Source organism: Nocardia sp. NPDC056611 (assembly GCF_042792755.1).
In the GTDB taxonomy this organism is placed as follows: domain Bacteria; phylum Actinomycetota; class Actinomycetes; order Mycobacteriales; family Mycobacteriaceae; genus Nocardia.
On record NZ_JBHTVV010000013.1, the window covers coordinates 1 to 92,284 of the forward strand.

The 92,284-nt window shown below is 63.4% G+C and carries 146 protein-coding genes and 6 tRNA genes; 20 read left to right on the top strand and 132 right to left on the bottom strand.

Going from position 1 to position 92,284, the window contains the following annotated elements:
• Positions 1 to 303: 303 nt before the first annotated feature.
• Positions 304 to 639, top strand: coding sequence for a hypothetical protein (locus ACFRAQ_RS35590; protein WP_379107461.1), 336 nt, complete (start codon positions 304 to 306; stop codon positions 637 to 639).
• Positions 629 to 931, top strand: coding sequence for a hypothetical protein (locus ACFRAQ_RS35595; protein ID WP_379107462.1), 303 nt, complete (start codon positions 629 to 631; stop codon positions 929 to 931). Before ACFRAQ_RS35590 ends, ACFRAQ_RS35595 begins: the two co-directional genes overlap by 11 nt.
• Positions 932 to 986: 55 nt before the next feature.
• On the opposite strand, the gene ACFRAQ_RS35600 is transcribed toward ACFRAQ_RS35595, so the two are convergent.
• Both ACFRAQ_RS35600 and ACFRAQ_RS35605 read right to left on the bottom strand, forming a co-directional pair.
• Positions 987 to 1,379, bottom strand: coding sequence for an NUDIX domain-containing protein (locus ACFRAQ_RS35600; protein WP_379107463.1), 393 nt, complete (start codon positions 1,377 to 1,379; stop codon positions 987 to 989).
• Between the two features lie 64 nt (positions 1,380 to 1,443).
• Positions 1,444 to 2,205 carry an XRE family transcriptional regulator gene (locus tag ACFRAQ_RS35605; RefSeq protein ID WP_379107464.1) on the bottom strand — a complete coding sequence of 254 codons (762 nt, stop codon included), beginning with the start codon at positions 2,203 to 2,205 and terminating at the stop codon, positions 1,444 to 1,446.
• A gap of 193 nt (positions 2,206 to 2,398) precedes the next feature.
• On the opposite strand from ACFRAQ_RS35605, the gene ACFRAQ_RS35610 reads away from it, so the two are divergent.
• The 4 genes from ACFRAQ_RS35610 (at position 2,399) to ACFRAQ_RS35625 (ending at position 4,110) form a co-directional block, all read left to right on the top strand.
• Positions 2,399 to 2,656 (top strand): helix-turn-helix domain-containing protein, encoded by a 258-nt coding sequence (locus ACFRAQ_RS35610; RefSeq protein ID WP_379107465.1) that lies wholly within the window; start codon positions 2,399 to 2,401, stop codon positions 2,654 to 2,656.
• Positions 2,653 to 3,039 carry a hypothetical protein gene (locus tag ACFRAQ_RS35615; protein ID WP_379107466.1) on the top strand — a complete coding sequence of 129 codons (387 nt, stop codon included), beginning with the start codon at positions 2,653 to 2,655 and terminating at the stop codon, positions 3,037 to 3,039. The genes ACFRAQ_RS35610 and ACFRAQ_RS35615 overlap by 4 nt, the downstream gene beginning before the upstream one ends.
• A 260-nt stretch (positions 3,040 to 3,299) precedes the next feature.
• Positions 3,300 to 3,569: a Clp protease N-terminal domain-containing protein gene (locus ACFRAQ_RS35620; protein ID WP_379107467.1), complete on the top strand. Its 270-nt coding sequence runs from the start codon at positions 3,300 to 3,302 to the stop codon at positions 3,567 to 3,569.
• A 208-nt stretch (positions 3,570 to 3,777) separates the two neighbouring features.
• Positions 3,778 to 4,110, top strand: coding sequence for a DUF2510 domain-containing protein (locus ACFRAQ_RS35625; protein WP_379107468.1), 333 nt, complete (start codon positions 3,778 to 3,780; stop codon positions 4,108 to 4,110).
• Positions 4,111 to 4,212: 102 nt separating this feature from the next.
• On the opposite strand, the gene ACFRAQ_RS35630 is transcribed toward ACFRAQ_RS35625, so the two are convergent.
• The 14 genes from ACFRAQ_RS35630 to ACFRAQ_RS35695 form a co-directional block, all read right to left on the bottom strand.
• The gene (locus ACFRAQ_RS35630) at positions 4,213 to 4,608 is read right to left on the bottom strand and encodes a hypothetical protein (RefSeq protein WP_379107469.1); all 396 of its coding nucleotides are present in this window, start codon (positions 4,606 to 4,608) and stop codon (positions 4,213 to 4,215) included.
• 185 nt (positions 4,609 to 4,793) lie between these two features.
• Positions 4,794 to 5,423 (bottom strand): Rha family transcriptional regulator, encoded by a 630-nt coding sequence (locus ACFRAQ_RS35635; RefSeq protein ID WP_379107470.1) that lies wholly within the window; start codon positions 5,421 to 5,423, stop codon positions 4,794 to 4,796.
• Between the two features lie 181 nt (positions 5,424 to 5,604).
• Positions 5,605 to 5,832, bottom strand: coding sequence for a hypothetical protein (locus ACFRAQ_RS35640; protein ID WP_379107472.1), 228 nt, complete (start codon positions 5,830 to 5,832; stop codon positions 5,605 to 5,607).
• Between the two features lie 1,092 nt (positions 5,833 to 6,924).
• Complete coding sequence (locus tag ACFRAQ_RS35645; protein WP_379107473.1) at positions 6,925 to 7,131, bottom strand: hypothetical protein; 207 nt, start codon at positions 7,129 to 7,131, stop codon at positions 6,925 to 6,927.
• 694 nt (positions 7,132 to 7,825) lie between these two features.
• Positions 7,826 to 8,179 (bottom strand): hypothetical protein, encoded by a 354-nt coding sequence (locus ACFRAQ_RS35650; protein ID WP_379107474.1) that lies wholly within the window; start codon positions 8,177 to 8,179, stop codon positions 7,826 to 7,828.
• Positions 8,180 to 8,181: 2 nt separating this feature from the next.
• The gene (locus tag ACFRAQ_RS35655) at positions 8,182 to 8,496 is read right to left on the bottom strand and encodes a hypothetical protein (protein ID WP_379107475.1); all 315 of its coding nucleotides are present in this window, start codon (positions 8,494 to 8,496) and stop codon (positions 8,182 to 8,184) included.
• Between the two features lie 47 nt (positions 8,497 to 8,543).
• Positions 8,544 to 9,785 (bottom strand): hypothetical protein, encoded by a 1,242-nt coding sequence (locus ACFRAQ_RS35660; RefSeq protein WP_379107476.1) that lies wholly within the window; start codon positions 9,783 to 9,785, stop codon positions 8,544 to 8,546.
• Positions 9,782 to 10,117 (bottom strand): hypothetical protein, encoded by a 336-nt coding sequence (locus ACFRAQ_RS35665; protein ID WP_379107477.1) that lies wholly within the window; start codon positions 10,115 to 10,117, stop codon positions 9,782 to 9,784. The genes ACFRAQ_RS35660 and ACFRAQ_RS35665 overlap by 4 nt, the downstream gene beginning before the upstream one ends.
• A 6-nt stretch (positions 10,118 to 10,123) precedes the next feature.
• Positions 10,124 to 10,759 (bottom strand): hypothetical protein, encoded by a 636-nt coding sequence (locus ACFRAQ_RS35670; protein ID WP_379107478.1) that lies wholly within the window; start codon positions 10,757 to 10,759, stop codon positions 10,124 to 10,126.
• Between the two features lie 19 nt (positions 10,760 to 10,778).
• Positions 10,779 to 11,144, bottom strand: a complete 366-nt coding sequence (locus ACFRAQ_RS35675) for a hypothetical protein (protein WP_379107479.1) — start codon at positions 11,142 to 11,144, stop codon at positions 10,779 to 10,781.
• Positions 11,145 to 11,150: 6 nt separating this feature from the next.
• Entirely contained in the window at positions 11,151 to 11,492 is a 342-nt protein-coding gene (locus ACFRAQ_RS35680; protein WP_379107480.1) for a hypothetical protein, read from the bottom strand.
• 35 nt (positions 11,493 to 11,527) lie between these two features.
• Entirely contained in the window at positions 11,528 to 13,060 is a 1,533-nt protein-coding gene (locus tag ACFRAQ_RS35685; protein WP_379107481.1) for a peptidoglycan DD-metalloendopeptidase family protein, read from the bottom strand.
• Positions 13,061 to 13,065: 5 nt separating this feature from the next.
• Entirely contained in the window at positions 13,066 to 13,737 is a 672-nt protein-coding gene (locus ACFRAQ_RS35690; RefSeq protein WP_379107482.1) for a DUF2744 domain-containing protein, read from the bottom strand.
• 15 nt (positions 13,738 to 13,752) lie between these two features.
• The gene (locus tag ACFRAQ_RS35695) at positions 13,753 to 15,459 is read right to left on the bottom strand and encodes a phage tail protein (RefSeq protein ID WP_379107483.1); all 1,707 of its coding nucleotides are present in this window, start codon (positions 15,457 to 15,459) and stop codon (positions 13,753 to 13,755) included.
• 67 nt (positions 15,460 to 15,526) lie between these two features.
• Here ACFRAQ_RS35695 and ACFRAQ_RS35700 point away from each other — a divergent pair, with 67 nt between their 5' ends.
• Positions 15,527 to 16,060: an NUMOD4 motif-containing HNH endonuclease gene (locus ACFRAQ_RS35700; RefSeq protein WP_379107484.1), complete on the top strand. Its 534-nt coding sequence runs from the start codon at positions 15,527 to 15,529 to the stop codon at positions 16,058 to 16,060.
• Here the strand turns inward: ACFRAQ_RS35700 and ACFRAQ_RS35705 are convergent.
• Positions 16,057 to 16,965 carry a hypothetical protein gene (locus tag ACFRAQ_RS35705; protein ID WP_379107485.1) on the bottom strand — a complete coding sequence of 303 codons (909 nt, stop codon included), beginning with the start codon at positions 16,963 to 16,965 and terminating at the stop codon, positions 16,057 to 16,059. The genes ACFRAQ_RS35700 and ACFRAQ_RS35705 overlap by 4 nt on opposite strands.
• Before the next feature lie 23 nt (positions 16,966 to 16,988).
• Positions 16,989 to 22,424 carry a transglycosylase SLT domain-containing protein gene (locus ACFRAQ_RS35710; protein WP_379107486.1) on the bottom strand — a complete coding sequence of 1,812 codons (5,436 nt, stop codon included), beginning with the start codon at positions 22,422 to 22,424 and terminating at the stop codon, positions 16,989 to 16,991.
• Positions 22,425 to 22,875: 451 nt separating this feature from the next.
• Between ACFRAQ_RS35710 and ACFRAQ_RS35715 the strand changes: the two genes are divergently transcribed.
• Both ACFRAQ_RS35715 and ACFRAQ_RS35720 read left to right on the top strand, forming a co-directional pair.
• Complete coding sequence (locus ACFRAQ_RS35715) at positions 22,876 to 23,280, top strand: endonuclease VII domain-containing protein (RefSeq protein WP_379107487.1); 405 nt, start codon at positions 22,876 to 22,878, stop codon at positions 23,278 to 23,280.
• Positions 23,281 to 23,282: 2 nt separating this feature from the next.
• Positions 23,283 to 24,017, top strand: a complete 735-nt coding sequence (locus ACFRAQ_RS35720) for an endonuclease VII domain-containing protein (protein WP_379107488.1) — start codon at positions 23,283 to 23,285, stop codon at positions 24,015 to 24,017.
• On the opposite strand, the gene ACFRAQ_RS35725 is transcribed toward ACFRAQ_RS35720, so the two are convergent.
• The 79 genes from ACFRAQ_RS35725 to ACFRAQ_RS36115 form a co-directional block, all read right to left on the bottom strand.
• Complete coding sequence (locus ACFRAQ_RS35725; protein WP_379107489.1) at positions 24,014 to 24,307, bottom strand: hypothetical protein; 294 nt, start codon at positions 24,305 to 24,307, stop codon at positions 24,014 to 24,016. The two genes, ACFRAQ_RS35720 and ACFRAQ_RS35725, sit on opposite strands and share 4 nt — an antisense overlap.
• Before the next feature lie 170 nt (positions 24,308 to 24,477).
• Positions 24,478 to 24,858 carry a hypothetical protein gene (locus tag ACFRAQ_RS35730; RefSeq protein ID WP_379107490.1) on the bottom strand — a complete coding sequence of 127 codons (381 nt, stop codon included), beginning with the start codon at positions 24,856 to 24,858 and terminating at the stop codon, positions 24,478 to 24,480.
• 24 nt (positions 24,859 to 24,882) lie between these two features.
• Positions 24,883 to 25,068 carry a hypothetical protein gene (locus ACFRAQ_RS35735; protein WP_379107491.1) on the bottom strand — a complete coding sequence of 62 codons (186 nt, stop codon included), beginning with the start codon at positions 25,066 to 25,068 and terminating at the stop codon, positions 24,883 to 24,885.
• 97 nt (positions 25,069 to 25,165) lie between these two features.
• Positions 25,166 to 26,080 carry an IPT/TIG domain-containing protein gene (locus ACFRAQ_RS35740; RefSeq protein ID WP_379107492.1) on the bottom strand — a complete coding sequence of 305 codons (915 nt, stop codon included), beginning with the start codon at positions 26,078 to 26,080 and terminating at the stop codon, positions 25,166 to 25,168.
• Positions 26,081 to 26,163: 83 nt separating this feature from the next.
• Complete coding sequence (locus ACFRAQ_RS35745; protein WP_379107493.1) at positions 26,164 to 26,541, bottom strand: hypothetical protein; 378 nt, start codon at positions 26,539 to 26,541, stop codon at positions 26,164 to 26,166.
• A complete protein-coding gene (locus ACFRAQ_RS35750; RefSeq protein ID WP_379107494.1) occupies positions 26,541 to 26,834 on the bottom strand; it encodes a hypothetical protein in 294 nt (97 codons plus the stop codon). Before ACFRAQ_RS35750 ends, ACFRAQ_RS35745 begins: the two co-directional genes overlap by 1 nt.
• Positions 26,815 to 27,195 (bottom strand): hypothetical protein, encoded by a 381-nt coding sequence (locus tag ACFRAQ_RS35755; protein ID WP_379107495.1) that lies wholly within the window; start codon positions 27,193 to 27,195, stop codon positions 26,815 to 26,817. The genes ACFRAQ_RS35750 and ACFRAQ_RS35755 overlap by 20 nt, the downstream gene beginning before the upstream one ends.
• Complete coding sequence (locus ACFRAQ_RS35760) at positions 27,189 to 27,605, bottom strand: hypothetical protein (RefSeq protein WP_379107496.1); 417 nt, start codon at positions 27,603 to 27,605, stop codon at positions 27,189 to 27,191. The genes ACFRAQ_RS35755 and ACFRAQ_RS35760 overlap by 7 nt, the downstream gene beginning before the upstream one ends.
• A complete protein-coding gene (locus ACFRAQ_RS35765; protein WP_379107497.1) occupies positions 27,605 to 27,949 on the bottom strand; it encodes a hypothetical protein in 345 nt (114 codons plus the stop codon). Before ACFRAQ_RS35765 ends, ACFRAQ_RS35760 begins: the two co-directional genes overlap by 1 nt.
• Positions 27,950 to 28,028: 79 nt before the next feature.
• Complete coding sequence (locus tag ACFRAQ_RS35770) at positions 28,029 to 28,949, bottom strand: P22 phage major capsid protein family protein (RefSeq protein ID WP_379107499.1); 921 nt, start codon at positions 28,947 to 28,949, stop codon at positions 28,029 to 28,031.
• A gap of 20 nt (positions 28,950 to 28,969) precedes the next feature.
• The gene (locus ACFRAQ_RS35775) at positions 28,970 to 29,776 is read right to left on the bottom strand and encodes a hypothetical protein (RefSeq protein ID WP_379107500.1); all 807 of its coding nucleotides are present in this window, start codon (positions 29,774 to 29,776) and stop codon (positions 28,970 to 28,972) included.
• A 59-nt stretch (positions 29,777 to 29,835) separates the two neighbouring features.
• Positions 29,836 to 29,908 (bottom strand) — tRNA-Gln (locus ACFRAQ_RS35780).
• Between the two features lie 5 nt (positions 29,909 to 29,913).
• On the bottom strand, positions 29,914 to 30,894 hold the full coding sequence (locus tag ACFRAQ_RS35785; RefSeq protein WP_379107502.1) for a phage minor capsid protein: 981 nt from the start codon (positions 30,892 to 30,894) through the stop codon (positions 29,914 to 29,916).
• On the bottom strand, positions 30,894 to 32,504 hold the full coding sequence (locus ACFRAQ_RS35790; protein ID WP_379107503.1) for a phage portal protein: 1,611 nt from the start codon (positions 32,502 to 32,504) through the stop codon (positions 30,894 to 30,896). Before ACFRAQ_RS35790 ends, ACFRAQ_RS35785 begins: the two co-directional genes overlap by 1 nt.
• A 25-nt stretch (positions 32,505 to 32,529) precedes the next feature.
• Entirely contained in the window at positions 32,530 to 33,486 is a 957-nt protein-coding gene (locus ACFRAQ_RS35795; RefSeq protein ID WP_379107504.1) for an HNH endonuclease signature motif containing protein, read from the bottom strand.
• Positions 33,487 to 33,561: 75 nt separating this feature from the next.
• Positions 33,562 to 34,704, bottom strand: a complete 1,143-nt coding sequence (locus ACFRAQ_RS35800; protein WP_379107505.1) for a hypothetical protein — start codon at positions 34,702 to 34,704, stop codon at positions 33,562 to 33,564.
• Positions 34,701 to 34,952 carry a hypothetical protein gene (locus ACFRAQ_RS35805; protein WP_379107506.1) on the bottom strand — a complete coding sequence of 84 codons (252 nt, stop codon included), beginning with the start codon at positions 34,950 to 34,952 and terminating at the stop codon, positions 34,701 to 34,703. Before ACFRAQ_RS35805 ends, ACFRAQ_RS35800 begins: the two co-directional genes overlap by 4 nt.
• A gap of 70 nt (positions 34,953 to 35,022) precedes the next feature.
• On the bottom strand, positions 35,023 to 36,345 hold the full coding sequence (locus ACFRAQ_RS35810) for a PBSX family phage terminase large subunit (RefSeq protein WP_379107507.1): 1,323 nt from the start codon (positions 36,343 to 36,345) through the stop codon (positions 35,023 to 35,025).
• Positions 36,342 to 36,821 (bottom strand): helix-turn-helix domain-containing protein, encoded by a 480-nt coding sequence (locus ACFRAQ_RS35815; RefSeq protein WP_379107508.1) that lies wholly within the window; start codon positions 36,819 to 36,821, stop codon positions 36,342 to 36,344. The genes ACFRAQ_RS35810 and ACFRAQ_RS35815 overlap by 4 nt, the downstream gene beginning before the upstream one ends.
• Positions 36,822 to 36,867: 46 nt before the next feature.
• Entirely contained in the window at positions 36,868 to 37,038 is a 171-nt protein-coding gene (locus tag ACFRAQ_RS35820; protein ID WP_379107509.1) for a hypothetical protein, read from the bottom strand.
• Positions 37,039 to 37,051: 13 nt separating this feature from the next.
• Entirely contained in the window at positions 37,052 to 37,288 is a 237-nt protein-coding gene (locus tag ACFRAQ_RS35825) for a hypothetical protein (RefSeq protein ID WP_379107510.1), read from the bottom strand.
• Positions 37,285 to 37,452, bottom strand: a complete 168-nt coding sequence (locus tag ACFRAQ_RS35830; protein ID WP_379107512.1) for a hypothetical protein — start codon at positions 37,450 to 37,452, stop codon at positions 37,285 to 37,287. Before ACFRAQ_RS35830 ends, ACFRAQ_RS35825 begins: the two co-directional genes overlap by 4 nt.
• 28 nt (positions 37,453 to 37,480) lie before the next feature.
• Positions 37,481 to 37,759 (bottom strand): hypothetical protein, encoded by a 279-nt coding sequence (locus ACFRAQ_RS35835; RefSeq protein ID WP_379107513.1) that lies wholly within the window; start codon positions 37,757 to 37,759, stop codon positions 37,481 to 37,483.
• Complete coding sequence (locus ACFRAQ_RS35840; RefSeq protein WP_379107514.1) at positions 37,743 to 37,985, bottom strand: glutaredoxin domain-containing protein; 243 nt, start codon at positions 37,983 to 37,985, stop codon at positions 37,743 to 37,745. Before ACFRAQ_RS35840 ends, ACFRAQ_RS35835 begins: the two co-directional genes overlap by 17 nt.
• Positions 37,985 to 38,152, bottom strand: coding sequence for a hypothetical protein (locus ACFRAQ_RS35845; RefSeq protein ID WP_379107515.1), 168 nt, complete (start codon positions 38,150 to 38,152; stop codon positions 37,985 to 37,987). Before ACFRAQ_RS35845 ends, ACFRAQ_RS35840 begins: the two co-directional genes overlap by 1 nt.
• Before the next feature lie 369 nt (positions 38,153 to 38,521).
• Positions 38,522 to 38,827 carry a hypothetical protein gene (locus tag ACFRAQ_RS35850; RefSeq protein ID WP_379107516.1) on the bottom strand — a complete coding sequence of 102 codons (306 nt, stop codon included), beginning with the start codon at positions 38,825 to 38,827 and terminating at the stop codon, positions 38,522 to 38,524.
• A complete protein-coding gene (locus ACFRAQ_RS35855) occupies positions 38,824 to 39,057 on the bottom strand; it encodes a hypothetical protein (protein WP_379107517.1) in 234 nt (77 codons plus the stop codon). Before ACFRAQ_RS35855 ends, ACFRAQ_RS35850 begins: the two co-directional genes overlap by 4 nt.
• The gene (locus ACFRAQ_RS35860; RefSeq protein WP_379107518.1) at positions 39,044 to 39,220 is read right to left on the bottom strand and encodes a hypothetical protein; all 177 of its coding nucleotides are present in this window, start codon (positions 39,218 to 39,220) and stop codon (positions 39,044 to 39,046) included. Before ACFRAQ_RS35860 ends, ACFRAQ_RS35855 begins: the two co-directional genes overlap by 14 nt.
• Before the next feature lie 315 nt (positions 39,221 to 39,535).
• Entirely contained in the window at positions 39,536 to 39,865 is a 330-nt protein-coding gene (locus ACFRAQ_RS35865) for a hypothetical protein (protein WP_379107519.1), read from the bottom strand.
• Positions 39,866 to 40,019: 154 nt separating this feature from the next.
• A complete protein-coding gene (locus ACFRAQ_RS35870; RefSeq protein ID WP_379107520.1) occupies positions 40,020 to 40,238 on the bottom strand; it encodes a hypothetical protein in 219 nt (72 codons plus the stop codon).
• A 45-nt stretch (positions 40,239 to 40,283) separates the two neighbouring features.
• Positions 40,284 to 40,356 (bottom strand) — tRNA-Pro (locus ACFRAQ_RS35875).
• 250 nt (positions 40,357 to 40,606) lie between these two features.
• Positions 40,607 to 40,679: transfer RNA gene (locus tag ACFRAQ_RS35880), tRNA-Met, on the bottom strand.
• Between the two features lie 9 nt (positions 40,680 to 40,688).
• Positions 40,689 to 40,759: transfer RNA gene (locus tag ACFRAQ_RS35885), tRNA-Trp, on the bottom strand.
• Positions 40,760 to 40,917: 158 nt separating this feature from the next.
• Positions 40,918 to 40,991, bottom strand: a tRNA-Gly gene (locus tag ACFRAQ_RS35890).
• A gap of 283 nt (positions 40,992 to 41,274) precedes the next feature.
• Complete coding sequence (locus tag ACFRAQ_RS35895; protein WP_379107521.1) at positions 41,275 to 42,033, bottom strand: hypothetical protein; 759 nt, start codon at positions 42,031 to 42,033, stop codon at positions 41,275 to 41,277.
• Between the two features lie 352 nt (positions 42,034 to 42,385).
• Positions 42,386 to 42,456: transfer RNA gene (locus ACFRAQ_RS35900), tRNA-OTHER, on the bottom strand.
• An 820-nt stretch (positions 42,457 to 43,276) separates the two neighbouring features.
• Positions 43,277 to 43,975, bottom strand: coding sequence for a tRNA(His) guanylyltransferase Thg1 family protein (locus ACFRAQ_RS35905; protein ID WP_379107522.1), 699 nt, complete (start codon positions 43,973 to 43,975; stop codon positions 43,277 to 43,279).
• Positions 43,972 to 44,172 carry a hypothetical protein gene (locus tag ACFRAQ_RS35910; RefSeq protein WP_379107524.1) on the bottom strand — a complete coding sequence of 67 codons (201 nt, stop codon included), beginning with the start codon at positions 44,170 to 44,172 and terminating at the stop codon, positions 43,972 to 43,974. Before ACFRAQ_RS35910 ends, ACFRAQ_RS35905 begins: the two co-directional genes overlap by 4 nt.
• Positions 44,173 to 44,206: 34 nt before the next feature.
• Positions 44,207 to 44,734 (bottom strand): hypothetical protein, encoded by a 528-nt coding sequence (locus tag ACFRAQ_RS35915; protein WP_379107526.1) that lies wholly within the window; start codon positions 44,732 to 44,734, stop codon positions 44,207 to 44,209.
• Positions 44,731 to 45,345: a hypothetical protein gene (locus ACFRAQ_RS35920; RefSeq protein WP_379107528.1), complete on the bottom strand. Its 615-nt coding sequence runs from the start codon at positions 45,343 to 45,345 to the stop codon at positions 44,731 to 44,733. Before ACFRAQ_RS35920 ends, ACFRAQ_RS35915 begins: the two co-directional genes overlap by 4 nt.
• On the bottom strand, positions 45,345 to 45,566 hold the full coding sequence (locus ACFRAQ_RS35925) for a hypothetical protein (protein ID WP_379107530.1): 222 nt from the start codon (positions 45,564 to 45,566) through the stop codon (positions 45,345 to 45,347). The genes ACFRAQ_RS35920 and ACFRAQ_RS35925 overlap by 1 nt, the downstream gene beginning before the upstream one ends.
• Before the next feature lie 47 nt (positions 45,567 to 45,613).
• Positions 45,614 to 46,669 carry a DUF5131 family protein gene (locus tag ACFRAQ_RS35930; RefSeq protein WP_379107630.1) on the bottom strand — a complete coding sequence of 352 codons (1,056 nt, stop codon included), beginning with the start codon at positions 46,667 to 46,669 and terminating at the stop codon, positions 45,614 to 45,616.
• Between the two features lie 5 nt (positions 46,670 to 46,674).
• A complete protein-coding gene (locus tag ACFRAQ_RS35935) occupies positions 46,675 to 47,625 on the bottom strand; it encodes an AAA family ATPase (RefSeq protein WP_379107532.1) in 951 nt (316 codons plus the stop codon).
• Complete coding sequence (locus ACFRAQ_RS35940) at positions 47,622 to 47,966, bottom strand: hypothetical protein (protein ID WP_379107533.1); 345 nt, start codon at positions 47,964 to 47,966, stop codon at positions 47,622 to 47,624. Before ACFRAQ_RS35940 ends, ACFRAQ_RS35935 begins: the two co-directional genes overlap by 4 nt.
• Positions 47,963 to 49,240 (bottom strand): RNA ligase family protein, encoded by a 1,278-nt coding sequence (locus tag ACFRAQ_RS35945; protein WP_379107534.1) that lies wholly within the window; start codon positions 49,238 to 49,240, stop codon positions 47,963 to 47,965. Before ACFRAQ_RS35945 ends, ACFRAQ_RS35940 begins: the two co-directional genes overlap by 4 nt.
• Before the next feature lie 47 nt (positions 49,241 to 49,287).
• Positions 49,288 to 50,043, bottom strand: coding sequence for a metallophosphoesterase (locus ACFRAQ_RS35950; RefSeq protein ID WP_379107535.1), 756 nt, complete (start codon positions 50,041 to 50,043; stop codon positions 49,288 to 49,290).
• A complete protein-coding gene (locus tag ACFRAQ_RS35955; RefSeq protein ID WP_379107536.1) occupies positions 50,036 to 50,473 on the bottom strand; it encodes a hypothetical protein in 438 nt (145 codons plus the stop codon). Before ACFRAQ_RS35955 ends, ACFRAQ_RS35950 begins: the two co-directional genes overlap by 8 nt.
• A complete protein-coding gene (locus tag ACFRAQ_RS35960) occupies positions 50,470 to 50,769 on the bottom strand; it encodes a hypothetical protein (protein ID WP_379107537.1) in 300 nt (99 codons plus the stop codon). Before ACFRAQ_RS35960 ends, ACFRAQ_RS35955 begins: the two co-directional genes overlap by 4 nt.
• Positions 50,766 to 50,942, bottom strand: coding sequence for a hypothetical protein (locus ACFRAQ_RS35965; protein ID WP_379107538.1), 177 nt, complete (start codon positions 50,940 to 50,942; stop codon positions 50,766 to 50,768). The genes ACFRAQ_RS35960 and ACFRAQ_RS35965 overlap by 4 nt, the downstream gene beginning before the upstream one ends.
• Positions 50,939 to 51,232, bottom strand: a complete 294-nt coding sequence (locus ACFRAQ_RS35970) for a hypothetical protein (protein WP_379107539.1) — start codon at positions 51,230 to 51,232, stop codon at positions 50,939 to 50,941. The genes ACFRAQ_RS35965 and ACFRAQ_RS35970 overlap by 4 nt, the downstream gene beginning before the upstream one ends.
• Positions 51,229 to 52,848, bottom strand: a complete 1,620-nt coding sequence (locus ACFRAQ_RS35975; RefSeq protein WP_379107540.1) for a TROVE domain-containing protein — start codon at positions 52,846 to 52,848, stop codon at positions 51,229 to 51,231. Before ACFRAQ_RS35975 ends, ACFRAQ_RS35970 begins: the two co-directional genes overlap by 4 nt.
• 497 nt (positions 52,849 to 53,345) lie before the next feature.
• Positions 53,346 to 54,002 (bottom strand): hypothetical protein, encoded by a 657-nt coding sequence (locus ACFRAQ_RS35980; protein WP_379107542.1) that lies wholly within the window; start codon positions 54,000 to 54,002, stop codon positions 53,346 to 53,348.
• Entirely contained in the window at positions 53,999 to 54,562 is a 564-nt protein-coding gene (locus tag ACFRAQ_RS35985) for a 3'-5' exoribonuclease domain-containing protein (RefSeq protein ID WP_379107543.1), read from the bottom strand. Before ACFRAQ_RS35985 ends, ACFRAQ_RS35980 begins: the two co-directional genes overlap by 4 nt.
• Complete coding sequence (locus ACFRAQ_RS35990) at positions 54,552 to 54,767, bottom strand: hypothetical protein (RefSeq protein WP_379107544.1); 216 nt, start codon at positions 54,765 to 54,767, stop codon at positions 54,552 to 54,554. Before ACFRAQ_RS35990 ends, ACFRAQ_RS35985 begins: the two co-directional genes overlap by 11 nt.
• A 15-nt stretch (positions 54,768 to 54,782) precedes the next feature.
• Complete coding sequence (locus ACFRAQ_RS35995; protein WP_379107546.1) at positions 54,783 to 55,295, bottom strand: hypothetical protein; 513 nt, start codon at positions 55,293 to 55,295, stop codon at positions 54,783 to 54,785.
• Positions 55,292 to 55,471: a hypothetical protein gene (locus ACFRAQ_RS36000; protein WP_379107547.1), complete on the bottom strand. Its 180-nt coding sequence runs from the start codon at positions 55,469 to 55,471 to the stop codon at positions 55,292 to 55,294. The genes ACFRAQ_RS35995 and ACFRAQ_RS36000 overlap by 4 nt, the downstream gene beginning before the upstream one ends.
• Before the next feature lie 268 nt (positions 55,472 to 55,739).
• Entirely contained in the window at positions 55,740 to 56,207 is a 468-nt protein-coding gene (locus ACFRAQ_RS36005) for a hypothetical protein (RefSeq protein ID WP_379107548.1), read from the bottom strand.
• On the bottom strand, positions 56,200 to 57,000 hold the full coding sequence (locus ACFRAQ_RS36010; protein ID WP_379107550.1) for a DNA polymerase beta superfamily protein: 801 nt from the start codon (positions 56,998 to 57,000) through the stop codon (positions 56,200 to 56,202). The genes ACFRAQ_RS36005 and ACFRAQ_RS36010 overlap by 8 nt, the downstream gene beginning before the upstream one ends.
• Positions 56,997 to 57,272 carry a type II toxin-antitoxin system HicA family toxin gene (locus tag ACFRAQ_RS36015; RefSeq protein WP_379107551.1) on the bottom strand — a complete coding sequence of 92 codons (276 nt, stop codon included), beginning with the start codon at positions 57,270 to 57,272 and terminating at the stop codon, positions 56,997 to 56,999. Before ACFRAQ_RS36015 ends, ACFRAQ_RS36010 begins: the two co-directional genes overlap by 4 nt.
• 180 nt (positions 57,273 to 57,452) lie before the next feature.
• On the bottom strand, positions 57,453 to 58,028 hold the full coding sequence (locus tag ACFRAQ_RS36020) for a hypothetical protein (RefSeq protein ID WP_379107553.1): 576 nt from the start codon (positions 58,026 to 58,028) through the stop codon (positions 57,453 to 57,455).
• Positions 58,013 to 58,273 carry a hypothetical protein gene (locus tag ACFRAQ_RS36025; protein WP_379107554.1) on the bottom strand — a complete coding sequence of 87 codons (261 nt, stop codon included), beginning with the start codon at positions 58,271 to 58,273 and terminating at the stop codon, positions 58,013 to 58,015. The genes ACFRAQ_RS36020 and ACFRAQ_RS36025 overlap by 16 nt, the downstream gene beginning before the upstream one ends.
• Entirely contained in the window at positions 58,270 to 58,542 is a 273-nt protein-coding gene (locus tag ACFRAQ_RS36030; RefSeq protein ID WP_379107555.1) for a hypothetical protein, read from the bottom strand. Before ACFRAQ_RS36030 ends, ACFRAQ_RS36025 begins: the two co-directional genes overlap by 4 nt.
• The gene (locus ACFRAQ_RS36035; RefSeq protein WP_379107556.1) at positions 58,539 to 58,862 is read right to left on the bottom strand and encodes a hypothetical protein; all 324 of its coding nucleotides are present in this window, start codon (positions 58,860 to 58,862) and stop codon (positions 58,539 to 58,541) included. Before ACFRAQ_RS36035 ends, ACFRAQ_RS36030 begins: the two co-directional genes overlap by 4 nt.
• The gene (locus tag ACFRAQ_RS36040) at positions 58,859 to 59,128 is read right to left on the bottom strand and encodes a hypothetical protein (RefSeq protein ID WP_379107557.1); all 270 of its coding nucleotides are present in this window, start codon (positions 59,126 to 59,128) and stop codon (positions 58,859 to 58,861) included. Before ACFRAQ_RS36040 ends, ACFRAQ_RS36035 begins: the two co-directional genes overlap by 4 nt.
• A gap of 112 nt (positions 59,129 to 59,240) precedes the next feature.
• Positions 59,241 to 60,065, bottom strand: coding sequence for a hypothetical protein (locus ACFRAQ_RS36045; protein WP_379107558.1), 825 nt, complete (start codon positions 60,063 to 60,065; stop codon positions 59,241 to 59,243).
• Positions 60,058 to 60,213, bottom strand: a complete 156-nt coding sequence (locus ACFRAQ_RS36050; RefSeq protein ID WP_379107559.1) for a hypothetical protein — start codon at positions 60,211 to 60,213, stop codon at positions 60,058 to 60,060. The genes ACFRAQ_RS36045 and ACFRAQ_RS36050 overlap by 8 nt, the downstream gene beginning before the upstream one ends.
• The gene (locus ACFRAQ_RS36055) at positions 60,210 to 60,440 is read right to left on the bottom strand and encodes a hypothetical protein (protein WP_379107561.1); all 231 of its coding nucleotides are present in this window, start codon (positions 60,438 to 60,440) and stop codon (positions 60,210 to 60,212) included. Before ACFRAQ_RS36055 ends, ACFRAQ_RS36050 begins: the two co-directional genes overlap by 4 nt.
• A 94-nt stretch (positions 60,441 to 60,534) precedes the next feature.
• Complete coding sequence (locus tag ACFRAQ_RS36060; RefSeq protein WP_379107562.1) at positions 60,535 to 60,834, bottom strand: WhiB family transcriptional regulator; 300 nt, start codon at positions 60,832 to 60,834, stop codon at positions 60,535 to 60,537.
• A 221-nt stretch (positions 60,835 to 61,055) separates the two neighbouring features.
• A complete protein-coding gene (locus tag ACFRAQ_RS36065; RefSeq protein ID WP_379107564.1) occupies positions 61,056 to 61,271 on the bottom strand; it encodes a hypothetical protein in 216 nt (71 codons plus the stop codon).
• A gap of 74 nt (positions 61,272 to 61,345) precedes the next feature.
• A complete protein-coding gene (locus tag ACFRAQ_RS36070; RefSeq protein WP_379107565.1) occupies positions 61,346 to 61,915 on the bottom strand; it encodes a hypothetical protein in 570 nt (189 codons plus the stop codon).
• 20 nt (positions 61,916 to 61,935) lie between these two features.
• Complete coding sequence (locus tag ACFRAQ_RS36075; protein WP_379107567.1) at positions 61,936 to 62,898, bottom strand: hypothetical protein; 963 nt, start codon at positions 62,896 to 62,898, stop codon at positions 61,936 to 61,938.
• A gap of 148 nt (positions 62,899 to 63,046) precedes the next feature.
• On the bottom strand, positions 63,047 to 63,241 hold the full coding sequence (locus tag ACFRAQ_RS36080; RefSeq protein ID WP_379107568.1) for a hypothetical protein: 195 nt from the start codon (positions 63,239 to 63,241) through the stop codon (positions 63,047 to 63,049).
• Entirely contained in the window at positions 63,231 to 63,449 is a 219-nt protein-coding gene (locus ACFRAQ_RS36085; RefSeq protein ID WP_379107569.1) for a hypothetical protein, read from the bottom strand. The genes ACFRAQ_RS36080 and ACFRAQ_RS36085 overlap by 11 nt, the downstream gene beginning before the upstream one ends.
• Positions 63,446 to 63,748 (bottom strand): hypothetical protein, encoded by a 303-nt coding sequence (locus ACFRAQ_RS36090; RefSeq protein WP_379107570.1) that lies wholly within the window; start codon positions 63,746 to 63,748, stop codon positions 63,446 to 63,448. The genes ACFRAQ_RS36085 and ACFRAQ_RS36090 overlap by 4 nt, the downstream gene beginning before the upstream one ends.
• Before the next feature lie 4 nt (positions 63,749 to 63,752).
• The gene (locus ACFRAQ_RS36095) at positions 63,753 to 63,935 is read right to left on the bottom strand and encodes a hypothetical protein (RefSeq protein ID WP_379107571.1); all 183 of its coding nucleotides are present in this window, start codon (positions 63,933 to 63,935) and stop codon (positions 63,753 to 63,755) included.
• A complete protein-coding gene (locus ACFRAQ_RS36100; RefSeq protein WP_379107572.1) occupies positions 63,932 to 64,288 on the bottom strand; it encodes a hypothetical protein in 357 nt (118 codons plus the stop codon). Before ACFRAQ_RS36100 ends, ACFRAQ_RS36095 begins: the two co-directional genes overlap by 4 nt.
• Entirely contained in the window at positions 64,285 to 64,671 is a 387-nt protein-coding gene (locus ACFRAQ_RS36105) for a hypothetical protein (RefSeq protein WP_379107573.1), read from the bottom strand. Before ACFRAQ_RS36105 ends, ACFRAQ_RS36100 begins: the two co-directional genes overlap by 4 nt.
• On the bottom strand, positions 64,668 to 65,012 hold the full coding sequence (locus ACFRAQ_RS36110; protein WP_379107574.1) for a hypothetical protein: 345 nt from the start codon (positions 65,010 to 65,012) through the stop codon (positions 64,668 to 64,670). The genes ACFRAQ_RS36105 and ACFRAQ_RS36110 overlap by 4 nt, the downstream gene beginning before the upstream one ends.
• Positions 65,009 to 65,170 carry a hypothetical protein gene (locus ACFRAQ_RS36115; RefSeq protein WP_379107575.1) on the bottom strand — a complete coding sequence of 54 codons (162 nt, stop codon included), beginning with the start codon at positions 65,168 to 65,170 and terminating at the stop codon, positions 65,009 to 65,011. The genes ACFRAQ_RS36110 and ACFRAQ_RS36115 overlap by 4 nt, the downstream gene beginning before the upstream one ends.
• A 228-nt stretch (positions 65,171 to 65,398) precedes the next feature.
• Here ACFRAQ_RS36115 and ACFRAQ_RS36120 point away from each other — a divergent pair, with 228 nt between their 5' ends.
• From ACFRAQ_RS36120 to ACFRAQ_RS36150, 7 genes are all read left to right on the top strand, one after another.
• A complete protein-coding gene (locus ACFRAQ_RS36120; protein WP_379107576.1) occupies positions 65,399 to 65,797 on the top strand; it encodes a hypothetical protein in 399 nt (132 codons plus the stop codon).
• Positions 65,798 to 65,831: 34 nt separating this feature from the next.
• Positions 65,832 to 65,984 (top strand): hypothetical protein, encoded by a 153-nt coding sequence (locus ACFRAQ_RS36125; protein WP_379107577.1) that lies wholly within the window; start codon positions 65,832 to 65,834, stop codon positions 65,982 to 65,984.
• A 72-nt stretch (positions 65,985 to 66,056) separates the two neighbouring features.
• A complete protein-coding gene (locus ACFRAQ_RS36130) occupies positions 66,057 to 66,401 on the top strand; it encodes a hypothetical protein (protein ID WP_379107578.1) in 345 nt (114 codons plus the stop codon).
• Positions 66,402 to 66,566: 165 nt separating this feature from the next.
• Complete coding sequence (locus ACFRAQ_RS36135) at positions 66,567 to 66,929, top strand: hypothetical protein (RefSeq protein WP_379107579.1); 363 nt, start codon at positions 66,567 to 66,569, stop codon at positions 66,927 to 66,929.
• Complete coding sequence (locus ACFRAQ_RS36140) at positions 66,926 to 67,192, top strand: multiprotein-bridging factor 1 family protein (RefSeq protein ID WP_379107580.1); 267 nt, start codon at positions 66,926 to 66,928, stop codon at positions 67,190 to 67,192. The genes ACFRAQ_RS36135 and ACFRAQ_RS36140 overlap by 4 nt, the downstream gene beginning before the upstream one ends.
• A gap of 134 nt (positions 67,193 to 67,326) precedes the next feature.
• The gene (locus ACFRAQ_RS36145) at positions 67,327 to 67,629 is read left to right on the top strand and encodes a hypothetical protein (protein WP_379107581.1); all 303 of its coding nucleotides are present in this window, start codon (positions 67,327 to 67,329) and stop codon (positions 67,627 to 67,629) included.
• 321 nt (positions 67,630 to 67,950) lie between these two features.
• Complete coding sequence (locus ACFRAQ_RS36150) at positions 67,951 to 68,442, top strand: hypothetical protein (RefSeq protein ID WP_379107582.1); 492 nt, start codon at positions 67,951 to 67,953, stop codon at positions 68,440 to 68,442.
• Between the two features lie 117 nt (positions 68,443 to 68,559).
• Here the strand turns inward: ACFRAQ_RS36150 and ACFRAQ_RS36155 are convergent, their stop codons facing one another.
• A complete protein-coding gene (locus tag ACFRAQ_RS36155; RefSeq protein ID WP_379107584.1) occupies positions 68,560 to 68,961 on the bottom strand; it encodes a hypothetical protein in 402 nt (133 codons plus the stop codon).
• Between the two features lie 102 nt (positions 68,962 to 69,063).
• On the bottom strand, positions 69,064 to 69,213 hold the full coding sequence (locus ACFRAQ_RS36160) for a hypothetical protein (RefSeq protein ID WP_379107585.1): 150 nt from the start codon (positions 69,211 to 69,213) through the stop codon (positions 69,064 to 69,066).
• 94 nt (positions 69,214 to 69,307) lie between these two features.
• On the opposite strand from ACFRAQ_RS36160, the gene ACFRAQ_RS36165 reads away from it, so the two are divergent.
• Entirely contained in the window at positions 69,308 to 69,448 is a 141-nt protein-coding gene (locus ACFRAQ_RS36165; RefSeq protein WP_379107586.1) for a hypothetical protein, read from the top strand.
• On the opposite strand, the gene ACFRAQ_RS36170 is transcribed toward ACFRAQ_RS36165, so the two are convergent.
• From ACFRAQ_RS36170 to ACFRAQ_RS36325, 32 genes are all read right to left on the bottom strand, one after another.
• The gene (locus ACFRAQ_RS36170) at positions 69,435 to 69,707 is read right to left on the bottom strand and encodes a helix-turn-helix domain-containing protein (RefSeq protein WP_379107632.1); all 273 of its coding nucleotides are present in this window, start codon (positions 69,705 to 69,707) and stop codon (positions 69,435 to 69,437) included. The two genes, ACFRAQ_RS36165 and ACFRAQ_RS36170, sit on opposite strands and share 14 nt — an antisense overlap.
• Positions 69,708 to 69,743: 36 nt before the next feature.
• Entirely contained in the window at positions 69,744 to 70,244 is a 501-nt protein-coding gene (locus tag ACFRAQ_RS36175) for a hypothetical protein (protein ID WP_379107587.1), read from the bottom strand.
• Positions 70,241 to 70,378 (bottom strand): hypothetical protein, encoded by a 138-nt coding sequence (locus tag ACFRAQ_RS36180; RefSeq protein WP_379107588.1) that lies wholly within the window; start codon positions 70,376 to 70,378, stop codon positions 70,241 to 70,243. The genes ACFRAQ_RS36175 and ACFRAQ_RS36180 overlap by 4 nt, the downstream gene beginning before the upstream one ends.
• A 498-nt stretch (positions 70,379 to 70,876) precedes the next feature.
• Entirely contained in the window at positions 70,877 to 71,176 is a 300-nt protein-coding gene (locus ACFRAQ_RS36185) for a hypothetical protein (RefSeq protein WP_379107589.1), read from the bottom strand.
• Positions 71,173 to 71,598: a helix-turn-helix domain-containing protein gene (locus tag ACFRAQ_RS36190; protein ID WP_379107590.1), complete on the bottom strand. Its 426-nt coding sequence runs from the start codon at positions 71,596 to 71,598 to the stop codon at positions 71,173 to 71,175. The genes ACFRAQ_RS36185 and ACFRAQ_RS36190 overlap by 4 nt, the downstream gene beginning before the upstream one ends.
• Positions 71,595 to 72,050, bottom strand: a complete 456-nt coding sequence (locus ACFRAQ_RS36195; RefSeq protein ID WP_379107591.1) for a hypothetical protein — start codon at positions 72,048 to 72,050, stop codon at positions 71,595 to 71,597. The genes ACFRAQ_RS36190 and ACFRAQ_RS36195 overlap by 4 nt, the downstream gene beginning before the upstream one ends.
• Positions 72,047 to 72,748 (bottom strand): hypothetical protein, encoded by a 702-nt coding sequence (locus ACFRAQ_RS36200; RefSeq protein ID WP_379107592.1) that lies wholly within the window; start codon positions 72,746 to 72,748, stop codon positions 72,047 to 72,049. The genes ACFRAQ_RS36195 and ACFRAQ_RS36200 overlap by 4 nt, the downstream gene beginning before the upstream one ends.
• Positions 72,745 to 73,071 carry a hypothetical protein gene (locus ACFRAQ_RS36205; RefSeq protein WP_379107593.1) on the bottom strand — a complete coding sequence of 109 codons (327 nt, stop codon included), beginning with the start codon at positions 73,069 to 73,071 and terminating at the stop codon, positions 72,745 to 72,747. The genes ACFRAQ_RS36200 and ACFRAQ_RS36205 overlap by 4 nt, the downstream gene beginning before the upstream one ends.
• Positions 73,068 to 73,403 (bottom strand): hypothetical protein, encoded by a 336-nt coding sequence (locus ACFRAQ_RS36210; protein ID WP_379107594.1) that lies wholly within the window; start codon positions 73,401 to 73,403, stop codon positions 73,068 to 73,070. Before ACFRAQ_RS36210 ends, ACFRAQ_RS36205 begins: the two co-directional genes overlap by 4 nt.
• Positions 73,400 to 73,579, bottom strand: a complete 180-nt coding sequence (locus tag ACFRAQ_RS36215; protein ID WP_379107595.1) for a hypothetical protein — start codon at positions 73,577 to 73,579, stop codon at positions 73,400 to 73,402. Before ACFRAQ_RS36215 ends, ACFRAQ_RS36210 begins: the two co-directional genes overlap by 4 nt.
• A 64-nt stretch (positions 73,580 to 73,643) precedes the next feature.
• A complete protein-coding gene (locus ACFRAQ_RS36220) occupies positions 73,644 to 74,012 on the bottom strand; it encodes a helix-turn-helix domain-containing protein (protein WP_379107597.1) in 369 nt (122 codons plus the stop codon).
• On the bottom strand, positions 74,005 to 74,280 hold the full coding sequence (locus tag ACFRAQ_RS36225; protein WP_379107598.1) for a hypothetical protein: 276 nt from the start codon (positions 74,278 to 74,280) through the stop codon (positions 74,005 to 74,007). The genes ACFRAQ_RS36220 and ACFRAQ_RS36225 overlap by 8 nt, the downstream gene beginning before the upstream one ends.
• A 130-nt stretch (positions 74,281 to 74,410) precedes the next feature.
• Positions 74,411 to 74,953, bottom strand: coding sequence for a hypothetical protein (locus ACFRAQ_RS36230; protein ID WP_379107599.1), 543 nt, complete (start codon positions 74,951 to 74,953; stop codon positions 74,411 to 74,413).
• A gap of 154 nt (positions 74,954 to 75,107) precedes the next feature.
• On the bottom strand, positions 75,108 to 75,458 hold the full coding sequence (locus ACFRAQ_RS36235) for a hypothetical protein (protein ID WP_379107600.1): 351 nt from the start codon (positions 75,456 to 75,458) through the stop codon (positions 75,108 to 75,110).
• Positions 75,455 to 75,928: a hypothetical protein gene (locus ACFRAQ_RS36240; RefSeq protein ID WP_379107601.1), complete on the bottom strand. Its 474-nt coding sequence runs from the start codon at positions 75,926 to 75,928 to the stop codon at positions 75,455 to 75,457. Before ACFRAQ_RS36240 ends, ACFRAQ_RS36235 begins: the two co-directional genes overlap by 4 nt.
• Positions 75,925 to 76,155 carry a hypothetical protein gene (locus ACFRAQ_RS36245; protein ID WP_379107602.1) on the bottom strand — a complete coding sequence of 77 codons (231 nt, stop codon included), beginning with the start codon at positions 76,153 to 76,155 and terminating at the stop codon, positions 75,925 to 75,927. Before ACFRAQ_RS36245 ends, ACFRAQ_RS36240 begins: the two co-directional genes overlap by 4 nt.
• A gap of 63 nt (positions 76,156 to 76,218) precedes the next feature.
• Positions 76,219 to 76,626, bottom strand: a complete 408-nt coding sequence (locus tag ACFRAQ_RS36250) for a DUF732 domain-containing protein (protein ID WP_379107603.1) — start codon at positions 76,624 to 76,626, stop codon at positions 76,219 to 76,221.
• Between the two features lie 115 nt (positions 76,627 to 76,741).
• Positions 76,742 to 77,434 carry a GntR family transcriptional regulator gene (locus ACFRAQ_RS36255; protein ID WP_379107604.1) on the bottom strand — a complete coding sequence of 231 codons (693 nt, stop codon included), beginning with the start codon at positions 77,432 to 77,434 and terminating at the stop codon, positions 76,742 to 76,744.
• 183 nt (positions 77,435 to 77,617) lie between these two features.
• Positions 77,618 to 78,292, bottom strand: coding sequence for a hypothetical protein (locus ACFRAQ_RS36260; RefSeq protein ID WP_379107605.1), 675 nt, complete (start codon positions 78,290 to 78,292; stop codon positions 77,618 to 77,620).
• A 96-nt stretch (positions 78,293 to 78,388) separates the two neighbouring features.
• Complete coding sequence (locus ACFRAQ_RS36265; protein WP_379107606.1) at positions 78,389 to 80,017, bottom strand: DNA cytosine methyltransferase; 1,629 nt, start codon at positions 80,015 to 80,017, stop codon at positions 78,389 to 78,391.
• Complete coding sequence (locus ACFRAQ_RS36270) at positions 80,014 to 80,499, bottom strand: hypothetical protein (RefSeq protein ID WP_379107607.1); 486 nt, start codon at positions 80,497 to 80,499, stop codon at positions 80,014 to 80,016. The genes ACFRAQ_RS36265 and ACFRAQ_RS36270 overlap by 4 nt, the downstream gene beginning before the upstream one ends.
• Before the next feature lie 182 nt (positions 80,500 to 80,681).
• The gene (locus tag ACFRAQ_RS36275; RefSeq protein WP_379107608.1) at positions 80,682 to 81,077 is read right to left on the bottom strand and encodes a hypothetical protein; all 396 of its coding nucleotides are present in this window, start codon (positions 81,075 to 81,077) and stop codon (positions 80,682 to 80,684) included.
• Positions 81,074 to 81,649 (bottom strand): hypothetical protein, encoded by a 576-nt coding sequence (locus tag ACFRAQ_RS36280; RefSeq protein WP_379107609.1) that lies wholly within the window; start codon positions 81,647 to 81,649, stop codon positions 81,074 to 81,076. Before ACFRAQ_RS36280 ends, ACFRAQ_RS36275 begins: the two co-directional genes overlap by 4 nt.
• Positions 81,646 to 82,698 (bottom strand): helix-turn-helix domain-containing protein, encoded by a 1,053-nt coding sequence (locus tag ACFRAQ_RS36285; RefSeq protein ID WP_379107611.1) that lies wholly within the window; start codon positions 82,696 to 82,698, stop codon positions 81,646 to 81,648. The genes ACFRAQ_RS36280 and ACFRAQ_RS36285 overlap by 4 nt, the downstream gene beginning before the upstream one ends.
• Before the next feature lie 300 nt (positions 82,699 to 82,998).
• Positions 82,999 to 83,763 carry a hypothetical protein gene (locus tag ACFRAQ_RS36290; protein WP_379107612.1) on the bottom strand — a complete coding sequence of 255 codons (765 nt, stop codon included), beginning with the start codon at positions 83,761 to 83,763 and terminating at the stop codon, positions 82,999 to 83,001.
• Positions 83,760 to 84,656 (bottom strand): hypothetical protein, encoded by an 897-nt coding sequence (locus tag ACFRAQ_RS36295; RefSeq protein WP_379107613.1) that lies wholly within the window; start codon positions 84,654 to 84,656, stop codon positions 83,760 to 83,762. Before ACFRAQ_RS36295 ends, ACFRAQ_RS36290 begins: the two co-directional genes overlap by 4 nt.
• Entirely contained in the window at positions 84,653 to 85,111 is a 459-nt protein-coding gene (locus tag ACFRAQ_RS36300) for a hypothetical protein (protein ID WP_379107614.1), read from the bottom strand. Before ACFRAQ_RS36300 ends, ACFRAQ_RS36295 begins: the two co-directional genes overlap by 4 nt.
• A complete protein-coding gene (locus ACFRAQ_RS36305) occupies positions 85,108 to 85,797 on the bottom strand; it encodes an exonuclease domain-containing protein (RefSeq protein WP_379107615.1) in 690 nt (229 codons plus the stop codon). The genes ACFRAQ_RS36300 and ACFRAQ_RS36305 overlap by 4 nt, the downstream gene beginning before the upstream one ends.
• Entirely contained in the window at positions 85,790 to 85,984 is a 195-nt protein-coding gene (locus ACFRAQ_RS36310; protein ID WP_379107617.1) for a hypothetical protein, read from the bottom strand. The genes ACFRAQ_RS36305 and ACFRAQ_RS36310 overlap by 8 nt, the downstream gene beginning before the upstream one ends.
• Positions 85,985 to 86,018: 34 nt before the next feature.
• Complete coding sequence (gene recT / locus ACFRAQ_RS36315; protein ID WP_379107619.1) at positions 86,019 to 86,900, bottom strand: recombination protein RecT; 882 nt, start codon at positions 86,898 to 86,900, stop codon at positions 86,019 to 86,021.
• Complete coding sequence (locus ACFRAQ_RS36320) at positions 86,900 to 87,892, bottom strand: YqaJ viral recombinase family protein (RefSeq protein WP_379107621.1); 993 nt, start codon at positions 87,890 to 87,892, stop codon at positions 86,900 to 86,902. Before ACFRAQ_RS36320 ends, recT begins: the two co-directional genes overlap by 1 nt.
• Positions 87,889 to 88,050: a hypothetical protein gene (locus ACFRAQ_RS36325; RefSeq protein WP_379107623.1), complete on the bottom strand. Its 162-nt coding sequence runs from the start codon at positions 88,048 to 88,050 to the stop codon at positions 87,889 to 87,891. The genes ACFRAQ_RS36320 and ACFRAQ_RS36325 overlap by 4 nt, the downstream gene beginning before the upstream one ends.
• Before the next feature lie 368 nt (positions 88,051 to 88,418).
• On the opposite strand from ACFRAQ_RS36325, the gene ACFRAQ_RS36330 reads away from it, so the two are divergent.
• On the top strand, positions 88,419 to 88,871 hold the full coding sequence (locus tag ACFRAQ_RS36330) for a helix-turn-helix domain-containing protein (protein WP_379107625.1): 453 nt from the start codon (positions 88,419 to 88,421) through the stop codon (positions 88,869 to 88,871).
• An 89-nt stretch (positions 88,872 to 88,960) separates the two neighbouring features.
• On the opposite strand, the gene ACFRAQ_RS36335 is transcribed toward ACFRAQ_RS36330, so the two are convergent.
• A complete protein-coding gene (locus tag ACFRAQ_RS36335; protein ID WP_379107627.1) occupies positions 88,961 to 89,404 on the bottom strand; it encodes a hypothetical protein in 444 nt (147 codons plus the stop codon).
• Between the two features lie 1,194 nt (positions 89,405 to 90,598).
• Between ACFRAQ_RS36335 and ACFRAQ_RS36340 the strand changes: the two genes are divergently transcribed.
• Together ACFRAQ_RS36340 and ACFRAQ_RS36345 are read left to right on the top strand one after the other, a co-directional pair.
• Positions 90,599 to 90,907 (top strand): helix-turn-helix transcriptional regulator, encoded by a 309-nt coding sequence (locus ACFRAQ_RS36340; RefSeq protein WP_379107628.1) that lies wholly within the window; start codon positions 90,599 to 90,601, stop codon positions 90,905 to 90,907.
• A gap of 3 nt (positions 90,908 to 90,910) precedes the next feature.
• A complete protein-coding gene (locus ACFRAQ_RS36345; RefSeq protein WP_379107629.1) occupies positions 90,911 to 92,206 on the top strand; it encodes a hypothetical protein in 1,296 nt (431 codons plus the stop codon).
• Positions 92,207 to 92,284 lie beyond the last annotated feature (78 nt).

A 92,284-nucleotide genomic window follows, 5' to 3' on the forward strand; every position in this document is an offset into this window, starting at 1 on the left:
ATCGACAGTCCGATACGCATAACGGGAAGCTTAAGCACTAACCAGAAAGACGCTTCACGTCCCCCCTGGTGAGGGGCATGCTCGCTGATCATGTCCCGCACCGTCCGGAGGCGACCCGAGCCGTCCCCGGAAATTCTGGCACGGAACTTGGCACTGCACGTCCCGGATCGTCCCCAGGGTAGTTGTCCGCATCAAGACCAAGAGAGGTTTCGATCCACTACTCCAGGACGCACCCGACCCGCTGAATCGCAACTCGATAGCAATCGTCGCCGACGCATCACAGACGGGCTAGAATTCGCACCTATGTTCGAACACTGGCCCGACGCGACCCCCTCACTCCGACGTGAAGTGACCCCGCCCAGGCCAGTGCTCATCGACCTCGGCACCGCAATCCCCACCCACTCCCCCGCGTTCGGCGCGAACGAGACCCCACTCCGCGTCCGCGCCGGCGGGCTCGAACTCACAGGACAGGTCCCCGGGTACCTCCACGCCTGGGCGCGCAGCCGAGACGGCGACTGGATCGCCCTCGTCTCACTGACGGTCAAGACCAGCAACCGGCAAGGATCCATGGAGATCCAGCAATGGTGCTCCCAACGAGCCCTCACACAACGCCCAGAGGACAACGGCAATGGCGTCTGACCATCTGCTCGCCGCGGTCCTCGACGTCCTCACCGAGGTCGAGCCGAGCGAGGTGTTCGATGCGAGAGACGTACTGCGCGCAGTCCGACCCGCCGTCGATCCCACGCCGGGCCTTCATGACGTCGACGAAGTGCTCACCCTGCTAGCGCTACCGATGCTCGGCGGTGTCGTGGCGGTGTGCGACGGCGTCTACCGGACCGGTGCTGCAGCCGACGTCGTGGTCGCGAGACTGCGCGGGCTCTCAGAGGCTGTCCGCCAGGTCGACGAGCATGAGGTCGACGACCGCTATTGATCAGGTGCAGTGCACCGTAGGTAGATGCCAGCGCTGCGGGCCAGCAAGTCGTCGGTCAGCCTAGCCACGGGAGATTTGAGCCGTCCCGATGATGTTGAAGTCTCAGGCGCACAGTCGGATGCACGGGCAAGCCCTCCAGCTCCTCCAGTGCGAGGAATCGAACCTCTGTGGATTCGTGGGACACCTGGATTTCGCCGCCGACCCGTTGGCCGTAGTACACGATCGCGAACTCTTGGCGGACCTCGCCGTCGGAGTACTCGATCACATGCTCGGGATCTGTGTAGATGCCGAGCAACCCGGTGATCTCGATGTCCAGCCCGGTTTCTTCGCGGGTCTCGCGGATCACGCAGTCTTCCAGAGTCTCCCCGACCTCCATGATTCCTCCCGGCAATGACCAGTTGCCGGAGTCGCCCCGCCGCTGCATCAGGACTCGACCGGCCTCGTCCACCACCAGAGCCGAGCCCCCGGGCTTCAACGAATTGGGCTTGGGTGCGTTCGGGTCGTGGTAGTAGTCACGCCGTGAGCCCATGGTCTACCTCTAACTCGTAGGGGGCGGTTGTACCCCATATCTGCTCGAACTGGTCTGCGTACGACTCAAATATGCCGTGCGGTGACAAACGCCGCAGGTGCAGCGCGGTGTGCTGGTATCCCCTCGCCCGGAACAAGTACGGGGTAACGATCATCTCCGAGTCAAATCGAAACACCGAGTTGTACAGGTGCGCAGCATGAAGTCCGATTGAGCATCCGGGGGTGTCGGCGAGAGGCCCCAGCATCGACAACGCGTTGCGAATCCTGCCAGGGAGTGTTCCTCCCATCTGCTCGAGTGCGTCTCGCTCCATGACGTGATCGCAGTCAGGATCGGCAAATCCCAACCGCACCACGCACCCAGAGTTGGCTTTGGCCGCGATCAGCTCGGAGGCCTTGGGCAACAACTCAAATACGAACGGGTACGCATAGCCCATGATGTCGATTCGCTCGGTTGCCTTGTACACCAATGAAACCCACAGATCGCTGGGTATCTCAGCTCGGTGCGCATAGGCACCGAGGACCTCCGCTGTCGCTGGTGCGCCTGGTTGCGAGTCCGGCCGAGACGCTGGCCACAGCGCTTCTTCTGTCTCCCCCAGCGCTTCAGCAACCTGAAGCCTGGTCCTGCGATGCGGCACCCGACCCGCAAGCCACCTGTTCACCGTTTTGACGTCCACCTTGACCGCGGCCGCCAACGCAGCCGAGTCGATTCCAGCCCTGAGCATCGCGGACTCCAGCCGTCGCGTCATAACTCGGAACCCTACGGGCATTTCGAGGACACACGGGACGTTTTGAACGTCTCGGAAAGTGCCCTCGACACAGTTCTGGCGTCCCGAAGTTCTTCCTAACGTCGTCGTAGGCGCTCGGGGCCGGTGATCGTCGTCCCCGCCCCGAGCAGCCACCGACGACGACACAGACGACGAACGACGGCGAGGGACGACGATGGCCTTGACCGAACCAGAAGCAAAAGTGCTTGGCGCACTGTCGATGCTGGAACCATCTCGTGCGCTTACCTGCCGGCAGCTCTGCCGCGCAACCGGGCTGCCCGACACCTCGATTCACCGGGCGCTGCTGCGACTGTCGAAAACGGGGCTCGCGATGAGCACCTTGCGCAGCCCCGCGCGGTGGCGTTCCACTGACCGCGGCCGCGTCACGATGACACGGGCCGTGTACCGCGAATACGTCGGAGCACAGCCATGACCCGGCACGCGATCGGGTTGCTACGTCGGGACGTCTCCGGAGCGAGCTGGCAGGACGATGAGGCAGCAATTCATGCCGTCGCCCAGGAATGCGGCACGCGCGTTGTGCTTGTGGTCCTTGCCGATTCAGCCCGGTGGGGTGACCACCTGGTCAACCACCTGCTCAACCTCATCTACGGCGAAGACGCGGACGACCTGATCGTGCCAACGATCGACCATCTCTACAGCAGCGAGCTGCGTGCGCTGGTGAAGTTAGCCGATGTGATCTGCGTGGATACACGCAAGCGGCACACCGTAGCGCTCAAGGAAGACGACAACTACGACCTGGAGCAGATCGTGACCCGCGACGCGGTCACTCTGCAACAGGTCTCCCCACACCCATGACCGATAGACGCCCTGGCAGAGCTCCCCTATCGAAAGGAGGTGATGAAGTGCAGATTCTCGAACCCGGACCGAACGGCAACAGCAGCGACAACTGGAACGAAGACGTCAACGCCGACGGGCCCGACGAGGACAAGAGCGGCTGGATCCACAAGCGGTAGCGGTGCCAAAGCTGGTCGTCAGGTGTGTTGCCCCGTGCCATAGCTCCGCACCTGATGACCGCTCTACCTTCAAAACCCTGCGACCGAAAGGTGAACGTCGCGATGACCAGGCCCCCGCGCCAACCGGGTGACCAGAACCAGCCGACGGAACAGATCCTGGTTCCAGGCTCGACGCTGCAGGAAACTCTGAAGGCTGCAACGGCGATCGCGCACACCGCCGGCCAATCCACTGTTGGTGTCGAACACGTTGTTCTCGCGTTGATCAGCAATCCCAAACTCTGGCCGCGCGACGCCCTGACCGCCGCGGGTTACCCGCCGGAAAGCGTTGCCGATGTCCTTGTCACAGAGGTGATCCTGCGCGCACAGGACTGAATGGCACGCGATGTCAGCGACACGGACAATACGACCCGCTACGCTCCCCAAACGGTTGCAACGTAACAGCAAACGCGTGCACAACCGATGACCGGCTGAAAACGCTTCCTAGCCAGGGGGACCCGTGACCTACCCGCCGCACCCACAGGGACAGCCATCAGGAGGCCCGGGGAGCTTCCCCCAGCCAGCGCCAGCACAGCAGACAGTCATGGCAGCACCAACCAGGAAGCCCTTTCCGGCAACGATCGTGATCGTCGTCGTCTACCTTCTCACCGCCATCCTGCTTGGCGCAGCAACTGGCCACACCACGCCTTTCGACTTCCTGGTGTTCGCGGTGTTGCTTTCGCCGCTACTGCTGACGTTCTTCATCATTCGAGCGATCGTCCGCATGGGCAACAAGCGGCCCGCACCGGTCACCATCATCACCGCGCCGCCACAAACACAGGCCAGTCCCCCACCTGGCTGGTACCCCGACACCTCAGGCGTGGTCCGATGGTTCGACGGCGCCCAGTGGACTGACATCGTTCAACCGCCGAAGTAGTGACGTGCTTCGATGCCAATAAGGGGTCGGCGTACCTGCCGACCCCTCTTACCAGCATCGGAGGACTTTTTAGCCGATCGGCTAAACTGGCTGGTCAGAACCTCAGTTCGCCAGGTACAGCATGCTTTCCCACACGACCTCGCCCTTACGGCGCGCGAAGGCCCAACCGTTCAGGTAGGTCGGCTCAGTCAGTCGTGCGCATGCGCCGGCACCACGCAGGGCCGCCATCTCCGCCTCCGTGATTCCGCGGTGCGGGTGGACTTCGACGAGCTCGGTGTGAATGTGGAAGGTGAGGCGTCCGACCTCTTGCCAGACACGACCATCGGATTCACGCCGGAACCAGATGTTGCCGACCGGCTTTCGGGTGATGACACCGAAATCGCGGAGCCAACCGTCGAGGTCTGCGGTGATGAGGCTCGGGTTGCTGCGGTACAGGCGGGTGTCGCGGATTCCGGTCTGTCCGAACTCGAAGCGGACGTTGGGCATGGAAGTGGGCATCGTTAGACCTATCTGGGTATAGGAAAGCCCCACGTGACGGTTTGCGGCCCATCACGTGGGGCCTAGAGGGTGCGGAAGTATTTGGGCTGGTCAGGTCCAATCGTCAAAATTGACGATTGGACCTGACCAGCGCCTTGTTAGGCGGGGTTCATCGGGAGCGGCGGAGCTGAATTACTCTCGCCGTATCAGGCCGCACGGCCCCGCTTCGTTTCAATCTCGCGGCGCAGTTGCTCGTCGAACCCCAGATCCAGTCGGAGCTGAGACTGCATGTCGCCGAGTGCGCGGCGGGTGTCGACAAGCTTGCGGACGAGCTCAGGCAGCACATGCGGGTGTACCGTCCACGCCGAGCCGGTGAACCAAAACCATTGCCGATATGCCTTTTTCGGCGCGGAACAGTTCTGCATCAACACTCCCCCGTCGCGGAGTGCACGGGTGATGTCGGCAACCTCGAGCGATATGCCGTATCGCTGCCGAATCAGTGCCGCCAACTCCATCCACGTCACCGTGTTCGGCTGGAACTCCGAACCTGAGCGCTTCAATGCCCAGAACTCGCGCACCAGACGCTTTTTGAAGTCCTTCACGATCACGCTGTTACGCATGTAGGTGAGGAGGAGAGTCGCGTGCTCTTCGTTGAGGACGGCGTAGCTCTCGGGACGCCCCGGACCTGCGGCTATTTTTCGGATTTCAAATCCGACCAAGCCGAACTCCTCGAAGTCGGCCAGGTTGCCCCGGATCAATCGAAGGACAGACGCGTGCGCGTTCTGCGTGCCTTCGGCGACGATCAGAGACGTGGTCGTCGGGACTCCGTCGGACATGACCACGAGGGCCGGTGGAGGGGGCGACTGGGCATGATCAGGCGTGTTAGCCTGCGACATACCGATCCTTTCGGTTGGGTGGTATCGGCGTCTCGTTCCGCCAAGATCTCGGCGCCGATACCACTAGTCTGCAAGTGGTGTACTTGCAGACTAGTGAACAGTCTCCATATTTGCAAGTGGTCTACTTGCGTCGCGCGTCCTGTTTGACGATCTGATAGAGAACGTTGCGGTGGACGCCGGCCGCGGCAGCGATTTGGTCACGAGGCAACCCGGCCTCCATTGCGGCCTCAACCGCCTCCCGCCTCAGCGTCGAGTCATGGTCGGCAACCTCGCGCGACCTCTGCGCACGTTCCGTCGCCTCCACCACTCGATCGAGAAGCTTCTGCGCTTCTTCTGACGTCACGTCCATGCCCCAATCAATAACAAAAGTCCACGCAAGAGTCTATGTGCCACACACCGTTCACCCGTGTGACCTGCACCTTTTCATCGCGATCTGCACTGTTTTGTCACCCACCACCCGTCCCTGATGAACACTTTCGGGACGCCCGGCTCCGCATGGTCGGAGCCCGCCGTGCACCAGCACAGCTGCCCATACGGTGCGCCGTCGGCCGGGCAGCAGCGAAACAGCCAATGCTCGACACCACCAGCCCTCACGAGGCCGGCAGGCACGGTGTGGACGCTCATCGGAGTTCCTTCCTCGGTCGCTACTGACTGCGCCCACCGTACGCCCGCTGTGCAGTTCACGCAATCCAATCCATCCCACTGCACCCGCAAGCCTCGAAAGTCGCTCAGCGTCGCATTCAGGCGGCAAAGAACCGCTCCCCCGCGCACGTCCGCAGCCGCCCTCGCGCACGCAACGCGCCTCGCACGCGCGGTCAGTTGGTCGCGTCGCGAAAACGACCCGCACATCTCACGTTCCCAACTGGTCGAGTCTCATGCTGCCGCAAACGATGTGCGCCGAGAAGCCCGAGCGCGCCCCGGGGACAGGACCGACGACGAACCGCCGCGTTCACGCGCACGCGGTTTTTCCGATCGATGGAAGACCCACAGACATACGTTGCGATGAGTTGATGACGTGTCGTCGCGCAGCGATCTTGATCCCTGAGTACTTACGTAAGAAGTACTTACTACGTAAGTACTTATAGGAGTCGCATGCGGGCGCGTGCGCGCGCAGGAAAGGTGACCTGCGGTTTTGTAATGTCTGATTCCCGCTAGCTAGCGATTTTCAGCCAGATTCTAGCGGCGCTAGATCATTGAGAGTTCCTCCAGGGAACTCTCAAACCTCACCCCTTCTAAAGAGTCACGTCCATCTTGAACGTGACTCCCGACGAGATCGAGGCCGACGGTTACCGCGTGCTCACCCGCTCGGTGTTTGAGGAGAGAGTTACCCGAAGCAACTCACCTCCTCGGCCAGCCAACCGTGGCCAAAATGCCCACAGTTGCCCAGATACGACGAAAACTGCCCCCGACCTGTGAAGGTCGGGGGCAGATTTGTTGAGGCTCAGGTGATACGGACGAAGGTACCAGTGGCGACGATCGTGAGGTAGGTGCCGGAGTTGCCCAGCGCCTGCAGGGTGATCACATCGCCGGAGGCGACGTTCGTGTTGCCGGACAAGCTGACGTTGGTCGTGGCGAAGCCGGTGACGGACGTCGGTGAGCCGGTCACCTTGGCGACCCCGTTTACCATCAGCTGGAGCGTGACGGTCAATCCTGCTGCAGTGGAATTAGCGACCGCACAGGTCGTCGAAAGCGTCGCGCCGGTCTTGCTCCCATTGGCGGAGAGACCGTTTCCACTCAGCGAAGACCCTGGATAGCCGCTCGTGTCCGCGGTCCACCCCGTGATCGTCTGGTAGCTCGTGGTGAGGACCGCGGACGTCCCAGACTTGTTCATCCCGGATGGCGCGAAGGTCGTCGCGGTCGCTGAGAGCGTTCCAACTCCAGTGAACGGTGCTGTCGCCGACGCTGTTCCAGTAGCCGCGAGAGTCCCTGCACCGGAGAACGATCCAGTTCCGCGAGCAACACCCTGGGCGGTCAGGGTTCCAGCCCCGGTGAATGGGGCCGTTGCCAATGCGACAGCGTTCGCGCCGAGGTTCCCTGCGCCAGTGAATGACGCCGCGCCCTTGTTCGTTGGAACGACGAGGGTGCCATTGCTAGTGAACGCGGCGGTGGCCGCACCGGCGCCCAGAGCTGTCAGTAGTCCTGAGGCGCTGAATACTGCGACCGCTTGGGGAGCCGCGACTGCGGTAAGCGCTCCAACGCCTACGAACTCGGCGCGTGGCGGCGGAACGTACAGCATCTCGCGAGTGAGGAAGGCACTCGTGCGCGCAGGCAGTGCAGCCGATGCGGAACCGCGGGTTGGAAACGATGCGCGCCAGCCTGGGCGGCGTGGCAAGTCGACCATGTCAGCTCACTGCGAAGCTCGGCGTCACCTTGATCGTGCCGGCGGACGAAAGGGTGATGTTCGGGGAGAGGGCGCACTTGTCGTAGAAGGTGCCGCTGGTGCTAGCCGACCACAGACCGACGTGTGTGTAGGCGCCGGTCGGTGCGGTGAAAGTCAACTCGGCCATGGTGAGAGCACCACCGGTTCCGGAAGTCCACGTCCCTTGCACACGTGCGTATCCGCCGCCAGTGGCTTCGTTGTTGCCGACCGTGGTGGGGTCGGCGGTGTGGAGGGAGACATAGACGGTCGATGCGCCCGAGAGTGTCTTGTAGGCGTCGGCCAGTACCTGGCGGGTTGTCCCGATTGCGATGGACATGCTTACTCCTGTCGGGCGACTTGCCCGCGGTACCAGCAGAAGTCCGCGCCGTCGTTGTAGCGGAAGTAGATGCGGAAATCGGCTGGGAGAGGGATGGTGTCGGCGACTGTGGAGGAGACCGTCCAGCTAGCCGCGGATGAGGAGACCGACGCCGGCCAGGTCGCGAGGACGGCTCGGCTGCCGGTGGCGTAGAAGATGAGATCGACCGTCGTGCTCGGCGGGATGCTCGATCCTTGGGGCGGGTAGATGTCGTGGATGAAGTCCTGCCCCGGAACCAGCACGAGGGTGTCGATGTTCGGCTCGTGACCGATAGACATAGGCGCCGCCTTGAAGAGGAGTGAATTACTCGCGGCGAGAGGCGGATTCAGCGCGTCAGCAGGCGCACGTCGTTCCAGGAATTGGAGTTGGTGCTGCTGCGCCGCGAAACCCGCAGACCGGCCCACGAGTTCGTGAGGGTGACTCGGTTGTTCAGGTCTGCCATGACCGCGATCTGCCCATTGACCTCGACCCATGCGGCTTGGACGCTGCAACACAGGGCGACGGTCGCGCCAGCGGCAACGGGTACCTCCGCGGTGTCCATGTAGTCGATCCAGGTCGGCGAATCGAGCGAGCCGGTCCAGTGGGAGAGGTAGATGTGGTTCGAGTAGAAGTTCGCGGAAACACCCTCAGACGCAGTCGCATTCGTGCGTGCGACGAGGCTTGCGTCCGCGCCAGTCGACGGGCCATTGTTTCCACCGACGACAGCTTCGACCCGCTGGATCCCCGACGTCACGCCCGTATCGCGGATGAGACCCGTGCTGGAGTCAGAGGTGCCGGTGACCGACCAGGAATTGCCGACGATGCCCGCATTTGAGCCTTGCGTCGTCCACCCGTTGCCGGGCGAGCCATCCGCGCGGTTGAAGTCGTCGTAGAAGACCGAAGTCCAGGGAGCGACCGAGTTGAAGTCGCTGGGTTGGTCGAACAGGATGAAGTTTCGCTGTTCCGACCACGCGCTGGTTTGATTCAGAAAATTCAGCGCCCGCCGACCGGGCCCGGACGCCATCGAAGACGACAGCCAATACTGCATGCGCAGCACGCCATCGATGTAAACCCGCAGCAGCCGGTCGCGGTCGACCAGGATCCGCAGCTGGTAGGTGAGGCGGTTCATCAGCCCGCTGAACTGCTCCGATTGTGCTAGCAGGTCATGGAAGTTGAGGTCGTGATAGACCAAGATGACGACTGCGGCTGTCCCGGAGAATGGCCCCCGATAGATTGCGACCATCGGGAGTTCCTTCAGGTCGGTGAACGCAACCGAGGTCCAGCTGGGCGAGATGCAGGCGGCCCAGAACTGCTCCTGGATGATGTTGCCGTCGATGTTCAAATCCATTTGGCAGCCCCAGTTTTGGGTGAACGGCATCTGCCAGTAGGAGACGCCGCCGAGCTGCATCGGCGTTGAGAGGCCGTCATTGATCTTCAAGACGTTGCCCTCGAGCCACACGGAGCGGCTGGAGTTCGTCGCCTTCCATGGTGGTTGCACCGGATTCTCGTCCGGCCTCGAGTGAAGGGTGTCGAGGTCTCGCCAGCCTGCCCATGCCCGCGGAGTGCTGCGGCGTAGCAGGAAGCTCACGTGGCGAGCACCTCGTCGTCTACGACGCCGGTGATGCTGCCGTCGTTCTGAGCTAGCCAGTTCCGGATCTTGAGTAGCGCCTGCCGGTTTCCGAACAACCCGAGCGGGTCGTCGGTGATCAGGTGACGCATAGCCTCAGGGTCGGAGTTGAACCGCCCCACAGCAGCATCGATCACGGGAATCGCATCGGCGGCCGGTGTCATGTCGAACAGCCCTTCCAGCGACTCGACATCGAACGCGGCCGTCCAGAGAGCGACTCGATTCGGTTGGACCACGAAGGTTGCGTGATAGGTGCCACCCGGGTCAATGCACTCGAATGCCTTCAAAGTCATTGCCTCTCAGATGAATACGCCCGCAACACAGATCTGCAGGACGGTCGGCGGAACGGTGCCGGTAATGCTGGTCACGTAGGGCCAGAAGCGTTCTTTGTCCAGAATCGACACCGACAACGTCCCGAAATCGCGGCGAGTGACATTGGCGCCGAGCACACCGGTGTGGATGGTCGTGTAGCTGGTGCCCGCCGCGTTCCACTTCCGTGTTTCCACGGTGAAGCCGTTCGGCTGATTCAACAGGCCCACATGGATATCGGTCAGCAGCGCGGTACGGCCATCCGGAACGTTGAGAATGGGCCCGAGTAGCAGCTCATTCACACCCAACAAGACCTCGGCCGAGGCAACGATGAACTCGATGCTCCAGAAACTTGCAGCGTCGTAGGCGATGTCGGCCTTCTCGACGGCGTTGGCAGCAGAGTTCGCGGCGGCCTGAGCTGTCGTGACCGCGGCATCAGCAGCGCCTTGGGCCATGTCGAGCGGTGCGCGGACTTCGTCGTGGTGGACGGTTTGTGCGCCGCCGAAGGCACCCAGAACACCTGACTTCATAGCGGTCTTGGCGTCCGCCTCGGTCGCGGTCTGCAACGCACGGAACCCACCGATATTGACTGTGCCATCGGGATCCGGCTTATTGGGGGCAGTCACGAGCGATCACCCCCAATGTTCAAATGTCGGTCGATATTTCGGGCGGAATAGGTGGAGGTGACGGCGAGGGGACGTGCTCACGAATGAACGCGAGCAACTCCTTGACGTAGCCCACGAGTGAGTCGATCCGGTGGACGTCTCGGAGGTGCTGTCGGGTGTCTTCGACGTGCTGCTCTTCGAGGACCGCGATACGTGCTTCGTCCTCGTCGTGCTGCTTCTCAAGCCTTTCGACGCGCGTCAGAAGGTCAGTGACCTGCCGCATCAAAAGGTCGGAAGTGACCTTGAAGTCTTCACGCTGCGAATCCAAAGAGCGCGACCTCGGCGCCAGATAGCCGAGGACCGCACCGAAAATGCCGCCAGCCGCCCCGAAGACGGCTTCCCACACGCGGGGTTAGCCGATGCTCGGGGTCTTGGCCGCGGCCACACCCAGGCCCAGTACAGCCGAGACGACAGCCACGACTGCGGCGACCTGCGAATCGGTCGCGACACCGTAGGCGATCAGGACGGGCTGAGCCGCGCCGATGATGCGGTACAGCCAGCTGCGCCAGGTGGCAGTCGAGTTGGCGCCGGCCACGGTGAAGCCGAGGACCGCGGTGACCACGGAGACCCACAAGGCAGCGTTGGAGTTAGAGAGCAGACCGAAAGCGACCAGCAGCACCTGCAGGGGCGCGAGGACCGCGTAGATGCGGCCGCGGACGTCAGCAGACAGGTCGCGGAGAGTGTCGAAGGACATGAGATACCTCGAAATGCGTTGAGGAAGTGTAAGAGTCAGGCGGCGTCTTCGACAGGGGTGTCGGTCGCGCCTGAGGTCAGCAGGCCCAGGGTCTGCTTGGGGGTCCAGTAGATGCGGCCATGCTCAAACTCCTGGAAGGCGCCCGTGTCGAACGGCGACTCGTCGGAGGTTGGCCACCCGAACGGGCCAGCCTCGAACCCGGAACGGTTCCACCGGTTGCGGATCTCGCCGTGCACCCACGTGCCGGGCTGGCCGTACCGGCGGTAGACGGCGCCGTTCTCGAAGCCTTGCACGTCACCGATCGCGGTGCCGTCCGCGGCCTTGAGGACCGTGTGGTCGCCGACCGGGTAGCCGAGCGCCCCAGACTCCCACCCCAGTTCGGCCCACTTCTGGAAGACATTCAGCGGGACGGCATGGGCGCCGACGCGCGGGTGCCAGTAGACGTAGCCGTTCTCGAACTCGGCGTACCGGCCTTCGCCGTCAGCTGTGCGCAGTTCACCCTCGGTCTGACGCTTGCCGATCCATGACGCCGCGCGCGCGGCTTCCTGGTCGATCATGTTGACTACCGGCGCGACTGGAGCAGGCGCAACTCCGTTGACGAAATCGGCGACATGCTTGGCGGCGACATCCCATGGGAAGGCGTAGCCGAGGTCCGTGTGGTCACCGATACCGAGGCACTGGGTGACGTACTTGTGGTCGGAGATGCCATCGCGCCGTGTATAGGGCGGCGGGATCATGTCGGTGGAGGTGCCGTACTTGCGGGCGTCCTGCACGCTGAGCCAGGCAGCGATGCGGATGTCAGCTTCGCGGGCCAGCCACTGATCGCGCGACCACGAGGACCGCGAGCCAGCGAAACAGATGTTGATCGTGTACGGATTCGCGTCCAGCACAGCCCAAGACGCGTAGTCGGTGTCCACGACGTCGACGACGATGCCGTCACGGATCGTGTAGTGGTACGAGACTTCGTTCGCGCTGTTGTTGAGGTAGGCGGCCAGGCTCTCAGCGCTGGAGTTGCCTTCCTCGGTGTGCCAGAGGATGTTGCGGACACGCGAACCCCACCGAGACGAGCGCGAGCTGCCCATCCGGTCCAGTTCGACGTAATCAGGCTTCGACGCCATGGATGGGCTCCTAGAGGGAGGTTGAGAAGAAGTGGGATCGACAGCGCCCACGAAGTACGGCGCCGGATCGACAGCGCGGCCGCCTACACGACCAGGCGAGGTCCAAACCTCTAGGTGGAGGTGCGGACCAGTCGATTCCCCGTACGTGTTGACGTAGCCGAGCAGCTGCCCCGCCCGCACGCGGTCGCCAGCGCGCACCGCGGGGTCACCGTGGCCGAAGATCAGATCCACGCCAGCTGCAGCCTGGGCGTCGAGCCACACCCATCGGCCGAAGCCCTCGACGCCGGTCCGCTCTGCGCCCTCGACGACCGTCCCGGACACCGGGGCATAGAACGGGGTGCGCATCCTCGCGGCGAAGTCGAGCCCATAGTGGAAGCCGCCGTCACGTCGGCCGAAAGGCGAAGAGACCGTAAAGGTTCCGGGCTTCAGTGGAAGGTATTTGAAGGCCATCGCAGTCACCCTTGGGGCTCGTAGCGTTTCAAAATGCCGCGGCGGCCAGACCCAAGGAACCGTTCGATCTCCAGCACGCGCCCGCGCTCGTCCTCGTCCACGTCACGCAGGTATGCCAGTACCTCGGTGACGGTCTTGTGGATCGGGTCGAATGGCAACGGCTCGTTAGAGACGCTCGCGCCGTCGTGCGATGGCCGGCCGTAGCGGCGTTCTGGGGGCGGAGCCTCCCACCGGTCGGCAAGCTGATCGTCCTCGGGCACCGCGGCCTGCGGGTCGAAGCCGAGTGCCTCAGCGAGCTGCCGCTTCGCGTCCTGAGGGAGCGACTGGACGAATTCCTTGATGTCCAGGGTGTTCCGCTCAGGTTCATTGATGTCGACCCACACACCGGGGCTGGTGAGCCAGTGCGGGTTCGAGGTCTGGGGCCGCTGGTACTTGATCGTCTGCTCGGCAGGGATCACTGAGCCCATTGGGCGTGCGCCGCAGTCCCAGAGGCGACGACTCACCATCTTCAGGTACTCAGTCGGGAATGGGAGCGGGGCACCCTTCATGCCCGGAAGCCCGCCGAACATCCACAGGAACGCTTCCTCGCTGTTGTTTGGATTGCATTGCGGCTGTTCTGGGAACCCGCCTTCGGGTAGCCACGGTGAGGTATCGACCTCTACTGGTTCGTCGGTCAAGGTTGTGCTCCTGGGCTATTTGCCGGTCACGCCGAGCGTGCGGACCGTGCTGTAGAGGTCGCTGATCAGGCTCAAAGCCCTTGCGCCGCGGTCCTTGTTCTTTTCCTTCTCGCCGATCACGCATTTCCACTCAGCGAAGGAATCTCGGTCCCATGCGAGGGTGAGCTCCCGAACCTGGTCGACGTAGATCGTGTAGTCGCCGAACCCGAACTGGGCGGCGAAGTCGCCGAGGACTTGAGCGCCGATGCGGTCGCCTATGAAGAAGTGGCCCTTGCCGTTGTCGCCGATATACCAAGGGGCACCATCGCGAATCATGACCTCGTGGGAGAACCATGAACGAGTGTCGTGGAGGCCCTTGCGGATCGAGAGAAGCGCTTCGAGCGTGTACGCGCGGTCACCTGACGATGCGATGTACTCGTATAGTCGCGCCCATCCTGAATGGTTCGCACGTGCTTGGGATTTCGCGTGGTTCCAGGCGGCGATGGTGTCCCAGTAAAATGGCTGAAGCACAGCGTCAGTGGCACCGCCGACCGGCGGAATACCAATGATCATCGCGATGAGATCGCCCGCGGTCTGAATGCCAGCGGAGATCAACTCGTTCACGAACGGCATCGAGTGTCCGCCCGTAACGATTTGGATCGCAGTCGAGGGCGTGTACGTGAACTTCGAGGACTCGATGCCGGTCTCTTCGCCCTCCATGTACACGACGTAGGGGCACGTCTTGTCGGTGAGCTTTTGCCCCGGAACCCCATAGGACGCAGGCACCGTGGGGTCGACGATCGCGTCTTGGAAGTCGTCGATGAAATCGTCAGTGAACTTCGCGACGGTGCGTTTTAAACCAAGGAACGGGTCGCCACCGTTCGACGTGTCGCTGTAGTAGCCGGACTTGTCGACGATGTCGACCACGAGGCACCCGTTGCGGAGCGTTTGACCCGCGATCGGCTGGTCATCGTCGTCCGCTAAAAACCGGCGGCAGATGACAGAGAGTTCGGCATCCAGAAGGATGTCCTTACTCATCTCCGTCCAATACTTGAACCGGCTATTCGGAACGGACCAAAGAGTTCCCGCGTTCATGTCATCGAGGAACTCGGTCGGTTTCACGACGACGGACCAGTTGCCCATCCCCGGTGCCGAGCCACCCTGGTTCATCGGGTCGTCAGGGAGCTCCCACAGGCTCGCCTGCTCGCGCATGACGTTCAGAAACAGCGCGGTCTTCAGCGTCCAAATCGATGGGCCAGCCAGAAAAAAGGTGCGCGGGAACTGCACGAAATCCGGGAGGAACGGATTACACCAGACGAGATAGTGCGATAGGAAGAAAAAGTCGTGCATCCAGCGCACGACCAAAACCCTTGTGCCGTCTTCTCTTTTCTCAACCGTCTGGTCAAACAGCACGCCCGACCAACGGGCACCGTCCTTGTCGACAGTGATGAAGACGTTACGACGCTCACCGCCGTCCACACGGGCTTTGACCTGCCAAATCCACTTGGCGAGCGGGTCCCAAAGCGGGATCTCAGTGAGGCCGGTGCCAGCGTCGTTGTCGAGCCAGGTGAATTCGGCGGTGTACTCGGTGTTGAGTACGCCAGCCAAATTCCAGTCACCCGACCAGACCCTGACCTTCGGTGGTTCAAGGCGTGACCGGGCTTCGGCTTCTTCCCGGGCTGTAGTGGCAGCCCAGATCATGTTGCACTGTTCTTCGAGGGACAGCGTTGATATATCGGTCATTCCGGTTTGACACCGCACCTAAGCTGAATGGGATCCCCGAAATCAGGTGCCTACCTGGAGGTTTGGCGTGTCAGAGTCCCCTGAGAGATGGCTCCCAGTAGTTGGATGGGAAGGTCTCTACTCGGTGTCAGACCGAGGGCGAGTAAAGGCCGAGGCACGTACGTTGACGCGCAAAGATGGAATTCTCCAGCGACGCCGAGAGAAGGTCCTCAGCCCTGGCACGACACCGACCGGCTACCTCACGCATTCGCTTTCCAAAGAAGGCGTGACGACGACAGTGCCGGTGCACCGACTTGTACTTGAAGCCTTCGTTGGCCCCCGACCGCAAGGCTGGCATGCATGCCACGGCGAGGGCGGAAACCAGGACAACCGCGTTGGCAATCTGCGTTGGGGGACAATCGAAGACAACATGCAAGATCGGATTCGCCACGGCAACAATCCGATGCTGAACAAGACTCACTGTCCGCGAGGGCACGAGTACACGCCGGAGAACATCTACCGACGACCGGGAAAAGTTGCTCGGAACTGCCGTGCGTGCCGCAGGCAGGAGAAGATCGACCGCAAGACTCGTTCCGCCCAGCCACAAACACTGGCCGCCTAATGCAGTCCCCAGGCACGACCCCAACGGCGCGGGCAATAGACTTCTACCCGTGCACCGCCGGTTGGGGCGTTTTCGACACGAACCGGTAGTTCAGTCTCCGGGGTGTACGGCGCCAATTTGTGCATGAACCAGATTCCGTTCATCCGACCAATCAGGTTAGAATCAGCGAAGTCTCGTATCTGCAGCTTCATCGGGTCGAGGTCGATGCGTGCGCCGCCTTCAACAGACCCGAGGAGCGGCAGGGTGATCTTCCGGTTCGCCCAGTCCCCACCCGGCACTCGGTGGTACCGCTTGCCGGTCCACGAGAAGTCCGGGAGCGTCCACTTCCCCCGCGTGACAACCCATTTCAAATACATGGGCTGATCAGTCGGGTTGGAGACGGTCACGAACCCGTCGGACGTACCTGAGGAGCCGGTCTGGAAGTAATCGAACGGGGTGTCTTCCCACTTGTCTTCGAACCAGAACGGTTGTGCCGCGGTGACTGCCATCGGTACGACCGATGATGCGGTGAGTCGCGGGTCGTGTTTCGATTCAAATGCGATCGACTCGCTCATCGCCAAATACAGTGAGCGCGTGCCTGATCGGTCGGTGGTGACCGACATCTTCGTCAATGTCGATGCGGGATCCCACGGATCAGGCTCGAAGTCCCAGGCAGATCGCCATCGGGAGTCGAGGTCTTCCCAATCCTCGGGGGTTTCACCCTTCAGGTTGACAGCGAAGGTGAGGTCTCGCTGCTGGACCTTCTTACCTTGATAGGTGGAGCCACGTTGGTAGGCCGACGACTTGTATTTTGTGGTGACCGGCGTGTCGTAGAGTCCCTTGACATCTGTGGCCAAGAAGAGTCGGTCCGACACACCGGGACCATTAATGACGTGATGCGAGTCGTCGCAGCCGAAGATTTCCACCTTGGCGGACTGGCGCAATAGATTCAGTTCCCTCGTGCGGTCTTGGTCAGCGCCCGAAGATCTGCGATCTGCTGCGCCTTCCGGTAGCCCTCGTCGACATCAGCCGGGTAGATGTTGATAGTCGTCGAGTTGTCGTTACTGACCTGCTGCCCATCGGGCATGGTCGACGTCGCCTGATTCGCTGCACCGGTGACGTTTTGGCCGGCGTTGTAGTAGCCGGAATCAGTCAGCGCTTGCGAAGCCTGCGCCGCGGCGGCCTTCTTCTTCTGCCACTCGTCCCAGGTGTCCTTGTAGGCAGTCGCCTGCTTGTACAGCGGGATGTTGCGGGGGTCGTCGATCCCCAGCGCCCCCAAGTTGGAGTCGATGAGGTCCGTCAGCCCGGTGTCCCACACCGACTGGAAGCGCTCCTTGGTTTTGGCGCCGAGCGTCTTCCACGTGTCGAGGCCAACTTTCTCGTTGCTGTTGACGCTCTCGCTGAGCAGCGGGTCATTCGACACCTGCGTCGAGTCAGGCAATATCTGCCCCTCGACAGTCGTGCCTGGGTTAGGTGTGGGAGTCGAGTCCTTCTGCAGGATCCCGAGCCCTTGACCAAAGTCCCGCAGCGCCTTCCACTGGGGGTTGGTGAGCACGGCCTCGGGCAGACCGCTCGTGTTCCAGCCGGCCGTCATGTTCGGCCAAATGCCGCCCTGGTCGTAGCCGTGGCCGGTGAACGCCTCATCAAGTGACCCGTACTTATACAGTGCCCAGTTGAGGCCGGCCCGGATGTTCGACTCCGGATCCCAGATATCGGTGTTGTAGCCAGGGTCCGCGTGCGCGCGGAAGGTCGGGTCGATGACCTGCATCAGCCCCTTGGACGGTGTGCCGCGTTTGGCGTTCTCGTCTGTGTTGTTCTGCGCCCGCGGGTTACCGCTCGATTCGGACTGCATCTGCATCAGGACGCGGTCGGTGTAGGTCTCCGGAAGGCCCTTGGCCTTGAGGATCTGCACGACCAAGCTGCGCCACTGCTCCACGCCCGCAGACGGGGTGTAGTTGATGGCACTGCCGCTGCCGATGCTGCCCTTCAGAGTGGACAGGACCGTGTCGACGATCTTGTTCGCGAAGTCCTTCGGCACCGTGCCGAACGCGCCGAGACCGCTGAAGGTCGGGACGCTGTCCGCCATCGCCCGCAGGGGCTTTTCAACCAGGTTGTCGACGGCAAGGTTGCGTCCGCCGCCGACGATGGCACCGACGCTGCTCTTGACCCGCTCCCACAAGCTCTTCTGCTGATCAGCACTGAGGTTCGCGAGCGGCGCGACGTTAGCCCAATGGACATGGTCGAAGTGGCCAGCGAGATCGTTCGCGTAGATGCCCTGCAGCTCAGCCTGATTCGCGGGGTTCGCGCGATAGCCGCGGGCGTTGTACAGCAGCGGGCCAGGCCCGTAGATCAGCTGGGTCGATTCGGGGTAGGCCGAGTAGATCCAGTTGGCGATCTGCTGCAGGGGGCCGTCGATGTCGATGGCTTCGCCCTTGCCATGAAAACCGGAATCGCCAGGACGCAGCGCGCTGGTGATGGTCGCGTTCGAAAACGCCGACTGAATGACATCAGCCATCCAGCGGTCGGCATCCGAACCGAACGTGACATTGCCGCCGACCGCGAAGTGGCCATCCTTGGACTGCTTTCCGCCGCCCGACAGCACAGACTTCCGCATCCGGTACATGGCCTCATGGCCACCCGCCGCCTGCACTTCAGCCGCGGTCCACATGTGTTCGCCGGCCGATGCCATGATCGGCACCCTGTCTTCGGTGGGTCCGCCGGGTCCGTAGATCGGGCCGCCGGTCGCGCGATGGAGTGGGGTGCCTGCTCGGCCGCCAGTGTCGCCGCCTTCGCCGATTCGCGGGATGTCGGTCCACTTCTTGTCGGAGCCAAGCAAATTGGCGACCGCGTTCCAGGCGCCGCCCAATCCAGAGTTCAGGATGTCGATCAGGCTGTTCAGCGGGCCCTTGATCTTGTCGCCGAGACCAGACCAGCTGATGCCGAGCCGGTCCGCGAGCCCCTTGAAAAACTCGGGCAGGCCCCCAAAAGCGCTCTTGATCTTGTCGAGACCCTCACCACCAGTGAGGAAGCTCGCCAGGCCCGACATTCCCGACTTGAGCTTCTCAAAACCGTTGTCGCCCAGCATGTTTCCGATGACATCGGTGACGGACCCACCCAAGCCCTTGAAGAACCCTCCGGTATCACCAGTCACCAGTCGGGCGACGCTGGACAACGACGGCAGGTGATCCCGGAACCCGTCAAGCGCCGTGCGCGCCTTGTCGGTGATGTAGTCCTTTGCCGCAGTGCCCAGGTCCCCGAGCTTGTCCTTCACCCATGAGAGGGCCTCGCCGCCCTTGTCAGCGCCAGCCTTCAGGGCACTCATCGTGCCTGACCATGCGGTCTTCAGTGCCTTGAGCTGATCTGAGCCGTAGCTTGAGAGAGCGTCGGCGCCATATTGCACGATCTTCGATGTATCGAAAGCATTGTTGAAGTTGCGGAGATTACCGCCCCACCGATCGTCTTTCCAGACGCCGCCGTCCCATTGGTCGGTTTCGTTGTTGTATCCGAACAGCGAGTTGAATCCGCGGGCGGTCTTGCCCATGAAGCCTTGATCGTTGTCGGCAGCATCCCAGATCTGACGGGCCTCGCCAGCCTTCTTGTCCGCGCCTGGCTCAAGTCGTTCGGGTGTCTTGGCACCCGAGTTGTTCTTGTCCCCGCCGGGCTTCTCGGGGGCTCCCTTGAAGGTGCCGAGGATACTGGCGCCGAGTTTGATCGCGTCGACGATGTCGGAGACGATCGACTTCACATCGGTGAAAAAGTCTTTGACCTTCTGCTGCCCTTCGGGGGTGCCGAGGAAGGCGTTCCACTCATGAAGCGTGTTCTTGATCGATTGGAGCCAGGTTTCGCCGACATCGTCAGACCCCTTGAAGAGGCCGTTGACCACCCCGCCGAATTCCTTTGCGATGTTGACCAGTTCATTGAAGGTGTTGATCGACTCTTCGATGAAGCCCTTGAACTTCTCCTGGCCCTCAGGCGATTCCGCCCACGACCGGAACCTCTCAGTCAGCCCAAGGAAACCCTTGGACATGTCCGGGAAGAAGCCGGATCCGACTTCCGAGAGCGACAGGAAGCCTTGTACGAGGTTGTTGATTCCATCGATCAGTGGCCCGATCGACTCCTTGACGTTGCCAAAGATGGTGGACAGCTTCGAGCGCGACGCGTCTGTGTCCAGGTCTGCGAGTGCACGCCGGACACCGCCGTTGATCTGCTCAGCGATGCCACCGAGCCCGGTCTGCAGCGTTGGAATCCAGTTGGTGGCAAGGTTCTTCACCGAGTCACCGAGACCGCTGAAGAAGTTCTCCTGAATCGCCTTCTTGAGGTCCTGCAGCGCAGGTTTGACTTCGAGGATCTTCTTGACGAAATCTTGCGCGGCCGGCGACAGCTTGCCCATCGCCTTCTCGAAATCCTTGACCGAATCGCTTGGCTTGTTCAGTGCCTCGTCGAGATCCTTCGCCGCATCAGCCAGCGACTCCTGCGCCTTCGACAGAGTCTTATAGGCGTCAGTCAGGTTCTGCTGCGCATCCTGTTCCGCTTCGGCCGCAGAGGTGACCTTCTCCTTGGCAGCAACGACAGAGTCCGCGCCTTCGACACCCTTCCGATTGGCCTCGGCGGCGTCTTCAGCGGTGCGCTTGGACGCTTCGAGGACATCCTGCTGATCGGCGAGGGCTTCCTTGACCTGGAGCTGCGCCTTCGCCTTGTCGATCGCCGTCGAGTTGGTGTCGGAGAAGACGTCGTACAGGTTCTTGTACGCCTCAGCGACACTGATCGCCGCGGACTCCTCGTTGAGCGTCGTGCGGGCGAGAGCACGGTTCAGATCGTCGATGTCGCGCTTCGCGGTCTTGCGGGCAGACGTCAAGTCCTTTTGGGCCTGAAGGGAGTTCTTCTGCGCGTCGCGCACACTCCGCTCGGCCGAGACGATGCCGCGCTCCGCTGACTCGACGCCGTCCGCAGCTGAGGCCTGCGCTCTTTGTGCTGACTCGATCTTCTTCGCTCGAGCTTCGGCATCGTCAGCGGCGTTGTCAGAGACCTTCTTCGCTGCGGAGAACGCGTCGCCGACGCCGTTCAGCGCGACCTTCAGAGTTCCGAAAACGCTTGCGGCGCCGGCAATCGCCGCAGGCAGTAGTGCGATGACGCCTGCGGCCTGAGAAAGCTGGCCGAGCAGCGGCACGAGGCTGACCGCGGCCAGACCGACCAGGGCGACCTTGGCGACGCCGAGAAGCGTGCTGAAGCTGAAAATATTCTTCAGCGCATCCGAGAGACCATCAGAGATTGCTGATCGCAAACCACGGAACGCCGCACTGAGAAGCCGGGTCTTGGAGTTTTGATTCTCGCGAGCGCGCGTAAGGGCGTTGTCCGCGTCGGCTTCACGACCGATGAGACTGGTGACTTCGCTACTCGCACGCCCGACTTCACGGCGAGCTCGAGCGAGGGACTGCTCGGAGGCAGTGCGTTGCGATTGGGTCGAGGACGAGCGGGCAATGACCTCGCTGTGGCGCTGTTCGGCGAGAGTCTGCTTGTCCAGCGCGTCCGAATGGCGCTGCCGGGCCGAAGCGAGTTTCGCTGCAACACTGGATACTTCGGCTTCAGCCTTGGCAACCGACGCCTTGTCGACCTCGATTTGCAGTTTCACCGCGCGGTAGGGGCGGGTGAAGATGTTGCCCTTCAGCTGGGTGCTGCCGCCGCCTCCACCTGCAAAGCCGCTACCGATGCGGTTTGTGTCGTTGGTGATCCCGTTGAGAATCGCGCGCAGGGCGAGAAGATGCGCGGTCGCCGACGCAGTGTCGATGGCAACGTTCAGCGTCAGCGGGATCGCATGCTGCGCGGTGCGGAATGCCTCGAGCTGCGCGGTCGCCTGCGTGACGTCGGCGTCCACATTCGCGGTGATCTTGGCGCTGATCCCGCCCTGCGCGGTCTTGACCTTGTTGCGGAGCGCTGTCTTGAAACCCGTGATGTCTGGATCGACAGGGACCCTGACGGTTACGCCCGCTGCCGCGGTGTTCACCGCCTGGCGTAGCGCGGTTTTCAAGCCGACGGTGCGCAGGTCGACGGGTACCTTCACCGAGATGCCCTGCGAGGCGGCCTTCACCTTCTCGGTGACGTCGCGTTTGAGTCCAGCTGTCGACGCTTCGAGTGGAACCTTGATCTTGATGCCCGCTGAGGCAGTCTTGACCTTCTCCTTCAGGTCCGTCTTGAAGCCGGCGGAGAGAGTAGGAGTTGCCTCGACCTTGATACCGACACCGACAGAAGCGGCGGCGACTTTGTCACGAAGGTCGGTCCTGAAGCTCTTCGCGAGAGTCGGTTCGACAGTGACCTGAAAGGACTGATGAATCGGCTCAAGGAGCTTCTTGACATCCGCTTTGAAAGTTGACGGCAAGCGAGGTTTCAAGAGGAGAACCGCTGAGCCTGCAGTGTAGGACGGCCAATTACTAGCCACAATTAGCCTCCGAATACCCAGCCGAATATGTTATGCTTATCCCGAGATGGGGATCAAATATGTATGCAAGGTTTGCGATCGAGCATTCGAGAAGACTCCGACCGATCCGCGCCATGTCGCGGGTAAACACATTTGCTTGGACTGTTCGCAATGGCACAACTGGTGCAGCACTTGCGGTCGAGCTCTACTGCGTTCGGAGTTCTCTCCGCGCTCACGAAATGAGCCGAATCTCCTGCAGCATTCATGTAGGGTGTGCGTCTCTCGAAGGAACATGCGGATCGAGGCTTGTGCCTTTTGTTTCGACCTCCATGTAAATCCTGGAGGTTTCCGGAATCAGAACACGCTGTGGTTGTGCCCTCCGTGCTCGGATGCCGTGAAGTTTTGTGGCCGGTGTGAACAGTTCTTGAGCATCAAGCTGTTCGCTAGGGCGCGCGATAAGAAGAGTGGTCGAACGGCGCACTGTTCGGACTGCCAGAAGAAGGCGCGTGAGGGGCTCGACGAACGATCACGGACTGAGAAGAAGCTCCGCAGATTTGGTTTGACCTGGGCGGAGTATCAGGCCATGATCAAGAAGCAGAAGAATCTCTGCGCCATCTGCAAGCGCCCCGAAGATGAGAGCTATAGCAGCGCACGCCAAAAGATGTACGGACCTAAGCCATTGTCGATCGACCACTGCCACACCACGGGAAGTGTTCGAGAACTTCTCTGCTCCGCCTGCAATTTTGCGATCGGGAAGATGGGTGACAATCCGGATAGACTGCGAGCTGCCGCCCAGTACCTTCACCGATTCAGGGAAGGCAGCGAGTAGTCATGTCATTGCGCGAATGCCTGTGCAAGGTTTGCGACAAAGCATTTCAGACGCCGAGCAGAAAGGGAAATTTTGTCGCAGCCTACCAAGTGTGCCCCGCCTGTGCAGAGCTGCACGGTTGGTGTTCCTGGTGCAGGAAGGCCCATCTCCAATCCGAGTTTCCCAAAGAAGAAGGAAATCGGTGCATTATCTCGGGGTACCGATACACGATCGAGTCGTGCGGCGCTTGCACCAAGGACTGGATCCGAGAAACGCGTTCACGCAGAACACGTACCCGCGAGAGCCTTTGCCACGAGTGCTCCGAATCACTCAGCACATGTAGCAGATGTTCTCGACATCTTCCATTCGACCAATTCCAGAAGCGCGCCGAACGCAAGAGCGGGGTCCGGTCAATCTGCAGAGATTGCAGCGCCAGTGAGTGGGCCACTAGAAGCCCGGAGTACAAGACTCGTCTCCAATTGGCCAAGTATGGAATCTCATGGGAGCAGTATCAGCAGATGATCGCTGACTGCGACAACCGTTGCGCGATCTGTGGCAACCACGAAACCGAGCTCATTTACGGGGAGTTGAAGGCTCTCGCGATCGACCACTGCCACACCACCGGCCAGGTTCGAGGGCTGCTCTGTCAAGCCTGTAACCAAGCTCTTGGGCACATGGAGGATGACCCCGATCGCCTGATCGCTGCTGCGGAGTACTTGGAGAAGCACGCAGCATCCCCACGTCTCTTCGTTCTTTAGTCGTAGATGCCGAGTTCGCTGAGCGCGTTGTGGACTTCGATCTGGTCCATGCGGTCACGCATTCGCTGGTAGGCGGTTTGCGGGCGCGGTTCGGGTGGGAAGGGCGGAGGGAGCTTGCCGGAGAACGATGCTGGTATGACTCGCATCAGCTCTTTGAGCAGGTCAATCTGCTTGAGCGCGAGCAGCACCTCGAGGCTGTACCCGCGGGGTGAGAGCGGCGGAATCTTGTACTGGTCACCGTGTTCCGGGCCCTCGGCCTGGATCCGTTGCCAAGCGAGTTCCTCGTCCATGGCCAGCGCCGACTGGTAGCGGGACTCGATCGGCAGGTGGCTCAGGAACCGGTAGAGCTGTTGCCAGGGATGGCGACCGCGGAAGAAGTCGAGCAGGTCCCAGCCGTGCCCGTACTCCCACAGGTCGCCCTCGATGAGTGCCCCGTACTCCTCGATGAGGAGGACGAGACCTACTCTCCCCCCGGCAGTTCGCCGCCCTCAGCCGCCGGTACTGCGTTGAAGTGCATGTTGACGTCGTTGACGAAGGCGAACAGAACCTCGGCCGGTTCGTCCTTGATGATGGCCCACACCTTGCCGAAGGCGTCTCCGCAGATCGCGGCCACGATTCGACGGAGGTTGGCGACATCGATTTCGCCTTCGTTGTCGATCATCTCCGCGATGGCGGTCAGCCGCTCGACGGTGTCGGGCGCGGTGATGAGGATCGGCGGGTCGACGGCGTCGAACTCGTAGGGTTCGCGGGCGACGTGCTTGGCGCGGGCCTGGTCACGCAGCATCGCGTACCGGGACTTCTTTGCAGCCGTCTTCGGGGCAGTGTTCTTGGCGGTGGCCATGTTTCGTCTCCTGGCAGGGATGGGTTACTTGGCGGTCGTGGGCTTCTTGTCGGCCGGAGCGGGACGCTCGACGGCCGGACGTGCGACCGGCTTGGGTTCCGGTTCGGCGATCTTGTAGCCCTGGGTGATCAGTTGTTCGCGTTCGGTCGCGGAGCCGACGAGGCAGTCGCGGCCATCGGGGGCGACCATGCGAGCGGGTTCGAATGCCATGGGTTCTCCTGGCTTGAATCCCTGGCGGCAGAGTGGGTTTGGGCCTGCCCCGCGCGCGGCCAGGAACACGCGCGGGGCGGCTGTCAGAGAACGCCGATTAGGCGTAGGTGACGGCGAACGGAGCGCTGGCGCCGGTCGCGTTGGTGACGACCACGTTCTGCGAGCCGGCAGCCTTGGCTGGCGTGGTGATCGCGAGGGTGAGGTCGTCGATGATGGTGAAGTCGGTCGCGTTGGTGCCGCCGACGGTGACCGCGGTGACGCCGGTGAAGTGCTGGCCGCGCAGGACGACCGACTCGCTGCCGGCGGCGGCCCACGTGCCTGCTGGCAGGTACGAGGTGATGACCGGAGCCGCGGCTGCCGAGGTGAAGCCCATAGCGCTCAGCAGCGGCTTGACGCCGGGGCCGCACAGCACGTTCTTCACCGAGTAGCCCAGGGCGCTGTCGATCTTCGCCTTGAGGGTGATGTTGTACTCCAGGGCCTTTTCCTGCGACCACGACTGCTCACCGACCTCGGTGACGGTCGCGCGGGGCAGGATCCGCAGGTAGTAGATGGCGTCGGCGCCAGTGCCGTCGACCATGCCGACGATGACCCGGTTGTAGCGGGTCGCGGGCGAGGTGGGGTCGGTGAACTGGACCTCGCCGGTGGTCGCGTCGGCGGTGATCGCCGACAGGTCGACACCGGAGTACAGCTCGAGGGTCCGGCGGCGGGTTTCGATCAGCGTCATGCTGATGGACATGTCGCGGGTCAGGATGTCGGTGCGAGGCGGTTCGAGCGCGCCCCACGCCTCCACATCGGAGCTCTTGACGTCCGGCTTGAAGCTGGGCGGGTTGTCCTTGCCGATGTAGCCCAGACTCTTGAAGTCCGACAACGACTGGAAGTCCGCGCTCACGCCCGAGGTGAAGCTGGCGGGGATGTTGGCGTCGTCCTCGCCGATCAACACGAAGCCCTTGTTGGGCCGGCGGATCAGCTCGGGACGCCATTCAGCGATCTGCTCGAAGGTGACAGCAGTCATGAAGGTTCCTTGGTTCAGCCACACCCAGAAGCCCGGTGCCACAGGGCATTGCGGGTGGTGTGGGAGGAAGAAGAGGTGCGCGCCTAGGCGCGGGGCCGCCGGTAGGAGAGTTCGACGGTGGCGGTGACGCCGCGGCTGTCGCGGCGGAACGGCGGGATGTACTGGCCGCCGGTCTTCTCACTGGCGGTGTCGATCTGGTAGCCGCCCGGTTTGGTGTTGCCTGCGAAGCGGACGCGTTCCAAGACAGTGGTCTTCAACGCCTTGGACGCTGCACGATCATCAGCGATGCACTCGACGTCGATGACCGGGCGGTCCATGATGTCGTCGGCTGCTCCCCCGACCCTGGTGACGTAGATGTAGGGCGGTGGGATCTCGTCGGACTCGTAAGTGACTACGGGCGCGATGTCGCCCAGGAGCGCGCGCATGACGTCGTCGAACTCCGGGAATGGGGGCAGACTCATCAGTCGCTCACATCCTTGATGAAGTCGCGCATGACGTGCTCGGGGCGGTTCCAGCGGGTGCCGTGCTCACGGAATCGCGCGTAATAGCCTGAGGCGTAGACGATTCCGGTGAGAACACCTTCATCAGGGATCACCCCGGCTTCCACGTGGGTGGCATTGAATCCGGTCCTCCACCGTGAACGAAGCGCCCACCGGTCAGCGCCTTGCTCCGCGACTTCCTGAAGGAAGGCGCGCAGTTCGTTGCTGTCGACAAGGAGCCGTTCGAGGTCGTAGTCAGCGCTGTCGTACTCCATTGGCGCCGTCCTTCGCGATCTTGAATCGGACGCCGGGAACCCAGCCGGTGAACCCGTTCGGTGCGACCCGCACTTCTCCGTCGATCGCGAACTCGTAGGCGATCCCAGGGACGCGAATGCTGTCCGTGGACAGAACATCCGAGCCGACTGGTGCGGTGATTTGCGCGAGGCGTTGCACCAGGCCACCGGTTTCGGTGTCGGTGGTGTCGGTGAGCCACTTGAGGTCGACCGGACCAATCGGATGTGTCGTCTCCACCTGGGTGACGTGATCACCCTGCCAGTCACGGGCGTTGGCGGGGCCGCGGCGAACGACGGTGAGCATCGTGCCGTGCGGGTAGCGGGCGGGCGCGTAGTTCACCATGTCTGCGGCCTCGTCGATGCCAACCCTGCGTTGCGCAGGATCGTGAGCGCGATCGGTGCGAGAGTGCTGAGTGCGCGCTGGATCTCATCCGCGCTGGGGGCATCGGCGTAAGTGACTGCTCCGCCATCGGCGGTGTGCGACTTGATCGCGACAGTCCGCCCGACGCTGCCCGCGGCGGGATCGATCCCCGCCAGATGCCACTGCGCGGCCTGCGCGCAGGTGGCTTCCTTCATAGCCTCGGCGATGTCGAGGTCGATGGGCAGCCCCGAAGGGTAGACGTCATACAGGTCGCAGCGGGTCGTCGACCGGACCAGTTGGGAGGCGTAGCGGATCAACTGGGTGGAGGTGGCTGTGTCCGGAAGTTCCGTCAGCCAGTCGGCCAGATCCGCTGGGGCGGCGTAGACCAGCATCAGGCGGCCTTCTTGGCGCTCGCCTTCCGCGGCGTCGACCTCTTGGCCTCAGGCGCTGACGACTCCGCTTCCTGCGACTGCGCGGGGGTATCGCCCTCGGCTTCGTCGTCTTCGGTCGTGGATTCGTCAGCCGTGGTAGCCGTTTCGGTCTCGACGGCTGGCATTGGCTCCGGGTTCGGCACCACGGCGGCTGCAGGCTCGGGTTCGCGCATGCGGGTGATGCTGGCGGCTTCGTCGGCGTCGATTTCGCGCCAGTACGCCCACTCCAGCAGGTCGGGGCGCGGCACGTCGGACTCGACCAGCAAGTCCTGATCCTTGCCCAGATAGTCGTAGAAGTACGACACGGAATGACTCCAAAAGTGTTGAGAGGTAACCGATCCCACCCGGCAGCCAGTCATGGGACTGGCCGCCGGGGTGACAGGATTACGGGGCGAGGGCGCCGCGCAGCAGGACGCCGCGGTCAGCGTCGAGAACCTTCGCGCCGAACAGGATGTCGAGGGAGATGACATCGGACTTCAGCTGCATGTCGTACTGCTTGACCAGGCGCAGCGACAGGCCCTTGTAGGACTCGATGGCCGCCCAGGTGTTGTCCGAAGGCAGGGCCAGGGTCGCGGAAGCGAACGCCGTGGAGGTCTTGTGGTAGGCCAGACCGACCTCGGTGGTGGGCTGACCGGTCGCCGGCGAGCCAGCAGGCTGCACGATGTTCTGGGTCATGTACGGGTCGAAGCCCATCAAGCGGCGGCCCAGGTAGCCCTCACGCAGCACATCGGTGGAACCGCTGTTCTGCACGAACTTCAGCCATTCGGTGTTGTTCCACGCGGCCTCGGCGGTCGGGCCGATCACGGTGGAGCGCTCGGTGTCAGGAACCGACTTCAGGTTCAGCAGGCGCTTGGCCTCGATCAGAACCTCGGGCTTGTTCCACTCGGTGCCGGTACCGGTGCCAGCGACCTGGGTGAAGCCGGCCTTCATCTTGGCGATGATGGCCTGGTCGACCGACTGGGCGAGCGCTTCGGAGGCGGGGCCGAGGAACTGGGCGTCGAAGTCCTCGACGCGCAGGGTCAGGTCCTGCGAGGTGATCGCGAACGACACGTCCTTGTGGGTGTCGAGCACGACGTCGACGCCAGTCTCGGTGGCGTTCTGGACGGTGATCGACGGCGACGACGGATCGAAGGTGTTGGCCACAAAGGTCGCCGGCTTGCGGATCTTCACGGTGCTGCCGATCTTGCGGCCGGTCCATTCCCGCGACACATCGGTGTACACGGTCGGGACCATCACCAGATTCGCGTACAGGTTCGCGAGAACCTGGCGCGCAATGACATTCGGGGTGAGAAGGGTGTTAGCCATGGAGAGGTGGCTCCAAAGATTTAGGACCGTTCACGGGCTCGGCGTTCGCGCCGCTCCCGGACCAGGTCGTCAACGGACTTCGGCGAACCGGGCTTGGGGGCCGCGTTTCCGCCGGTGAGGTCACCGCCGCTTCGGGGAGCCGCCACCTGGGCAGCCGTCTTCTTCAGCTTCGGATTGGAATCGACCGCGTCCTTGACGATTTCGGCCACCTGGGCTGCGAAATCATCAGCAGTCGTGTCGAGCTTCTCGATTTCGCGTTCGATCTTACGGGAATCGAGAATCTGATCGAGGTCGCCATCGACAGCCTTGGCGGCGTCAGAGATGGCGTCCTTGCGCGCGTAGTTGCGGAGCTTCTCGGCGTAGGAGTCGCGTTCGGCAGCGAAGTCCGCCGCCTGCTTCTCCGCGGCCTTGAGCAGTTCAGCCGGATCGGGTTCGGCCGGGTCCAGACCGAGGGTTTCCCGCAGCTTCTCCACGAGATCGGTGGTGGCCTTCTTCGCAGCTTCCTGAGCCGCGGTTTCGGCCTTCTCGTTGCCCTTCACGCGGTTGGCGGCAGCTTCCTTGCGGAGCTTGTCCACCTCGCGGTTCAGGCGGGCGATCTCGGGATCGACTTCAGGCTTCGCCGAATCGGTCTTGTCGGTTTCGGTGGCCTGTACATCGCCACCGGGTTCCGGGACCACGGTCTCTTCGGCGGGGGTATCGACGGTGTCGTCGACGAGGGTTTCCTGGGCGTCGGCTTCGTCAGCCATGAATGTGCCTCCTGGACACGCAGAAACGCCCGCCGGCACCTGGCCGCACGGGTGTTGAAATGACGAAACCCCCAGGGCCACAGGCCAGAACTGGGGGTCGTGAAGCCGCGATTAGCGGCCGGGATTCAGTTGATGATCAGATCGCTCGCCAGGATTCGAACCTGGATTCGCGGCATCAGAGGCCGCCGTGCTGCCCGGTTACACCACGAGCGAAAGTGTCACGCGCGAGTTGCAAATTCGATGCGTTGCACGATCCTGTTCCTGCGGCGCTTACTGCTCGCGTCCCTACGTTGTGCACGTTCAGCTTCCGACAACTTGACCGCGCCGGGCGGGTTCGGATTATCGGCCGTCCATACCCGGATCGTGTGACGGCAATTGCGGTGGAACAGGCCGGCCGCGCGAGCTTCAGCGAGTGAGCATTTCACGGTTACTGTGACCGGACGCCCGAGGCTGTTCGTGAACTCGACTGTGCCGGTTGTCGCACCAGAGATGCTGATCACGGCACCCTCGAAGGGCGTGCACAGAGCGCAGGAACCGGGCACATCCGACACGATCACCAGGTCGTGACCGCTGGCGGTCACGTATGCGCAGTAGCCATCGACTTCCGCGTGGGTGACAGCCGATCGGACAACCATGTCCGCATAGGAGGCGAACTCGTAACGGCGGCCCTTCGCATCGACCTGGCCGTCGAAGCCGCGGCGTGCGTTGCGGGCGAGAACTTCTCGTAGCAGCTGCTCGAGGGTTGTTTCGTCGGCACCTCGCGGATGCCGGGAGACCTCGTCGACGGTGCGTCGGTAAATCGCCTCCGCCGACACAGGAACCTGCTGATGAACCTTGTCGAGAGACGCGATGACCCGGTCAGCAAGGTGCTGCACTTCCGATTCGCCGATCGCCGCTATCGGGGGATGTTGCGGTCGCAGATCAGCGTTCGCTTCGCGCGCGCCGCGCCGGAATGCCGCCAGGAGTATCCCGATGACGATCACGGCGGCTTGCGCTCCGAGCCCGACCATGATGCGTGTAAGTCCACGGCGAAACATGGGCAGCTTCAGCAGCATTCGCACAGCCCACGGCATTCGACCGTTCCAGCCTTCTCCGAACAGGGTGCGTGCGATGAGCTTCCATATCTCCCGCTCCGCAGTGAGATACAGGCGGGTGATTGCACCGACCTGACCGTCACCGTAAGAGGGTGTCAATGGCATCAGGCCGCCTCCTGCAACCCGTCCGGCTGGTCAGCCTGGTCAGACTCGTCTGAGGTTTGCGGATCAGTGTGAGTCCCGAAGTCGCCAGGCGTGTCAACGACCGCGTTCTCCAAGGCGGTCTCATGCTGGATCCGTTCGACCTCTTCTTCGACCTCGTCGTTGGACCAGTTCGGGTGGTACATGCGCACCGCGGTCTCGGTCGAAATCGCCTTCGCCAGGCGCAGGTTCGAGATCGCAGTCGACAGCGACACTGGATCCTGATCAACGCGCACCGGGAACTTCATCTCCGGATCCGCAGACAGGCCGTAATCGCCATGACCGAAGACCACGCCATCCAACAGGAGCGCAGTTCTGGCGAGAGGCTGGACTGCGGACTGGTAGTAGAGGATCTTCCTGTTGCGAGTCGAATTCGATTTGCCCTGGCGTGCAGACACTTCCGTCGCTGTCATCGCAGCCGAATCCGCGTCATCGAAATCAGCAGCCGAATAGCCGCACGCGCGCAGGATCTGCTTCAGAATCTTCTCGCAGGTACGCTCATGCTCATCAACCCGGATCTCGAACTGCTGGGCCTGCACGAGACGAGCACCGTTCTCGTCGTTGAGCCCCATGTCGTCGGACGGCACGCCCGTGAAGATCTGCTGCTCGCCGTCGAACGCGGCGCCCTTGCCAGGGCCTTGATCGTCAAGGAGTTGCTGGGCGACGAACAGGCGCCCCTTGGCGATTTCAATGTCACGCATCCACGAGGACCACACCTCATCGAGTGCGTCGAATAGGTGCTCTACGCCTTCGAAGTCGGACCGGCCCAGCGGTGCGAGGTGCGGTTGGTTGCGCCAGCGGCGTGCTGGGTTCACGTTCGGAACGTATGCGGCAGTCAAGCGGTCGATCTGTGTGTCGACGACCGAGTTCTCGTTCACGATGTCGGCAGCCCATTGCATCGCCGGCAGGGAGTCCAACGGCATCTGCCGGCCAATCGAGCCCTTGTCGCCGACGTAGAGGCGGTGCTCGATCTCCCCCGGTGAGTGATGCTCCAAATGTCGCCATACGCCTTGTTTGTCGTCGGCGACGGTCGTCCAGAAGGTGACCTCGGCGAGTTTGCCGTAGCGCCACACGGGGATAGCGGCGTCGGGCGGTACTGCTGAGACCATCACCTTGTCGCAGAACGTCTTGTCCCAGACGAGCCGGAAGTAGACGCCACACAGGGCCGCAGCAGTCTCAGCGCCTTCCAGGAACACGGCGACTGTGTCGGCGTCGTCCATGATTTCGTTCAGACGAGCCTGCGCAGCCTTGAGGTCGGTGGCGTCACCCTCGCTTAGCAACCAAGACGGTGGTTGGCCGAACAGGAGGTCAGCGGATGCGGTTGCGACGTCAGCGGGAGCGGGAATGTGTAGACGTTTCTGGTCTTGCAGCATGGGGCGGCCGAACCAGAAGCGCGCCACCCGCCCGACTAGGCCGCCTCTGAGCTGGCTTGGGCGGGGCGGCACGTAGTTGGGGTTGCTGTAGATGCCCTCCAGGGCCTCCACATCCCCCGCCCACCAACTGGTATATACATCCCACTGCTTGGCAGCATCATCCCACGGCTTAGGCGGCCACTCCCCGGTGAAGTCGGGCATCGGCATTGGGTGGCCCCCTGTGAGGTTATAGTTCGGTCATCAGCTTGTCGCTCTTCCGCAGATTGCAGACCGAATGCGAAGGCTTCAGGTTCTCTTTTGTATGCGCGCCGCCCCTGGACAGGGGAATGACGTGATCAATGTGCAGATCGCTCATGTCTGCGATACCGCCGTTGCAGATGTGGCAGACCATTCCGTGCTCGTCGATGATCGCCTGGATGGAGATCTTCTCAATCGAGGTTGCCTCAATCTGCTTTCGACGCTTCGCAGACTTCTTGCTGTCGATGGCTCGCGCGCCCATAGGGTTCTGCTTGCGCCAGCGGCGATATTTGACAGTCGAGTACCCCGGGTTGTTTGCATGCCACTCACGGTTGATCCGCTTGATTCGTACAGCGTTCTTGCCGTAGTACGCCTTGCGACGTTCAGCTTCATGCTCAGGGGTTTCCCGATACAAGCGGCGACCCACCACACGTGCGCGTTGCTGCTTGCAGGCGTCGCAGTAGCGGTGCTTGTTCGAAACCTTCGACTCGCATTCCGAGGTTGCACAGATTCCAAGGGGTCGGTCCCAATCGGGCGTCCCATTGCGGAAACGGTCATAGTGGCGGCTGCACAGATCCTTGCAGGTTGACACATTTTCACAGTGGCTCAAGCGGCAGTTTGGCTGCTCGCGCGGCTCCAGCGACCCGTACTGCCGCAATCGCCACCGGTGGCTGCCACAAAGCTTCTGATGTCCCTCACGCAGGTTGTCACATCCGTCGACCTCGCACGGCACGCGCTCGGAGCATTCCGTGCAGAGGGTGCTTCGAAGGCCCACCTTAGGGAATGTTCCACTGCACATTTTGCAGACGAATGTGGATCGGACGACCCGAGTCCCGTTGCCGTACTTGACAGTTTGAACCTTCGGGGTGTCCTCGAACAGGGACAGTTGGCGCACGTTTGCGCCACGCGATATGCTCACCGCGTCGACTCCTTGATAGTCGGCCATGCCCCGGGGTGTTAGCGCACCGCCGGGGTCTTTCTATTTGGCCATTCTACCAAATGCAAATCGTCGCAACGCAATTCAGACCAGGCTCATCGCAGTGACTTCACCCGCGCGGGTGAGGTAGACCAGGCCGCCGCGTTTGGCTTCGGCGCCGGTCAGGTCGCGGTAGTAGTTGCTGCCGCCATCGAAGGTCGGCGAGCAGATGCGGGTTCGGGTCTTCGCGGTTTCGACGGCCCACGTGTGGTAGTGGCCGTGCGCGAGAATGTGTGCCCCCGCAGGGTTTTGCTGATGGAACGACTGGTCGGCCCACCAGGTGAACGCGTGCGAGCCTTTCGCGGTGCCGCCGCCCTTCCACTGATGTCCGTGGGCGATCGTGAAGATTGTGTCGCCGCGGGCTACGGTCATGAACCCCTGTTCAGGGTGCGGCACTTCGACGGTGACGTGTCCGAACGCTGCCGGGTTCATCTTCAGGGCGTCAGCGACGCTGATAGCGCATTCGGTGGCCCATCCATCGCCTGGGTTGGTCGTCTGGAAGCGTTGGGCCTCATCGTGATTGCCGTTGACGACCGACAGCCATACCTGATCGGTGAGCGGCGCGAACTGCTCGACCGCATGCAGCATCAGCCGGCGCAGGATCCGTGTCTGGGTGGTGACCGCGTACTCGGTGCGCCACCAGTTGCGGCCCTCTTGCGAGACATTGCCTTCGATGCAGTCCCCGGGAAAGAGGATGTGCACGCCCGCGATGCCGCGGTGTGCCAGTGATTGGTGTTCGGTGACCGCGCGGTCCACGGACTCCAGGAACTTCTCGACGATGACCTCGGTGCCGCCGTTGTCGGACTTGGCGATCTGTAGATCCGATGCCTGGAAGTTGAACACGTGCGGGCCGGACGCAGCGGTCGGCTGGTGCGCGGTCCAGGAATCGATTCGAGCGAGCAGCTCATCCATGCCGGATGCCGCGGCTTGGCGAGGCGCGATCCGAAAGCGGTACGCGGCAAGCCAGCGTTCGTCAAATGTCTGCCAGCGACTGATCCGCGGCGCGCCAACGATTTCGACCTCATCAGGGTCGTACCCGAATTGGCGGAGCAGCTCGGTGTGCGATGCGGGCGGCTCGGTGAGCGCGCCGGTCTGCACGTATCCGCTGGTGCCGTCGAATTCGGTGCGCGGCCGGTGTTCAGCCTCGGCCGCGGTGGGTTGGCGGGCGAGGTCGTCGGCGAGGCTCACGCGACGTGCTCCAAATCGAAGCAGGCGCAGCGCTTCCGGAAGTGGCTCCGGAATCGCGTTTCCGCGGCGCCGCAGCCGTTGCGGACTGCGATCCCGTGAAGGTGGGAGACCGGTTTGCCGGCGGCGAGAAACGCGCGGATGGCGTCGCGGTCTCGGTCGTCGAGGGACTCCAGCCACACCCCGGTCTTGCAGGGTTGCTTGCGGATCGCTGCTTGTTCGGCTTCGTGCAGGTCGTCAGCGAGGGACACTGTTGATACTCCTCGTTTCGGTTCATGCACAGTGTATTTGCGGACGCAAACCCGGCAGTCGGCTTGTTTGCTAGGCGGCTTCCAGCTCTGGATCTTCGAGTTGACGGCCAGGCAGTGAGCCAAGCTTGATGTGGCGACGCCATTTCCGTTCGGCAGTGACCAGCAGGTATCTCACAGCATCGATGCCGTGGTCGTTGAGTTTGACGACCTGGTCTTTGCCTTCGGCGCTGGCCTTCTCATCCCACACGTACGCGGGAATCTCTTTCAGCAGTTCCTCACAGCGGTCAGCGATCTTGAACCGGTCCGCGCTGAACAGAGCTGCCATCGTTCGAATCCCGTAGAGGACGTCCTTGTTCGCCTTGATCGAGCTGAGCCCGTCCTGCTTGAGTTGCACACGGAAGTCCGCGGCTGCCGAGTCAACAACAACCGATCCGGTCAGCTTGGGAGGATGATCGGGGTTGTCGCTCGGGTGGTGGGCCGTGTCGATCCAGTCCCGAACACCCTGCGACAGTTGCACGTTCGACCAGCGGACAGCTTCGTTCGATGCCTTGTACCGCCACTCATCCATGCAGTACAGGACGTCGTCCACCCCGTGACCGATCATGACGGCGTGGGTGGGATTGGTTGTGCCGTGATCGATTCCTACGCCAAGGATCCAGCGCATCTGCGGCAGATCCTCCCAGCGGACCATATGCCGGTCAGGATCGAAGCCGTCGAAAACGGCACCTTCGGCAGCAACCCACTCTCCACGAATGAACCGCTTGTAGAAGACACCAGTGAACTCCGCCTTCTTACGTGCGATGTAGTCGGCACCCAGTTGGGGGTTGTCGTCCATGTAGAAGTGGAAGACCTTGACATCCATCCCCGGTTCGCCAGCCCGGTCGATGAACTTCTTCTTGAGATAGTGCTGCGGGTTGTCCGGGTTCGTCGTCGCCAGGCAACGCGCGCCGGGAACAGACAATCGGCCCTGAAGCTGGGTCCAGAAGTTCTCCGGGATCAGGGTGGCCTCGTCGACCATCGCCAGATAGGCGGTCAAGCCGCGGATTTTGGCTTCGGCGCCGACATCGTTCGCGCCGATCAGATGGACTGTGCGGCCGAGGATTACCGCAGTCGAGGAGCCGCGCGTGTGGTGCACCTGACGTGCGAGCGGGCCGTAGATGGCCTCGTCTTGCATCAGCTCGATGACATTGCGTTCGATCGTTTGCAGTGTGCGGCCGACGATGAGGATGATGCCGGTCCCAGGTGCGCGCCACACGCCCAGGAAGAACGCGAGGACACTCGCGACCGTCTTGCCAGCGCGGATCGCTCCAGTCCAGATAGTGATCGCTGCGGTCTCGGCACCGATGATCGATTCGAGCTGCTTGGCCGACATCGGCATGTCGCTGGCGGTCACGCCGCCTCGTCAACGGATCCAGGATCCGGTTCTGCGGCTTTCGCTTTCGCGTAGGCGTCCAGGGCCGACGCTAGCGCGCCGACCATGGAAGTGGCGTCATCGGCGACAGTGCCCTTGGCGTCTGCGATGGCCTTGAGTTCCGCGGCCTTGTAGGTGCCGGTCAGCCTCGCGCGCATGTCGATGATCGCGATTGCGCGGTCGATCTTCCAGGTGTCGCCGTGGGTTGCGTCTTTCCAGATGCCCGCCCACATCACGTCAAGGCGGGACAGCTCGAGCTGTAGGTATTCGTCGGCCTTCTCGCGCGTGATGCCGGCGAGGGCGTGCGCGATGTAGTCGGAAATGGTCGACTTGTGCAGTCCCATTTCCTCAGCGATTTGAGTTTGGTTCAGCCCGGAGAGCCTCAGTTCAAGTGCGCGTTTGCGGCGCTGCTGAACGTCGTGGAGCTGCTCGACGGGGGTCGTCTTCTTACGTGCCATTCGGCGGAACCTCCAGGATGCACGGCGGCTCCTGGCCGATCCGCGATCAGGTGGTGGGGACGGCTGCCACCTGGGCTAGCCGGGACACGGGCACGATCAGGGCGCGCCCGTTGGTGAGTGACGTGATCAGCGCACGCCCCCGCTCGATGCGGGTGATCCGGTAACGGCCGCGGCCGTCGAAGGTCACCAGGTCGTTGGATGCCAGTTCGAGGCGCATGGGCCGTCACCCTTCATCGACGGGACAGGTTTAGCAGATGAGTGAACGGATCGACCTTGTGCGGGAGCAGGTTCGCCAGATGCAGCGCGGTGACCGTGATCGCTGCGCGTGTGAGGGCGGGCCGGCGTTGCAGTGCGCGGTCGACGCCCTCGGACAGCAGTTGGCCGGGTGGAGCCAGTACTTCCCACGCGATCACGCTGGCCAGGAGCACCGCCCACGCGTTCTCCGCGGTGCAGCGGGTGGTGGTCATTCGCCCTCGCCGTCGCTTTCGCAGTCCATCGGGATCCCGATGAACCCTTCGGCTTGCGCCATGGCCGAGTAGAGGGCGGTGACGAGGTCGATGCTGGAGACCTGCTCGGGCGCCGGGGTGTCGATCTCGATCTCGAACCACAGGAGCTTCAACCGGAATCGCATGGGAACTCCTGCAAGAAGAGGGAATCGGCTAGTCGTCGTCGGCCGGGCGCAGCGTTGCGCGCAGGAACGACAGGCGAGTGTCGAGCAGTCCGATCTGGATGTGGGATGGCACGTTGTTGTCTCGCGTGAGCGTGACCGTCGATGACCACCGGTCGCCGTCGTCGTCGATGCCGCCGCGAGCCGCGATAACCGTGTAGTCCATCAGGAGGCCAGGGTCGTCGCCGTCGTCGAAATGGGCGCGCATGGCCTGCTCGATGGCAGCGGTGAGGACGTTGTCGGCCTCGACCTGTTCAGGTGTTCGCGCCATCGGCGACCGCCTTCATGATCTTGTCCGGTGAGTACCCTGCCCAATGCCGCTCGCCAGCAACGACAACGGGGGCGCCGGTGTAGCCGAGACTCTTCACGTAGTCGAGGGCTTCAGGTTCCTCGGTGAGGTCGACCTTCTGGTAGTCGGCACCCAGTTCATCGAGTTTGCGGATCGTCGCCTTGCACGGCTGGCAGTCGGGGCGGCTGTAGACGGTGATCTCTGGCATCAGGCGTCGCCCAACTCCTTGTTCAGTTGCTCCATACGTGCATGTGCTCGGCTGACTTCGATCGCGAACGCGTCGAGCGCCTGATCGCACTCGTCCCGCGCCGCCTGAAGCACCCGGTTTGCCTCCACGACGCGCTGCTCAGCCGCAGCGACAGGGTCATCGATCATGGCGGGCCCTCCAAGGCGGCAGATGATGTTGAGGCCCGCCGCGGCTCGGGGTAGCGGGCCGGCGCGGCGGGCTGGTCGCGGCGCCGAGGGCTGCCTGCGACCCGCCACCGAGATGCCCTGCTACCCGCCCGTGAGCGGGTGGCCCCGTTGCCGAATGGGGCACGAGGGTGGTGGCGAAATCTTGATAAGATTTGCGGCAGACGCCCCAGGTTCAGCTGCCTCTGCTATTGCATGCAGCGTTCGCCTCTCCCCTACTGGGTGATGCGGCCTGGGGCTTCGCCATGTGTTGCGGTAGGTGTTCTCTGGGCAGCACCGCTACTACCACTGCGTTACCTCATTGCTTGAGGTCGCACCGCACGTATCGTGCGGTTAAGTCTTGTCGCCCCGGTCGGAGAAATCGGACCAGCCGACCGAGATCGAAGGCTCGTTGGTGTTATCCAGCCTGCCGCTGATGGTCGCTGGTCGGGATACGAGCTCGGAAAGGGTCAACGTCGATCGCTTTCCGTTCTCATCCACGGTGAGGTGGACGTTCTCCCAACGATCCACGAAGGTATCGAAGATGTGCTTCGTGGCGGGGTGATCGATCGCGAATTCGGTCCAGGATTCGCCCTCAGTGAAGGTGTGGACCAGGTTGAAGTCCTTGTCCCACAAGCGCCGGAGTTGAGTGCCGGTCATCCTCTGTCTCGCTTCCGGTGCTGAGCCGAACCGGGGTAGTAATGGAAGACCTCATAGAAGTACTCGGTCGCCAATCCGGTCGCCTTCTCGATTGACATGTATTGCAGCAGTTGGGTTCTCAGCGCACGCCATGGCCTGGGGTTGTCGGCCCATTTGGCGAGACCGGCTCCCTTTGTCCAGTACGTGTTGAGCTCACGGCTTGCACCGGTCTTGCCGTCAGGATTGGCCATCGTCGCTCTGCTCCACGGGATTCGCGATGAAGCGCTTGAGCAGGTTGGGGTCATGGTTGCCGAGCTGCTGCCGATGCGCGGACGACAGATAGGTGCAGCCGGTGACGAGCTGCACCGGCGGTGCGTCGGCTGGGATCGGGCCGCCTACGGCGAACTCGGACATCGGGCGCTCCTCGGATGAGATGTCGGGCGGCCTGGTGCAGCAGAGATCCGCATCGAACGGGCATGGGCGGTGGTCGCGTGGGCACTCGTCGTCACACTCATTGACCGGATCGGTCTCATACTCGTCGCGCCAGCGACTCCACGCCCGCTTCTCGGGCATCCGACTGTCGCGGACACAGCAGCCACGCGAGCAGGACCAGCGCATCATTCCGGGCATCGCCGCTCCTCCGGATACATCGCAAAAAGATCACCGCAGGTCAGCGAGGCAACTATTCGGAAATGCCGAATACATCGCAAAGAAGTCCTTGCTGAACCACTAACGTCCGTGATACCAGGGAGCAAACACGGAGGTGCCAAGAAATCCAGGGGCGCGGTACTCGACATCGTGAATCGGGGTGCCGATTTCACGCTCGTAGGTCAGCTCGAAGACGTCAGCCTTGCACGGGTAGAAGCCCTTGATGTCCCGGAGAATCCACTCGCTGAGCTCCAGCGTTGCCCATACCCCGTTCGCTGCGATGAACAGCGAGCCAGTCGCGTCGGGATTCTCGCCAGCGTCCTCGGGGTCGAGTACCTGGAACGAGCCGCCCGTCCACTCGCGCAGTGCATCAGCGTTGCTGCCGGTCCACTGCATGGCCTCGACGACCATAGGGCGCTTCCGGTAGCGGCCAGCGCTCACCACGTCCACAAGCCGATCGGCGTCTGAAGGTGTCCTTCGAGGGTGCGGATCGGCTGGTGGCAGAACAGGGTGCGGATGATGGCCGCGAAATCCATTGAGGCTCCTGGCAGGAGAGAAGGGGATGTCAGACGCGGGGCGGCCAGTTCCAGTGGCCCGGAGTCGCGTTCTCGGCGAACGGAACGCTCTCGTTGAAGAACATCCCGGTTGGGTTCAGGACCGCCAGGCCGACGACGTTGCCGTCCCCGACTGCAGTGATCACTGCCGCGCGAGGCTCGGGCAGGTATTCGCCGCCCGGAGTGCCGTAGGACTGGTAGTGGACGATACGACCGACCGAAGGGGTCACCGGTTTCTCCTGGCTCGGAATAGGTTGCACTACAACTGAATCGGGTCGGTCTGGCAGGGCTCGAACCTGCGGCCTTCCGCTCCCAAAGCGGACGCGCTCCCAACTGCGCTACAAACCGGGAAGCCCGCCGAAGTGAGGAAGCTTGCGCTCTAGCTTTGGCGGGCATGCGATCTCGCGACTAGCCGACGACGGCAGTCAGGACAGCGAGCACGATCTTGCCGACACAGCCGGCGATCATGCCCCAGTCGACGGTGGACGCGGCAGCAGACAGGGTAGACAGCATGAGGGACTCCTCGATCAGGGGATGCCATTCGGATTCGAATGGGCGACAGGAACAGCGAACTCCCTGGCGAAGCATGCTGACGTCGATGCGGTGCCGCGATTCGAACGCGGGCCTTTGGGTTATGAGCCCAACGGGGTACCTAACTCCCCCACACCGCAGTGAGTGAGCACGGACGGAGAGAATCGAACTCCCGTGGCTGGTTTTGGAGACCAGTGTTCTGCCATTGAACTACGTCCATTTGGGCACAGTTAACGTCTTGCCATCGACGGGAGCCACAAGACCAGCTGACCCTTACGGGCTCGTCCTTCTACCCCTCTGTGGCAGCACCAGCACCCATGTCCAGCTCTTTGGTTTGCGCCAGTGCTTTTATCCAGCCGGTCCCTCGGCCACAGCAAGTGAGGACACCGGGATTTGAACCCGGGGTTTCAGGGTGGAGGCCTGACGTGTTGAGCCGCTGACACTACGTCCCCGTGCGGGCTGTTCGACCGGGCGCGCTCCGGTCAGGTTGCCATCCTGGCATCTCATATGCCGTCTGATGCCACTACGGTTGCGGAAAGCTGAGGAGTCGAACCCCCGGGACGCGATGCCCGCCTCCGGTTTTCAAGACCGGCTGGCCTCCACAGGCCGGAACCTTCCACTGCGCGGCGTGGAATTCATGCCACTGTTGCCCCGACGACTCTCCGTCGCCGGGGCGCGCTCCACACCAGGCAGTCTCGGATTACGCGCCGAGTCGCGGGCGATCAGGTCGAACGATCAAAGGGAACGCTGGATGATGTATCCGAGTTGATCCGCGACGTAGATGTTGCCGTTGCGCACGCAGATGCCCATCGGTCGATACAGCGATTCGTTGGGATCGTTGAGCGGGAACGGAACGACCGACTGGGTGCCGTCCGGCGCGTACTTCAGTACCCGAGCGCCGGTGGTGCCCGACTGCCCGGACTGGGCGATGTACATGTTGCCGTCCGTGTCGAAGTCCAGGCCGGTGGGCTGGTCGAGTCCGGTCAGAGGGACCGTGGTCTGAACTCCGCTGGTGGTGTACTGGACAACGCCGATCCACTCGGCGCGGTTGGACACAGTGACGGTGCCGGCCGCGTCCACATGCACCGCGAACGGGGTATCGAGTCCACCCGGGGGAATCGTGTCCTGCACACCGTTGGGCTTGATGCGGACGATCCGGGCGTTCCACGAATCGACCACGTACAGGTTGCCCGCCGAGTCGAAGCGAAGATCAGTGGGCTTCCGGAGATCCGGAACGATAATCTGGGACTGAACACCAGCCGCGGTCTTCTTGTAGATCCGCTCGATGCCGGTCTTGGACTCGGCAACATAGACGGTGCCTGCCGAATCAACCGCGATCGCGCTCGGGCTCTGAAGCGAGGTGAACGAGACCTGGGAGACAACCCCGGCAGGAGTCATCTTGTAGACCTGCGGTGAACCGGTGCCACAGGCGTAGATGTTGCCTGCGTTGTCTACCGTCACACTGTTGGGTCGATTGATGATCGGGAAATTCATTCTCGGCATAGAGGTGTTCGACTCCCTTTGTGGTTACAGCAGCTTCGTCCAACTCGGGCTGCCGCCCGCGAAAAGCACAGAACCCGGCTCACCAACCGTCCGGATGGCTGCCGGGTTCGCGCAAGCTAAGGGTGGGGAGTTTCCTAGGCTCCGACCGGGGCATGGGCCGTAAGGCGTATGGGTTCCCGGTGCTGCGAGTTGCCCGCTGAGGCATCGGTTTCAGGCGGCTAAGCCTTCCCGTATCAGCCACTTGGCCGTCAGGGTTGCCGACATCGCACACATTCGCGGCCCGACCACGCAGGTAGCCGCTCACTCTGTCACCACCAGCGCCAGCCGCTAAACCGACGCTTTGCTCCCCGCCCTGGAATCGAACCAGGTACATCCCGCGTATGGGCGGGCGCTCTACCAATGAGCTAGCCGGGAACTTTGAAGTTGTAGACCGATGCTTCACGAGCCATGCTTAGCAGCGGCAGCACTGCGGGCTTACCGCGACAACATCGAAGCTCTGACCTCCACGAAGCGAGGACGGTCAGGCGGACAACGGACCGGGAACCGGCACGTCATGTGTTGCCGCCCAATACCCCTCAGTCGGGACGCCGACCGGATTTTGGGTATGGGAATGGCACGCATGACATCGTACTGCCCGCCTAATCGGCAACTGCCGGTTGATTATTACGATTTGATATCGGACGGTTACGCGGCGGCGGGACGGTCCACCGAAGTTCCGAGTGCCTCAATGTGTGCCATCAATGGCAGCCCTCGCCGAAACCACTCGCCCACAACGTGGAGCGAACCGAACTGCTCGTGGCGAACTCGCTCTACCTCGTAGCCGCCTGGCTCGACAGCCAGAAGCGTAGCGCGCACCCGCGGCGTATCCCGGGGCCACCACAGACCCATTGTGTGTATACGCGCCACCCGCTGCTCGGGACAATGCGAGGTGCCGATCTTAATGTAGTCGCCGCAGGCGGCGTAATAGACTTTGCTCCGAGCGGACTGTTTCGACGGTGTGGCTTTCTGCACTGCGGCAGACGCCAGCGGAGCCATCCGCCGAATGACTTCAACGTGGTCGCGAGCAGCCTTGTCGATTACTCCGAGAACTTCTACCAGTCGCCCGATTTCATCGAACTGGGCCGTAGTCTCCATCGCCGCAGCGAGAGCCTTCGCTTCAGATATCGCCGTTAGAAGCAGGTTCTCCCGCTTCCCCTGGTGAACGCCCGATGCGCGGCCGTTCCCCACTGAAGATTTACGCTGCATAATCGGCTGCCCTGCTCGTCGCCAACCCGTCGAGGTACCGGTCGATCGTCTCGTACGTGAACTTGTCGTGCCGAATCGTCTTGTTCTTCAAGATGATCGACCCGTTCTTCTCCTGACCGGACAGGTCAGCCCAGTTGATGCCCTTCTCCAGCATCAGCATGTCGTGCAACGCCTGACGGTTCTTGCCGTGGCATTGCTTGTGGGAGAAGTGCGCTCGCGCCAGCATCTGCAGGCTGTTGCGCTCCCAGTCCCGCTGCCGCCATACGAACATGTTCGGCACATCCTCGCGCGGCACCACGAACGCCCGCGAATCGAACGTCGCGGGCCCCGGATCGTTGTGCATCGCACGGTTGAAGAACCCGGTGAACACTGAAGCTGACAGGGACACAAGCTTGTTTAGCTCGTATCCGAACCAGCCCATGGTGTCGTGGGTGTCGAAGTCGGTGAGCAGGAACGTGGCCTCGTCTGACTGTACGTAGCCGAGCTTGAATCCCTGCATCTCCCGCGCGGTCTCGACTGCCGCCTGGACCATCACGTTCATCAGGACGGGGTCGAAGGGCTTCTTCATGCCGCGGGTGAAGGTGTGGAACGCGCGCCCATCGACGCGGATGATGACGCACGAGTTCGGGGTCAGCTTCTGGCTGTACGGCGCTTCGTACGCCTTCATCCGGTCACCGATGCTGGTCATGCGATCCCCTTCGTCGTTGTCTTGCCTCGGTCCTTGTACCAATCGCCGCGCGATACCGCACCGGCCCGCACAGCGGGCGCGAGGTGCCCTGCATGCCAGCCGTTCTCGACCACCGGGCACGGGTACCCGTTCAGCTTCTCGTTCGGGAATCGCCGCCGGCACGCGATCTTGGCGGCCTTCCGGCTGGTGAACGTCATCTTCTGGCAGTGATGACACCACCCCAGCGACGGGTTAGGCGACGCCATGCTCTGCCTCCAGCTCGGCCACGCGGTCGCGGAGGCGAGCGACTTCGGCTTCCGCTTCTTCACGCAGCTGATGCGGTGAGCTCCCGCTGGCACGCTGGATGGTCAGTACGAACCGCTCCCCCGTGTCGGGGTCGCGAACCCACATCTCCATTTCGAGGTAGTTCACAGCTGCGGGGTTGTCCGCGAACATGCGGGTGGCCAGCAGCCCAACCTGGTACTTGATCTCCTCGGGCGCCGAGATCGAGATCCCGTCACGAAGGCTGGTGAGCAGCTCTTCGCGCTCGGACTCCAGGTGGACCTTCGCGGCCTTGATCTTCTTGCGCGAGGTGGCGTTTTTGTACCGAGCGGCTTCAGGGATCCGCATCCGCATTACCTCGCGCCCGTAGCTGGCGGCGCCAGCGTTCGTGTCGACAACCGCGCCCGGGTAGGCGAGGTCGATGATCTTGAACAGGGTCGCGAACACATCCATCGGCAACGGCAGGCCGATGTCGACCGTCACGAAGTCGCCGCTCATGCCGCGGCCACCCATCCGTTGGCTGCGAGGACGCCAGCGATGTCCGGCGCCACCCAATTTTCGGGCTTCACAACCTTCCCACCAGCATCGCGAAGCACTGTGCCGTCCACCAGCTTCCGCATGTTGGACGCGTGGACTTCCTTCCACAGCGACTTCAACGGCAACTGCAGAGCCGCGGCGAGGGGCAGGCAGGCGCTGATAAGCAGCTCGACATAGGCGGCGGTCACCTTGAGGTACCGGTCATTCGCCACCTCGGTCATCCGCTCGCAGATGTCGGCAAAGTCCTCAGGGCGCGGCACCCGCGGCGAATCGTCGTAGACCTCCCAGCCGGGGACGCCACGAGAATCTACGAGAAGCCCGACGCGCGCCAGCTTCTTCGGGATGCAGCCGATCCGCAGCCCCAGCCCAGCGGTCACGTAGATGACGTCGACGATGCCGTCCGCGGTCGCGACCATGTCACGCGACTCCAGCCCAACGCACAGTTCGGCAACCTCTTCGGCGATCAACCGCAGCGAGAGGTCAACGTCCGCGTCCGCCGGCCAGCCTGGCGCGTCCAGCATCGCGACGCCGAACGCCTTGCCGAATTCGGCGACATCTGTCCAGATCGTCATCAGGCCACCGCTTTCGTCGCTTCGAGGTCCGCGTAGGTCATCGCGCGCAGGATCCGGTCGTGGAGGGTGTTCAGGATGAGGCGCGCGTTCAGCCAGTCTCGGGCGTCGAACGCCAGCTGCAGTTGCGTGCCGAGCGCACCGATCTCGTGCTGGACGACGGCGACATCGGTAGCGGTCGGATGCTTCCATAGCCGGTGCTGCTCCAGCCGGTCGACATCCACGACAGCGCTAGTCGACAGAACCTGGTCGCATTCAGTGCATTTCGCCATCACAACACCTCGCTGATTCGAGTCTCAGGGAACTCATCCCAGGTGCGGCCGTCGAGCTCGCGGCCGGCGGTCTTCTTGCCGACGCGGTACATCGACGTAAGGTGTGCGCGTCCGTGGTCTGCGCGGACCGCCTCGCCCCGGCGCAGCCCGTCTGGCCATGCGAGGTCGCTGGGGGCATACAGGGTTCCGTCGTTGGCGACGACGTGGCCGCGGCGGAAGTCGAATCGGCCCTGTGCGTCGAGCGGAGCAAACGGGCTCCACTCACCCCACTGCTTGAAAAGGAACCCGACATCGGACTCGACGCACTGGTCACGCAAATCGCGCGCCCAATCCGGGTGCATCGGCCGGGCTTTCGGACCGGACTCACCGCCCACGATCACCCAGTCCAGTCGCGGCCCCACTGTCAGAGTGCCGTCGTCCGCGAACCCAGGGCCGCCGTTGAGCCAGTAGGTCAGCCGCGGGCGGTGCGCTCCGGAGGCGTCGAGCGGGCCGTGAAGGTCGATCGGCCCGAGCAGCGGTTCGGCGGATATGAACCGGACGGCGGCCGGGGTGTCAAGCAGCGCGGGGATGCGGACGTCGGCCCACTTCTGGTTCTCGACGCTCACACCCAACCAGACGTTCGGCAGCGGCCACGGCGCATCGTAGAGAGCCGAGGCCGTTTCCTCGTCCGTCGCGCGTTCGAGCAAGTTCTGCCCACCGTCGCCGAGGAGATAGCGCATTCGGCCGTGCCGTTTAGTGAGGACCTGAAATGTGTGCTGAGGCGCGGCGCGCATGGCGGCGAACACGCGAGCGATGTGCTCACTGGGCACGCGGTCGTGGAACAGATCGCTCATCGAGTTCACGAACACGCGCGTCGGCTTGCGCCACTTCAGCGGCTCTTCCAGACGCTCAGGACGCAACGTCACCCCGAACCCGTTCGGGAACTGAGGTGTTCCAGCGAACCGGTTTGCGATTCCCTCTGCGTAGCAGTTGTCGCAGCCAGGAGAGACCTTGTCGCAGCCAGTGACCGGGTTCCAGGTCCGCTCGGTCCATTCGATAGTCGTCTTACCCACGATCCACCTCAGAAGTCGTCATGGTCAGGAGCCCCTGCACGAAGAAGAGGCACTCCCAAGCGGTGCCAGAGCCGGCACACTTGCAGGCGGTCGTCGAAGACCCCGAGGATCCGGTACCGGTCGCGAACCTTCCCGAAGAGCTCGCTCTTGACGAGGTAGTCGGGCCGCTTATCTCCGTCGGCCCGCATGTGCATCTCGGTTGACGGCGCGCCTACCCGCTGCAGCCAGTTTGTCGTTGTGGTGCGAACCCATTCGGGCCGGCCGGTCAGTTGCAGGATCGCGGCGTGCGGCGCGAGTTTCTGAGCCACCTCCACGACGTGAACGTTCGGCTCGTCTTCGTCGGCGCGCTCGTATTCGTGAGGTCCGCGGGTGACCATCCGGGAGAGGGTTCCGTCGATGTCGAAGATCCACGCCGGCGGCAAGGTCTCATCCGGCACATACGGATCCGGATAGAAGAACAGGTCAGGCGACGCCGTGATCTCGGGCCATCTGTTGCGCGGGAACTTGCGCCCGAGCGCGCGGATCGCGTCCTCCCCCACCGCGCGTCCGCCCGCCGCTGCCCGTTCGCGGTCCCGCGCCACGCAGTCGTCGACCGTCGTCTCGAGGTTGATGACTTCGAGGTCGGCGCCGTTGAGTGCCGCGAAGTTCGCCCAGCCGCGCGCCCAGTAGGCGCGCAGGTTCATAGCGTCCACGAAGACATCCCAGCCTGCTTCCAGGAGTGCTTTCGCCTGGGCGCGTTCCGCTTTGGTGATGATCTCTTCTCGCGTGTGATCGAGTCGACCGTGCTCGTTGAACAGGGTCGCGCGGGCGTCGTCGCGGGATACGCGCGCGAGGCGCGGGTTGTCCGCTCGCATGCGCGTGTACAGGGTGGACTTGCCGGAGCCAGGCAGACCCCGCGGCAGATAGACCTTCGGGCGGCGCGGGGCAGAGATGACGTCGGTCGGGAGGGTGGTAGTCATGGCTGGCCGACCTCCTGGGCGACGACTGAAACAGAGTCTTCGACGATCTGCAGGCTCGCGCGGTCAACCTTGAGGAAGCGGTGGATGACGTCGTCGCCCTTGCCTTTCGTCAAGTGGAACGCGACGAAGGTGTTGCGGTTGCCTTTGCCGCGGACTACGTAGCCCTTCCAATTTCGCCCGCTAGTCTCGGCGAGTCGCTCCCACACCACTTCGGCAGCAGCGATCAGCTCGGCGGTAGGGATAGCACCGACAGTGTTCTTGCCTTCGCCCACAGCGGCCCGATAGGGGGTGAACGCTGCTCGCGAACGTCGTCCGCTCAGGACGGAGAATTCGACGTTCATGCTGCGATTCCGCCTTCGGCTTCAAGATCGACGCCGTTCGAGTCGAGCACCTTGGTTTCGTGCTGCAGGAAGATCGGCGACTTCGCCTTGAGCGTCGTTGGGTGCAGACCATCGACGACGCGGATGCAGACGCCTTCGTCGACAAGTTTCTTGGGGCCCGAGAGCGGGACGGCTTGGCCGTAGCCTTCGTCGTAGTAGCGGCGGTCAATCCAGTCAGCGGCGTCGAATGCCTTGTGCGCCATCTCGGTGAGCACTGGCACGGTTTTGAGACCGAGCTGTGCGCACCATTCGACGAGCTGCCCCCAGGCGAGATCGGTAATCACGCCTTGCGGGTTAACGGAGGCGACGCGGTAAACGTAGAGATCCGCTTCGCCTTCCGGGACGTTGTAGGTGTAGTCCCGCTGAATCGGTGAACCGTCCGGAGTCCAGCCAATGAGCTCGGCGTACACAACGAAACCCTGCGGGATCAGCCCGTCGAGACGCTGACCGTAGTGGGTCCACACGTCAGTGCCGTAGTAGTGATTCTGCTCGGCCTTCGGGTCCTTGATGACCTTGCGGCTTCCGTACACAGTGTCGTATTCATATTGCGACACAGGCACTTTCAACAGACGGGTAGCGAGCTTGTCACGCCACGTCATCCGCCGCTTCGCGATCGTGTTGCCGATCCGGATGCTCGTACCGTGGAGCTTCTGGGTGATCACTACCCGCGCCTCGGAGGGAATCAGGTGCTCGTTTCCCCAGTAGCGAGTCGTGTCGAAATGCTCAGGCAGGAACTTGGCGTCGACACGCTCGAACTTCTTGGTGGCCTTGACCATCGGGTTGCCCCGGTTGCTGCCGGACACGGGGCGTTCGAACTTCCGGCAGATCTCGTGGCCGTTCAGCGTATCGAAGGTGTCGCCGACGTTCAGGTCCTCGACGTTGACCCCGGTGTATGCGAGGGATGCGAGCGGCATGAACAGGGCGTCGCTGCGGTGGCCGCGGAGTTTGATGGCTCGGACGCGGCGGTTCTTCTCCATGTAGCCGGCGGCCCTGGGGTCCCCGTTCAGCTCGGGGTCGCGGTGGAGGTTGTTGACGCGGGCGTACTCGTTGGACAGCTGGGTTTCGGCGGTGAATGCGATGCCGATCTCGCCCACAGCGGTGTCTTTGCTGACGATGGCCTGGAAGCCGAGGAGTGGCGCGCCAACGATGTTGTCGCAGCCTGCAAGTGGATTGATCGCCGAGATTCTGGCGACTACGGCGGCGTAGTTCGCGTTTGCTGGCGCGTCGAGTTTCATGATCTCAGCGTAAGTGCAATGCATTGCATTGTCTAGCGTGCACTGCCCTAGGCGAGTTTGAAGACCACTACGTTTTCCGCAACTGGCGCCGAGTCGTCGGCGAGGATCGTCACCATCGTCCGGTACCCGCGGGAAATGTCGTCGAGCGGCGTGGTGAGCCGGCAGTGGTAGTGGCCTGCGAACAGGCGCTTCGGCTGCACCTGGTCGACGACGCGGCGGAGCAGTTCCCGATGTTGTTCCGCGGCTTCGATTTCGCGTGCAGGGAAGCCGAGCGGGTTGCCTTCGATGCACGGGATGCGGACGCCGGCGGGTACGTCATGCGTGATCATGACATCTGCCAGGCCGTCGTCGGTGGCTCGTTGGGCTTGGGCGATGGTGATGGTTTCGCCGGGCCACCATTCGCGGCCAGGTGTCCGCCATGGCCGGTCGACGGAGTGCGCGCCGCCCAGGGCTAGGAAGCTGGTGCCTTTCCATTCCCACCGGTAGGTGCGTGGCAGGTAGAAGATGTTGGGTCGCAGCGGGATCGCGGTTCGCCCGTGGTCGGCGACAAGCGCGTTCAGCCGCTCATGGTGATCGTGATTTCCGTCGACCCAGCCGAGAACGAGCCCGGTGTCTTCGAGCGCGCGCTGGACGGCCGCGAAGAATTTGGGGCGCATGTCGAATGCGAAGTCACCGACGTGCAGGATGGCCTGAGCGCCCTGTTCAGCCGCCCAACGGATCGCGCGTTTCGCGTGATGCTGGTTGGCGTGCCAGTCTCCCGCTATCGCGATCTTCGTCGGGTTGAGCTGCTCCCAGTCAGTCATTGTTCCGCTTCCGCTCGAAGTACTCGGGGTCGTTCAGGCGGGCATACCGGTACTGGGTGCCAGTGAAGTCGCCGAACAGGAGGTATGGAATCGGGATCAGCAGGTGCTGCCACCATCTGCCGCCGACACGAAGGCCGAACGCCCATAGGTGATATGAGCAGTAGGCATCGACGAACCGCGGTGACGTCCATGGCCACCGGAGGGGCGGCACTCTCCTGCCGTCGCATGGACAGTCTGGGGAGCCTGCCAGTCCGAAGCTTGATGTGCTCTTGACGTGCCCACAGCCGGGACAGGAGTGGGTGATGCAGTTGTCCCAGTCGCATCGGCCGCGGACGGCGTTGCTGAAGTAGGTTCCGTTGCGGATGCCCATGACAACGGTTCCGCAGTCGTCGCATGCGATCTCGTCGTCGCGGCGTGCCTCTTTGGTCATCGTTCGATCCGTCCGTAGGTGGTGCGGATTCGTTTCCAGCGCGCCCAGAGTGGATCGTTGGTGTAGGGGTTGCAGTGTGGGCTGCATTGGCAGCCGCGCAGGTTCCGGAACTCCCACAGTGCGATCACGAGGGCGTGCACGCCGAGCGGGAGGACGAGGGTCTTTCGGTAGTACTCGTCGTCCCCGAATGATGGCAGCAGGTAGCGACGCCAGTGGGCGCCGCCGCGGCCAGGCGCACCCATGTACAGGATCCACATGCGCCCCTTGATGGAACGGCGGATCGACTTCCAGGTCACGCAGCCTCCTTGGCAAGCCGACGCCCCAGGTAGTCCGCGATCTCCATCGCGCGGATCCACGAGGCCATGAAGGCGTACTCGAGCAGCCGCCCATCTGGCGTGGGGACGAGGACAGCCCAGCCTTGTACGCGTCCGTTGTACGCACGCACGGACCGAACCTGAATGCGATTCATCTTCCCCATCCCAAGCCTCGGATACGACGCGCACGAACGCGATGCAGCTTGCGGTAGTGGGCGCGAGTGGCCGCGGTGTCGTGCTTGCGGCAGATCCAGTAGGCCCAGTGGTCTGGCTCGTCCAGCCAGTCTTCGCGGTCGTCGACCAGGTCCTGGTTCAGCGGGACTCGGAACCATTGGTGCGCGATCTCGTCGAGCACGCACCAGCGGAACGTTCCCTCGCAGTGCATGAGGACTCCCCGCTGGTGGCCGTAGTACCACCAGTCGGAGAGTCGTTCGCGCACAGTCACGCGGGCTGGTCGCCGATCAGCCACGGCCAGGCGCCGCTGTGGCCAGCCTCAAGCAGCGGCACCAGCTTGAATGTCGAGTCGGTCAGGGAGCCGAACTCGTGACGGTTCGGGCCGAGCGCGTACGCACCCGGACGGTAGCCGCCGAGGTTGAATCCGTAAACCGGGACATCCTTGGGGATCTGCGCGGTGATGCCGCCGCTCTGGGTCTGCATGTCCGAGATGATGAACACCCGGTCGTGCCCCTTGTACTGGCGGCGGACCGCGCCCGCAATGTCGGTGCCGTGACCGACCTCGCCCGCACGGCCCACGAACCGCTGGATCTCCGCGATGGCGGACGCCCCTGCCGGGACATCGTGCTTGAACTCACCGGACGCGAACCCGTAGATGTCGGACCCGACCGGGTTGGCCGCCCCGAGGGCCACGCCGAATACCGCGGCGGCCTTCAACGGGGTGACCTTCGACCGGGCCGAGTAGCAGGTGCCCGTCATTGACCCGGAGGTATCGATCAGGATCAGCGTCCGGCCCGGAAGCTTCGGGATGTTGCGCAGCGCGTGACCGAGAGCCTTGTCGAGCGAGTGGCCCCAACGCAGCGACGGCGCCGCCTCGTACGCCGACAGGAACCGGAACGGGAACTGCCGCGACTTCGCGACCTCGCTCGGATCGGTCAGCTTCGCCATCACCTGCTGCGCGACCGCGTCCGAGACGCCGGCCTGGTCAAGGTTGCGCAAGTTCCGCAGCAGCGCCATGTAACCCATTGACGGGATGATCGCTTCCCACCGCTTCGCAGTCCACGCGCCACCGAGCAGCGACGGCACCGACTCCCACGTCATGCCCGCAGCGTTGAGAGCGTCGGCCGCGTTGTCGTGTAGGTCGTGCGTGCCGAACAGGAACTCCTCAGCCCGGTTCGGTCCCATCGCGCGCAGGGCAGCGTTGTCGCGCACCATCAGCAGCGACGCGGGGATCTCGTTGTCGCGGTTGTGGCGCCGGTCCAGGGCGTGCTCGAACAGGTCGCCCTGGCGGTCGTCTTTCGCGGTGGGGTGCACGAGGTCGATGACGTCGGCGAATCGCCATCCGTGGCTGGCGGTGTCGTACTTCAGGAGCGAACGCTCGGTGTAGAGGCGCGTCACGGCATCGGCGACACCGCGTTTGACCGGCTGAGGTAGCCGCCGCCCGTAGTTCGCGGTCCAGTAGGCGAGCATCTCGCCGGGCTCGTCGGCACGCTGCAGCACGGCGCGGATGGCGTCCCGATTGCCGCCGCTGATTCCGGCGTCGAGGCGGCCCTTCACGTATTCGGCGGCGCCGACGATGGAGGCGCTGCGCATGTTGGCTTCGGGGCCGCGCAGCCAGCCGAGCAGCGCCGCGGTCCACTCACCGTCTTTGACGGCCATCTTGCGAATCAGCGTGCGGTAGCGGTCATCGCGGTCGCCTGCGGCCTCGTAGAAGGTGGGCTCCCCCACCATGTTCGACACCGCGAGCAGGAAGAGCTCCGAGCGGGTGTCGCGGCGCGCTCCGTCTGCGCCTTCGTGGGTCTTGATCAGTTTGCCGCCGGCCTTGGTCTTGATCGGCCCGACCGCGGTGTTCGCCGATCGTGTGGCAGTGGAGTTGAATTTTGACATGGCAAATGCCTCCCAACGTGGTTCCTGGCTTGTGTTGGGAGGCAGTCAGATTAGGGTGCTGACATCAGGGTGAGGTGGGTACATGCGGGTTTGAACCGCGGCTCCCAGTTGTGGCTGGGAGTTTCAACCATAGAAGTAACCCGCCTCGGCGGACCAGCACCCCTCTGAAGTTCTCCCGGATCGTCCCGGATTGCCTTGGGAGGCGTCACAGGAGGCGCTGACATCAAAGGCGAAATAGGTGACGTTGTACGTGTGCTATCCGGTACACCACACCCCGGAGTGTTCGGGGCGGCAGGAGTTGAACCTGCTCTACGCGCTCCATATGCGAAGTAACCCACTTCTATCGGACCAGCGCCCTGTGAAGTTGTATCCCGAGGTCAAGACGCGGGCGGTGCTGTTTTTCAATGCGAATGAAGAAGTAACCGCCTGCTTCGCACCGGGATTCGATGCTGAATGCAATCTACACTACTCGATACAGTGCACGCAACCCGACTCGCTCACTCCAGCACGCCTTCAGGCAGACCTGCACCGATCGACCGAGCCAACGCCGCGAAATGCTCCGGCGCCCAAGTCGTCTCACACGCCGTACACCGCGCCGACGACCGGTCAGCCTGCAACACGTACCGGCGCACCTGCTCCCCCGACCCGTCATCAGCGAGCGTCGTCGTCTCGCCGCAGGCTGGGCATGCGGCCCGAAGCTCCCACATGTGTGTTGCCTCGGTCGGGAGTAGGACGCGGGCGCGCGTGACCCACGCGAGAACTTCACGCTCCATCCGCCGCAACTCCCCCACGTCCTGCGGACGCCACCCGTGATCGACCAAGGCGTACAGCCGCCGGACAGTCACTGGGACAGTCACTGGCCCCGATGGGATTTCAGGCCACCACAGCGCTACTCGCTGATCGATGCGGATGACGAGCGACATGGCGTCGGTCCAGCCGGGCGCGGTCGATGCCGGCGCACTGCGGACGAGGGTGTCTTCGATCCGTTCACCGTGGCGGGCCTCGAGAAGTTCCCTGTAGAGGCTGCCGCGGACGATGTGCTCAGGTCCGTGGTCGCGGTCGATGGTGTCGGGGCGGAGGCTGATGAGCGCGTTAACAGCGTCGGAGAACGCCGTGTGGGCGCCGTCGAGTAGTTCGCTGGTGGCTTCGGTCATTCGTGGAGGTGCACCTCTCGCGCCTTCAGGACTCGCATCACGTGCCGTGCGTCTTCGAGCGCGTTGTGGAGCCCCTCGGTCTGCTTGGGCGGCGTGAACTCAGGCGTGAGTTCGAGTGCCTGCTGCAGGTCATGGGTCCACATCGGGATGCCGGCGGGGAGGTGGATCATGGCTCCCCAGAGTTGGCAGAGGGCGACGTGGTCGTAGGCGGCGTAGTCGGCCCACAGTTCGGGTTGGCCTGCGCTGTTCAGGAATTCGCGGACCTCGTTCGCGATCACCCATTTGGGCTTCACGAGGGTCGATGACTTGTCGATGGCGAAGGACCACCTGAAGCCTGTGAGTGTCGAGGGCTCACGCAAGTCGCCAACCAGCGGCAGGGTGGACACGACGTTGCTACACAGCCAGCCATCGTTCTTGATGGTGTTCCAGGGCGCTTCGGAGTTGACCGCGTAGTACTCGCGCCCGTCCTCGCTGACGATGCCAATGGAGATCAGCTCGATCGTCTTGCCGTTCTCCAGGAATTCGGTGTCGTAGGCGTACTGTGTGCTGTCAGCGTGCATGGTGTGCCGCTCCCATCGCCTTCTTGACTTTGGCCACATGCTCAGCGAGTTCGTCGACGGATCCATTCAGGACGATCGACGGCGTGGCAATGCTCTTCGGCAGGGCACACGCCTGGTCGGCGCGACGCAGGTAGCGGACGGTGAGCACGCTGCACGCGAGGATGGCGGCGACCAGGAGCATGGTCACGATGTCGACAAAAGGCATTGCTTCTCCCGGTCGCTAGCGACGGACGGTTTCGACGAACTGGCATTCACGTCCGGGCGTTCCAGTCCACTGCCAGGCACGCTTGCAGGTGAGTTCGAGGACATCGCCGGGTTTTACTGCCGCACAGCGAGAGTCGTCACAGCGGTATTCGTTCGTGTCTTGGGCATACCGCACAACGAACATCTGCGACATACCCTTGTCGCCATCGGAGAGCATGCGCGAATCGATCTGCGCCACTTCACCGCGGACCGGCCGCCACTGGTGATACTCCCAGTCGAACGGCCACCACGCACCGACAAAAACCGCGGCAGAGATCGCCAGCGGGATGAGAGCTCCTCCGCCCCAGATGACCCCGTCTGCGAACGCGTCAGCATCACCGTTCTCAGCGATCACGTTCTTGATGACCTTGACCACCGAGACGGCAAGGATCAGACCCAGGATCCCGAAAACCAGCGCCGCGATCGGCAGACCGATGAGTGCACCGAGCGAGTAGCGGACGTGACTGACGGGTTCGAGCGCGTAGTTCATTCGTTCTCCTGGTCGCTGAATCCGAGGTCGGCGGGTGTGATGGGCCGGTTGAAGTGCTGCAGCGCGTGCACGCGCATGAGCGCGCGGATGTCGGGCTCGGCGAGCGGCGCCCCGGACCACATGTCGCATCCGTGGGATACGCAGCGGATGTGCTGCATCTGCTGCGGGCTAGGCATCGTTGATTCCTTCGGCGCCGACGGTGAGCCAGCGGAGGAGCGCAGGCGTGCCCAGAAACCATGCAACCACCACCAAAGCGACTGCGGCACAGCTAATTGCAATCCGGTTCATCAGGTTCGTCCTCGTCGTCACGCGGGAAGTCGGTAACCGGATCTGTCGGGTCCTCAGTCAATTTGCTGACTCCTTGCCGCTGTTGATCACAGGCTAACGAGGGAGTCAAACCAGAAAGCGCGACAACGCAATAGCGTTGCCGCGCGATAGTTGCTGCTAGACGGACGCACCGTCCGAACCGCCGCGGTTCGCGGCACGTTGGATCAGCGCGATCCTGTCGTCCCACCCTTCCGGCTTGTCGAAGAAGTTCGGGTCCGCGGCGTAGAGCACGACGTCGCTGCCGATGGACACCACGAGGGACCGCTTCTTCGCCTGTTCGGCCAAGCACAGGTCTTCGATCAGCTTCAGGCGGCTGGCGCTCTCAATCGCCTCGTCCTGCCAACCGCGGCGGGACTTCCACACACGGTCGAGCAGGCTCGCCTGCCGCACCCGCTTATCCCTGTTGGTGTCACGGCGCCGCCTGATCGCCCCCAGCTCGGATTCGCTACCGAGCGCTCGGGTCTGCCAGAAGCGGCGGGACCTCCACAGGCGTACGACCACGCGGTTCGCGCGCATGCGTGCATGCCGTTCGCCGAACATGACCGCGTTGAAGAGACGCGCGTGGTACGGCGTGATGTCATCCATGAGATCCCCCCACGAGGTTGTTGGTCTCCCACCAGGACTGGTAGGTGTCGGTGAGCCAGCGGTCGATTGCGGCGCGGTCAGGCTGTGCTGGCAGGTTGGCGGTGACAGCGAGTGCGCGCAGTTGAGCCGCGAGGCCGTCGACAACGCCGAGGGCGTCTTCCTTGGTGTACTTGCCGTTGCGGAGGTCGATCAGCCAGTTGCGGTCGTGTTCTGGCATCGGGAGTGTGATTCGGCCGGTCGTCAGCAACTCGACGCCCTGAAGTCCGAGCCGGATCATGTGGTACCCGTACTTTGTGTCCCAGGAGTACTTCTCGATGAGTTCGGGCCGGTTGGTGCGTTGCGATTTCAGCCCGAGCATCCGCTCCTTCTGCGAGTTCAGGTAGCCGAGGAATCGGTGCGCCGCTTCGCGGGACAGGAACCGTTCGGGGTGGGCTTGGATGTCGCGGCCGACGTCGTTGATCGTCACGAGCTCCTGCGGCGGGATGTACATGAGCAGCAGGACGGTTGGGTTGCCTTGTGCGGCGAGGCGCGCCCATTTCCGGAGTGAGTAGATGACGAGGTCCAGGTCGCCGGCGCCGGATCGGACGCCTTCGGGTTGGGTGCGGTAGATGTACTGCTCGAACGAGGCGTTCCCGATGACGTACTCGGGTGGCTCGATGCACACGGCCATCTCGTCTCGATCGTCGTCGCCGGTGGTGACGCCGTGCAGCCCGGAACCGACCTGGCCGCGGAGGACGGTGTTGGCGGTGGCGATGCGACCGAATTCGGTGCTGCTGTGTGGGTTCGTGCTCAAACCTGGTTCTCCTTGATTCTCTTGGCGTGCTTGCGTTTTCCGGTCCGCGGCTTCAGTGGTCCCGAGATTCGGGCGAGGTCTGATTCCGCGTTGAACGTGGGGAAGCTGGGGCTCGATGGCACGGTCAGCGTTTGCCCTGTGGCGGGCCATCGGAGGCGGTGGTGGCCTTTGCCTGAGCGGCCGACGTATTCCCAGCCGACTTTCTTGGCGCGGCGGACGAGGTCCCACGCTTCCTTCTGGCTCGTCATGCTGCGCCGCTGGCTGGCATCCATGGGCTTTCGGTCTCGTCGCGGGTTTCCGCGGTGACGTCGTAGCCCGCGTTGATGAGGGCGTCGCGCTTGTACCGCCACTCGCTGGGGTGGCTGCTGATCACGAAGGACTCGCCGGTGGCGGGGTCGCTGTAGGTGAGTCGGTACTCGCGTGGGCGGCCGGGTTTGGGTGTTTTGGCGTGTTCACGCCGCGCGTCGGGTGAGGGCTTCGGGGAGGTGAAGGTTGTTGAGCGCAGCCAGTTGCAGAACGGGGAGGGGATCATCGATGGGTGCTCCGATGAGTCGGCAGCCGATGGCCATCAGGATCACGGCGTCGGCTTCGTCGTTGGTGTTGATGTCGATGTGCGGGTAGCGGCGTACCGCGGCCGCGAGGACGGCGTCCTTGCCAGAGGTGCCTTTGCCGGTGCCGTATTTGGCGCGGATGGTCGGTTCGACAGGGACCACGGTTCGGGTGGATCCGGCGAGGAGGTCGTAGGTCATCCACCACAGGCCGGACCGGTCATGTTGGTGGCCGGTGACGGATCCGTAGGACGGTGCTTCCATCACGACGAGGGCCCCGTCAGGGATGGCGGGCAGGATGCGGTAGAGGATGTGCCCGAGGCGCTTGTATCGCGTCTCCCATGGATCGCCCTTCTTGCCCGCGGATTCGATGACGCCACACCACGGCTTCAACCCGGGTGTGGAGACGGCGATGCCGGTGGCTGTGAGCGACAGGTCGAGCCCGACCACGGTGTCGAAGCGGGTCACAGTTCCTGCCATTTCACGAAGTCGTTGAAGGCGGTGAATTCGCGGCGGCATTGCGAGCAGGTGATGGTGCCGTTCTCGACCTTCCGCGCGAACTGCTCCTGAACGATCTGCAGGCAGGGCGCGCACACAAAGTTGTCGGCGCATCCGTGCCAGTTCGCCCAGTAGGCGGCGGTCGGCGCCGGACCGATCGGGCCGAACTCGTGAACGAGGCTGCCACACACCGGGTCTGGAAGGTCAGGCAGATTGGCCGCGGTCACAGTGGCACCACCTGATAGAGGGCTTCGAATGTGTGGAAGAAGCCGTGGCAGGCGCAGCATTCCAGTGCGTCACTGTCGTTGAACGCTTCTCGGCAGTTCTTCTCGAGACGGGCCAGGCATGGCGAGCAGATCAGAGCGGCCCCGCAGCCATGCTGGTTGAGAAACACGTCAGCCCGTGGGCGGACAACGTGCGTTGTTGACTCGCACTCGGGCTCGTGGTCGAGGTGTTCGATGCTGTCGACGTCGGGTGCTGTCTGTGTTGCCATCACGCGGCTCTCCTCTCGTGGACTGGTTGCTTCGATGTGTGCCAGTGCTTCCCGGACGGGCACTCGTAAGCGCGGACGGGGCGCCGGCCGGTTCCGGGTTTGGCGACGAAGTGCCAGATCGCGTTCTCGGCGTGGATCCGGTTGGGGTACTGGGTCTTCTGGGGTGTCGGGCAGTCGGGTCGCCCGCTGTTGATGACGTGGAGGTAGAGGGTGGCGGTGGCTTTGCCGCGGTCGTTGTGGGATTCGTGGTGCCCGCACAGGCAGTAGGCGGTGAAGCTGCCGCCGGTCCGCCGGACCTCGGAGAGGCGATGGGCGTCAGTCACCGGTCGCTCACCCGCCGATACGGGTCGACCTTCGGTTGGACGCCTCTCGCCAGGCACGTCGGGCACACGTCGCCGAACTTGTTCGCGATGAACCATCCGCGGTCCATGAACCATTCCAGCGGTGGTTCTTTCGGGAATGCCTCGCTCGTCGTGGGGCAACCGATCTCGTCGCATCGCATCACCCAGTCGCGGGTCTTCTCATCGATCCATTCGCGGGTCACTGGCCGCTCAGCTCCGGCCGTTCGATGTGTCGGGAGCACCGCCATGGACGCTTGGAAAACCAGGCCAACGTCTCGCCTTCCTCCCGCCGGCTCCTCGCCTCGGAGAACGTCTGCTCGGGGCAGCCAGCCTCAGCGCATCGCAGGGACACCCCGTACCTCATCGGCTGCTCACCTCCTGCTGCGGCCACTCCCCTACGGCCTCGGCCACGGTGTCGAGCACGGTGGCGGGCTGCGGGTCTGGCCAGTCCAGGGACACCACCTCGTCCAGCTGGGCATGGTGGTGGCCCACATGCCCGTTCGGAAGCTCGCACCAGACGGCGCGGTGGTCGCGGTAGTCCTCGGCCGAGAGAAGGCTGAAGCTCGCGCGGGTGGTCGTGGCCGGGCAGCGCCAGCCGAGGACACTCATCCAGCGGTCGTACTGCTCCCCGATCTTCGCCTGCTGCTCCAGCTCGGCGCGCGCGGCGTCTCGCTGCCGACGGAGCGACAGGATCGCCTCCCCGCCGGCCTCCTTGGCGGCGGCCATCTGGTCGAGCTGCTCCTCGAGGTCGTCCCCGGCGAGCGTCTCGCCCTGGAGCTGCTGCTCCAGCCCAGCGACCGCAGCCTTGAGCGCGGTGATCCGAGCACCCTTGTCGCCGATCTCGGTGAGCTGGTCCTCGATCACCTTCTCCAGCTCGGCGATGCGGGCGCGGAGAGAACTGCGGGCCGTGCGCATCTTGGCGAAGCGGTCGTGCCACTCCCTGGAGCGTCGCCGCCAATCATCAGCGTCGCGTCGAACGGACCAGATCGCGTCGAGCATCATGTCCGCCGGGACGCACACTCCGTGTACGGCTACCTCGCCCAGATGGCAGTGGTCGATGTGTGCGAGGTCGTCCACGATGGCGCACTCACACACCGGGCACACCGGGTCGGCGGCGGTGAGGTCTCGGTCAGCCTGGTCGCTGGCGAGGAACTCTCCGAGGCTCATGTATTCGGGGTCAGGCATGGTCGGCCTCCTCATCGTCTTCGTCGTCGCATTCGGGGCAGTAGAAGCCGTCACCGTCGAACTCGCGATAACAGACGATGCAGCGACCGTCTCCGGCGGCAGCCAGGACTTTCGGCATCTCGCTGTCAGGGATGGATTCGAACGTCATCGCGAGATCTCCTGGAGGGCAAGCGCTTCGGTGAATCGCGGGGGCGGGTTGGTGACGCCGAGGTCGGCAAGCATCCGCGCGGCATCTCGGAGAGCACCCCGGTAGATGTCGTGGTCGCGGGCGTACCGCTGCTGTTTGGCGGCGATGGCGGCGTAGTTCTGCTGGGTTTCGTTGTGGAGCTGCTGGAGTTCGGCGCGAACCTGGTCCAGCTCACGGTGTTCCGTCATTTGCCGCTCCCTCGCTCGTGGTCGTTGTCCATCAGGCGTGACACGCGCACAACATCGTCAGATGCATATATCGACATCGTTGTATCCATGTCACTCACGCCGCGGCCGCCGAGTCATCACGATCACGGTCCGCGTGGATCCGACCACCCCACACGCCCGGGACCCGCTCCCCCTTCGCGCGCACCAACTCGTCATGCCGCGCAAGGCATTCGACACGCAACGGGCACGAGAAGCACAGGTTCCGAACCTTGCGGTGCCGCTCCTGCTTCTGCTCTGGGGTTTCACCTTCGACGTGCCAGTCCCACATGGAAGCGCGGCGGTGACGCATCCAGGTTTCGTAGCGTTCCTGACGGCAGACCGCGTCGGCCCACTTGTCTTCGATCTTGAGGTTCATCGGTGCATCACCGCGAGGACAGTTGCGAATAGGGCGCCGGCAATGACGAGGGGGATGGCGATGAGAGCCCCGAATATGTTGACCCACAGGGGTTTCATGGCGTTCTCCTGACGGTTCAGGACGGATGTCTTGGAGGGTTGCTGGGCGGCTCCCCCACGGTTCGCCAGCAACAGTTTGATCATAGTATTGCGTGCACTGTGTCGTCTACAGTGCATTGCACTTCAGTTGCGGGTGTCGAGTTTCTTTTGGAGCGCTTGCAGCTCGCCCCACGCCTGCACCGACTCCGTCACCAGCTGTTGCTCCTCGTCCCCGGTCAACGGGATGCTGACCACCCCATGCGGCCCGGTGATGTTGAGGACTGCGCGTTGCGGTTCGAGTGCGCTGATGGACGGCAGGATCTGGATGTCGATCGTGTGGCCGGATTGGGTGCTAATCATGGAGGTTGCCCTTCGTGCGGCGGGAATGGGTGTGCCGCACAGCGCGCTCGGCGGTCGCGCTGTGCGGCAGCGGGTTACGCGGCGGCCAGGTTGCGTGCGTGACGCTTCTCCGCCTCGACGCCTTTCGATTCCTGGTAGCGGGCGGTGTCCGCGGCTTCGGCGGTCCGCAACTGTGCGGTCGTGTGGAGTGCCTGCAGGTAGTCCTGGAGGGCCTTCTCCCCTGCGTCGCTGCCCTTGTCGGACCAGGCGGATTTGTCTTCGAGGTCTTCGAGGCGTTCGTAGATGCGGCTGGCGTATCCGCCGAAGTGGGCGCCGTAGGCCTTGGCGTCGTGGGTGACGAGGATGTCGTTGAGCCAGTCGAGGGCGTCGCTGTTGCTGGCGGCGAACAGGCCGGCGGCTTCTTCGGGCCACAGTCCGAGGAGTCGGGCGGCGACGGTTTCGATGTCTTCGGTGTCGCGGGTTGCGAAGTTGACGACTTCGGTGGCGTCGCGCAGGCTGCCGGGTTCACGCTTGAACGCGTAGCCGCCGTGGAGCTCAATGGTCAGGCCGGCGACACACTTTGACCACTTGGACTGGTTGAAAGACTCGGGGTTCTTGGTCGCGTGCTGGTAGACGCGGCGGATGAGCGGGATGTTGTGTTGCATTGGGGTTCACCTGGTTTCGGTCAGATGTGGCAGTCGACGTTGATCAGCCACGTGTCTTCGGTGAGGGAGTCGACGTACTCGTTGGCCGCGGCCAGGTACGTCTGAGTGCTGTTAGCTGTCGCGTTGTCCATCCCGAACCAGCCCATCTGCCCCTTGGACAGCCATCGGCCGTCGGCGGTCAGGAGCGCGAAGCCGGGGATAGCCTCGTCGCGGCATTGCTGGACGTACTCGTCGCGGGTCAGGTGGTCGAACCGGTCTTCTGGCCCGTCGAACCAGTTCTTGTACTGCTCCGAGGTGCGGAGGGTGGCGATTCGGGGCTGGGCACGGTAGTCCGCTCGCGCGGTGTTGATGTTGTATTCCAGGCTGGCCCAGTAGATCTCGCGCGCCTTGTCCGTTTCAGCACGCCGGACGGCATCGAAATTCTTGTATTGCGGCGATCCGTAGGCGAGGGCGTCGGCTTCCTCCTTGGTCAGGCCTGCCGCCTCGTATGCCTGATCGACTGCCTCGTCGTACAGGTCGCTCCACGACTTGGGCGCGTTCGCTTCCGCCTTTTCGACCCGCTCCCGGAATTCCCGCCACGGCTGGTGCTGGGGCGTGCCGAAGATGGCCATCGCGTACCCGTCCCAGTCCCGACCGCCCTTCTCCCCCGCCGCGGCTCGGGCTCCCGCGATGTCCAAGGCTCGGATTCGCCCGCCGTCGCATTTCGTGGGGTCGATGGGCTTCTTTTCATTGGTCCAGCTGGATTCGCCGTCGATAAGGTCCACAACCTGGGCGCCTTCGCGGATGACGAACTTGCCGCGCCAGCGACCTCCGATCACCCACCAGTCCCATTCGGCCTTCGGGTTGCGCCAGTACGTTTCGCCGTCTTCTTCGTACTGCTCTACTTCGAGGTTCTCGTCGAACGGGGCGAGGGCCTTGTCGAGGGCGGCCTGGACGTCGTTGACGCCAGCGGGGATTGCGACGGTAAGGGTGAAGTGACTCATGTGTGGTTCCTTCAGGGGTTTCCGGGAATGAGGTCTTGGTAGGGGCGGCGCCTGGCAGAGCGAATCGATCCCAGGCGCCGCGCTCCTCCTTCACGGACTGCCGTCTGCGCGGGTCACGGTGTGGGTCGCGGCGGCTAGTCGGGAAGGTTCAAGGGGTGATGCGGTCGACGGTGACGAGGATGGCGCGCAAGTCTCGATCGACCTGTTTGCTGTCGTGCGCTTCGGCGTACTCGTTGACGAGTTGGCGCAGCGTCTCGTACTTGCGCAGGGTTTCGAGCTGGCGCGACTCCAGGCGTTCGTAGGAGCTCATCTCGCCCCACGGCTTCTGCGGTTCAGGCGGCATCGCGCGCCTCCACCCAGCCGTGTTCGTTGCGCCAGAAGCGGTCAACTTCCGCGGGCGTGTACAGCGCGGGATCGCTGGGGTGTTCGTCGATGACGCAGTCCTCGCCCGCCCTCCGGAACGTCACGACGCTGAGTGAGCCGCCCTGCCGAAACCGGACGCCCACGGGGATCTCGCCGGCGTGGTCCCACCACCGGGTTCCGGCGCTCACGACAGCACCTCAGCGAATCCCGCGACGCTCCCCCACTTGCGCTGGACGGCGGAGTTCGAGACCTGGAGCACGGGCGCGGCACCCCGCTGGTACTCGTACAGGCGGCCGGCGTAGTCGCGGCGCCAACCCGGCGACTCATCGCGTCCCACGGCCCGGAAGTAGACGCCGACCGGGATCTCGATCACCGACTGCCAGGTCCTGGGCTTCGTCGAGCGGTACAGCCGGTCGCGGAGTCCCCAGCGCCGCAACGCGTTCGCGATGTTGTTGGCGATGGTCTTCGCGGTCTCGCGCGTGTTCATCGGATTAGTCCTCGCCTTCGCAGGTGTGGGAGTAGACGACGTTGCGGGCGTCCGCTTCGCCGAACGGGCCGGAGCCCCAGAGGTCATAGGCCATGCCAGTGGTGAACCCGCACGGCTTGTGGGTCAGGTGGTGGAGCTCGAACCAGCCGGAAGCGCGTTCGGCGTCCCAATCGGAGGGCAGTCTCATCGGGTTGCTCCTTCGGTGAGGCAGGACTGCATGTAGTGGGTGAGGCCGGCGAACGCGTCCGGATCGTGGGTGCGGAGCCATTCGATGGCGCTGATTGCGATCTGCCGGATGAAGGTCGCGTCGTGATCGGCTTCCCACGCGACGAGGCGGGACAGGAGTTCGCGGACTCCCCCGGCGGCGAGGTCGACGCGGATTTTGGGGCCGCGGCCGGTCGCGTTGGCGGCGACACGCAGCTGGCAGAGCCTGGATTCCTTCGCGGGGCAGCCGATTTCGACCGCGTATCCGTCGCGGTCGACGACGGGCGCGGCACCGAAGTAGGTGACCCGCTCGTTCGGGTCTTCGCGGGTGATCACGCCGCCGCCTCGACGTGACGAAGCACGTCCGCGCTGTGCACGACGACGCTCATCATGGGATCGTCGGGGTCAACGCCATACGGCTTGCAGTACGGCTCGTCGGGACTCCACACGAACGGCGCTGCTTCTTCGAGGATGTCGGCCAGGATCTCCCGGGCATGCCGGAGGCAGAACGCCTCTTGTTCAAGGCCGCCCCACTTGGGCGCGTCGGTGTCGCGGTCGTAGGTGATCGCGTACCAGTCGACATGGACGCATGCGGGGTGAGGTTCACCGACCCAGCATTCGGACGTCGCGAATTCGTTGGCGTCCGGGCTGGTTTCGATCGCGATTCTCGCGGGGTCGTCGGGCAGGCCGAGCAGGTCGCGGACGGTGTCGACGTTCATGCGGCCACCGCCGACGATTCGGTGAACACTCCGTACTGGATGGCCCAGTAGTTGACGGTCACGTCGGTGTCGTGATCAGTCGACCGGTCGGCGCGGTCGAGGATGCAGCGGACCTCGTCGGGCGCGTGGTCGGCGCAGAACATGGCGTCGGTGGCGATGGGGCCGTCCACCTCGTCGTTGACGGTGAACTCGACGTACACGGCGCCGTGGGTGTCGCAGCAGTCGCAGACCGGGTGGTCGCGGAAGTCCTTGGCGTCGCGGTCGATGATGCCGGTGAAGCGGGGCGCCCAGTCGGGGATGTCGAGGATGGCGCGGACCTGGAAGGTGTCGGGGTCGGTCATGCCGCCACCTCGTTCGCGAAGTCGAAGTCGGCTTCGGTGTAGATGAATTCGCAGGTGTCGGCGCACTCTTCGTGGCCGCAGTGCTGGCCGGCGTCGCTGTAGCGGCGCTCTTCCAGTTCGCAGTACTGCGAGGGGTCGAGGTGGGTGGGGTTGCGCATCGTTTCGCTTTCGGTTGAGGAGCCCGGTGCCAGCCGGGTTGATGCAGTCCACTCTATGTAGTGCATTGGGTTGCATTCAATAGCTTGCATCACACCGTTACCGAACCGTCACAATCGAAATGACCAGCACGCAACACGGCCTCACTTCGAACTTTATCGAGTGCAGTCCATTGCATTGCATGCCGCACACTGCTATCGTTGCGGCATCGTCACAGCGAAAGGGACCCGATGAACATCCGCCAGCTCGCCACCACCGCCGCCAACACCGGCCGCCGCATCGCCGCCCGCGTGCGCCGCCTGGCAGCCCCGGTCGAGATCGCGATCCGCAACGGGGCCACCACCACCCGCGAAATCGCCGCCGGCGAACTGACGTTGATCGGTGACGAACTCGCTGCGATCGGCGCGGACGACGAGTGGATCAACTCGTACAGCTCCCCCGCTGGCAAGGCCGTCGCCAAGGCGTGGAGGGCTCAGACCGGCACGGAGCCCCGCCAGATCTGGTCGCGCCACCGCCGCACCGGACGCCCGATCTACGTCAAGGCGTACCCGACGACCTTCGCTGGCCGAACCGCCATCGACACCGGATTCGCCCGCTATTCGCGCACCGCCGCCCTGCTCGCCGCCTGACCCCCGATCCGCGACCACACCCAAGGAGATTCAGATGACGACACAGAACCTCGACTTCGGTCGCTTCAGCCTGACCGCTTTGTGCGACATGATCTGGCGCCCCGAAAGCTTCGCCCAGCTCACCGGGGCTCAGCTTGCCGCGATCAACGCCGAGATCCATCACCGCCGCGTATCCGGCCAGTCCTAGCCGTTTGCATCGCGCCCACTCCGGTGGGCCCGGTGTTGACCGCTAGAACCGATTGCACTGCAAGGAGAACCGATGACTCACCCCGACGACACCCTCACCGAAGCCGACGCCTACTGGGCGCTGACGGGCTACGGCTACACCGAAACCCAGTCCACGCGGATCCTCACCGGGCTCAGGTCCCTCGCCCTCCCGTGGACGTCCGACAACCTGCGCAAGTTCCGCCGGCAGTTCGATTACATGGCCGGCGACCTGGTCCGAATCCAGGGCATCGTCTGGCGCGTCGAGGAGGTGGTTGGCGTGGAGACCTCCCCCAACCTGGCGACCAATCCCGTCGCGCGTCTCGTGGTCCAAGCCCGCCCAGATCTCGCTACTGCGTTCGAGTTCTCCGTCCTCGACCGGATCGCCGAGCGGGTCTAGCGGTGAATATCGCGCCCGGCACACTCCGGACGCGGTGTTGACCGCTCGGTCACCAATGGGCTGGTTCACGGGCACAACGACGTGAACGAGTGGAGGCCAACGACGTCCCCCGCGCACTGAACCAGCCCGCACCCACTCCCCCACTTACCCAAGGAAAGACGGACCATGCCCTCACTCGACGCCGATTGCCGGCTCACCTACACCATCAGTCATGAAGCCTGGTACTTCACCGCGGCGGCCGCGCTATCCGGGGATGAGCAACCGCATCTCAACGTCCATTCCTCCGCGGAAGACGGCGGTGTGGCTTGGGAATTCCGCATCCGCGAGGGCGGCCTCAAGTCGATTCCGTCCACCCAGATCGTCATGTTCGACGACGCCTACGCCGCGTTGACCCAGGTGCCGGAGTTGTTCGCGGCCCTTGCAGCTGAACGGCCACGCGACGTCGCGGCTGTGATCGCGATCCTGGATCGGCTCGGCGCGCAGGACATCACCGAACGCACCGACCCGGTTGCGAAGGCGACCCGATGAGCTATCGCAATGACCCCACCTATCAGGCCGCTTTCCGCGCTGCTGAACTCGCTTACCAGCTCGGTGAGCAAGTTCGTTCAGCACGCGAAGCGCTCGGGTGGACGCAATCCGAGCTCGCATTGAAGTCGGGGATGAAGCAGAACGCGATCAGCCGTCTCGAAGCGGGCGACGTGGTGCCGAGTGTCGTGACCCTGGACCGAGTAGCGACCGCACTTCAGCTACGGCTGACCATCGAATTCATGGCACCTGATGAGCCCGCCTGACCCTCGCGAGCATCCGGATCTGACCGCCTGGCGACGCCGGCACGAACTCCGCAAGTCGAATGCAGCCCAGCCGATCCCATCTGGGAAGCAGTACCAACGGCGGCCGAAGCACCAGCGAGACAAGGAGAAACGAGATGAATGACCTTTGGGAATGGACGACCAGCTTCGAATGGTGGCAGTACTTCCTCGCCGTCTATGCGTGCGGGTACATCGTGACCGTGTTCATTCACATGGACACGTTCCTGGCGGTGCTGCCGCGCATGCGGAAAGACCGCGAATTCGCTGACGCCGAGAGCGGGTATCCGCGGCTGACGGCTGGCGTGCTCGCTCTCGTCGCGTTGTTGGCGGCGCTGTTCTGGCCGTTGGAAGCGTTGAGAAAGTCCTGGTGGCGTGGACTGGTGACCGACAAGCGAACCTTGAAGGTCGACGATGAGTGACCCAGTCTCGCTCCCGAATCCGAACGCTTGCCGCTGGTGTGGTGTCGACCGTGAGTCGCATCTTCAGCGGTGGACGCCGGAGGTGAAGTGGCATGGCTGGGTGGAGCCGACGCCCGAGCAGCGGAAGGAACGGATGCTGGCGAGGCGGACGACGGCTAGCTCGGCAGCCTCTGTCCCCATTCGCAATCTGTCGGTGCCGGATGGGACGATCGGCGGCTAGCAGCCAGCGACCTGGCAACCTCGGTTCGGGATCGGAGATTTCGAGTGGTACTTGCAGCAGCGGCGCAAGCTTCAACTGGCGGATTTTGGGCGACCGTTAGCGTGGCAACCGGCATCGCAACAGCTCTCGCGACAGGAGTATCAACATCGCTTGCGCTGTACTGGAGGTGGCGCGACCGCTCCGAGGCCGAATGGCATCTCGGTAGCCCCAAGTCAACCTGGGTGGAGGACAGCCCGTACGGCAACAATGAAAAACCCCACGCCAGTATGCAACTGGTGAACGTCGGCGACGGTACAGCGTTCAAAATCAAGATCACCGGCAACGGAACCAACATGGTGTTGCTGAACGAATCGCAACGCCGCAATGGGGTTCCGATCTCTGTATCCCAGCCTGTTCCGGTGATGCGGACTGGCGACGCCCATGCCCTGCATATCTACTGCGACCCTGATAAGTGGGATGACGCCACGGTCACGATTAGCTGGTGGCACGCGCCGACACAGAAGAAGAAGCGGTTCTTCTTTTGGTCACTCCATCAGCACCACACCGTACGGCTTTCCGAACTCGTCGCCGCGCCGGCAAAGACCACCGGGTAGGAGAAGCGCTGCAATACCAATCGAGCCCCGGACCGCGTGCGTCGGTTCGGGGCTCGTTCGGGGGTAATCGCCCGCGCTGATCGCATCAGGTTGGTTGACCGCGGCAGGGTATCAAGATCAGTGCTGCAACTGCCAGCGGAGATCGCCTCGGAGACGACCGTTCTGGGTCTTGTTGCATTGGATCTGGTCCCCTTCGCCGCTGATCCACTGCTCGCCCTCGCCCAGGCAGCTGTCGCCGGGATTGACGGTGAAGTGCGGGTCGACGGGCAGCTTCTCGTCGACCGGCCACCACACGTACGCGTCGGTGCGCTTCACCTGCACGCAATACATAATCTGACCGTCGCTGGTCTGCGCGACGGCGCCGCTGGAGGAGCAGTAGTCGCCGATCCTGACCGTCTGCTGCTGCACGGGTGCCGGCGCGGGGTCTGATCCGCTTCCGGTGGGTAGCGCGTTCGCGATGGGACTGCCGAGGAGCAGCGCGATCGTGGCGATGCCCGCGGTCTTGGTTGCTCTGTTCATGGAGATGCCATCGGCAGAGCTGATCGAGCCGCTACCCTGCGTCAGCTTCCACGCCAGCAAATGGCACGCGATGTCGGTTCGGAGGCGCGGCCGGTCGCTTGGCTAGCGGAGCCTGGGCAGCATCCGCGGATCCGCACCGTCCTGAACCCCCCGCCAGATCAGGTAGCGGATCCAGGCGAGGTCGAGCTGGACGCTCAAGTCGTCGGGGTCGTAGCCCATCTCGCGCAGTTCTTGCCGGCGTTCCCAGTCCATGCTCGTTTGGACGCAGGGCAGGCGCGTCTGGTTCCCTGCGGCGCGCCGGGAACACCTGTTCGAACCAGTTTGCCTGATTCGCTACGATCCGGGCATGCACGATGACGAACCCAGACAATGTGTCATGTGTGGCGCGACCATGCCCATCGGTCGCTGGATGCTGTGCGCTGACTGCCAGGACCGGGTGGAGGCCAACAACCGCGAGAACTGGGGCGGGACGCTCAACGACCAGTGACAGCCGTGTTGCGCTCGGCGTGGCCGGACAGAATCGCTGCGGAGTCAAGGAGTCGCTGAAGCGTGGTTCCCAGGGCCGTAGCGATCAGCATGAGGGTGGAAATGACTGGCATTTGGGCCATGATCTCGTAGCGCTCCACGGTCTTTGCGCTTCTCCCAATCCGCGCAGCCAACTCTTCTCGGCTCATGCCTCGTGCGCGCCGCAGTCCGGACCAAATCGCGGTTATTGCGACGTATAGTTCGCGCTCCGCGTCATTCATCTCCTCCACCAGGCTGATGATGCCACGACTCGCGTATCAGGCGGTGTCCCGCAAGCCCTGCTGTCCGGTGTGCCGGTCGATCGCTTGGACTCGAATTCCTGCCGCACGCGCACGCATCATGCAGTCGTATGTGCCGCGGGAACCGGGGAGCGGGAAACCGAGGCCCACATGCGCGCCGAAGTCGACCATGTCCTGGTTCCTGAGGTTGCCGGCCATCGGGCAGTATGGGCGCCCGTTCTTCGACCGCGGCCGATGATGGCAGTTGTTGTCGCAGGCGCGATCCCAGTCCGCCGGGTGCGGTTCCGCAAGGATCGTGTACTCAGGGTGGCGAGCCGCGATGATGGGTGAGCGCGCCCATCGGTCTGCGATGGCGTCAAGTCCGGGTGGCCGCCGCGGTCGTCCGTCTGGGCAGTCGCCGTGGACGACTACGAGCGTCGAGCCGACCGGCAGCTGCAGCAGGACGTCGGTGAAGGCGTGGTCGACGGCATGCCAGTCGTTCCAGTTTCGGCTGCCGGTGGCGAGGAGCCGGAAGATCACGCGACTTCGCGATTGTCGCTCTTGCCGTTGACTTCCGGGTCGCACCCCCAGCAGAGATCAGGATCTCCTTCGGTTGGGTCAGCGCATTCCCGGCAGTGGTAGATGCGGTCGCCGTTGTCGTCGTAGTCGCTCATGTTGATTCGCCTAGGTCACTGAGTCCGAGCTCGCGCCGGATCTGGTTGATCGTGTCGATCGCGCCAGGGACGCTTTCGATGTAGGCCCGCTGCCGCGCGAACCCGCACTCACTGTTCGGGCAATTCCAGGGTTCCGACCCGCACCGAACACGGCGGTTTACTGAACAAGTCAACAAGCAGCATCCCATCTCATGGCTAGATGCCGTCGTTCGTGCCGGCTGAGTTCAACACCGCGAGAGACGACTTCAGTGATGCGCGCCGCGGGCGCGTGGAATGACTCGATCGGATCCTCGCTCGACGGCTGCCACTCCCCCACGAGTTCGACGCGGTACAGGTCACCGTTCCAGGTGGACGCGTAGCGTTTGGCGTACAGGGGGTCCGGGGTCGCGAAGACACGGTCTGCGTGCAGGGTGGCCCGGTTGCGACGGCGCCGATGCCGCGGTTCGAACAGGTCGCCGGCGCGCAAGCCTGGCAGGCCGCCGAGGTAGAGGTGTCGGGTCAAGCGGCGTCGCTTTCGATGGTCTGCCAGTCGTGAGTCCACAGGCGCTCTCTCGGAATTCGGCGAGTGGTCTCCCCTTGCCAGTTCCACACCTCGTGACCGCCTCGTTCCTGCGCTCCGGTCGGCAGCATGTCGCCGAGGGCGTCGACCACGTGCGTCGCCTGATCGAGAAGTGCGTTCCGGAGCGGCCAGTCGCAGCCGTCGAATGTCCAGTCCTTCCCACAATTCCGCGCCCACCGCTCGTACTCGGAGCGCGCAACCCGCTCGATCGCCTTGGCGCGGATCTCGTCTGCGTTCACGCGTCCTCCCAGGCGGTCACAGTGAACTCGAAGTAAGCGCCAACAGCTTTCGCGTACGCGCGGATCGCCGACATGGTCGGGTTCGTGCCCGCGGCCTCAAGCTGGATCACGAGGAACGGTGAAAGACCCATGGTCACGGCGACCTGGTCGACGGTGAGGCCGCGGGCTTCGCGAATCTCTCGCAGGCTGACGATCAGATTGACCTGCTGCTCGGCGAGCGCCAGGCCGAGCCGATCACGCGAGGTCGGATCCTTGATCCCGGGGTAGTTGTCCATCACAGTGCTGCTGGGTCGAAGCACATTCCCTGACACTGCATCTCTCATCTCATCGCAGAACGCGCAGATGATGATCGGGTTGTCCCCGTCGAACCGCCACGAGTGGCTCATGCCGTCGACGTGGCGGGACAGACAGACGTCGGTCACTTGTTCTTCACTCCTAGCCGGTTCATGACCTTGTCGTGCCAGTCGTGGTCACACGAGTAGCCTTCGGCTTCAACCGCGTCGAGGGCGCCGACGATCGAGTCGATCTGCGCACGCTCGCCCACCTCAGCGCGCAATCGCGCGACCTCCTTTTCCACAGCACGCAACTTCGCCGCTTCGGCTCGGCGGCGTGGTTCGTCCAGCCAGTCGAAGTAGTCACTGCGCTCGAAGTCGTCGAGATCGAACCGCTTCTCGTCGCCGCCGCATCCGATGACGAGTTCAAGGCGGTTGTAGTCGCCGTACTCCTCGCAGAAGGTGGCGCGGGCATGCTTGCCGGCACCGAATCGGGCGCGGATCTGTTCTGCGAGTTGACCGATTGCGTCCGCTTGCGGACTGATTCGGCAATCCGCGAAGGCGAGCCACTCATCGAAGATCGACACTGTCTTCTCGGTCACGCGACGTCCACCTGGCTGTCGCTCTCGAGCCGCTCGGCCAGGACCGCCGCTTGGCGCAACACCGCCATCACTTCGTCAGGGTCGCGGTCCCACCACGCCTCGAGGTCGGGGAAGCACCGATACGCGTAATACCGGTCGTAGTCGTGTTCGAACTGCGCTTCGTCCACGCCGATGAGCGGGTAGACGAGGTCTATAGCTTGCTCCCACAGCGCGTACATGCCGGCGGGCGGGCGCGCAGCGGAGCATTCGCTCCACGCACCCCGCTCCGGGCAGATCCCGAATTGGACTGCTTCCCAGAGGTTTCGGCCACCAATCTTGATGGCGTCGGCCAACGCTTCGGCGAGCGTCTTGGTGATCGGTTCCGGCACAGGAAGGTGCCTGATGAGTTCCGGGTCAGGTTCACGGTTTCCGAGCCATGCACGCACGGGTTCGATGTCATCCACGGTGTTCATCGCCATCGCAACATCGCTGACAGCACCCTCGGGCTGTCCACAGTTGAAGCTGATGATGTAGCGAAGGGTGCTGATGTCGAATCCGAAGTTCACCCAGGTGGAGTCGTGGCTGGTACCGCTGAGGCGCTCGCGCACGTCGTCAGCGAGTTCGCCAGATGCCCAAACCCGCTGCTCCATGCGCGAGAGAGGGGTGAGTTCGAGCCACTCGTCGAGCGTAGAGACTGTGCGAATGTCGTTGTCGCTCACGCGGCCTGCTCCTGTGATTCGAGGCGGATGCCGTAGTTCGCGCCGCGTTTGCACCCAATCCAGGTGCCGGCGATCACGCCGCGGTCGATGGTCGCGGTCTGGATGATGGCGAGCATCTCGGTCATGAACATCGGGTACTGGCGACCGGTTTCGATGTCCTCAGCGACGTAGCGCGCCGCGGACTGACCGCGCACGGTCCCGACGATGCGCAGGCTGGCGTCGAAGGATTCGTTCGCACGCCATTCGGATTGCGGACTCGGGAAGGCTTCCATGTGGCCGGTGACCGTGTTGAACGGGATCTCGGAGAGGAGCTTTCGGGTCATTCGGTCTCACCGATGCTGGTGTGGACAAGGACGGTCATGGTCACTCTGTGGACGTCGGATTTGAAGCGATCAACCAGTACGCCTGGACTCGCGAGCGTCCATGGGATCGGGTGCCCGTCGAGCGTTGGGTGATCGGGGATGCCACTGACGGTTCCGACGAGCACAGCGAAAGACAGCAGCCACGTGCGCTTGTTGATCGCGTGAGGCCGGTATGTGATTGACCAATCCGGGGAGAGCGGCCAAGGTAGTGACTCGCCGTCGATGAGGATTGTTGTGGGCGTCAGCTCGACGGCGCGTGCGACAACGCTGTGCAGTTCACGCGTCGTGCTCATGCGGCCCGCCGGACACGATTGATCTTGCGTGCCTTGCGGGCGGCACGGTTCTTCACACGCCGGCGCAGGATCTCGTTGTCGGGGACGGTGCCCATGTAGACGTGTTTGTGCTGGAGGCCGAGGAGGATGGCGCGCGCCCAGCCAGTGCTGTATGGGTCAGCGTAGGTGTCGGGCATAGGCTGAATCTGAAGCACGAGAGTGGTTCTCCTGTGTGAGGTTCGGGCCGGAGGGAACGCTCGGTTACTGGCTCACGTCGCCATGTATCGCGCCGAGGTAGTAGTCCGGTGGGTGTGTGGCTCCGGAGATGTCGCCTGAGCCGCTGGAATGTTCGCTGCGAAACTGGTCGATCCAGCTGGACAGCAGTGCATCTCGTGCTTCTTCGGGCGTGCACGGCTGCATGTCGCGCACGATCGCTGTGAGACGTTTGAGGGTGTCGGCATTGCTGGGCGACATTCGTCCGTAGTTCGCCCAGCCGTGAACAGCACGCTGCGAGACGCCGAATGCGCGTCCAAGTTGCGTCCAAGTGAGCCCAGAGCGTTCGTGCAGCCAGCGCACCATGCCTGCGGCGTTGAGTGATTCGACCTGTTTGGCGTGCTCGCGGTCATTCATCGCGGGCTTCCTTCGCGAGCACGGCTTCACGCGCGAGACCAGGCTTCGGGAGCATCTGGCTCCAGCGCCCGTCTGGGAGGTTCTCCAGCGGGTATTCGCGGCGCGCCCACTCGTACGCGTACAGGGCTCGATCCAGGCGAGCCGCAGGCGAGTTCGAGATGTAACCCTTGGGGTGCGGGTCGTCCATCATCAGCGCTTCGAGGGCAGCGTGGAACCCAGCGGATTCAACGAGGATCTCGGATTCGGGAGCGCCGGCTGGGTCAGTCACACGGCTATTCTCGAGACAAAGTCAAGCCAGACTCGGAGAGTGTGCACACGTTCAAGACTGGATCGGCATTAGTACTGGTAGAGCCGATTTCGTGACAGGATCTCGGTACGAATAAGCGGAACTGATCCGCTCAGGGGTTTGATCCTGGCGACTCGGTGGGATCTGCCGGCGTCCAGATCCCGACCGGCGGCAGCACGGATTCCGACGCGCGCACGTAGGTCAGCAGCTGCCCGTTGACCACGCGCTGGATCATGAAGGCACCGCCCGGTTCACTCTGCAAAGGCACCGTGTGCCATGGCCCATAGATGCGGACCTTGCCGCGATCAAGCCGGTAGCCGCGGACCTCGATCACAGACGGTCGCGACTCCACCACCCGCCGCGATTCCCTGGCCAACTCCCACTCTTCGGGGGCGGCGGGGATGCGCGCCTCGATCTGAGAGGCGGGGTCGATGTGCCACCACCGCGGCGACCGCATGACCAGTAGATCCTGGACGCTCATGGGTTTTGATCCTCGCGCCTCGGTCTCGTGCCACGTCTCGCCGCCATCGAGGCTGTAGTAGCCAGGGCTGAGCAGGACGGGCACCGAATCGTCAGACATGGTGGGGCCTTTGATCGCGCCGCCCTCACGTCGGCCACCGCCGATCAGTCGACGGATCTTCGCGAGCGGACTCATGGGTTTTGATCCTCCGTCATCCGCGCCATGCGGTCCCATGAGCGAATCAACATGTCGAACGCTTGGGCAAGTGAAGGTGCTCCCCATCTGTCGACCAATGCGAGCTCCGGGTCTCCCGACGTGACCAGGATTGGGGCCCTCAGATCACGTTCGGTCATGACTCCGATCCGCCCCCAACGACAGCCCACTCCGATCGGTCAGGCCAGTACCAATCTCGCAGTGCCCGAATGTCATCGGCAGACACGTCCATGCCTGCGGCGCTCAGCATGGCCTGGTCCAGTCCGATGGATGGCTCGGGTATCGGGTTCTCTCGGATAAACGCCGTCGCCCACTCGTCGCCTTCGAGTGACATGGATACCAGGTCTCCGTATGCCGTGACGGCCATCGAGATGAGCGCCGCGGCGGATGGGGGACCGAACATGGCGCGCAGGAATACCTCGCCGACGCAGCCGTCCACCAGGTCCTCGTGGAAGGGCCGACCGCACCAGCACGCCCTGGTGCTCATGCTGCTGTTCCTGCCTCGATGTCGATCGGGTTGGGGCAATCCCCGTCGCCTCGCTTCGTGCCGCACTTCCAGCACTGGGCGTTCACGCACTCGCCACAGCAGTGGCACCGGATATCGCCGTACTCGTTTGTCGGACATCCACACCCCTGCGTGCTGGCAATGCGCGCCTCCGACCGCTTCACCGAGGTCCGGGACGTGCTGTCTTCCTTGGGAGCATTGCCAACGAACGCGACGCTCACGAAGAACTGGTCCGGCGGATCGAACGGGTAGCTGTTGCCTTCGGCCTGGACTTCGAAGATCGCGTCCTTGCCGGACTGCATCGGGCAGATGATGCGGTCACCGGGTTTTGGCCGGCGCTGGAGCCAACCGTGGATGGTGCCACGGCCGTTGGAGTCTGGGATCCGGAACCAGCCGATCCGGTTGCCCCACGTGTTGTGGTCGGCCATGCGGTAGACGTGCGGCTCGGTCATGCCGCGGCTGCTCCACTGCTGGCGGCCAGGTTGTTCGGTTCGAGCGAGAAGAACAGGACGCTCGTGCGCGCCGGCGGCGCCCCGTTCTGGGTGTTTACCTGCCCGAAGATGTAGGCATACAGCTGCTCGCGCGTGCGCCCGTTGACGGGAACGACACCCGACATGGTCGAAGTGTTGTTCTGGCTGGTCGACCATTGCACGGTGATGATGTAGTGGAGTTGCTGCACGCGCTCATTCTCGAGAGCGAGTCAAGCCGAGAATGAGCAGCACGGACAGCTTCGCTCCAGGTACTAGCCGAACGAGACCTTCGACTTGTTGTCTTGACACAGATTGTCGACGGCCGCGCTTATGTAGAGGCGTGCCCCTCGATCGGTGAGCATCGGCGTCCATTTGCCCACCAGTTGATCAGCGGTAACACCTTTGTCGAGAGCGGAGCAGATTTCACCGCCCCGATGAACAGCAAGCTCTGCATCCTCGCTCACCTTTGGCGCGTACTGGTTTTGCAGTTGCGCGACGAACGCTCCCGCAGCGCTCGGGTTGTCCTTGAAGTCGTAGATCCGATTGCCCGGCGCACTCGCAGGCTTGGCGGATGTGGTTGTGGCCGCTCGTGTCGTTGTGCCGCTTGACACAGCCTGGGACTTCTCGTCCGCAGAGGTGCAGGCCGCTGATGCCAGTAGAGCCGCCAGCACGATCAGCACTCGAAGGGTTCTCACGCCGGGGACCCTAGTGCGCAGCAGCAGCTTTCATGAACGCCGACTGCTCGGTCTGGCACGATCCGTCAGCACAGGCACAGCTAATCGGCGTCGCCTGACCTCACCTGCCCGCTTCGGGTTGGCCGATGCCGGTTAGTGCCATGCGGAACACGAATGCGTCGTACCGGTTCAGCGGGTAGGACACGTCCGAGATCATGAGTGCTCGCCCCTCTGGATCCAGGAACCGCTGATGGACTGTCTTCACCAGCTCCCCAGGTGGGGTGGCGAGCCAGGCGGCGTGGGCCTCCACTGGCAGACGGTCAGCGATTGTCTCCTCGAGGAACGCCGCGGCCCTTGTGTCATCGATGCTGCGGGGCTGGAAGGAGTCCGAGATTGAGATGGGCTTCCCGTTCTCGCTGGCGCGAGTGACGGTGTGGGTGATCTCGTCACCCGCGGCGATCCTGAACGCTTCAGCCAGTGCCTCGGGCGCCGGGATGCGCTTCGAGTCGCGTTCGATCCGAACGTCGTCATCCGGCGCGTGACCGAACACCGTTGCAGGGCTGTCGATTTGACGGTCAGGGGAAACCCGAACCAGGTTCGGCCTGTCCGCGACGAAAGTTCCGCGGCGCTCAATCGACCGGACCAGACCTTGGCCCTGTAGGAGCTTGATCGCCCTGCGGACGACGATGTCCGAAACACTGTTGGCAGCAGCCATCTCAGAGAGACTCGGTAGCTGGGTACCCGCCGGCAGCGCTCCGGAGCGGATCAGCTGCGTGTACTCGCTGGCGATCGAGACATAGGCAGGCTCTCGCACCAGGTCAGTATACGCAACTGCGTATACGCTTCGAGGCGGAAGGCTAATGCTTGGGCGGTTGCCTAGCTGGAGCGGACGACGACCGGCGGGGCGAGGCCGGAGCCACTAAGTCGGAACCCCGCCGGTCAGACCGACCAACCGAACGAAAGGAGGCCGCCGCCGATCGTAGTTGACGGCCGGCCGCTACTCTCCGGATTTGCCCTTCCCGCTTGAGTTTTGGCCGAAGAAGAAGCCGAGAATGAGTAGGAAAGCGCTCGACACGACCTCCAGTGGGGTCGTGCGCGTGAACATCGCAATCACGAGAGCGAGCGCGAGGATCAGCAGTAGTACGCCGCCTATCAGGACGGCTGCCGGCTCACGCTCGAGGATGGCCTTCCGGTTCTCCCATTTGGTCTTGTTCACCTGTTGGTCGGCTAGCCGTACAGCTCGCTGGACTTCGATCTCGTGCAGTTGCTTGACCAGATCGGCTCGCTCCGCTTCGGTACGAGATACCACGGCCAGAACCTCACTGCGCACCACTGGGTCGTCAACCTTCAAGTCGACCACGTCCCGGATCTGCGCGATCTGCTCTTGCTGCTGCCTCTCGACAAGCGCGTCGACAACCCTGCGCCGTGCCTGAGTAAGGTGAGCATTCAGATCACCAAGTGAGACTGGGGTGCTCGGGTCCGGCCAGATGATGCCCTCTTGCCCGGCGCCGCCTGGTGCACGTATCAGTTCGGCCTGCTCCATCAGAAGCTTGTCGAGGAGTGTGAGCATCTTTCGCAGCTCTTCGGTCGATCGACTGCCGATTTCAGGAAAGAAGCTCTCGTCGCCGATCACCTTCCCAGCTGCCTCTTCGATATTGCGCTGCTTGAACACGATCGGATTCTGATCAGTAGCCACCGGTCTCCCTCGCCTACTCGTGAAGCGGCCCACCATCAGCCGGTTCGCAGGATAGCGGACCGCTTCGGCGAATCACGCGGCGGATTCGGTCTTCGTCGTGTCCGCGGCATGCAGCACAGCGCGCAAGCGCGCCCCGATCCAAGCGCCGACCGCGGGCGACACTGCGTTGCCGAATCCGTCGACCTGGTCGCGCGCCGAACCCCACACGATGAACTCGCCTCGGTGCCCAGGGAAGTCAGTGTCGAAGCCGCAGCCGCGGCCAACCTCGTGAGGGCCGAGCATCCGAAAGTGGCAGTCCTCCAACGGCAGATCAGCCAGCGCCGCAGCCCATTCCGCCGTGAGTAGCCCGGGGATCTGTTCGGAGGTGACGGTCGGCATCGGTTCGGCGTGGACCGCGGGGAGGGTGTTCTTACGGAACGGGATGATGCCGGTCATCAACCCGAGGGTCTCCGATCCGGGCTGGGTCGGCAGCGGCGCCGTCACACTGCGAGGCGCGCCTTGGAAATTGTTGACCGCGGCGAACAGCATCGCGAGCTCGTGGGTCGAGGTGACGGTATCCATGGGCTGACTGAAGTTCTTGCCATCCCCGTTGTGCCGGTGCGCCGCGAACACCGCACCCGCGGTGAGGAGTCCGGTCTCCTGCTGGCTGGTTTGGGTTGCCATGGGCTGCCACGGATGCCGCTCCGACCCGTGCGCGCTCTTCGCCGGCATGAGAACCGCCGGGAAGTCAGCGAACCGTTGCCGGCAGCGTTCCGCGCGCGCCATGGTCGCGGGCGCCAGCGGCTTCTTTCGGTCCCCGATGCGGGTCCCGAGCGTGGTGAGGTCGAGGGCGTTCAGCGACGGTGTCATCGGCGGGATGACCGAGTGGCGGCAGCGTGCACACCGGTAGTTGTACTGCTTGCCGTACCGCACTGAACCTGTCGGTGGCACACCGGTTTTCCACGACCAGACGGCTTCCACGGCCTGGTCGCAGTGCGCGCACCACGACAGCGGGCAGTGGTCGAGGTCCGGGGCGGGGAGTTTGCGGTCCCAGAACACAATGTAGAGGCGGTCCCGGGACTGTGGGACACCGAAGAACATCGAGTTGAGCCGCAACTCCTTCCACCGGTACCCCAGGTTGTCGAACTGCTTGAGCCACCACCGATACGTGGATCCGTCGCCCACCTTCGGCTTGCCCGGGATCGCGGGACCCCACGACACGAGCTCGGTGGTGCACTCGACCAGAATCATCCGCGGCCGATGCTGATCCGCGTAGTGGAGCACGCAGTTCGCGGTCGCACGGTCCTTCTCCGAACGGGTCACGCGCGCATCGAAATCCGGGTCATCGAGATCAAACAGCGACAAGCCCTGCTCGTACGCCTTCAACGTGTTCGCCTGCGAATGATTCACGCAGGAGACGCCGGCGACTAGGAGGTCCCCCGCGGGCAGGTCGCGCGCGGAGTGGTAGTCCGACGATTCGGGGTCGACCAGGTCGGCGATCCAATGCTCGGCATGCGGATGGTTCGCCTCGTGCACGTCGACCTTGTAGGCGTTGTGGTTCGCGGCCATGATCGTCGTGAACCCGGCCATCTCGATACCGCGGGTGAGGCCACCGAACCCGGAGAACAGGTCCACGGCAACAAGTTCATCGTGGCGGAATCGGCGCTGACGAGTAGCCGGCCGATGCGTGGCGGTGCGAGGTGCTTCCGTGGCTTTCGTCATGCCGCCACCTCCGCCGCACCCTCGATCTGCTGCATGACCCACGCGATCTTCGAACGCGCTTCGTCGGCCTGCCCGTTGCGCAGCTTCAGCTCGATCTCGGCGAGCAGCAGCGCGAGGCCGCCGAGGGTATCGACCCCCAACGGGTCGGATCCGATCAGATCCCGCGCTTCCGCGATCCGCGCGGTCACCTTCGCCATCACCGTCGCCCGCGCCCGCTTGCGCTCCCCCATCTCGTTCTTCGCCTCCACGTACGCCTTCGAAGGTTTGCCGTCCGACGTTCGACCCGGATGCGCCTGCAGGGCGGCGTTGTCGTACGCGTTCTGCGTCTCGATGCCGGACCGGATCTCCACGAGCGCCCGCAGCCAGCGGACGCGATTCTCCTTGCGCCGCAACACGTCGAAGTGCGGGCCGGTCGCTGATTCGTCGCGGAGGTCGGAGTTCACCATGATGTCGAAGGCGGCGTCGCCGAGGAGAGCCCGCACAGGCTTTCGATTCGGGCGAACTGATGCCGATGCACGGAAGTCGCTCGAAGATCGCTCCACGGCAACGCTGGGCGGCAATCCGGGCATTCCGGGATCGGATGCGCGGTCGCTGAATACAGGGGCGGTCGGATGGGACTGCGTCGCTACCAATTGACAATCCTTTTCATTAAGAGGGTTTTGGGCTACGCGACCTGCGTTTTTGTGCCGGTTATGCGGATTACGCAGGGCGCGAAGGCTTCTTGTCCGGTGGCGCTGATGCAGTAGTTGCCGGCGGGCGCTCCGCAGTGGGCGCAGTCGTAGTTCAGGGCGCCGCCGATTTGGTAGGCGGGTCCGACTGCTCGGCGTGCAGGGCGTTGTGTCGTTGTCCGGGTGGCGATTTGGTTGGCGAGGTCGATGACCGCGGCGGGTGTGATGGCCCAGGTGCTGGTCTTGTGGTGGATGGAGACGGCTTCAAGGGCGACTGCGGTGTCGAGGTGGCCGATGGCGGTGTGCCATTGGGTGATGGTGTCGGCGTCGATGGCGCGTTGGTCGTATTCGGCGACGGCGGTGAGGACGCGGTGGGTGTCGGCGCGGTTCATGCTGCGGTGTCCTGGTCGTCAGTGGTGGTGCGGCGGAACGCGCGTCGCGGTTCGCGGCCTTCTTCGGTGGTGGGGTCCCAGGTGCGCATGACGTTCCAGATGGATTCGAGTTCACGCGGCTGCCGGTCGGCGAGGTCACGTTTCTTCGCTTCCATACGGCCGAGGAAGTCGGCGTACTGCTCGGCGGACATGGGGACGGGTGAGCCTTGGTCGAGCGCCCAGGCTTGGGCGATTCGCGCGGCCTGGTTGGGCGTGAAGTCCATGTCCTGGAGGGTGTAGTTGGCTTCGTTCATGAGGTCGCGTTGCGGCTTGGGGAGGTCTGTGAGTTGCTGCGACCGGGCTTGACGGGCGGCTCGGATGATGCTGTTGGGGGTGGGCCGGAATTCGTCTTCGGCGGCTTGGTAGGCGCGTTTGGTGCCGGCGAGGAGGTCTTCGTGGGTGAGTCGGGATTCTTCGAAGTCGGTGGCCCAGGCGAGGATGGTGGTGTCGCCGGGGACGGGGAACCAGAGGATTCGGCTGCGGATGTAGGCGAACACGGTGGTGGCGGTGGTGATGTAGTACTCGGTGCTCATGCTGCGGGGGTCTCCCAGGTGTGGGGGTCGGCTTCGAGTTGACGCAGGGGCGCGAAGAACCCTTGGCGGGTGAGCGCCGGTGTGGGGGTGGGATTTTGGGTGGCGGCGAGTTTGCGGAGCCGTTCGCCTTGCGCGATGAGGTCGTGGAATCGCTGGTCCGCGAGGGGGATGTTGTTGGCGGACGCGGCTTTTCGGGTCTGCCATTGCGCGGTGGCTTTGGCGTGGAGGGTGGTGTATTTGCGGCGGAAGGTGGGCATGTCGAGGATCTGGGCGCGCCAGAAGTCGTCGGCTTGGCACCAGTCGATGAGGTTGAGGACTTTGTTGGGGTCCCGGCCGTCGAGCTGAATGAGGGCGCGGGCGGCGAGTTCCCACTGCCGGGTGATGGCCGGCGGGTCGGCGGTGAGGCCGTTGGCGAGTACGCGTTCGTGGAGGCGTGTGCAGAGGGCGTGGACGTGGTCTTCGGTGGGGTCGTTGCCGCTCGGCGCGTCCGCGCTCGCGTTACTTACGTGAGGGAGAGGTTCTACGGACTGTTTATTGGACTCTTCAAGGACTACTTGTATGAAGTTTTCTTCAGGTCCAAAAGAAGTTTTCTTCAGGTCTAATGGGAAGTTTTCTTCATGGCTAATGGAAGAATCCTTCATGCCCAAATCGCCCGAGAGTGAGGCTGTTACGGAAGAATCCTTCAGGTCTAATCCGACAGCCTGAGGGCGACGGCCGCGCTTCTGCCGCTCCGGCTTCTCATCGGTACGGACAAGGTAGATCGGCAGGTCGTAGACGACCGGGCGGTACTCGGCGGCGATGCCCGCGGCGGGCGACTGGTCGGGCGACACGACCAGCAAGCCCTTGTCGATGAGAGCTTTCACGTGGTCGGCGACGTTGCGTTCGGTGCAGCCCAGCTCCCACGCAATGGTGGACAGCGACGGGTAGGCCGCGCGGCCGGTCTTGTCGGCTCGGCGCGCGAACGCGTTGAGGACCATCTTGGCAGCCAGTTTGACCTTGAGATCGGGTGAAATCTTGGCCGCTACCCATTCGGTTGCCTGGACGCTCATGCAGCTCCCCCGTCCCCGCGCGCGACGGCGCCGGCGGTGGTATGGATGTTGTGAACGGCGGTGTCGCGGAGCGATTTTCCGATGCGGTCCGCGGTCGCATGCGTGCGGCGATGCGCAACTGGTACGATCATTGTCGAGGCCCCTCCAACGGGCCGTGGTGCCGAATATCGCTTTGATGGTTCGGCGTTCACGCACTGCGAATGCGTGAGACTTTGTTCAGCCCCCCATGTGGCAGTGGGGGGCTGAACTGCGTTCAGGGTCCAAACGGGATTGCATCCATCGTATTGGATGCAATCAATACTACACAACAAGATCGGGTGTTCGAGCCCCCTGCGACCCTCGCGAACCTTCTGCGACGTCACCAGGCATGGCACGGCGTCGGCTGGCGCGGTTGCGGATGCGGTGACATTCCCGGCACTGTTGATGGCCGGTGGAGCTGACGAGGATGTTGTCGGGGCTGAGCGCATGCCCGTCTTTGCAGTGGCTGCGCTGGGCGGTACGCGAGGGGATGGCCGCAGGATGATCGATGTCGATGTCGTACCAAGCCAGCGGGGACGCGAGCCCGCGGTTGCGGGCGCGCACCATCGTGTTGTTTCCGGGACCGATGGACGCTGAAAGCTCTTCGTACAGTTCATTGATCGCGAGCCAGGTGGTGTAGCGGATCCGCGGCTGCTTGATCATCGACTGCAGTTTGACGCGGTCATAGATACCGAGCCGCTCAGCCAGGTACTGCGACTGCCAACCCATCGTGTTGAGTGCTTCGACGCGCCGGCGAGCACCGACAGCTAATGCGAACCATTGGCTCGGGCCCGGTCGGTGATCGACCTGCAGAAGGCGTTGCGCGAGTTCTGCTTTGACGCGCGGGAAGGTGCCGTCGACGATGAATCGGACAGCTTGTCCAGAACAGTCTGCTCCCTGGCGGATCATCTCCAATGTCATTCCCCAGCCCATCAGTGTCTCGATGTGGGCTCGGACGGGTGCTGGGTCGGTGTAGACCTCGACGCCGTTGGCGCGGCGCCACAGGTACAGCTTCTGTTGCCGGCTGCGTTCGGTGAGGGTGCTCATGCGGCGGCCTCGCGGCGCTTTTTGCGGTGGCGCACGATCGCACGGTCGCCACTTTCGAGCTTCATGTTCAGGTGCTGCGCGACTTTGGGTCCGCTCCAGCCGTGGTCGACGGCGTAGTCCAACAGCGCAGTTCGTTCAGGGTCCTTCACCTCGCCGTGGTGTTCGCCACGCAGGATCCGTTGGAAGAGAACTTCATCGATGGCAGTCGCGGTCGGGACTTCTTCGATGACTGGTCCGTGGTCCGGGTGGTCGATGTCGACGCCTTCCCATGCCAGCGGCGGCGCCCAGCCGTGCTTCTTCGCCCAGTTCCGCGTCCGCAGGTTGGTTCCTGGTGTGGCGCTGAGTTTTTCGAACAGATCGGCAACCTGTCGCCATCGGGCGTAGGTGGTTTTGGGGTAGTCGCCAACCTTCTGGATGACTGATTCCCGTTCGCCGATGGCGTGGGCGATTTCGGGTATAGCCCAGCCGATCGCCTGCAGAGCCTGGATACGGCGTACGGCGCCGATCGCGAGGACGTACCGCTGGAGCGGATGAGGGGTGTGCGAGACGCTGAGTATGCCGTCAGCCGTCCGGCGCTGAAGGTACGTCCGCTCCCCAGCGGCGACACGTCGAACAGCTTCGTAGCCGCAGCCAGCTGCGGCAGCGATCATCGAATGCGACATGCCATAACCGAGGAGCTTCTCGACGTGCGGGCGAACCATCTCGACCGGTACAGAGGTGACGTCGATGCCCCGTTGCGCCCGGATGAGGCGGCGCTTGTGGTACAGGCGAGTGTTCGGCGCCGTGACCCGCCGTGAACGCACGTTGGGGTCCACGCGCCGGGGAGCGAATCGAGCACCCGGTTCTTCAGCCTGGCCCGGTTTCGTGGGAAGCCCTTCCAGCCAGTTGGTCATGAGTGCCCGCCCTCCAGCGCCTTGTTGACCTTGGTGCCGGACATGCCGAGGACCTTGCCGATGCGGTTCTTGCCCCAGCCGTGAGCACGAAGTCCACGCGCGTATACCGGCTTGTCTTTGGCGTCCACACAGGCCTGTCGGCCATCCAGGATGCGCTGCAGAACGACTGCGTTTGGTGCCGCGATCGGCGGTTCGGGCCGTGGGAATAGTGTGGGAAGTTCGGTCGGATCGACTGCGAGGAGCCGCTTTTCGAGGTCGGGGCTGATGAGCCGTGACCGGCCGGCCTGCAGTCGCAGCAGCGTCATGGAGGGCCAGTTGAGGTGCTGCGCGAGTCGGTGGGTGGTGACCCAGCCTGTGTCCATGACTGTGGCGAGATGTTCCGTCGCGCGGGTGGCGTCGATGTAGCCATCCGCAATGAGTCGGCGCGCGGCGTAGGAGGGTTCGGTGGTAGTCATGCTGCTTCGGCCTTCGGGGAGTAGAGGGGCCACTCGGTCGGGACGTCGGTGAACGACTCCCCTTTCCGGCGCAGCCAGTCGATGAAGCTGTAGGCGCGCTCGCGATACCAATGGGTTTGGGCGGCCATCAGTTCGTCGGCGGTCAGGGTGGCGAGTTCGGGATAGATGCGCGCCAGCCGCCAAGCCAGGCGGGCCGCGGCAACGGCGTCGCCTTCGGCGTCGTGGGCGTTGTCGAGGCTGACCCGGTAGTGGATCGCGACGGCGGACAGCTTCCGGGAGCCCTTGCGGTACTTGTCGAACTCGCGGTCCAGGACGTAGCAGTCCACGATTGGGCCGCGGATCTCGAACCCAGCGTGAAGAGAGGCGACCATGGAGAAGTCGAAGGCGCCGTTGAAGACTGCAACAATGCGGCCTTCATCCCACACTCGGTACAGCTCGCTCACGACCTCGGCAACCACCTCGGCGTGCGGACGGCCGTGCTTCTGCACGTATTCGTCTGTGTAACCGTGGATTTCGGTCGCTTCGGCGGGGATGGGGATTCCGGGGTTCGCGATCCAGTGGGAGCGGGTCACGTCCGGGCCGTCGATTCGGCCGATGAACGCGGTGACGATTCGGTCGGCGCCGATGTTGACGCCGCTGGTCTCCAGGTCGAAGCACGCGAGTGGCAGTTCGGTCCAGCTAGTCATTGACGTCCTTGAGGGCTGCGAGGATGGTTTGCCCGGACTTGATGGCGACGGCCCGGTAACCGTGGTTGCGGTTGACGTAGCGGAGGGCGTCGAGTTCGTTGTCGAAGAAGGCGACCGCGTAGCAGTCGCCGCCCTCGCCGCCCTTCTTGCCTGCCTCGGGGAATGCGACCCAATAGTCGGAATCCAATGGGACAGTTCCTCTGTCGTAGGGCGGCACTACGTCACTCCCCCGCGTCCGGCGGGAACATTCCACCGTCGTCCGCGGGCGGAACTTCGGCGTAGTAGTCCGCCGGCGCGTCCGTGGCATCCGAGGTCTCGGCGTCGATGACGTCGGGATCGACGTGCACGGGGTGATCGATGGCATCGGGCGACAGGTCGATACGGACCGCTTCGTCGTGCTCGATCGCGCGGGCGAGATCGGTCGACTTGGGCATCCATTTCGCCAGCTGGCGCACGCAGGTCTTGTGGGCCATGCCTTCGAAGTTGTCGACCCAGGGGCCGAAGACTTTGCCTTCCTTGGTCTTCGCGGTCGCGTTGGCCTGCCGGTACTCGATCATCTCGTCGTAGGTCATGACGAGGAACGCGTGCCCGCCGGTGGTGAACTTCGCGATGGCGTAGAAAGCGACGATGTCACCGCGGCTGCCCTTGAGGTTGGGCTTGTGGATCAGGCGGTCTTCGAGGCCGTAGTCGACGTCGAAGACGTCGTTGGAGTAGACGGTGCGGGCGATGAGGGAGCTGACCTTGCCCGAGCGGTGCGCGAGCTCGACGAGCCCTTGGTAGCCGACGACGAGCTGCGCCTTGTATCCGCGGGACTTGCCGTCCCAGAACGGAAGCAGCCACGCATGCCCGAGAACACCGGGTCGCAGGCCGAGCTGTGCGCAGGTCATCAAGGAGCCGAGGACGCTCATCTGCTCGCACTGGGCAAGTTTCGGGTTCTGCTTGAGGCAGGTGATCGCGTCGCGGACCAGCTGCGCGGCCTCCATGCCGCGGGGCATGGCCATGGCGAACTGCTGCTCCATCTTCTCGATGTTCGCGCGCAGGTCGTCCTTCTTCGCGGGCGCGTTCTGGGTGGTTTCGATGCGGTCGACGAGATTGCGGGCCATCAGGCCACCTCTTTCAGGTCAAGGGATTTCGCCTGGTAGCGGGCGTAGATGTCGGGGTGCTCTTCGCGCAGTTCGCTGGTGTCGAGGCTGGCGAGGGTGAGGTATTCGGCGTACAGCTCGGGTTCGGCGTCGCGGAAGTCTTTGGTGCGGAACCGGCCGTTCTTCAGCGCGACCCACACGTTGTCGCCGACGAGGAGCCGATCGTGGCCGCGCATCAGTGCGCGGATCTGGTTGCCGGCGACGGCCTTCCGCTTGGCGGCGTCGGTCTCCGCTTGATGGGCCTGCTTGTACTCGGCGTGCAGGGCGTCGATCTGCTGCCGGGTGACGTGCATGTCTCCGCCGACGTGCGGATGGAGTTCGTCGACGGATTCGCGGTCGGCGGTGGTGCCGGTGATCGGCGGTTCGATGTCGGCGAGGACGTGGCCGCGCCAGAACTCGTTGCATCGGTCGACGACCAGGTTGATGAGGCGTTCGTTGCGGTCGACGCGGACGACTTCGAGGCGGTTGCCGCCTATGAGGCCCACGGCGTAGGCGTGGGTCGCTCCGGTGACGTACATGCCGTGGTGCAGTTGCAGTTCGGCGTGGTCGGGGATCTGCCCAGTCCATCGGCCGGCCATGAACCAGGCGGTGTTCTTGCATTCGAGCAGCCCACCGTCCGACATCAAGCCATCGGGCGAGTACAGCATGTACGGGCGAATGACCGATTGCAGCGTTCCTGGGGTTTCGACGGTGAGGCCGAGTCGCTCGCACGCAACCCGCCGAATGATCGGCTCCAAGGCGCGGCCCCAGAACATCGTTTCGGTGTCGAGGTCGGCGCCCGCGGGGACGCGGCGGGTCTTGCGCAGCCACACCGTCCACGCGGAGTCCCAGTCAACGAGTCCGAAAAGCGCTGATACTTCGGAGGATCCGATGCCGGCGAGGCGGGCTTCGAGCCATTCGGGGCTGCCGTGCATTGTGGGAGGAAGCTCGCGGTAGAGAGCGGGATTGGTCACCAGGTGCTCCACACGGTGAGGCTCCAGTCGAGGAGCCAGGCGGTCGCGCCGAGAAGGAAGCCGAGTGTGATGAGCAGGCCGTATGAGATCAGTACGTGGATGACGCCGTGTATGGCGTTGCCATCGGGGGGTTCGTGGATAGGCTGTCGAGTGGACATGCCGAGTGCCTTTCATCGCTTTGGGTTGCTGGGCTGTTCGGCTCGCCCTCTTGCCAGAGGGGGCGGGCACCTAACTTCAGAGAGAGTCACCAGAGAGAGAGTGTCGTGCAGTGCAGTGAATCTTGTTGCTTGCATTGCACACAGTACAGCGCAGAAGACTCCAGCGCAACACCGTCAGCGCGGTGAACTTAATGAACGAAACCCCAGCCTCACACGGGTCACTTGACCAGCGGAAATGTTCCGAAACTGTGGGCAAACCAGGGGAAACTGTTCAATGTACTGGTCAAAACTCAATGAACACCCGATACCATCGAGACGCCAGAGAGAATGCCCCCGAGCGGGGCCGGCCGCACACGAAAGGGTGTCCGGTGTCGACCCAGACGACAAACGAGACGGAGTGGTCCAAGTACCTCGCGTCTCTCATGACAGTGCAAGGCGTCAAGAACAGCGAGCTCGCCGATGCCATCGGCGTATCCCGCAGCACCGCGGGCAATTGGCTGACGAAGGGCACCGTGCCCGACTGGAAGCAGGTCAAGGCCGTTGCCCTCTACTTCGGCCGCCCCATCAGCGAGGCCCTCATTTGGGCGGGATTCCTCACCGCAGAGGAACTTATGTACGTGGCACCGCCACTCGCACCGGAATCGATGTCCAATGAGCAGTTGCTTTTGCTGCTCCAGGACCGGCTCGCTGAGCTCACATCGTTGCGAGAGACCGTGGCCGCCAACGAAACCGCATCAGGCGCCGGCAAGGAAAAGCTGCCGCCAGCAGATCGGGCACCGAAAACAATCAGGGGACGGCAAGGCGCAACGGGCCGGCGCTAACGCGCGCAGAACTTGACAATGCCCGACACCAACACCTAGTGACAGGGTGGCGACCCTGGTCGTAGTCGCCACTCCCCTGCCCTACAGGCCTAGACGGTTGCGTCGTAGGTCCGCTGGAACTGTTGATCCTGCCAGCCGCGGAACCCGCGGGCCGCCTGGATCATTCGGACAACACGGTCGCCCGCGGACGCCTCGATGCTGATATGGCATTCGTAGTACAAGCCGTGAACACGGTGTGTCCGGCGCGTCCAGTGTGCGGGTCGGCGCCCGGCGGGGCGGTGCATCCATGCTCGCCACCCAGCACCGCGCAGGTAGCCGAGCTCGTGATCCTCGAGAAGCATGTAGGGATGGACATCGATCCGGTTCCGGTCAGCCCAAACGACTACCCGCCCAATCTCTTTCCAGAACCCTTCGAGGTCTTCCGAGACGCACGTCAGCCCCTGCGGCTGATGGACGGTGATCCCCGCGAGACGTAGGTCTTCAGCCGAGATGTCGTCAATGTGGGTATAACGAACCTTCTGATACTCGGGCATCCTATGTGTTCCTAGTGTGCGCATGGGTGACCCGCTCGTCCGCATCCACGGAGCGGTCACCTCGGTGTCCTGGGCCACCAAGGATCATCGAATGCTGATCCTTTCGACCCTTGTATCCGGCCAGCGAACCCCCGATAGATGACTGGCCTACTCCATGGCAGACGCGCCGCAAACGAATGTCGGTTGACCCATTTGCGCCTCGTCGTTGTGGCATACCGGTGACTCTAGTATGCGTCATGAATTTTGTCCCAGATGACTCCTTCAAAAGTTCCACACCTGTTGTGTGGGTCAACGAAGCTCGCTGGAGTAACAATTTCAGCATCCAGTCAGCAAATACTTGGCGCGTCCCGGCAGCCGCACGAGAAGAATTGCCGGCGTGCCACGCACCTGCCATTACCGAACGGTAGCGACAGTAGATGCGACGCCGAGTGCCAGACAATTGCACAATCGGCCCGTGTGGAACACGTTGCAACAATGGCCTGCATGCGGCGCCGACCAACGGCCAAGGCTGCGGCAACCCCGCACCGAATCCAGCATTGCCCCCAAGTTCCCAACCGCTCGCCAGCCGCTTTCGCATGCGCACCCCACTCGCTCATCGAACTAATGTTCGAATCCTAGCGCCCGAAGCCCGAGACGTCACCCAGCAAACACTCCCAGCCCAGAACCAGACACCCGCCGAGAAGTCGCGAACCACGAACGAGCAGCGACGATGCCGATCAAGGCGCGCCCCCAAGAGCATCGGGACTACGCGCGCGTCACGCAGCAGCGACCACTCCCCATTCCCCGGACGCCACGGGAAGTGATCCGGCCGGCAAACGCCCCGACCCGGTCCGGCGACGTCCCCAGAATCCACTTTCCAAGGCATGGGGCGTGAGTCAAAGACGCAAGAAGTGACACATCCAGGTACACACACTCCCCAGTGGCTTCCCTCAACAGGGACTGCCGAATTGTGCCATTCACTCCATTTGGCTAGACAGTCCAGCCCGGATATGTATCTACCCGATCAGCTACGCATTGGCTATCCGATAGATCCGGGCTTTGAATTACTTCCCCCGACACGCCGGGGGATCCACCCGGAATGCAACAGGGCGAAATTGCGCGTTCGACCGAGCCTTCGGAGCCACACGCGATCGACCCCTCCGCGCCGGCGCCTGGGCGGCGCCATGGCGACCCAGCGGCGCGCCGAACCACCCAATGACCCACAGCCAAAGCAATCCGGCACAGTGCCTTGCATTGCATCCACTGCACTGTATTCTGTGGAAGCCGGGGATCTTCCGGGACATCAACCCATTCGCAAGCGAGGTCTGGATGCACAACAACACCGTCGTCTGGCTTACCAGAGCCCAGCTCTCAACCCGAACAGGGTTCGCCGAGAAGACACTTCGCAACTGGGCGAGCCAGGGCAAAGGACCGAAGTTACACAAGTTCGGCAACCGAGTGCGCTACCACCTCACCGACGTCGAGGCATGGGAAGCCACCGCCGAAACCGTGCTGGCGGCGTGATCAATGGCCCTGGAACCAGGCGAGCTGCCACCGAAGTCCAAGCTGATCCCGACGAAGCGCACAGACGGCACTTGGGAGCTGGACCGTGTCCGGCACCGTGCACTGAACGGCGAGGAGGTCCGCACCAGCGCGACCGGGCGGACGAAGAATGAGTGCATCGACGAGTGGATGCGGCGCTTCGAGATCAACAACCGCAAGAACACCAAGCGGCGCCGCACCAGCCGGCGAGTCCAGTTCTCCCCCAATGACAATATGAGTCTGGTCTTCGCCGAGCTCGACAAGCAGTGGAAACAGCGCGTCGCGGACGGCACCATGTCGCCCGACAGCTACGACAACAACTATCGGATGATCTACGAGACCACCCACAAGGTGCGATACAACCCGAACCCGGATGCGTACAAGCTCGAGACCGAGTTGGGGAACCTCACGATCGCCGAGTCCGCGGATGTCGCCGACCTCATGGACTATCTCGACGAAGTCGCCGAGACCTCGCCGACACGCGCCGAGAAGCATCACGCACTGTTGCGTCAGGCGTATCGCCTGGCGGTCCAGGGGCGTGCGATCACCGCGGCCGCGAACCCGATGCCGCACATCCCGAAGCCCAGGCTGGTTCCGCCGGTTCCACGGCCGATGGACCGAGCCGCACAGTGCGCGATGTTCGACTACATAGATAAGACGCTGTCCGAGTCGTCGTATCTACGGATCTTGTATCTGCTGCTGCTGGGTACCGGCATGCGTCCGGGCGAGGGTCTGGCGGTCCGTTGGAGTGATATCGAAGTCCACACCCTCGACGACGGTTCGAAGAGGACGGTTCTGCACATCGGGGCGACCGTGCGGTGGCATCCCGGAGTCAAGGTTCATCGGCACGGAGATCGCAAGGCCGGCAACCCTTATCGGGTGGCGCTGCCCGTGTGGCTGGTAGCGGAGTTGGATGCGCAGAAGCAGCGCGCGAACCCGGCATCGGAGGATGTGCCGATCGTTGCCAGTGCGCGGTCGGGCTCGTGGGTGAGTGTTCAGACGGCACGCCAGTTGGTGTTCCGGGTGCGCCGCGACAGTCCGGCACCGGGGTTTCGGTTGTCGGATCTGCGGGACACGGTGGCGACGTTTCTGGCGGCTGTTACCAAGGATGATGAGCGGGCGAGTGCTCAGCTGGGGCATACCGATGGCAAACAGTCGATGGCGCAGCGGCACTACATCGACGGCGGTGTGAAGCGGATGATGGTGGTGGACAACACTGCTGAGCTGGAGATGCTAAATCCGCTGGTTTTGGGAGCAGATCGGGAATCGGGTGGCATTTAGTTCGGTTTTGGGGGGCCGAGTACGGCCCCTACCTGCAGAAACTCCACAGAATTAGCGTATCGACAGTCCGATACGCAT

Excerpts from the sequence above, each read along its gene's own strand:
- ACFRAQ_RS35590 (WP_379107461.1), top strand. The coding sequence starts at position 304 with ATGTTCGAACACTGGCCCGACGCGACCCCCTCACTCCGACGTGAAGTG.
- ACFRAQ_RS35595 (WP_379107462.1), top strand. The coding sequence starts at position 629 with ATGGCGTCTGACCATCTGCTCGCCGCGGTCCTCGACGTCCTCACCGAG.
- ACFRAQ_RS35605 (WP_379107464.1), bottom strand. The coding sequence starts at position 2,205 with ATGACGCGACGGCTGGAGTCCGCGATGCTCAGGGCTGGAATCGACTCG.
- ACFRAQ_RS35610 (WP_379107465.1), top strand. The coding sequence starts at position 2,399 with ATGGCCTTGACCGAACCAGAAGCAAAAGTGCTTGGCGCACTGTCGATG.
- ACFRAQ_RS35615 (WP_379107466.1), top strand. The coding sequence starts at position 2,653 with ATGACCCGGCACGCGATCGGGTTGCTACGTCGGGACGTCTCCGGAGCG.
- ACFRAQ_RS35620 (WP_379107467.1), top strand. The coding sequence starts at position 3,300 with ATGACCAGGCCCCCGCGCCAACCGGGTGACCAGAACCAGCCGACGGAA.
- ACFRAQ_RS35625 (WP_379107468.1), top strand. The coding sequence starts at position 3,778 with ATGGCAGCACCAACCAGGAAGCCCTTTCCGGCAACGATCGTGATCGTC.
- ACFRAQ_RS35630 (WP_379107469.1), bottom strand. The coding sequence starts at position 4,608 with ATGCCCACTTCCATGCCCAACGTCCGCTTCGAGTTCGGACAGACCGGA.
- ACFRAQ_RS35635 (WP_379107470.1), bottom strand. The coding sequence starts at position 5,423 with ATGTCCGACGGAGTCCCGACGACCACGTCTCTGATCGTCGCCGAAGGC.
- ACFRAQ_RS35640 (WP_379107472.1), bottom strand. The coding sequence starts at position 5,832 with ATGGACGTGACGTCAGAAGAAGCGCAGAAGCTTCTCGATCGAGTGGTG.
- ACFRAQ_RS35650 (WP_379107474.1), bottom strand. The coding sequence starts at position 8,179 with ATGTCCATCGCAATCGGGACAACCCGCCAGGTACTGGCCGACGCCTAC.
- ACFRAQ_RS35655 (WP_379107475.1), bottom strand. The coding sequence starts at position 8,496 with ATGTCTATCGGTCACGAGCCGAACATCGACACCCTCGTGCTGGTTCCG.
- ACFRAQ_RS35665 (WP_379107477.1), bottom strand. The coding sequence starts at position 10,117 with ATGACTTTGAAGGCATTCGAGTGCATTGACCCGGGTGGCACCTATCAC.
- ACFRAQ_RS35680 (WP_379107480.1), bottom strand. The coding sequence starts at position 11,492 with ATGTCCTTCGACACTCTCCGCGACCTGTCTGCTGACGTCCGCGGCCGC.
- ACFRAQ_RS35685 (WP_379107481.1), bottom strand. The coding sequence starts at position 13,060 with ATGGCCTTCAAATACCTTCCACTGAAGCCCGGAACCTTTACGGTCTCT.
- ACFRAQ_RS35695 (WP_379107483.1), bottom strand. The coding sequence starts at position 15,459 with ATGACCGATATATCAACGCTGTCCCTCGAAGAACAGTGCAACATGATC.
- ACFRAQ_RS35720 (WP_379107488.1), top strand. The coding sequence starts at position 23,283 with ATGTCATTGCGCGAATGCCTGTGCAAGGTTTGCGACAAAGCATTTCAG.
- ACFRAQ_RS35725 (WP_379107489.1), bottom strand. The coding sequence starts at position 24,307 with ATGGACGAGGAACTCGCTTGGCAACGGATCCAGGCCGAGGGCCCGGAA.
- ACFRAQ_RS35730 (WP_379107490.1), bottom strand. The coding sequence starts at position 24,858 with ATGGCCACCGCCAAGAACACTGCCCCGAAGACGGCTGCAAAGAAGTCC.
- ACFRAQ_RS35735 (WP_379107491.1), bottom strand. The coding sequence starts at position 25,068 with ATGGCATTCGAACCCGCTCGCATGGTCGCCCCCGATGGCCGCGACTGC.
- ACFRAQ_RS35740 (WP_379107492.1), bottom strand. The coding sequence starts at position 26,080 with ATGACTGCTGTCACCTTCGAGCAGATCGCTGAATGGCGTCCCGAGCTG.
- ACFRAQ_RS35745 (WP_379107493.1), bottom strand. The coding sequence starts at position 26,541 with ATGAGTCTGCCCCCATTCCCGGAGTTCGACGACGTCATGCGCGCGCTC.
- ACFRAQ_RS35750 (WP_379107494.1), bottom strand. The coding sequence starts at position 26,834 with ATGGAGTACGACAGCGCTGACTACGACCTCGAACGGCTCCTTGTCGAC.
- ACFRAQ_RS35755 (WP_379107495.1), bottom strand. The coding sequence starts at position 27,195 with ATGGTGAACTACGCGCCCGCCCGCTACCCGCACGGCACGATGCTCACC.
- ACFRAQ_RS35760 (WP_379107496.1), bottom strand. The coding sequence starts at position 27,605 with ATGCTGGTCTACGCCGCCCCAGCGGATCTGGCCGACTGGCTGACGGAA.
- ACFRAQ_RS35770 (WP_379107499.1), bottom strand. The coding sequence starts at position 28,949 with ATGGCTAACACCCTTCTCACCCCGAATGTCATTGCGCGCCAGGTTCTC.
- ACFRAQ_RS35785 (WP_379107502.1), bottom strand. The coding sequence starts at position 30,894 with ATGCCATTGACACCCTCTTACGGTGACGGTCAGGTCGGTGCAATCACC.
- ACFRAQ_RS35790 (WP_379107503.1), bottom strand. The coding sequence starts at position 32,504 with ATGCCCGACTTCACCGGGGAGTGGCCGCCTAAGCCGTGGGATGATGCT.
- ACFRAQ_RS35795 (WP_379107504.1), bottom strand. The coding sequence starts at position 33,486 with ATGGCCGACTATCAAGGAGTCGACGCGGTGAGCATATCGCGTGGCGCA.
- ACFRAQ_RS35815 (WP_379107508.1), bottom strand. The coding sequence starts at position 36,821 with ATGGCACGTAAGAAGACGACCCCCGTCGAGCAGCTCCACGACGTTCAG.
- ACFRAQ_RS35820 (WP_379107509.1), bottom strand. The coding sequence starts at position 37,038 with ATGCGCCTCGAACTGGCATCCAACGACCTGGTGACCTTCGACGGCCGC.
- ACFRAQ_RS35825 (WP_379107510.1), bottom strand. The coding sequence starts at position 37,288 with ATGACCACCACCCGCTGCACCGCGGAGAACGCGTGGGCGGTGCTCCTG.
- ACFRAQ_RS35830 (WP_379107512.1), bottom strand. The coding sequence starts at position 37,452 with ATGCGATTCCGGTTGAAGCTCCTGTGGTTCGAGATCGAGATCGACACC.
- ACFRAQ_RS35835 (WP_379107513.1), bottom strand. The coding sequence starts at position 37,759 with ATGGCGCGAACACCTGAACAGGTCGAGGCCGACAACGTCCTCACCGCT.
- ACFRAQ_RS35840 (WP_379107514.1), bottom strand. The coding sequence starts at position 37,985 with ATGCCAGAGATCACCGTCTACAGCCGCCCCGACTGCCAGCCGTGCAAG.
- ACFRAQ_RS35845 (WP_379107515.1), bottom strand. The coding sequence starts at position 38,152 with ATGATCGATGACCCTGTCGCTGCGGCTGAGCAGCGCGTCGTGGAGGCA.
- ACFRAQ_RS35850 (WP_379107516.1), bottom strand. The coding sequence starts at position 38,827 with ATGACCGGCACTCAACTCCGGCGCTTGTGGGACAAGGACTTCAACCTG.
- ACFRAQ_RS35855 (WP_379107517.1), bottom strand. The coding sequence starts at position 39,057 with ATGGCCAATCCTGACGGCAAGACCGGTGCAAGCCGTGAGCTCAACACG.
- ACFRAQ_RS35860 (WP_379107518.1), bottom strand. The coding sequence starts at position 39,220 with ATGTCCGAGTTCGCCGTAGGCGGCCCGATCCCAGCCGACGCACCGCCG.
- ACFRAQ_RS35865 (WP_379107519.1), bottom strand. The coding sequence starts at position 39,865 with ATGGTCGTCGAGGCCATGCAGTGGACCGGCAGCAACGCTGATGCACTG.
- ACFRAQ_RS35895 (WP_379107521.1), bottom strand. The coding sequence starts at position 42,033 with ATGAATTTCCCGATCATCAATCGACCCAACAGTGTGACGGTAGACAAC.
- ACFRAQ_RS35905 (WP_379107522.1), bottom strand. The coding sequence starts at position 43,975 with ATGACCAGCATCGGTGACCGGATGAAGGCGTACGAAGCGCCGTACAGC.
- ACFRAQ_RS35910 (WP_379107524.1), bottom strand. The coding sequence starts at position 44,172 with ATGACGTTCACCAGCCGGAAGGCCGCCAAGATCGCGTGCCGGCGGCGA.
- ACFRAQ_RS35915 (WP_379107526.1), bottom strand. The coding sequence starts at position 44,734 with ATGAGCGGCGACTTCGTGACGGTCGACATCGGCCTGCCGTTGCCGATG.
- ACFRAQ_RS35920 (WP_379107528.1), bottom strand. The coding sequence starts at position 45,345 with ATGACGATCTGGACAGATGTCGCCGAATTCGGCAAGGCGTTCGGCGTC.
- ACFRAQ_RS35935 (WP_379107532.1), bottom strand. The coding sequence starts at position 47,625 with ATGACTACCACCCTCCCGACCGACGTCATCTCTGCCCCGCGCCGCCCG.
- ACFRAQ_RS35940 (WP_379107533.1), bottom strand. The coding sequence starts at position 47,966 with ATGAACGTCGAATTCTCCGTCCTGAGCGGACGACGTTCGCGAGCAGCG.
- ACFRAQ_RS35945 (WP_379107534.1), bottom strand. The coding sequence starts at position 49,240 with ATGAAACTCGACGCGCCAGCAAACGCGAACTACGCCGCCGTAGTCGCC.
- ACFRAQ_RS35950 (WP_379107535.1), bottom strand. The coding sequence starts at position 50,043 with ATGACTGACTGGGAGCAGCTCAACCCGACGAAGATCGCGATAGCGGGA.
- ACFRAQ_RS35955 (WP_379107536.1), bottom strand. The coding sequence starts at position 50,473 with ATGACCAAAGAGGCACGCCGCGACGACGAGATCGCATGCGACGACTGC.
- ACFRAQ_RS35965 (WP_379107538.1), bottom strand. The coding sequence starts at position 50,942 with ATGAATCGCATTCAGGTTCGGTCCGTGCGTGCGTACAACGGACGCGTA.
- ACFRAQ_RS35975 (WP_379107540.1), bottom strand. The coding sequence starts at position 52,848 with ATGTCAAAATTCAACTCCACTGCCACACGATCGGCGAACACCGCGGTC.
- ACFRAQ_RS35980 (WP_379107542.1), bottom strand. The coding sequence starts at position 54,002 with ATGACCGAAGCCACCAGCGAACTACTCGACGGCGCCCACACGGCGTTC.
- ACFRAQ_RS35985 (WP_379107543.1), bottom strand. The coding sequence starts at position 54,562 with ATGCACGCTGACAGCACACAGTACGCCTACGACACCGAATTCCTGGAG.
- ACFRAQ_RS35990 (WP_379107544.1), bottom strand. The coding sequence starts at position 54,767 with ATGCCTTTTGTCGACATCGTGACCATGCTCCTGGTCGCCGCCATCCTC.
- ACFRAQ_RS35995 (WP_379107546.1), bottom strand. The coding sequence starts at position 55,295 with ATGAACTACGCGCTCGAACCCGTCAGTCACGTCCGCTACTCGCTCGGT.
- ACFRAQ_RS36000 (WP_379107547.1), bottom strand. The coding sequence starts at position 55,471 with ATGCCTAGCCCGCAGCAGATGCAGCACATCCGCTGCGTATCCCACGGA.
- ACFRAQ_RS36005 (WP_379107548.1), bottom strand. The coding sequence starts at position 56,207 with ATGGATGACATCACGCCGTACCACGCGCGTCTCTTCAACGCGGTCATG.
- ACFRAQ_RS36015 (WP_379107551.1), bottom strand. The coding sequence starts at position 57,272 with ATGGATGCCAGCCAGCGGCGCAGCATGACGAGCCAGAAGGAAGCGTGG.
- ACFRAQ_RS36020 (WP_379107553.1), bottom strand. The coding sequence starts at position 58,028 with ATGGCAGGAACTGTGACCCGCTTCGACACCGTGGTCGGGCTCGACCTG.
- ACFRAQ_RS36040 (WP_379107557.1), bottom strand. The coding sequence starts at position 59,128 with ATGGCGGTGCTCCCGACACATCGAACGGCCGGAGCTGAGCGGCCAGTG.
- ACFRAQ_RS36045 (WP_379107558.1), bottom strand. The coding sequence starts at position 60,065 with ATGCCTGACCCCGAATACATGAGCCTCGGAGAGTTCCTCGCCAGCGAC.
- ACFRAQ_RS36050 (WP_379107559.1), bottom strand. The coding sequence starts at position 60,213 with ATGACGTTCGAATCCATCCCTGACAGCGAGATGCCGAAAGTCCTGGCT.
- ACFRAQ_RS36055 (WP_379107561.1), bottom strand. The coding sequence starts at position 60,440 with ATGACGGAACACCGTGAGCTGGACCAGGTTCGCGCCGAACTCCAGCAG.
- ACFRAQ_RS36060 (WP_379107562.1), bottom strand. The coding sequence starts at position 60,834 with ATGAACCTCAAGATCGAAGACAAGTGGGCCGACGCGGTCTGCCGTCAG.
- ACFRAQ_RS36065 (WP_379107564.1), bottom strand. The coding sequence starts at position 61,271 with ATGATTAGCACCCAATCCGGCCACACGATCGACATCCAGATCCTGCCG.
- ACFRAQ_RS36070 (WP_379107565.1), bottom strand. The coding sequence starts at position 61,915 with ATGCAACACAACATCCCGCTCATCCGCCGCGTCTACCAGCACGCGACC.
- ACFRAQ_RS36075 (WP_379107567.1), bottom strand. The coding sequence starts at position 62,898 with ATGAGTCACTTCACCCTTACCGTCGCAATCCCCGCTGGCGTCAACGAC.
- ACFRAQ_RS36080 (WP_379107568.1), bottom strand. The coding sequence starts at position 63,241 with ATGCCGCCTGAACCGCAGAAGCCGTGGGGCGAGATGAGCTCCTACGAA.
- ACFRAQ_RS36090 (WP_379107570.1), bottom strand. The coding sequence starts at position 63,748 with ATGAACACGCGCGAGACCGCGAAGACCATCGCCAACAACATCGCGAAC.
- ACFRAQ_RS36095 (WP_379107571.1), bottom strand. The coding sequence starts at position 63,935 with ATGAGACTGCCCTCCGATTGGGACGCCGAACGCGCTTCCGGCTGGTTC.
- ACFRAQ_RS36105 (WP_379107573.1), bottom strand. The coding sequence starts at position 64,671 with ATGAACGTCGACACCGTCCGCGACCTGCTCGGCCTGCCCGACGACCCC.
- ACFRAQ_RS36110 (WP_379107574.1), bottom strand. The coding sequence starts at position 65,012 with ATGACCGACCCCGACACCTTCCAGGTCCGCGCCATCCTCGACATCCCC.
- ACFRAQ_RS36115 (WP_379107575.1), bottom strand. The coding sequence starts at position 65,170 with ATGCGCAACCCCACCCACCTCGACCCCTCGCAGTACTGCGAACTGGAA.
- ACFRAQ_RS36120 (WP_379107576.1), top strand. The coding sequence starts at position 65,399 with ATGAACATCCGCCAGCTCGCCACCACCGCCGCCAACACCGGCCGCCGC.
- ACFRAQ_RS36125 (WP_379107577.1), top strand. The coding sequence starts at position 65,832 with ATGACGACACAGAACCTCGACTTCGGTCGCTTCAGCCTGACCGCTTTG.
- ACFRAQ_RS36130 (WP_379107578.1), top strand. The coding sequence starts at position 66,057 with ATGACTCACCCCGACGACACCCTCACCGAAGCCGACGCCTACTGGGCG.
- ACFRAQ_RS36135 (WP_379107579.1), top strand. The coding sequence starts at position 66,567 with ATGCCCTCACTCGACGCCGATTGCCGGCTCACCTACACCATCAGTCAT.
- ACFRAQ_RS36140 (WP_379107580.1), top strand. The coding sequence starts at position 66,926 with ATGAGCTATCGCAATGACCCCACCTATCAGGCCGCTTTCCGCGCTGCT.
- ACFRAQ_RS36145 (WP_379107581.1), top strand. The coding sequence starts at position 67,327 with ATGAATGACCTTTGGGAATGGACGACCAGCTTCGAATGGTGGCAGTAC.
- ACFRAQ_RS36155 (WP_379107584.1), bottom strand. The coding sequence starts at position 68,961 with ATGAACAGAGCAACCAAGACCGCGGGCATCGCCACGATCGCGCTGCTC.
- ACFRAQ_RS36160 (WP_379107585.1), bottom strand. The coding sequence starts at position 69,213 with ATGGACTGGGAACGCCGGCAAGAACTGCGCGAGATGGGCTACGACCCC.
- ACFRAQ_RS36165 (WP_379107586.1), top strand. The coding sequence starts at position 69,308 with ATGCACGATGACGAACCCAGACAATGTGTCATGTGTGGCGCGACCATG.
- ACFRAQ_RS36170 (WP_379107632.1), bottom strand. The coding sequence starts at position 69,707 with ATGAATGACGCGGAGCGCGAACTATACGTCGCAATAACCGCGATTTGG.
- ACFRAQ_RS36180 (WP_379107588.1), bottom strand. The coding sequence starts at position 70,378 with ATGAGCGACTACGACGACAACGGCGACCGCATCTACCACTGCCGGGAA.
- ACFRAQ_RS36205 (WP_379107593.1), bottom strand. The coding sequence starts at position 73,071 with ATGACCCGAAAGCTCCTCTCCGAGATCCCGTTCAACACGGTCACCGGC.
- ACFRAQ_RS36210 (WP_379107594.1), bottom strand. The coding sequence starts at position 73,403 with ATGAGCACGACGCGTGAACTGCACAGCGTTGTCGCACGCGCCGTCGAG.
- ACFRAQ_RS36215 (WP_379107595.1), bottom strand. The coding sequence starts at position 73,579 with ATGCCCGACACCTACGCTGACCCATACAGCACTGGCTGGGCGCGCGCC.
- ACFRAQ_RS36220 (WP_379107597.1), bottom strand. The coding sequence starts at position 74,012 with ATGAATGACCGCGAGCACGCCAAACAGGTCGAATCACTCAACGCCGCA.
- ACFRAQ_RS36230 (WP_379107599.1), bottom strand. The coding sequence starts at position 74,953 with ATGAGTCCGCTCGCGAAGATCCGTCGACTGATCGGCGGTGGCCGACGT.
- ACFRAQ_RS36235 (WP_379107600.1), bottom strand. The coding sequence starts at position 75,458 with ATGAGCACCAGGGCGTGCTGGTGCGGTCGGCCCTTCCACGAGGACCTG.
- ACFRAQ_RS36240 (WP_379107601.1), bottom strand. The coding sequence starts at position 75,928 with ATGACCGAGCCGCACGTCTACCGCATGGCCGACCACAACACGTGGGGC.
- ACFRAQ_RS36265 (WP_379107606.1), bottom strand. The coding sequence starts at position 80,017 with ATGACGAAAGCCACGGAAGCACCTCGCACCGCCACGCATCGGCCGGCT.
- ACFRAQ_RS36275 (WP_379107608.1), bottom strand. The coding sequence starts at position 81,077 with ATGAACCGCGCCGACACCCACCGCGTCCTCACCGCCGTCGCCGAATAC.
- ACFRAQ_RS36280 (WP_379107609.1), bottom strand. The coding sequence starts at position 81,649 with ATGAGCACCGAGTACTACATCACCACCGCCACCACCGTGTTCGCCTAC.
- ACFRAQ_RS36285 (WP_379107611.1), bottom strand. The coding sequence starts at position 82,698 with ATGAGCGTCCAGGCAACCGAATGGGTAGCGGCCAAGATTTCACCCGAT.
- ACFRAQ_RS36290 (WP_379107612.1), bottom strand. The coding sequence starts at position 83,763 with ATGAGCACCCTCACCGAACGCAGCCGGCAACAGAAGCTGTACCTGTGG.
- ACFRAQ_RS36295 (WP_379107613.1), bottom strand. The coding sequence starts at position 84,656 with ATGACCAACTGGCTGGAAGGGCTTCCCACGAAACCGGGCCAGGCTGAA.
- ACFRAQ_RS36300 (WP_379107614.1), bottom strand. The coding sequence starts at position 85,111 with ATGACTACCACCGAACCCTCCTACGCCGCGCGCCGACTCATTGCGGAT.
- ACFRAQ_RS36305 (WP_379107615.1), bottom strand. The coding sequence starts at position 85,797 with ATGACTAGCTGGACCGAACTGCCACTCGCGTGCTTCGACCTGGAGACC.
- recT (WP_379107619.1), bottom strand. The coding sequence starts at position 86,900 with ATGGCCCGCAATCTCGTCGACCGCATCGAAACCACCCAGAACGCGCCC.
- ACFRAQ_RS36325 (WP_379107623.1), bottom strand. The coding sequence starts at position 88,050 with ATGTCCACTCGACAGCCTATCCACGAACCCCCCGATGGCAACGCCATA.
- ACFRAQ_RS36335 (WP_379107627.1), bottom strand. The coding sequence starts at position 89,404 with ATGCCCGAGTATCAGAAGGTTCGTTATACCCACATTGACGACATCTCG.
- ACFRAQ_RS36340 (WP_379107628.1), top strand. The coding sequence starts at position 90,599 with ATGACCCACAGCCAAAGCAATCCGGCACAGTGCCTTGCATTGCATCCA.
- ACFRAQ_RS36345 (WP_379107629.1), top strand. The coding sequence starts at position 90,911 with ATGGCCCTGGAACCAGGCGAGCTGCCACCGAAGTCCAAGCTGATCCCG.